Raw genomic sequence first — 82139 nt, 5'->3', positions numbered from 1 at the left:
GACAATGGTCCCTGCTACACATCAAAGCCATTCGGCCAAGCTTGTCGCGACAACGGCCTCAAGCACGTCCGCACCAGACCATATACGCCTAAAACCAACGGAAAGGCCGAACGCTTCATCCAGACCGCCCTCAGAGAGTGGGCCTACGCCGTCGCCTATCCCAACTCGGACATGCGCGCCGCCGAACTGCCACGATGGCTTCATCGCTACAATTGGCACAGGCCTCACGGAAGTCTAAACTCAAAACCACCAATCACTAGGCTCGCTCTTACCCAGGACAACCTGTTGAGGCTCCACAGCTAGAGCCCTGGCGGATGGCGCTGCTCTTGCCGTGATTGTTGAGGTTCAGGAAAAAGTCGATCTCGCCTGCGTGCTCGCCGGCGGCGCAGTTGACGAGGCGGACCTTCTCCTCCAGCCGGTTCTGGCGGATGTTCAGTTCAAGCAGCGGGAAATTGCGCGGATCGGGCTCGACGCTGACGATCTTGGCATAGGTGCCGCTCAAGGCGAAATAAACCGTCTGGGTGCCAATATTGCCGCCGATCTCGAGCAGCGTCGCATCCTTCCTGAGCAGGCCGCGCTCGCGCAGGATGGCGATCAACCGGTCGACGGCGTCGCGCTCGAAATGGCCCTTCCGGAAGACCTTTCGGCCGATATAGTCGGAAGGCGAGAAGGTCATCAGATGATCACCGGCATCGACCGTCATCGAGACGACGCGCGGGCCGATATTCTCGATCAGCAGCCGGCGGCCGAGGCGGGTGTCGAAGAAGCGCGAGGCGACTCTATTGCGCGCCTTGCGCAACCGGCGGCTCCAATATTTGGCGGTGAGCCAGGGCTTGCCGTGCATCAGGCTTTTCCTTTGAGCGGTTCTGCCGCTTTCTCTCTCGGAACGACATAGACTTTCAAGGGCAGGGCGCGGCCGCGCACGCTGATTTGACGGCTTTGGATGTCGTCAAGATCGGCGCCGGCAAGCCTGGCCACCGGCTCGGAGAAGACGATCGCCGCGTCGAATTCCTTGGCCGCACTTTCCAGTCGGCTCGCGACGTTCACCGTATCCCCAATCGCCGTCATGCTGCGCACCCGGCCGTAGCCCATCGTGCCGATGACGGCCGGGCCGGTGTGGATGCCGATGGCGATCCGCAGCGGCAGCGTCAGCTCTTCGGCCAGTTCGGCGGCGAGTTTGTCGATCCCGATGTTGATTGCCGCCGCCGCGTCGAGCGCTTGGCGGCAGGCCTCCTCCGGCGCGGCGTTGAGGCCGAAGAGCGCCATGGCGCCGTCGCCGATGAATTTGTCGAGCCGGCCGCCCGCCTGCTCCACCGCCTTGCCGATGATGGCGAAATAGCGGTTCAGCAGGAAGACGACGTCGAAGGGCAGGCGCGTTTCCGTCAGCGTGGTGAAATGACGGATATCGACGAAGAGCACGACGATTTCACGCTCACGGCCGGGGCTCGTCTCCTGGCTGTTGGCGGGAAGAGCCGCCTCGACGGCCGGCACGAGAAGGGGCGCGACCGAGACATCGGTATTCGGCCGAAGCTGGCAGGCGAGGCGGACATCAGGGCCGGCATTGATGCGTTTCAGTGTCGTCTGTTCCAGCTTGTCGGGCGGCGGCAGCGTCTGGTAATCACCAAGAATCTGTACCCGGCAGGTGGAGCACTGGCCCTTGCCGCCGCAGACCGAATAATGCGGCAGACCGCCGAGCCGGCTCGCCTCCAGCACCGTGAACCCACGCGGCACGCGGATCACTTCGCCGCCCGGATAGTGCACCGCGACCTGATCGAGACGCTCCTTCAGCCTGCGCTGTGTGCGGGCGGCAACGACGATGATCAGCGAGGCCGAGAAGGCGCCATAGAGCCCGGCGCGAACCATGGCGATCTGGCTGCGGATCTCGGGGTCGGAGACATAGTGGGAATTCACGGTCGTTGCGTAAGGCTCGATGGAGGTCAGTTGATAGGCGGGGTCGGCAAGCGTGCGGCCCATTTCGACGAAACCGAGCAGCGACAGCACCGGCGCAAGGATCGCCAGCGCCAGCAGCAGCGGTGCGAAACCGCCGTACCAGGGGCGGTAACGCAGCCAGTAATGGATGCCGATGCAGCCGTGGATCCACACCGCGACCAGGCCGAATGCCTGGCGCACGCCCGTCGCCGGCGTCCGCAGCCATAACATGCCGACGATCGTCTCGTAATTGTCGATATAGCCATAGAGTTCATGGGCAATGCGGGTGCCGATGACGTGATCGATTAGAAGCAGCGGGATCAGCAGGCCGAGCACCATCTGGGCTGCTTCCCCCTTCGGCATGACCAGGCGGCGCCTAATGTAGATGGCGCGCAGCACCAGGGTCATATGGACGAGGACTGATCCGTAAAACAGGACGGTGCCGGGGGGATTGCGCCAGATTGCCAGGAAAAGATGGCGGGCCTTATCGGCCGCGGCGATCGAAACGAGTCCGAGTGCATGGTTCGACAAGTGCAAGAGAACGAAGACGAAAATAACCAGCCCCGAACCGAGCCTTGCCCTTCTGATCGAGCGCTCCGAAAAAATCCCTGTGACCGAGGCCGTCGTCATTCATTCCCGTTCTTGTCGATGCAATCGCAGGCCCATAGAGATGGGGAAAGAGGCGGAATTGCTTCCATTGCGATCACATTGCATATGCTTATGCGCAAGTTTTCGGGAAGGCGGCAATAAGGGATTTTTTCGCCGCCGGTCACGATGCCGCACACCATGGGACAGTTTCAACGCGACCGCGTGCTGCATGTGCCTGATTTGGTTATGAATTCGCTTGTGAATGCCGATTGGAACAGTGTGTCTATGCGAGGGATGCGCATGCGGGTCGCCTTCTATGCGCCGATGAAATCGCCGAACCACCCGGTGCCTTCGGGCGACCGGCTGATGGCGCGGCTGCTGATCCGGGCATTGGAGCTTGCCGGGCATCAAGTCGAGATCGTTTCCGAATTCCGCACTTATGCCCCGACACCGGAGGCGGCGGCAGCGCTCGAACCCGCCATCTCTGCCGAAATGGCGCGTTTGCGGGAGAAATGGCAAGAAGAGGCGCGGCCGGATATCTGGTTCTGCTATCATCCCTATTATAAATCGCCCGATCCCTTCGGACCGGCGATCGCCGCCGAATTGGCTATTCCCTATGTCACCGCCGAAGCCTCCTATGCAGCAAAACGCGATCGGACGGATTGGGCCGACCGGCAGAAGCGCGTGGGGGAGGCGGTCATGCAGGCGGCGGTCAATATCAGCTTCACCGAGCGTGATCGGGCCGGACTATCAGCCGCCTTTCCGCAGGCGCGGCTTGCGGCTCTCAAGCCGTTCATCGGTTCGGCGCTGTTCGAGGCCGTGTCTCCGGCGCCCGATCCCAGCTGGCTGATGACCGTCGCGATGATGCGGGCCGGCGACAAGATGGAAAGCTACGCGATGCTCGCAAAAGCATTGCGGCTGATTGAAAACAAGCCATGGACCCTTTCGGTCATCGGCGACGGGCCGATGCGCCGAGAGGTGGAGGGGCTGTTTGCCGGCTTTCCCGGCCGCATCGAATGGCTGGGCGAGCGGAGCGAGACCGAGATCGCCGGCCTGCTCGCGCGTGGCGGCATTTATGTCTGGCCCGGCTGCGGCGAGGCCTATGGCCTTGCCTATCTCGAAGCCCAGGCCGCCGGCCTACCTGTCGTGGCGCAGCAAACGGCGGGCGTGCCCGCCGTGGTCGAGGCCGGCGTCACCGGCCTGCTGACGCCGGAGGGCGATGTCGCCGCCTATGCCGGGGCCATCGCGGCCCTGCTCGGCGACGGGCGGAAACGCGACGCGATGGGGCAGGCAGCGCGGCGCTTCGTGCTCGAGGAGCGCTCGCTCGCGGTGGCTGCCCGCGTTCTGGACGAGATTTTGCGCAAGGCGCAGGAACAGGAGTGAGATGATGAGCCAAGGGATGAACTGGGAACCGCTGCGCCGGGAGCTCGACCACTGGCGAGCCGCCGGCCGCGTGGCGCGATTCTGGCTGCGCGACGACGACGCCGTCGAGCCGACGCCCGATCTGGAGCGGCTGCTGGCGCTGACCGCCGAGAACGGGATTCCGTTGACCCTTGCCGTTATTCCTGCCCTGACCGGCGAGGACTTGGCTGCGCGGCTGGCGACGGAAGCGGGCGTCGCTGTCGCTGTGCATGGCTGGTCGCACACCAACCACGCCGGGCCTGAGCGCAAGAAGCGGGAACTCGGCGGCGAACGGCCGCCCGAGGAGGTGCTCAGCGAGTTGCGTGAAGGATTGCAGCGCCTGAAGCGGCTCCATCCCGCCCGCTTCCTGCCGGTGCTGGTGCCGCCGTGGAACCGGATCGACGCCGCGCTCATCCCGGCATTGCCCGAAGTCGGCTTTGCGGCGCTCTCGGTTTACGGGCGGGCAAAGGAGGGCGGGCCGATCCCGCTTCTCAACACCCATGTCGATATCATCGACTGGCACGGCACGCGCGGCGGCCGCAGCGCGGAGGAACTGGTGGCCGAACTGGTTGCCGAACTCCGCGACCGGTTTGCCGGCAATGACGAGCCGATTGGCGTGCTCAGCCACCATCTGGTTCATGATACGGCCGCCTGGGATTTCCTGTCGGACTTGTTTGCGGTGACGGCCCACCACCCTGCCGTCTCTTGGTCGTCGGCGCCAGAACTCCTGCAAGATCAGGCTATCGATCAGACTGCGTGAACGCGCCCGAGGAAGTCCCGCACCAGTTCTGTGACCTCATTCAGATGCGTCTCGAGCGGCCAATGCCCGCCGTCGAGCAGATGCAGTTCGGCCTCCGGCAGATCGCGGAGATAGGCGCGTGCCGACTTTTCCGGCATATAGTGGTCGTTTGGCCCCCAGACGATCAGGGTCGGCGGCCGGTACTCTCTGAGATATTTCCGGTGCTCTGGGAACCAGGCGCGGTTCTCCTTCAATCCGGCGATCAGGTCGATAGCGATTTCCTTGCGCCGCGGCGTGATCAGCGACCAGTGCAGCCGCCAGAGATCCGGCGGGATTGTGTCGGCCAGGGGCGGCGGCAGGTCGTTGAGAAATTCCTCCCGGAAGGTCTCCTCGCTGATCGCTTGCGCCAGCGCTTTCCTCATCTCCGCGCGCGGCAGCGCCCACGTCGCCTCGATATCGGCATATTTCGGGCCAAGCGCATCCTCATAGGGGATATCGCCATTCTGGATGATCAGCGCCGCGATGCGGCTGGGATTTCTGATTGCCAGCCGCGCTCCGATCGGTGAGCCGAAATCGTGAAGATAGAGCGCGAAACGGTCGATCTCGAGCGCCCCGACAAAAGCTTCCAGCCAGGCGGCATAACCATCGAAGCTGTAGTCGAAATCGTCGGGTGTGCCGCTGTAGCCCGCGCCGGGGAAATCCGGGGCGATCAGCCGCCAGCGGTCGGCAAGGCGCGGCATGAGATTACGAAACTCGTAAGACGAGCAGGGATAGCCGTGCGGCAGCAGCAGTACCGGCGCCTCCTTCGGGCCCGCCTCACGGTAAAAAATCTCGATACCTGCAACGGTGGTGATGTGATGTCGGACGAGCGTGGCCAGATTCACGTTCGGTCCTCCTGGTACTGCTCGGCGCCCTCCACGGGCCGCAGCCATGCCTCGCGGCGTTTGATCCAGAGTTCGTAGCGCGGCGCCAGCGGCGTCGGCGCCTGCGAGAGGATGCCGAGCTTGATCTCCGCCTCCTGGTCATCGGCGGAAAACAGCCGCGAACCGCATCCGGCGCAGAAGCGCCGGCCGTGGAATTCGCCGGTTTCGCCGGAATGTTCAAATTGGCCGGCGGGCCAGACGCCGTAAAAGGTAAAGGCCGAACCGCTTTCCTTTCGGCAGTCGGTACAGTGACAAATGCCGACGCGCAACGGTTCGCCACGAACAGAAAGTTTCACCTGCCCGCAAAGGCATTGTCCGGAGAGCACGGTCATGGCTGGTACCCCGTTTCATCGATCTTGCGCTGCCGGGGAAACGGTCGGACCCGGCATCTGTTCCGTCAGCAAGTTGCGAACGGGCCGGCGCCAGCGTGCGCCGGCACCCCTAAATCACCACGGTCTGGTTGTCGCGGGCGGCGAAGGCGCCGGGGAAGGCGGCCTCAGCCTGTGCTTCCATTTCGGCCAGTTGTTCGTCCGTGCGGGAGGGGGCGTGGTGGAACAGGGCGAAGCGCTTGGCGCCCGCCATTTTGGCCAGCTCGGTGCCGTGCTCCCAGGTCGAATGGCCGAAGCCCTTGAAGCGCTGCATCTCATCTTCATTGTAGGTGCAATCGTAGACGACGAGATCGGCGTCCTGCATCATCTCCAGTGAGACCGGATCATAACTGCCGGGAATATGCTCGATATCGTAGATCAGAGCGATCGAACGACCCCGCCATTCGATGCGGTAACCGATGGCGCCGCCCGGATGGTTCAACGTGAACGTCTTGATCTCGATGCCCTCATGCGGGGTCAGAACCTGGCCGGAGTGGAAATCGCGGAAGTTCATCGTCGCCTGACAGATGTCGGTCTTGACCGGAAACCAGGGCGGGCTGATGAACTGCTCGACCATTTCCCGCGTGCTCATCTTGCCGTCGAGGTGCCCGGACCAGATGTTGACGTTGATTGAGGGATAATAGATCGCCTTGAAGAAGGGCAGGCCGATGATGTGGTCGTAATGGCAGTGGCTGAAGAACAGGTCCACGTCGCTGACGCCGTCGGCAAGCAGCGACAGCCCCGCCTCGCGCAGGCCCGAACCTGCGTCGAAAAGCAACCGATGTTTTCCGCAGCGAATCTCGATGCAGGAAGTGTTACCGCCGTAGCGATCGAACTCGGGGCCCGATACGGGAATACTGCCGCGGACGCCCCAAAATTTTATCTGAAACAGTTCTGTCGTCATCGTTTTTCAAACCGGCCTTCCCGCATCGCCATCGTAATCATAGTTTATCCCGATGCGAAGCAGCAGAATTCCACGAGTTTGCCTGCGCCCCCTTTCATTCTCCTAACCGGTAGCGGAAGAAGAAGTATATTCTCCTAAGCAATCGGCTTTCGCTTCGGAAAGCAACCCAGTATGGTTGGTTTTCGGTAAATGGGCTGCGCGGGCAGGGCGTTTTCCGCAAGTCATGCCTATTAGATGGTTGCGCGCGATCGAAAAAGCAAATGCCCGCTCTCGCGCTGGAACCCTGCCGCGCGGCTTGCCACAGCGCTGGCCGCAGCTGCGATCTCAAGCCGTCCCAAGCTGCTTGATATTTCCTATCAGTCCTCCGGCAAGCCGCAGGCTGGTGGCGGTTGCCATGGCCATCTGCGGCAGGAGCAGCCACTCGAGCGTCCAGGCCGCCCCCGAGCGCTCCTGTTCATGGACAAGAGACTGGTGGATACCCGAGAGCGCCGTGGCGTTGAAGCGGGCGAGCGAGACCAGAACTTCCGCGGCAACCGGGTTCTGCTTGTGCGCCATGGCCGAGGAGGTGCCGCCGCCTGAAATTTCGATCTCGCCGCCCATCTCGGCAAGCAGCGCGATATCCTGTCCCATCTTGCCGAGGCTGCCCGAAATCGAAGCGAACAGGCCGGCGATATCGGCGATCGGCAGACGCGCGCTCTGCCATTGCCTGATGTCGGTGAGGCCGAGCTCCTGGGCGAGCGAAGCGCGGACGGCGGCGGCCTGTGGCCCAAGCTTGTCGAGCGTGCCGGCAGCACCGCCCAACTGGACGGGGAAGCTCTGCTCGGTCAGGCGGTCGCGATAGGTCGCGAGCGGCGTGCGCCAGGCATTGAGACGGTCGGAGACGCTGATGGCGATCGCCGCCTGCATGCGGGTGTGGCCCATCAGGCGGTTGCGGCCGAACTGCCGGTCGAGCCCGTCGAGCGCTGCGAGGATGGCGGAAAGTCGGCCGGCAAACAGGAAGACCACCGCTTTGAGGCGGATCATCAGGCTGGTGTCGATGACGTCCTGGCTGGTGGCGCCGAGATGCAGGTTTCTGCCCGCTTCCTCGCCGACCTTGGCGCGCAGCTGCTTGACGACGTCGGGGACGACGACCCCGTCTTTCGCCGTTGCCGCGCGAAGGCTGGCAAGATCTGGAGAAAAATCGGCGCAGGCTTCGGCAATCTTCCTTGCTGCCTCGCCGGGAATGAGGCCGTGCGCGGCTTCGGCCCTGGCGAGTGCCGCCTCGAAGGAGAGCATGGCCCGAATATCGGCTTCGGCGGAAAAATAGGGCGCGATTTCGTCGTCGCCGACAAGGCCGGAGAGGAAGGGGTGGTCGAAGGGCGATGCGGTCATGGTTTGCTCGTTTGTGGTGGTGGCCCCCTCATCCGGCTGCCGCCACCCCGGGGTCGAGCCACTGGTCTCGACCCGTCCTTCGGACCCCCGAGTGGAGAAGGGAAAGAGGCGGCGTCGGCGCCTTATGGGCAGGTTCTCTCGCGTGGCACTGTTCCCCTCTCCCCTCGGGGAGAGGGCAGGGTGAGGGGGCTGCTTGCGCGAAATCCTCCGACAAGCAGCCGGCACACCCTCAAATATCCAAAAACACCGTCTCCTTCGGCCCCTGCAGATGGATGTCGAAACGGCAGGTTGCGCTATCGCGGGTGGCGACCATGGTGGCAACGCGTTCGCGATGTTCGATGCGGGCAAGCAGCGGGTCGCTGGCGTTGGCTTCGGCCTCTTCCGGAAAATACATCCGCGTATGCAGGCCGATATTGATGCCGCGGGCGACGATCCAGAAGGTGATGTGCGGCGCCTGTCTGCGACCGTCCTTGAAGGGGACCCACCCGGGCTTGATGGTTTCGAAGCTGTAGACGCCGTCGTCGGCCCGGGTCGGGCAGCGGCCCCAGCCGGCGAAGTTCGGGTCGGCGGCGCCGCGCATTTCCGAGGGACTGTTGTAAAGGCCGGCGCTGTCGGCCTGCCAGATCTCGACGACGGCATCGCGCACCAGCGCGTCCGCGCCGTCGAAGATGCGGCCGGTGACGGTGATGCGTTCGCCGAGCGTCTTGTCGTTGAGCATCACGCTCCCGAGATCGTTGTCGTAGACGCCTGTGATGTCGCAGAAATTCGGCGTCAGGCCGATATGCACATAGGGACCGGCGGTCTGCGACGGGGTTTCCTTGAGATAGCCGAGCTGCTGCATGGTCAGTTGCCCTCCAGCCTGTTTTCGAACATCGTCGAGCGGCGGCCGCGCAGCACGATATCGAATTTGTAGGCGCGTGAATCCATCGGAATCGTATTGCCCCAGTCAAGCGGTGCGATCAGTTGCTCGATCGCCGCCTTGTCGGGGATCGTACCGACGATCGGACATTTCCAGATCATCGGGTCGCCCTCGAAATACATCTGGGTGATCAGGCGCTGGGCAAAGCCGTGGCCGAAGATCGAGAAGTGAATATGGGCGGGGCGCCAGTCGTTGACGCCGTTCGGCCAGGGATAGGCGCCGGGCCGGACGGTGCGGAAATGGTAGCGGCCTTCCTCGTCGGTGATGGCACGGCCGCAGCCGCCGAAATTCGGGTCGATTGCCGCGAGATAGGTTTCCTTCTTGTGGCGATAGCGCCCTCCGGCATTGGCCTGCCAGAATTCGACCAGGGCGCCGGCCACCGGCTTGGCCCGTTCGTCGAGCACGCGGCCATGGACGATGATGCGTTCGCCGATGGCGCTTTCGCCCGGCCGCGCATAGTTCAGTATCAGGTCGTTGTCGAGCTCGCCGATGATTGAATGGCCGAAGACCGGGCCTGTCGTTTCGGAGATCGTGCCGTCGAGTGACAGCAGCGCGCGCTGCGGCGCGCGCAGCACCGAGGTTTTGTAGCCGGGGGTCAGCGCCGGCGCGTGCCAGGCGCGGTCGCGGGCGAAGAAGGCGCCGGTCTCCGGCTTGTTGTTTGCTCGTTCGGACATTTCTCCCCCTCAGGCCGCTTTCTCGGCGTCCATCTGTGCAAAGGCCTGCTTGGCAATCTTGATCGCGTGGTTGGCGGCGGGAACGCCGGCATAGATCGCCACATGTAACAGCGCCTCGCAGATATCCTCCCGGGTCGCACCCGTATTGGCGGTGGCACGCACATGCATGGCGACCTCATCGTCCTGGCCGAGTGCGGCCAGCAGCGCGATGGTGACGATCGAACGCTCGCGCCTCGTCAGCGCCGGGCGCGACCAGACATGGCCCCAGGCGGCTTCGGTGATCAGCTCCTGGAAGGGGCGGTCGAACTCCGTCGTTGCCGCTATGGCGCGCTCGACATGGGCGTCGCCGAGCACGGCGCGACGGGTCGCTATGCCTTGCCGATAGCGTTCGGAGGAGGAGGCTGTTTCGTTCATGGGCTGCTTTCTCCAGGCGAAATAGAGGTGAGGAAGGCGCGGATGATCGCCGTCAGCGCCTCCGGCTGCTCAACACAGGGAATATGCGCGCAATCGCGGATGACTTCGTAACGAGCGCCAGGGATCAGCCGCGCCGTGGAGAGTACCAGATCGGGCGGTGTCGAGCCGTCCTGGTCGCCGACGATGCAGATTGTCGGCACAGCGATCGACTTCGCGGCCTCGGTGAAATCCGAGTCGCGGATCGCCTCACAGGCGGCGAGATAACCCTCCACGGGCTGGCGCGTCAGCATGTTGCAATAGCCGGAATAGGCGGTGTTTTCGGGCCGTCGGAAGGCCGGCGTGAACCAGCGCTCCATGACGGCGTCGACGATGCTGCCGAGGCCATCTTTCTTGACGGCGGCAATGCGGGCGTTCCAGCTCTCTGCCGTGCCGATCTTGTGGGCGGTGTCGCAAAGGATGAGGGCGCCGACGAGATCCGGCCGGTGCTGAACGAGCGACTGAGCGATGAGCCCGCCCACCGAGAGGCCACAGATGACGGCATCCTTGACCGAGAGCAGGTCGAGCAGGCCGGCAAGATCGGTCGCATGATCCTCGATCGATGAGGGGAGCTGGCCGACATCGGAAAGGCCGTGGCCGCGCTTGTCGTACAGCACGACCGCATAGTCGCCGGCAAGCCGTACGACGACATCGCGCCAGATGCGGAAATCCGTTCCGAGCGAATTGACGAAGACGATCACCGGCCGGTTGGCGGGAGCGCCGATAAGCTGATAGTGGATCGTCACGTCGTTTATGCGGGCGAACTGCACGTCGCTTCCTCCGTCATCATGAGCTCAGCCTGTAGCCCCTCATCCGGCTGCCGCCACCTCTGCCTGGGTCGAGCCACGCGTCTCGTCCCGTCCTTCGGACCCCCGCGTGCGGGGAGAAGGGATCTGCCGCACCGTCTCCCTCAACCTCGATGCCGCGTTTGGCACGTCCCTTCGCCCCGCCTGCGGGGAGAGGGTTAGGGTGAGGGGCAGCCATTCCCGCCCCTCCGTCATGCTCGGCCCTGGCCCGAGCATCCACACGGCACCACCAGCCGCGGGTCAGGGCCGAGGATGACCGATTGCCCCTTCTCGTCAACTCGCCACCATCTCTTGGCGCAAAACTGAATGGTTGATCCGGTTAAGTAAAATGATATTTTCAGGCATCTCGATAACCCGGGAGTTATGGAATGATCGACAGCCGCGTCAAGTTTCGTCATCTGCAGACCTTTGTCGAGGTGGCGCGGCAGAAGAGCGTCATGAAGGCGGCGGAGTTGCTGCATGTCAGCCAGCCGGCGGTGACGAAGACGATCCGCGAACTGGAAGAGGTGCTGGGTGTTGCCGTCTTCGAGCGCGATGGCCGCGGCATCAAGATCACCCGTTACGGCGAGGTTTTCTTGCGGCATGCAGGCGCCGCGCTGACGGCGCTGCGCCAGGGTCTCGATTCCGTCTCGCAGGAGCAGTTCGCCGATGCGCCGCCGATCCGGATCGGCGCCCTGCCGACGGTGTCGTCGCGGATCATGCCGCGGGCGATGGAACTCTTCCTCAATGAAAATACCCGGAGCCGGGTGAAGATCGTCACCGGCGAAAACGCCGTGCTGCTGGAGGAGCTTCGCGTCGGCGACCTCGACCTCGTGGTCGGCCGTCTGGCCGGCGCGGAGAAAATGGCAGGCTTCTCCTTCGAACATCTCTATTCCGAGCAGGTGGTGTTTGCCGTGCGCCCCGGCCATCCTCTGCTGAACGGCCGGCAATCGCTGTTTTCGGGCTTTGGCGACTATACCGTGCTGATGCCGACGCGCGGCTCGATCATCCGGCCGGTCGTCGAAAATTTCCTCATTGCCAACGGTATCTCCAGCCTGCCGAACCAGATCGAGACGGTGTCGGATTCCTTCGGTCGCGCCTTTCTCAAGACAAGCGACGCCATCTGGATCATTTCCAATGGCGTGGTAGCCGGCGATGTCGCCGATGGGCGGCTGGCGCTGCTGCCGATCGACACCGGTGAAACGAAGGGGCCGGTGGGCCTGACGGTGCGCGCCGATGCCGTGCCGTCGGCGCCGCAATCGATCCTGATGCAGACGATCCGCGAGGCGGCCTCGGAGCTTTCCTGAAGCCCCACTTCCAATTTGCTTGCCGGATGCCCAGATTTGGACTAAATCTAGTTAAAGACAGGAGAACGCTATGCAGCAGGCAAGACGCAGGGAGCAGGAGCCGGAGCGGCTGGAAACGGAGCGGTTTGCGCCGGCAAATCGAAGGCGGCTGAGCCCGCCGGCTTTGCGGACCTTCCTGGCGATCGCCGATCTCTGGGGTTTGAGCGAAGAACAGCGTCTGCTCGTGCTCGGCTATCCCTCCCGCTCGACCTATCACAGCTGGGCCAAGCAGGCGCGTGAGCACGGCGCTTTCACCCTCGATGTCGATACGCTGACCCGGATCTCCGCCGTGCTCGGCATCCATCAGGCGCTCGGCGTCCTGTTTTCCGATGAACGCGCCGGCGTCGCCTGGCTGCGAACGCCGCATCAGGCGCCTGTCTTCGGCGGCCAGCCGCCTCTCGATATCGTCACAAGCGGCACCCAGGACGGCCTGATAACTGTGCGCCGGTTTCTCGACGGCGCGCGCGGCGGGCTCTATATGCCGCCGAACCGGCTCGACGAGGCATTCACGCCCTACGAAGACGCGGACATCGTCTTCCAGTGAGCGACGGTTTCGCCGAGGCGCCGCGACCGTCCTACCGGCTGATCCCGTCGCAATTTCCGCCGATCGGTCTCTTCGATACTGTGGCGAGGGCGGCCGATCTCGAAGCCGTCATGGAACTTGTCGGATGGACCAATGACCGGCTCGTGGCCGACCGCATCCGGCGGCTTCCCGAAAACGAATGGGTTTACGGCACGCCCAATGCCAGCATCGTGATGGCGGCATTCCTGCATGTCGCAGCCGGCGGCATGCGGTTCAATGGCCCCGATCTCGGCGCCTGGTATGCCGCCGACAATCTGAAGACAGCCGCCGCCGAGGTCGGCCATCATCTCCGGCGCGAAGCCGTGGCGCGTGGGGTGGCGACGATGGCGCGCACCTATCGAAGCTATTCGGCCACGCTGGCCGGCAATTACCTCGACATTCGCGGCGAGCAGGCGCTGCGGCCCGATATCTATGACGGTACGAGCTATGCTGCATCGCAGGTACTCGGCGAACAGGTGCGTGCCAGCGGCGGCGCCGGCATCCTCTATGACAGTGTGCGCCTGAGCGGCGGAGTGAACGTCGCGGCGCACCGTCCGAGGAATATCCGCGATGTGGTGCAGGCCGATCATTTCGAGATCACCGTTTTCGCCGCCGAGCGGCGCATCGATGTCCGCACGCTTTCTACCCGGCGGCGACCGCCCAAGCGGGGCGCCTAAACCGGCAGGCGTTCGGCCCACACCTTGGCCGCCTTCGCCATCGTGGCGAGGTGGTCGGCGGCGGAGAAGCCGGAGATTTTCTTGCGCGGTCTCAGGTCGTGATCGCCGTCCTCGAGCCAGAGGATCTCGATCCGGTCGGAGAGATCGTAGCCCGGCACCTCGTCCTTCGTGCCGAATTCGTCGCGCGTTCCCTGGCAGATGAGTGTGGGTGTCGCGAGCTTTGTGAGGTGGCCGGTGCGCAGCTTTTCCGGCTGGCCGGGCGGATGAAAGGGATAGCCGAGGCAGAGCAGGCCGCTGATCTTTCCCCTGTCGAAGAGACCGTCGGCGACCATGCTCGCAACCCGTCCGCCCATCGACTTGCCGCCGATGATGAGAGGGCCGCGGGCGGCGTTAAGCTCAGCAATCGCCGCCTCATATTCGGGATTGAGCGTTTCGGCGCGCGGCGGCGGCTTGCGGCCTTCCGCCGTGCGGCGGGCGGCCATATAGGCGAATTCGAACCTGGCGACGCGGAAGCCGACGCCGGCAAGGGCGTCGGCCGCCGCCGACATGGAGGCCGAATCCATCGGCGCGCCGGCGCCATGGGCAAGAAGGATGGTGTATCGCGCATCCTGCGGCCCCTGCAGCAAAAATCTCTCGAGCATCGGCAATCCTCCATCCGCCGCCGGAACCATGTCGGCAGCCCGGACTTCTTCCCTGGAAAGGAGACAGACAATGTCGACGAATGATGAAAACGTAAAGCCCGAGCAGCGCCGTCCCAAGGACGTCAATGTGGTTCCCGGCAAGCCGGAACCCGCCGACGCCGAATCGATGGCGCCGCCGACCGTGCAACCGGCTGGGGAGGGCGACAAAAGCGAGCGGCCGGTGGTCAATCCCGTGACCGGCGTCGCCCTTTAGCAGCCGCTCCAACGAAGATGCAAAAGACCCCTTGAAATGACCAATGCGAGCGTCCATATAGCGGGCCTGCCTGAAAAATGGATGCGCCCGGTATCGACGTCGTCGAGCTGTTCGCTGTCCGACAGGATAAGGGCGCTCCCCGCAAGGGTCGAGCGCCCTTTTTGCTTTTGCGACGCCGCGTGGAATCACAGCTTGGGTTTGCATTGGTGGCGATAGCGAGCAACTGCTACCATAATCTATAGAGCACTTTGGAATCCCGAATTGGCTGCATCGCTGAAATCGTTCAATGTTTTTCCACGGGCACATGGCTGAAAAGGCGTCGAATTTCGGAATCCCGAAGCGGGCGGATTTCGGGCTTCTGAAGTGGAATTTTTTTCGCGCCGGCGTTTTCTCGCTGAGAGAGGATTATCCCATCTCCCGCGTGCTCGCCGTCAGAAAATCGATGAAGGTACGGACCTTGGCCGAGAGATATTTGCGGCTCGGATAGACGGCGTAGAGCGTGCTATTGAAGCCGAGCATAATGGCCGGCAGCACGATCTCCAGCCGGCCGGCTTCGATATCCTGTTCAGCCATCCATGTCGGCAGGAAGGCGAGGCCCATGCCGCGCAGGGCCGCCAGGTGCATGATTGTCTCGTTGTCGCTCAGCATCACCGTGCGGAAGGTGATCTTGTGTGGTCCGTCCGGACCTTCCAGCGACATGCTTTCCCCAGAATTGACACCGGAGTAGCGAAGCAGTGCGTGGCCGTTGAGCTCGCCGACGTTCCGGGGCCGCCCGGTTCGCTCGAGATAATCCGGCGAGGCCATGAGCCGGAACTGCACATTCGTCAGCGGGCGGGCGACGAGGCCCGGATGGAGCCGGTCCTGCGACGTTGCCCGCAGCGCCAGATCGAAACCTTCGTCAACCAGGTTCACCAGCCGGCCACTGAGATCCAAGTCCAGGCAGACGTCGGGGTAGCGCCGGTTATACGCTGCCAGCATGTCGGTAAAATAGCTGGTTGCCGCCCAAACCGGCGCGCTCAGTTTCAGCATGCCGCGGGGAGCCACCGTCACATTGCCGATCGCGGCTTCCACCTCGTCCAGCCGTTCGAGCATCTCCCTGGTCTGGTTGAAATAAAGCCGCCCTGTCTCCGTCAGGCTGACATGCCGGCTGGTTCGGTTGAGCAGCCGCGTGCCCAGCCGGCTCTCGAGCTGCATCACATGCTTGCTCGCCATTGCCGGTGAAACGCCCAGGCGATCGGCGGCAGCGGTGAAGCTTTTCAGTTCGGCGACGGTGCAAAATACCCGCAGGCCCGTCAACGTATCCATTGATCATCAACATCCAGGAAATGGTTCTTCAATATCTGCCACATTGATCAATGATGGAGATAAAATCAAAATCTTCCTATCGAAGCGCTGCCCCAATGCTCGCGGCAATGATGCGAAGGACAATTCCGGTGACAGATTCTCGACTCCCGACCTATTTCGTCAGCCATGGCGGTGGTCCCTGGCCCTACATGACAGGCGAATTCCGTCGCAACTTCGACGTGCTCGAACAGTCGCTGGTCGACATGCGCGCTGAACTCGGTGATGCGCCGAAGGCGATCCTCGTGATCTCGGGGCACTGGGAAGAGGAAGGTTTTGCCATATCGTCGGGCGTCAAGCCGGGCATGGTCTACGACTATCACGGCTTTCCCGAACACCTCTATCACATCACCTACAATGCCCCCGGTTCGCCTGATCTCGCAAACCGCATTCAGCATCTGCTGCGGGCGAGCGGTATCGAAGCGGCGCTCGATCCGACGCGTGGTTACGATCACGGCACGTTCAGCATCATGAAGCCGCTCTATCCGGAAGAGAACATCCCTGTCGTGCAGCTTTCGCTGGATGCGGGTTATGATCCGGCGCTGCACATCAGCGTCGGCCGCGCGCTGGCGCCCTTGCGTGACGAGGGCGTCCTGATCATCGGCAGCGGTCTCAGCTATCACAATCTTTCGGCCATGCGCGGCACCGGCGGATATGAGCCGTCCCGCCGCTTCGATGCCTGGCTTCAGGAAACACTAGTTCACACAGCCTGCGACAAGCGTACCGAGCGGCTGATCGAATGGCAGCAGGCGCCGGCCGCCCGGGCGGCGCATCCGCGCGAAGATCACCTCATCCCGCTGATGGTGGTGGTCGGCGCCGCCGAGAACGAAGCCGGCGCCACCACCTATCACCAGAAGGATTTTGCCGGCGGGCTCACCGCATCGAGCTTCCGTTTCGGCCGCGCCCCCTCAAGCCCCCAATCACATGGAGATGCGCAATGACCGGCGAAATCTTCAAGCCGTCTTCGCCACGCCGATAAGGCTCTGGAAAGAAACCAGGAACTCAGAAGGCGGCCTCCGCCGCCTGACCTCCCATCAACCTTTTTGGAGAAACTCGATGATCAATACCGGCAAATGGACGCCATACATTCTCGCACTTCTGCGCATCATGGCGACCTTACTCTTCCTCGAACATGCCACAATGAAGTTTCTGCAGTTTCCGGGTCCGATTCAAGGCGTACCCTATCCCCTGCCCGCCCTCCTTCTGGTTGCAGGCGCAATCGAGGTGATCACCTCTGCTCTGATGCTCGTCGGATTTCAAACGCGCATCGCCGCATTCATCGCTTCGGGCGAAATGGCTGCCGCCTACTTCATGGGCCACACGCCGTATGGCTTCTGGCCGGCACTGAACATGGGCGAAGGTGCCATCCTGTTCTGCTTCATCTTCCTCTACATCGCCTTTGCCGGCGGCGGAGCCTGGACGCTCGACAACGCGCGTCCTCCCGCCACGGCTTAAGACGGCCTCATCCGGGAATCGCCTGTGCCCGGCAGCCGGGCATAGGTGCAAACGAAACGCTAAAAATTCTGGAGGCGCAATGAAAGCGGCACTTCTGAAATCCTATGGTGATGTCGATCAGTTCGAAATCGCGGATATTCCAGCGCCGAAGCCCGGACCGGGCGAAGTCCTAATCAAGATAGAGGCATCCGCCGTCAACCCCTTCGATCTCATTCTCCGCCGGGGCTTCATGGCGCAGTACATCCCGCTTCCGCTGCCGGCCGTGCTCGGAGGTGACGCCGCCGGCACCATCTCGGCACTCGGCGAAGGTGTGACCGGTTTTGCGGTCGGCGACCGGGTGGTCGCCGATTTTGCCGCAAACGGCAGAGGCGCGCATGCGGAATATGGTGTTGTTCCCTCGACATCCATCGCAAGGCTGCCGGCCGCACTCGGCTTCGAGCAGGGCGCCTCGCTGGTCAAGGCAGGTCTTACCGGCCGGCAGACCGTCGAAGCGCTCGGCGTCAAGGGCGGCGACCGGGTTCTCGTTTCTGGCGGCCTCGGCACGGTCGGACGGTCCGCCATCCAATACCTCAGGCAGATCGGCGCCCAGCCGGTTGCGGGCGTTCGGCCCGAGCGGCTGAACGAAGGCCGGGGGCTGGCGGGCGAAGCACTCGACATCACGGTTCCCGCCGCAAGCCCGAGTTTCGACTACGCGATCAGCACGGCCGGCCCGGTGGCCGGCAACCTCATAGGTTATGTCCGCGACCGCGGCACAGTTGCGAGCATCGTTCCGGTGCCGGAAGGCGCCAATGCCGGAAACCGCGTTATCATCCGCGAACTCTATCATCGCACCGACGCGGCCATGCTCGACTCTATTCTGGCGTCCGCCGCCAGCGGTGACCTGGTGATCCCGATTTCCCATACCTTCACCCTGGAGCAGATCGGCCTTGCCCAGAACGCGGTTGCGGCAGGTGCTCCCGGGAAGGTCGTTCTCAAACACTGAAAAGCAGACAAGCGGCACCGCATCACGCGAAAGGTAGCACCGGCATGACGTTCTTCATGCCGGTCGTTTCGGTCGCTTGCGTGGTTTTCTGTTCCATTCCTCCTCAAAGGCGGATTTTTCCCGCCGGTCCTGTCGATTTTCGCATCTGAGGATCGTCTTCCTAACGATGTGCTGGAAATCCGTTGCGATCGCGGCACATCCTTTGAGCGCCCGAGACGCGCGACGACAGAAGGAGGATATGTGATGGATGATCAGCAGCTGGTACCCGCCGCCGTACTCGCGGCAAAAAACGGCGTCCGTTTTCCCAATGAGAGCGAGGAATATCGCAGTGCCCGCGACGCGCTGCTTGCCGAAGAGATCGAATTGCGCCGGCACATCGAGCGCGTTGCAAGACAGCGCCGGGCGCTGCCGCCGGGCGGCGAGGTGAAGAAGGATTATCGCTTCGAAGGTGCCGACGGGCCGATCTCGCTCAGCGAGCTCTTTGCCGACAAGGAGACGCTGATCGTCTATAGCTACATGTTCGGGCCGGAGCGCGAGCGTCCATGCCCCATGTGCACCTCGCTGCTGTCGGCCTGGGATGGCGAGGTGCCGGATATCCAGCAGCGCGCCGCCCTTGCGGTGGTCGCGCTTTCGCCGATCGGCAGACTGCTCGCGTTCAAGAAGGAGCGCGGCTGGCACCACCTGCCGCTTTATTCCGATCCGTCGGGCGATTACAGCCGCGACTATCACGCCATAGGGAGAGGCGGCGGCGATGACGCCGCCTACAACGTCTTCACGCGGCGCGACGGCACGATCCGCCACTTCTGGAGCCAGGAAATGGGCGGCGTGACGGCTGATCCCGGCGAGGACCCGCGCGGCGCGCCCGATCTGATGCCGCTCTGGACGCTGATCGACACGACGCCGGAAGGCCGGGCGCCGGACTGGTATCCGAAGCTGTCCTACCGACGGTTTTAGCGCGCGCTGCGTCAGCCGGTGGAGCGGTTTCTGGAGGTCTCGATCCATTCGAGATTGGTCACAGAAGCCTCCGGCAGCAACGACGGATCGAGATCGTAGACGTAGCCGCTCAGCATGTCGGCGGCGCGTTCGGCCGCCTTGATCTTCGCCTCGGTTTCCGCGACCGCCTTGGAGATCGCTTCGATGCGGGCGCGGAACATATGGGCGAGCACATCACGGCCGGACTGCTTTTCCAACCGCTCCAGATGCAGGCCGACGCGCGAGGCGTGGCGTTCCAGCTCGCTCTTGCTGAACCGCGCCTTGCGCAGTTCCTCGGAGAGGCTTTCCTGCATCACCGCGACCGGGTCGAAACTGCCCGGCGCCCGCTCGTCGAGCACGGCGTCGGTCACGAGCTTCTCGATCATCACAAGCGCCTGCAGCTCGGCCGCATCGGCGAACTCGACGTCATAGCCGGTATCGTCATAGACCTTGCGGCGGACCGGATCGAGAAGCAGCGCATAGGCTTTCTGCAGATTGTCGAAGGCTTCCGTATCGCCGCCCGAATCAGGATGGGCGACCTTTGCCAGGCGCCGGTAGGCCGCCTTCAGCTTCGCCTCGTCCGCATCGCGTTCAACGCCGAGAATATCGTATGGATCCGTCACACCTGCTCCCTTGCCGCCCTTGATGTCGCGGGCAGTCTAGGTCTTCTTCTGCATCAGAAGGGCAAAGTTTAGACCGAAAGCAGGAACGGCGTCCATGGCCTGATATCGCGATCGCCGATGCTGGCACCCTGAGTTTTTCCGAAATCGGTCGAAATTCCAAACAGTTAAGGGAAAATCAGTGAGTAGCGATCGAGATGAGATAACATCTGGCCTGGCCGTCGATATCAAGCGCAGCTATCGTCATATCCTCGATCAGCAGCGCGTCGCCGGCTGCAAGCGTCCCGGTCTCGCCCGACCGGCGGAATGACACCATGCCGCGGTGGCAGAGGAACAGGCATGTCGGCGATGGCAACGGCAGGCGCGTGGCGCCGTCGATGTCGATTCGGGCGAGGCTATGGGTGAGGCCGGCCCGGCGCGTCATGACGTTGAGATCGGTGATCGCGCCGTCTTCGAGCCTGGCGGTGACGGGGACATCAGCCGGGAAGGCAAGAGGAGTACTTTGTGTCGTCAGCAGGACAGCAGCGCTGCCGTCGATCTCGAGCACCATGCCGTTGCCGTCGAGGACCGCCAGCGTCCGGTCGATGCCCGGGAAAATCGAAAACGGTCCGTCCTCCGCGACCGCTGCCATGCTGATGCGCCAGTCGAAATCGTCGATCGGGGCGCCTGGCGGAGAGACGGCGATCTCCACCGTCTCTCCCTTGCCGTTCTTCCACGGCATGCGCTTGTGATCGCCGGCGCGCAGGATCCTCATGAGGTTCAGTTTCCGAGGATGCCGGGCAGGCGCAGGCCCTTGTCCCGGGCGCAATCGAGGGCGATGTCGTAGCCGGCATCGGCGTGGCGCATGACACCGGTCGCGGGATCGTTCCAGAGCACGCGCTCGAGACGCTTTGCCGCATCATCCGTGCCGTCGGCACAGATGACGACGCCGGAGTGCTGCGAGAAGCCCATGCCAACGCCGCCGCCGTGATGCAGCGACACCCAGGTGGCGCCAGAGGCGGTGTTGAGCAGGGCGTTGAGCAGCGGCCAGTCTGAGACGGCGTCGGAGCCGTCCTTCATCGCCTCGGTTTCGCGGTTCGGCGAGGCGACCGAGCCGGAATCGAGGTGGTCGCGGCCGATGACGATCGGCGCGGAAAGCTCGCCGTTTTTGACCATTTCATTGAAGGCCAAAGCCAGGCGGTGACGATCGCCGAGGCCGACCCAGCAGATACGCGCCGGCAGGCCCTGGAAGGAAATGCGCTCCCTAGCCATGTCGAGCCAGTTGTGCAGGTGCTTGTTGTCGGGCAGCAGCTCCTTCACCTTGGCGTCGGTCTTGTAAATATCCTCCGGGTCGCCCGAGAGGGCTGCCCAGCGGAAGGGGCCGATGCCGCGGCAGAACAGCGGTCTTATATAGGCAGGCACGAAGCCGGGGAAGGCGAAGGCGTTTTCCAGGCCTTCATCCTTGGCGACCTGACGGATATTGTTGCCGTAGTCGAGTGTGGGAATGCCGGCGTTCCAGAAGGCGATCATCGCCTCGACATGCTCGCGCATCGAGGCGCGCGCCGCCTTTTCCACAGCCTTCGGATCGCTTTCGCGCTTAGCCTTCCACTCGGCCATAGTCCAGCCCTTCGGCAGGTAGCCGTTGATCGGATCATGCGCCGAGGTCTGGTCGGTGACGATGTCGGGGCGGATGCCGCGGCGAACCATTTCCGGCAGGATCTCGGCGGCATTGCCGAGCAGGCCGACGGACTTGGCTTCGCCTGCCTTCGTCCAGCGGTCGATCATCGCGAGTGCCTCGTCGAGCGTTTCGGCCTTGGCGTCGAGATAGCGGGTGCGCAGGCGGAAATCGATCGAATCCGGATTGCATTCGACGGCAAGGCAGCAAGCACCAGCCATGACGGCGGCGAGCGGCTGGGCGCCGCCCATGCCCCCGAGACCGCCGGTCAGGATCCACTTGCCTTTGAGATTGCCGCCGTAATGCTGGCGACCGGCCTCGACGAAGGTCTCGTAGGTGCCCTGCACGATGCCCTGCGTGCCGATATAGATCCACGAGCCGGCCGTCATCTGGCCGTACATGGCAAGGCCCCTCTTATCCAGCTCGTTGAAATGATCCCAGGTCGCCCAATGCGGCACCAGGTTGGAATTGGCGATCAGCACCCGCGGCGCATCCTTGTGGGTGCGGAAGACGCCGACCGGCTTGCCGGACTGGACGAGCAGGGTTTCTTCTTCCGTCAGCGTCTTCAGCGTCGCGACGATGCGGTCGAAATCCTCCCAGGTGCGCGCCGCCCGGCCGATGCCGCCATAGACGACGAGTTCGTTGGGATTTTCGGCGACGTCGGGGTCGAGATTGTTCATCAGCATGCGCAACGGCGCTTCGGTCATCCAGCTCTTGGCATTGAGATCGTTGCCGCGGGGCGCGCGGATTTCACGGATATTGTGGCGTGGATTGGTCATGGCTGTTCCCCTGTTCTCAGGTTTCAATCGTCAGCGTTTCAGGCCCGGTGCGATCTTTTCGATGCGCACCAGAATGTCTTTGAGATGAATGCGAAGCCTGTCGGCCTTGGCGGCGTCATAGGCGAAGGGCGGCGTCTCGGTCTTGAGATGGGTCGATTGCGCGAGCTCCATCTGGATCGCATGCACGCCCGTCTCGGGCCGGCCGTAGTGGCGAGTCGTCCAGCCCCCCTTGAAGCGGCCGTTGAGCACGCTGTCGTAACCTTCGGCAGCTTGCGTGACGGTGAGCGTCGCCTGCTCGATGGCGCTGTCGCAGGTCCTGCCCATGTCGGTGCCGATATTGAAATCCGGCAGCTTGCCTTCGAACAGGAAAGGAATATGCGAGCGGATCGAGTGGCAATCGTAAAGGATCGCGACGCCATGGATTGCCCTGACGCGCTCGATCTCGGCGGCAAGTGCCGCGTGATAGGGCGCATGGAAATCCCTGAGCCGCGCAGCGATATCGACCTCGGCGGGCGCCTGCCCGTCCTTCCAGATTGGTTTGCCGTCGAAGTCAGTTTCCGGAACGAGACCGGTGGTGTTCTGGCCGGGATAGAGGCTGACGCCGGCTGGATCGCGGTTGGCGTCGATCACGTAGCGATGGAATGTGGCGCGGACCGTCGTGATGTTGTCGAGCAGCCCGTCATAGAGGTGGTGGATGTGCCAGTCGGTATCGGCGAGGATACGGCCATTGTCGTTGAGGCGGTCGGCGATGTCGGGCGGCACCTCGGTGCCGGTGTGGGGGAAGCCGAGGATGATCGGCGAGGTGCCCTGGCGGGTTTCGTATGGTGCGGTCATGGGCAAAGCGCTCCGGCGTTGCGGGGGTTACCCCCCTCTGTCCTGCCGCACCCGGGGTCGAGCCGCGGGTCTCGACCCGTCCTTCGGACCCCCACAAGGGGGAAGATCGACCCGCGGATGGGGCTGTGCCAAACAATTAATATTGGAGCGAGCGGCTCCGCCCAGCCGATCTCCCCACCTGTGGGAGAGATGCCCGACGGGGCAGAGGGGGGCGCCAAGTGCGCAGACATCACCATCAACCCTCCAAAACCGGCAGAATGCCTGTCGAAACTGAATCGTTCAGCGCCCCCGTCGCCACCAGTGCGGCGGCGGCGGCGAGATCCCCCGCCAAGTAACGATCACTCTCGAGGCTCGGCACCTTGGCGCGGATCGCAGCGATCGCCTTCAAAAGCTCCGGGCTCGTCGACAGCGGCGCGCGCAGTTCGACGCCCTGGGCTGCCGTCAGCGCCTCGATGCCGATGATGGCGAACAGGTTTTCGGTCATGCCGAGCAGGCGCCGGGCGCCGTGGCAGGCCATGGAGACATGGTCTTCCTGATTGGCAGAGGTCGGTGTCGAATCGACCGAGGCCGGGTGCGACATCTGCTTGTTCTCCGACATCAGCGCCGCCGAGGTGACCTCGGCGATCATAAGGCCGGAATTCAAGCCCGGCTTCCTGGCGAGGAAGGCCGGCAGGCCATAGGAGAGGGTGGGGTCGACGAGCAACGCAATGCGGCGCTGCGAGATCGCGCCGATCTCGCAGATGGCGAGCGCGATCTGGTCGGCGGCGAAGGCGACGGGTTCGGCGTGGAAATTGCCGCCAGAGACGACGGAATTATCCGAGAGCACCAGCGGATTGTCGGTGACCGCATTGGCTTCGATCTCCAGCGTGCGGGCGACCGAGCGCAAGAGATCGAGGCAGGCGCCGTCGACCTGCGGCTGGCAGCGGATGCAATAGGGGTCCTGCACCCGCTCGTCGCCCTCGATATGGCTCTGGCGGATGATGGAGTTTTCGAGCAGGCCGCGCAGGGCTGCTGCCGTGTCGATCTGCCCCTTATGGCCGCGCAGCGTATGGATATCGGCATGGAAGGGCGCCGAGGAGCCCATGGCCGCATCCGTGGACATGGCGCCGGTGATCAAGGCGGATTGGGCGGCGCGATGGGCGCGGAACAGGCCGGCGAGCGCCAGCGCCGTCGAGGTCTGGGTGCCGTTGATCAGCGCCAGGCCCTCCTTGGCGGCGAGCACGACCGGTTTCAGCCCGGCGCGTTCGAGGGCTTCAGCGCCGGAAAGGCGTTCGCCGTCGAAAAAGGCTTCGGCCTCGCCCATCATGACCGCCGCCATATGGGCGAGCGGCGCAAGATCGCCGGAGGCGCCGACCGAACCCTTTTCCGGGATCAGCGGGATGACGCCCTTATCCAGCATGCCTTCGATCAGCCGCACCAGCTCCAGCCGCACGCCGGAGGCGCCGCGCCCGAGCGAGACGAGCTTCAGCGCCATGATCAGGCGCACGATATTCTCCGGCAGCGGCGCTCCGACGCCGCAACAATGAGACAGGATGAGATTGCGCTGCAGGGTGGCGACATCGGCGCTGTCGATCTTGATCGAGGCAAGTTTGCCGAAGCCGGTATTGATGCCATAGACCGGCGCGTTGCCGGCGGCGATCTCGGCAATGCGGGCGGCGGCCTTGTTTATGCCGGCATCGAAAGCGGGATCGAGTCTTGCCGGCTCGCCCGTCCAGTAAATAGTCTCGAGGTCGTTGAGCGAGACGGTGCCCGGGTGGAGGGTGATGGTCATCGACCGTTCCTTTCGCCCTTGAAGATACGCGCATGAAGTGGGTTGAAGCCGATGCGGTAGACGAGCTCGGCGAGGGTTTCGACATTCCAGACGGCGAGATCGGCTGACTTGCCGGGCTCGATCGTTCCGGTCTCGGCGATGAGGCCGAGAGCGCGGGCGCCTTCGCGGGTGGCGCCGGCGATGCATTCCTCGACGGTGAGCCCGAACAGCGTCGCCGACATGTTCATGGTCAGCAGCATCGAGGTCAGCGGAGAGGTGCCGGGATTGCAGTCTGTGGCGATCGCGATCGGCACGCCGGACCGGCGCAGCGCCTCGACCGGCGGCTTCTGCTTCTCATGGATGGCGTAGAAGGCGCCGGGCAGGAGCACGGCGACAGTGCCGGCAGCCGCCATCGCGGCAACGCCATCATCGTCGAGATATTCGAGATGATCGGCTGAAAGCGCGCCGTATGACGCAGCAAGCTTGGCGCCGCCGAGATTGGAGAGCTGTTCGGCATGCAGCTTGACCGGCAGGCCGAGCGCCTTCGCCTTGTCGAAGACCCGGGCGATCTCGGCCGTGGAAAAGGCGATGCCCTCGCAGAACCCGTCGACGGCATCGGCGAGGCCGAGATTATACATGTCGTCGAGGCCGGGCAGCACGACATCGTCGAGATAGTCGCCGTTGCGGCCTTTGTATTCCACCGGCGTCGCATGCGCGCCGAGATAGCTGGTGGCGACGCGCACCGGTCTGATATGACCGAGAAGACGCGCGCTCTGCAGCATTTTCACTTCGCCGGCCCGGTTCAGCCCGTAGCCGGACTTCACTTCGATCGTCGTGACACCTTCGGCAAGCAGCGTATCGAGCCGCGGCAGCGCTTCGGCGACGAGGTCTTCGACCGACAGCGCATTGGTGGCCTTCACCGAAGACACGATGCCGCCGCCGGCGCGGGCGATTTCTTCGTAGGTCGCGCCGGCAAGGCGCATCTCGAATTCGCGGGCGCGATTGCCGCCGTGAACGATGTGGGTGTGGCAGTCGACGAGACCGGGGGTGACCCAGCGGCCTTCGAGATCCACGATCTCGGATTTCTCGATGGCGGATGCCGGCAATTCGCTTTCGGCGCCGGCAAAGGCGATACGGCCCCCTTCAGTCAGCACGGCGCCTTTTTCGATGATGCCGAGACCTGCTCTGTCGGGCGCCAGCGTCGCAAGCCGCGCATTTCGCCACAGCACCGGCCGGATATCGGCGGATGGGGTACCCTCAGAAAAATTGTTCCCGCTCATCAGCTTTGCGCCTTTCCTTATGCCGAAACATGTATATACATAATCAGCAGGTGACAAGAGAAATTTTGCGCGCTTTTCTGGAAAAGAAAGATCGGCGGCGCGGCAGGAGGAGAAGAAGGCCATGACCATACTTCACGCGGAGACGGCGCTGACGTCGCAAGGCTGGCGGAAGAACGTGCGGCTGACGCTCAAAGAAGGTCGCATCGCCCGGGTCGAGCCCGACGCTGCCGCAGCACCCGGCAATGAGCGCCATGCCCTGATCGTTCCCGCCATGGGCAACCTGCACAGCCATGCCTTCCAGCGAGCGATGGCCGGCCTTGCCGAAGTGCGGGGGCCTGCCAATGACAGCTTCTGGAGCTGGCGGACGGTCATGTACAAGTTCGCCCTGGCGATGACGCCCGATCATGTCGAAGCAGTCGCCGCCAAGCTCTATGCCGAGATGCTGGAGGCGGGCTTTTCCCGTGTCGGCGAATTCCACTATCTCCACCATGACAAGGATGGCGGCGCTTATGCCAATATCGCCGAGCTTGCCGAACGCATCGGTGCTGCGAGCGAAGAGACCGGCATCGGCCTGACGCTTCTGCCCGTCTTTTATGCCCATTCCGGCTTCGGTGGTGCCGCGCCGATTGAAGGCCAGCGACGCTTCATCAATTCGCTGGAAAGCTTCGAAAGGCTGATGGATGGGTGCCGTGTGGTGACCGGCCGGCTCGACGGCGCCGAACTCGGGCTGGCGCCGCACAGCTTGCGGGCCGCCACTCCCGAGGAGTTGGCGAAGCTTGTGCCGATGGCGGGCGACGGGCCGATCCACATCCATGTCGCCGAACAGGTGAAGGAGGTCGAGGACTGCATTGCCTGGTCAGGCGCGCGGCCGGTGGAATGGCTGCTCGATCATGCGCCGGTCGATCAGCGCTGGTGCTTCATCCATGCAACGCATATGACCGAGGACGAGACGCGGCGGATGGCGAAGAGCGGGGCGATTGCCGGCCTCTGCCCGATCACCGAAGCCAATCTCGGCGACGGCGCCTTTGCCGCGCCGCTCTTCCTCGAAGAGGGCGGCCGTTACGGTATCGGTTCGGATTCAAACGTGCGGATTTCCCTGCCGGAGGAATTGCGCCAACTCGAATATTCGCAGCGCCTGGCGTTGCGCGCCCGCAATGTCGTCGCGGCACCTGGCGGATCGACGGCCCTTTCGCTATTCACCCACGCACTTGCTGGCGGCGCCGGCGCGCTGAGAGCGCCGGCCGGCCTCGTCGAGGGTCACCACGCCGATCTCGTTTCGCTCGATACGTCAGCCGTTCCCTACCTCTCGGGCGATCAGATCCTCGATCACTGGCTGTTTGCCGGCGGCGTTTCCGTCGATTGCGTGTGGGCGCGCGGCTTTAAGCAGGTGGAAGGCGGCCGCCATCGCGAGCGCGACGCAATCGACCGGCGGTTCCTTGCCGCAATGGGCGAGTTGCTGGCTGCCTGAAAAAGCACTTTTCCTTTCAAGGCATTCGATCTAGACCGGAGAACCAATCGGAACGTGGCGATGAACCAAAGCAGGGATCTGACCTTGCACCAGCGCATCCTGGGCGAGATCGAGGGGCGTATCGTCTCGGGCGAATGGCCACCGGGGCATCGTATTCCCTTCGAGGTCGACCTCGCCACGCAGTATGACTGCTCGCGTATGACGGTGAACAAGGTGTTGACTCAGCTCGCCAAGGCGGGCCTGATCGAGCGCCGCAAGAAATCCGGCAGCTTCGTCACCCAGCCACAGGCGCAATCGGCCGTGCTCGAAATCCACGACATCAAGGCTGAGGTGCAGTCGCTGAACCTGCCTTATTCCTATGCGCTTTCGAAGAAGGCGAGCCGCAAGGCGAAAGCGGAAGACAGAAGCCGGCTGGAACTGCCCGTGGCGTCTTCGGTCGTCGAGGTGGTCTGCGTCCACAATGCCGGGGCGCGGCCCTTCTGCCTCGAGGAGAGGCTGATCAGCCTTGAAACCGTGCCTGAGGCCGCCGATGCCGATTTTCTGACGGTGGCGCCGGGGCCGTGGCTGCTCGGCCAGGTGCCGTGGAGCACGGCCGAACACCGGATCCACGCGGTCTCCGCCAGTGCCGAGGTGGCCGCGGCGCTCGACATCGCCCGCAACACCGCCTGCCTGGTGGTCGAACGCCGCACCTGGAGCGGCGCCGGTCCGGTGACCCACGTCCGTTTCACTTATCCGGGCGATCGCCACGCGCTGGTCGCGCGATTCACGCCGGCCTCGCAATAGGTTCCATATACAAGATGGCGAGTGTTTTCACTCTTCGAACATCTTGCCGCTGCGTGCTTCGAGCCGATAGCGATAGCCGGGATAGACGAGGCGGGCGGTCGAGACCACCTGTTTTGCCGACCATGTGCGCCGGCGGATCGTCAGGCACGGCTCGGTCTTGAGAATGGTGAGCAGCTTGCATTCCCAGGCCTGCGGCATCGCCGCCTCGACGACATGCTCGGAGCCGCTGAGCGGGGCGGCCGCCGTCAGATAGGCGTTCGGCGTCAGCGTCGTGAAGTCCTGCTTGAGATAGTCGGGAGCGGCTTCCGGATGGACAAAACGGTCCTCGATCTGCACCGGAACGCCGTTTTCGCTGTGCACGATCAGCGAGTGGAAGACGGCCGCGCCGATTTCAAGTTCCAATGCATCGGCGATCTCGGGAGAGGCGGTTTCCTGGGCAAGAATGACGACAGACGCCTCATGAACATGGCCGCGTTCGGCGATCTCCTCGGCGATGTTGCGCACCTCGAACAGCGCCGAATAGCCCTTGCGCTCGGCGACGAAGGAGCCGACACCCTGGATGCGGACGAGTTCGCCCTCGTTGGCAAGTTCGCGCAGCGCCCGGTTGGCGGTCATCTTGCTGACGCCGAGCTCGACGACCAGTTCGTTTTCCGAGGGAACGCGGTATTTCGGCGGCCATTCACCACTGTGGATGCGGTCGAGGATCACCTGTTTGACGCCGGCATAGAGCGGCGTGCTGTCATTTCCTGCCAGGTCGCGTTTCATCTCGTCGGAACGCTTCATTGCCTATTCCTTTTGCACGGATGCAATTCGCCACATAAATCGACTTTTCTCTTGCATATCACAAATTTTCTCATATGGTACCATATACAACCTCCCGAACAGTCCTCGATGAAAAAATAGGACGGAACGGGCAAGCCGGCGGAGATCGGCGGTGCCGCAAGGTCTGTTTCAACTCCAGAGGAGAATTCATCGATGAAATTAAGCGCAATCCTTTTTTGCGGCGTCGCCGCCTTTTCCGCCTTCGCAGCTCCGGCCTTTTCCAAGGACTGGACGAAGGCGACCATCACCCTTGAGGGCGCTTATGCGCCTTGGAATCTCACCAATGCCGACGGTACGCTTGGTGGCTTCGAGCCTGAGCTTGCCAAGGTGCTCTGCGAGCGCGCCAAGATCGAATGCACGCTGGTTGCCTCCGATTGGGACGGTATGATCCCGGCGCTCAACGCCGGCAAGTTCGACGTCATCATGGATGCGCTGTCGATTACCGAAGAGCGGCGGAAGATTATTGATTTCACCATTCCCTATGCCGCGACTCCCGCCGCTTTCGCCACGGCCAAGGATAGCCCGCTCGCCAATGCCGCCGGCACCGGCGCCACGATCAAGATGACGCCCGGCCAGACCGGCGTGAAGGAGATCGACGCGCTGAAGGAACTCTTCAAGGGCAAGACCATCGGCATCCAGGCGGCGACCGTCTATGCCAAGTTCGTCTATGACAATTTCGGCGATATCGCCGAGATCCGTGAATACAAGACCGGCGCCGATCGCGACCTCGACCTGCAGAACGGCCGCATCGACCTCGGCTTCGACGACGCCGTCTATTTCGCCAATGCCTTTGAGGCCGCCAACGGCGCGCTTGCTTTCACCGGCCCGGAGATCGTCGGCTCGATCTGGGGCGAAGGCGAAGGCCTCGGCATCCGCAAGGCCGATACCGAGCTGCGTGACAAGTTCAACGAGGCGATCAAGTCGACGCTGGCCGACGGCACGGTCAAGAACCTTTCGATGAAATGGTTCAAGGTCGACGTCAGCCCGCAGCAATAAGCCTTACGGCCTCTGGCCGCAGGTGCGGTCTCCGGCTTTAACGCCGGAGACCGCGTGTTATTCTCAAATCCATAAGACACTGCCGCGGACGGGGAACGGACGATATGGCAAGCTTGGAACTGCTCGGCTTCGGTTCAACCGGATGGGGCGCGCTGCTCATTCTCGCCGCCTTGATGACGCTCGCCGTCACGGCGACGGCGCTGGCGATCGGCGCGTTGCTGGGCGCGGTCGTCGCCTTCGCGAAACTCTCCGGCAATCCGCTCCTCATCACCCTCGGCAATGTCTATACCACCGTGTTTCGCGGCGTGCCGGAACTGCTGATCATCTATCTCATCTATTTCGGCGGCTCCTCGGCCGTCACCTCGATCGGCAAGGCGATGGGCTACGAGGGTTTCCTCGGCCTACCGTCCTTTGCCGCCGGCGCGCTTGCCGTCGGCATCATCTCCGGCTCCTATCAGGCGGAAGTGTTCCGCGGCGCCTTCCTCGCCATTTCCAAGGGCGAACTCGAAGCCGCCTCGGCGATCGGCATGCACCGCGGGCTGCGCTTTCGCCGCATCATCATGCCGCAGGTGCTTCGCTTCGCCATTCCGGGCCTCGGCAATGTCTGGCAGCTCAGTCTCAAGGATTCGGCGCTGATCTCCGTCACAGGCCTTGCCGAGCTGATGCGCACCAGCCAGGTGGCGGCGGGCTCGACGCGGCAGTATTTCCTGTTCTTCATCGCCGGCGGCGCGCTCTACCTGATCCTGACCAGCCTTTCGGACCGCATCTTCAACGGCGCCGAACGCCGCGCCAATCGCAGCATGCCGGCATCGGCCATGGGCCAGGCGTAAGGAGGCGAAGATGGATTTCACCTTTCTCGCCTCGACCATGGTCACATTGCTGAAAGCCGTGCCGACGACGCTGATCCTGTTTTCGCTGTCGATCTTCTTCGGCGGCCTGCTGGCCCTCGTCATTGTCTGGATGCGGGTCAGCGGCAACCGCATGCTTTCGGGCTTCGCCAAAGGTTATATCTTCGTCTTCCGCGGCTCGCCGCTGTTGATCCAGATGTTCCTGGTCTTCTACGGTCTCGGCCAGTTCGGCGTCATCCGCTATTCCTTCCTCTGGCCGTTCCTGCGCGAGCCGATGGTCTGCGCCATCCTGTCCTTGGCGCTCTGCACTGCCGGCTATACGGCGGAGATCTTCCGCGGCGGCATCCGTGCCGTGTCGCCGAAGGAGATCGAGGCGGCGCGCTCGATCGGCATGTCCGGTTTCCTGCTGGTGCGCCGCATCCTGGCGCCGATCGCCTTCCGCCACGCGCTGCCGGCCTATTCCACCGAGATCGTGCTGATGATGAAATCAACGGCGCTCGCAAGCCTCGTCACCGTCTGGGAGGTCACCGGCGTCGCCCAGCGGCTGATCTCGCAGACCTACCGGACGATGGAGGTCTTCCTCTGCGCGGCGATCATCTATCTCATTCTGAACTTCATCATCCTGCAGGGCATGGCTCTGCTTGAATATTCGCTCTCCCGACACCGCCGAGCGGCCCCGCAGCCGCTGAAGGCATAGGCGTTTTTGACCTGATTGGAGCAACCATGCCAGGCGTCACCCGACTTTCGGTTCGCAACATCCGCAAGAGCTTCGGTACCCATGAAGTGCTGCGCGGCATTTCCCTCGATGCCGAGGACGGCGACGTGATTTCGCTGCTCGGCGCCTCAGGCTCCGGCAAATCGACCTTCCTGCGCTGCATCAACCTGCTCGAAACCGCCAGCGATGGCGAAATCTGGGTCGACGGCGAGCATATCGAGATGGTCCACAAGAACGGCAAGACAAGGCCGGCGAGCCAGAAGCAGGTCGACCATATCCGCTCCGAACTCGGCATGGTGTTCCAGTCCTTCAACCTCTGGTCCCACATGACCATCCTGCAGAATATCATCGAGGGACCCATTCATGTGCTGAAGCGGCCGCGCGCCGAATGTATCGCCGAGGCCGAGGCGCTGCTCGAAAAGGTCGGCATCGCAGACAAACGCCATGCCTATCCCGCCCATCTCTCCGGCGGCCAGCAGCAGCGCGCCGCAATCGCACGCGCCTTGGCGATGAAGCCGAAGGTCATGCTCTTCGACGAGCCGACGTCGGCGCTCGATCCGGAGCTGGTCGGCGAAGTCCTGCGCGTCATGCGCGCGCTTGCCGAGGAGGGCATGACCATGCTCGTCGTCACCCATGAGATGAGCTTTGCCCGCAACGTCTCGAACCGTGTCGTCTTCATGCGCGAAGGGCTGATCGAAAGCAGCGGCACGCCGGACGAGATGTTTGCCGGCGGCGCCACACCCGCCTTCCGCCAGTTCATCGGTCATTTCGGAACGGGTCGATGACGGTCGTCCTCGATAAGGTGCTGGGCTGGCGCGATGTTGCGCGCGTCGGGGCAGGGGAGGCGCTTGCACTGTCGCCGGCTGCCTGGGCGCGGGTCGAAAGGGCAAGCCGGATCGTCGCGCGCATCGTCGAAACCGGCGTGCGCGCCTATGGCGTCAACACCGGCGTCGGGGCGCTGGCCGATACGGTGGTCGACCGCGCCTCGCAGAGCCTGCTGTCGCGCAGCATCGTGCTCAGCCATGCCTGTGGCGTCGGACCGCTTCTGCCCGCCCGCGAGGTGCGCGCCATCATCGCCGCCGAGATCGCCAATTTTGCCCACGGCCATTCCGGCGTGCGGCGTGAGATCGTCCAGCATCTTGCGGCCCTGTTGGAGCATGATTGCATTCCGGACGTGCCATCCAAGGGCTCGGCCGGTTATCTCACCCATAATGCCCATACCGCGCTCGTCCTGATCGGCGAAGGCAGCGCGACGCTTGCCGGACGGCGTATGAGCGGCCGCGAAGCGCTTGCGGCGATCGGCCTTGCCCCGCTGGTACTCGGCGCCAAGGAGGGTTTGAGCCTCGTCAACGGGACGGCCTGCTCCACGGGCTTGACCGCACTGGCACTCTGGCGCGCCGAACGGCTGCTCGACTGGGCCGATGCCATCGCGGCGCTAACGCTGGAAGCGGCGGGCTGCCAGATCGCCGCCTTCGACGAGGCGGTGCTGGCGTTGCGCCCATCGGCGGGAATAGAGAAGGTGGGAGCGGCGCTTCGTGCCCGTCTGCGCGACAGCGGCCTTGTCGACGCCGCCCTCGGCCGGCGCACCCAGGATGCGCTGAGCCTCCGTTCGGTGCCGCATGCCCACGGCGCTGCCCGTGACGTCTTCGACAATTCCGCCCGCATCGCCGATCAGGAGCTTGCCTCAGTGACGGACAATCCGGCCGTCTCAGGCACGCCTGAGCAGCCGATCGTCTCCTCCGAGGCGCATGCGGTCGCCCCGGCGCTCGGGCAGGCGGCCGACAGTCTCGCGATTGCGCTGGCGCAGATCGGCGCGATCAGCGAAAGGCGCATGGACCGCCTGGTCAATCCACTGGTGAGCGGCCTGCCGCCGTTTCTCGCGAGCGATGCCGGCAGCCATTCCGGCTTCATGATCGCGCAATATACCGCAGCGGCCCTCAGCAATGAAAATCGCCGCCTTGCCGCGCCCGCAGCGCTTGACGGCGGGCTGACATCCGGCCTGCAGGAGGATTTCCTCGCGCATCCGACGGCTGCCGCCGGCAAGCTGCTCGCGGTCATCGACAATGCCGAATATATCCTGGCGATCGAGCTGATGGCTGCCGCCCAGGCGCATGATTTCCTGGCGGCGACGGCGCCCCGGGCGGCAGGCACGGATCTTATCTATCAGGCCGTGCGGGAGCGTATCTCCCATTATGGCGACGAGCGGCCGCTCAATGGCGATATCGAGGCCGTGCGCAGCCTGATCCACGAGACTGTGCCGCCACCGATGAATTGATCGGGCAGACGTCAGAACGGCTTGCTGGAGTCGGAATCCTGCTTCGGTTTTCCGTCGGCGTCGAGGCGTTTGAGGCATCGGGCGAACGTGGGGTAGAGCTGGTCCACCCGCGAGAGCGGCAGCGTCCAGTCGCCTTCGTCGCCGGCAAAGGTCAACTGCACGTCAGGGGTTCCGGAAAAGGAATTCTTGATGATCTTCTTCAGTCCGCCGCTACCCTTGCTGCCCACGGGCCAGAGGCGAAGCGTATGCTTGTCGAAGAACTCGGCGGCAACGGCTTTCGTCACATTTCGATCAGTCAGCGTCACCTCGGTCTTGGTGCCGGCCGGGATGTCCCAGCTGTTCTTCGACACCAGCCAGAACGTCTCGGTCGCACTCTGGCGGAATTCCATGCTCTTGCCGATCTCGCTCTCCCACAGCAGCCGGCAATAGGGTGGGCTGTCGCTCGCATAGCCGACCGACCATTGTCTTGCGCCGCCCATCCATTCGGTCTCGCCGAAGGCGGAGACCGGCTGCAGGATGGATGCCAGCAGAACTATCGCGGTCAGAATTTTCATCGTCGAAGCCTCCAGGACAATCCGCTTCAGCCATAGCAAAAGAAGGTTGAGCGTTTGCTACCGCGGGTCCCCCGGCGCTCGCTAAATGCCGCAAGGTCTTGAATCCCGGGGGCGTATTGCCAATGTGGCAGGGGATCGACATGACGAAGGGAGTTGGCGACAGGCATGAGTGACGTTCAACGACGCAGGGTTTGGGCTAGGCTCAACGCATATGAGCCACTGGCACTGATCACGGTGGCATCGACCGCTGGCGGCCTCTTCCTGCTGCAGCGGCTGACGAGCGAGGTTATCGAGGGCGAGACTCTCCGCTTCGATGAGTCGATCCTGCTGGCGCTGCGACATCAGGGCGATCTCAGCATGCCGATCGGTCCCGCCTGGCTGACGCACGCCGTCGGCGACATCACCAGCCTCGGCGGCATCACCGTTCTGTCGCTGATGACTGTCCTCGTGACCGTCTATCTCTTGCTCGACCGGCGCTGGCCGATCGCGATCTTCGTCTTTTCCTCGGTGCTGTCAGGGTGGCTGGCGAGTACGCTTTTGAAGATCCTCGTCGCGCGACCGCGCCCCGATGTCGTGCCGCACCTCGTCGAGGTGAGCGATCTCAGTTTTCCCTCCGGCCATGCCATGGTCTCGGCGGTGACCTATCTGACGCTCGGGGCGCTGCTGGCGCGCACACAACGTTATCCCTCGACGCGGATTTTCGTCATGGGCGCCGGCGTCTTCCTGGCCGTCATCATCGGTTTGAGCCGCATCTACCTCGGCGTTCATTATCCGACGGACGTTTTCGCCGGATGGTGCGCCGGCGCGCTCTGGGCGCTCGGCTGCTGGCTGATCTCGAAACAGTTCATTTCAAGCCGTCCCATCGACGATAGCGTCGAAACTGCCGCTGGCGACAGCAAATAGCATTCAGCAAAATTCTGCTACAGCCGCTCAGCCTCATGCGTGTGGCACCGCGTGCCTGCGGCGCCACACGTGCTTGAGTGATTAGGTGCGCGGCTTCAGATTTTCCGGGTCATAGATCGGCTTGTAGCCGACGCCGACGACTTCCACCGGATAGCTCTCGGCAAAATACTCGACCTCAAGCTTGCGTCCGACCTGGCAATGCGACCACGGCAGATAGGCGAGGGCGATGTTCTTGCCGACCGTCGGGCCGTAGGCGATCGAGGTTGTGTAGGACCGGCGGCCAAGCTCGTCGACCAGAACCTCTCCCGTGGCGGGATCGACGACCGGCAGGTTGCCGACGGGATAGCGCTTCACGCCTGTTTTGTCGGTATTCTCGGTCATGACGAGCGTGCAGAGCATGGCCGGCTGGTGCTCGCGCGCTTTGTATTCCAGATGCTTTTCCTTGCCGCGGAAATCGGCTTCCTTGACCTTCGGGCGGGCGAGATCGGCTTCGATCAGGTTGTACTGGGTCAGGAGGTCGGCGTTCTGCAGGCGCAGGCTCTTCTCCATGCGGCGCGAGTTCGCATAGGTCTCGACGCCGAAGGCCATCACGCCGGTCGAGCGCAGCGCATCCCAGACGGCGAGGCCGTCTTCGTACTTCATGTGCAATTCCCAGCCCTGCTCGCCGACATAGGAGATGCGGAAGGCGGTGACGGTCTTGCCTGATATTTCGATCGGCTTGATCGCCGCAAAGGCGAAGTTTTCCTGATCGAGCCCGGCCGGATCGGCTACGACCTTCTTCAGCGTCTCGCGCGCGTTCGGACCCCAGATGCCGATCGTCACGAATTTCTCCGAGACATCGGTGACGGTCACGTCAAGGCCGCGGTCTTGAGCGACCCGCTTCATATAGTGCAGATCGCGCGGGCCGGCATCGGCGCCGTTGACGAGGCGGCAGCGGTCGGCCATGCGGAACACGGTGAAGTCGGCGCGCACCATGCCTTCGTCGTCGAGGAAGTGGGTGTAGATACCCTTGCCGATGTTGGCATCGCCGCCGATCTTGGCGGCGCACAGCCACTCCATCAGCTCGACATGATCAGGCCCCTCGATATCGACCATGTGGAAATGGCTGAGATTGACGATGCCGCAATCCTCGCTCATCGCCAGGTGTTCGGCATTCGAGACGCGCCAGAAATGGCGGCTGTCCCATTCATTCTCGCGAACCGGAACCCGGTCGCCATACTTCTCCAGAAGGTGCTCGTTGGCGGCGTAGCCGTGCGCACGCTCCCAGCCGCCCAGTTCCATGAAGTAGCCGCCAAGCTCCTTTTCGCGCTCGTAGAAGGGCGAGCGCTTGATGTTGCGGCCGGATGCATAAGGTTCGCGGGTGTGAACCGCCGGGAAGTAGATCTTCTGGGCGGCTTCGAAGCAGCGGCCTTCGATAAATTCTTCCGTCAGCTGATGCGGATAGAAGCGGGCATAGTCGATGCTGTTGTGATCGATTTCGGTACGGCCGTCGGTCATCCAGTCGGCGATCAGCTTGCCGTAGCCCGGGCCGTCCTTGACCCAGATGGCAACGCAATACCAGAGACCGCGCACCTTCTGGCTCTCGCCGCAGGATGGGCCGCCGGCGGCGGAAACCTGCAGCAGGCCGTTGAAGGAATGACCTTCGTTATAGCCGAGTTCGCCGAGGATCGGCGTCAGTTCCATGGCGCGTTCGAGCGGCTCGATGATCTGCTCCATCTCGAGGTCGCGCTGCGACGGCGAAAGGCGGGCTTCGTGTTTTTCGAGAAGATCGCGCGGATGGCACATGCGCGGATTGGTGGCTTCGTAATAGCCCCACTCGATCTGGCCACCCTCGGTCGTCGCCGGGTCGCCGGTGTCGCGCATGTAGGCGGAGTTGCCCTGGTCGCGCAGCAGCGGGAAGCCGATTTCCTTGCCGGTGCCTTCAAACTCGTTATAGGGACCGAAGAAGGTGAGCGGGTGGTCGACCGGCATGACCGGCAGGTCTTCGCCGACCATCTCGGCGATCAGGCGGCCCCAGAGGCCGGCGCAGACGATGACGTGGTCGGCCATGATAGTGCCGCGATGGGTGACGACGCCCTTGATGCGTCCGCCCTCGACGATCAGCGACTTCGCCGGCGTGTTGCCGAACACCTTGAGCTTGCCGGCCTTTTCGGCGGCGTCGACCAGCTTGCCGGCAACGGTCTGCGAGCGCGGAATGACGAGGCCGGCATCCGGATCGAAAAGCCCGCCCATCACCTGATCTTCCTCGATCAGCGGGAACTTCTCCTTGATCTCGGAGGGGCTGACATAATGGGCGCGGGTGCCGAAAGCGCGGGCCGAGGAAAGCTTGCGCTTGATTTCCTCCATCCAGGCGTGGTCGCCGGTGCGCGCCACTTCGAGGCCGCCGATGCGGGCGTAGTGGCCCATCTTCTCATAGAAATCGATTGAATATTGCGTCGTCCAGACCGACAGATAGTCGTGGCTCGTGGTGTAACAGAAGTCCGAGGCATGCGCTGTCGAGCCGATGTCGGTCGGTATGCCCGACTTGTCGATGCCGACGATATCGTCCCATCCGCGCTCGACAAGATGATGAGCGATGGAGGCGCCGACGATGCCGCCGAGCCCGATGATGACGACCTTTGCCTTTTCCGGAAATGCTGCCACGTGCTGTTCCTTCTATTTCCGCTCGAATTAAAACTACCGAGCCGCGCTTGGCTTACGCTTCGCGTGAGATGCAGGAGCCATGTCAGCCTCGTGAGCGTGTCACATTTGCCCAAGCTGCAAAACCCCAGACCTCTCCCTCCCGAAGCTGGATAAGCCATTATGCATAAGGCTCACAATCGTCATTGGTCCTACGCCGTCGAGTAACGGCGTAATTGCGCCAGTCCGGATCGGGGCTGAGGTTATTCCAGATAGAGCTCGCCTGCCCGGATCACGGCGCTGCAATTGCGTTGAGCCGGTCGATGTCTCCGAGCACTATATCGTCGGAAACCGGCTCGCGATTGTGCAGGCGGAACCATTCGGCCGCTTCGCGCACGCGGTCCCCGTGCGGCGGGGGATAGGCGCCCAGCCGAAGGACCCATTCCCGCACGGTCTCGCGCTCCATCCGGCCGGCCCGGTATCGGTCGCAGACGGTTTTCGCCGAGGCGACGAGATCATTGATACTCTTCACGGCCGGCCCTCAATGCACGGAAGGTTCGTCGTCGAGAAAGGAGCGGATGCCGTCCCGCGCCACGACCGCGAGGAATTCGTCGAAAGCTTCGCGGTCCGTCGCGAACGGCTCGTCCCACTGGATCAGGTCCTCTGCCTGGGTGACGACTTCCATCGTCCAGTCTTCATTGCTGCCGGCGGCTCGAAAGATATCGACGAGCACCGTAACCCCGTCTTCGGTAAATTCCCCCGCCAATTCGGAGTGCTCAAGCTTCTGTTTCTTTGCCATTCAACCGCCAGCGCCGGGAGGGGCGTCGTTTTTGAGATGCTCTTCGTATTGGACCGTCTCGGTCTCGTCAGTGTCTATAGAAGCCGATGCCGGTCTTGCCAAGCGAACGCCCGCGCCGCCACCATTCTCCGGGATGAAAAGAACGCCCGCTGCCTCCAAACTCTCCTTCAGGTCCCGCAGGGTCTGCTCGTCAGGGGAAAGCTTCCCGGCTTCGAAACGGGCAATCGTCGCCTTAGGGATTTTCGCGGCTGAAGATAGATCGTCCTCAGACCACGCGATAAGAGCTCGTGCCGCGCGGCACTGAGATGCGGATAGAGAAAAGTCATCAATTGGCATTGGTACACGGATGGTTGGACTCGGTCAGCACTATGAGAGATGTGAGCGCCGGCGAAGAAAGCAAGCGAATGTGCTGATACGGATCGAACCCGCTACCCTATTGGGCGATAGGAGGGTTGATTGACTGAATATCACCAAGGCCTAATTTAAGCCCTCTTATCACGCGCCGGGGAGGTTGCAATGCGTGAGCCGGACATGCAGAAACTCGATGCTCTTGTCGGTCGTCTTGTTGGCGACGTCGGCGCCGCCGTGTCGGGCGCCTTGGTCGTGCTCGGTGACAAAGTCGGAATCTTCAAGGCGATGGCCGATGGGACGCCTTTGAGCGTCGAGCAGCTTGCCGCGAAAACGGGGGTGAAGGAGCGCTACCTCAGGGAATGGCTCAGCGCCCAGGCGGCGGCGGAATATGTCAGCTATGATGAAAAATCGGATCGTTTCAGCCTGACGCCGGAACAGGCGATGGTGTTCGCCGAGGAAAACAGCCCCGCCTTCTTCGTGGGCGCTTTCGAGGTTGTGCAATCCATGTGGATGGACGAGCCGAAAGTCGCCGATGCCTTCCGCACTGGAAAGGGTCTCGGCTGGCATGAACACAGCACCTGCCTATTCCGCGGAACCGAACGGTTCTTTCGCCCGGGCTACAACAGCCATCTGGTGAATGAATGGATTCCGGCTCTTGCCGGGATGGAGGAAAAGCTGAAGGCGGGCGCCAGCGTCGCCGATGTCGGCTGCGGTCACGGCGCCTCGACCATCCTGATGGCGCAGGCCTATCCCGCCTCGCGGTTCACCGGCTTCGATTATCACGGCCCGTCGATCGAAAGGGCAAAGGCCGCCGCCAAAGAGGCTGGCGTCGCCGATCGCGTGACGTTCGAGCAGGGCAAGGCGGCCGAATTTCCGGGGCGCGGTTATGATATGGTCGCCATGTTCGACTGCCTCCACGACATGGGCGATCCGGTCGGCGCCGGGCGGCATGTCAAGGAAACGCTTGCGCCGAATGGGACATGGCTCATCGTCGAACCCTTCGCCCATGATCACCTGAAGGACAATCTCAATCCGGTGGGCCGCGTCTATTATGGGGCGTCGACGATGATCTGCACACCGGCATCGCTCTCCCAGGAGGTGGGGCTAGGGCTCGGCGCTCAGGCCGGAGAAATGAGGCTTCGAAAGGTTGCACTCGACGCCGGCTTCACGCATTTCCGCCGTGCAACCGAAACGCCGTTCAACATGGTGTTCGAGGTGCGGGCGTAAGGCGCATCAGTCGTGTTTCAGCGCATGGCAGTGGCACTGACTGCTATTGCGGCACCTGGAACAGGTGGCGGATTCGCATCAGCAGCGAAGTCATCGAGCTGCCGTTCAGTGTTGCGCCTTCGGTCACGAAGGAATGCTGGCCGGTCTCGATGCGGTGGGTCAGGGTGGCGGCAAGCTCCTCGGCGATGCCGGGCCTGTCGTGCAGCAACGGTGTCAGACTGGTCTGTGCAATTTCGTAAATGACCACGAAGGTGAGGGCGCGCAGGCTTGCCGCTTCGCCGGCGCCAATCAGCAGTCCGCTCTCGCCGAAATAGTCGCCCGGTGCCAATCGTCCGACTTCGATTTCCTTTTGGCCTTCCTTGCGTGTCGCGATGACGGCGCCGCTGCGCACGATCATCAGCGAAGCGACCGTATCCCCCTGTTCGATCAGAATCGCATCCTTCTTGAAGGTCCGCCGCGTCATCGAGGCGGCCAGCGTCTCCTTCTCGTCCTCCGTCAACGAGGCAAACAGGGGGATGGCATCGAGAAGCTTGAGCGGCGTCGGACGATGCTGCCCTGCCATTTCTTCCGGCTGCACCCGGTCGGACGGCGGGCCTGCGGCATCGATCGGCCGCGCCAGGGTGAGGCCGGCCGCCTTGATGTGGCGGTAGATAAGATCGAATATCTCATTCTTCGCCAGCCCGGCGTGGCCAATATCCCTGACGCCAAAAGAAAGCTCCACCTCCACCGCATCGGCATTGAGCGACTTGACCTGCACGCCGGGCTTTGGTTCCGTCAGGATAGAGCCGCTGCTCAAAAGCACGGTGCGCATCGCCTCGACGATCGTCGATGGCCCCGCAGTCGGTACGACGCGGACCGTCAGCATGACGCCGTGGCTGCGGTCGGGGCTGCTGAGGTTGGTCAGCCCCACCTTGGCAAGGAAGCTGTTGGGCAGGATGACGAGATCGTTCGTGCCGTTCAGGAGATGCGTGGAACGCCAGTTGGTTTCGACGACACGCCCTTCGACGCCATCGTTGAGGACGATCCAATCACCGATTGTGTAAGGCCGGCCGAGATTGAGGGCGATGCCGGAAAAGACGTCGTTCAGCGTGCTCTGCAGTGCCAGGCCGAGGATGATGGCGAAGACGCCCGAGGTGGCGATCAGCGTTCCGACGGGAAAGCTGAAGACATAGGCCACCACGGAAAGGATCGCGCCGAGATAGATCAGGCCGATGACCAGATCCTGAACGAGGCGTCCCTCCCGTGGTTGACGTTCGAAGATCAGGAAGACACGAACGAAGGCGATCAACGCCCACGCGGCGTTGATCCACCAGACCACCTTGGCAATCCCGATGAAGACACGTTCGAAGGCGGAGGACGATGTCGGGCTCACCTCGTAGGGCACGATATCGTGATAGAGGAGGAGGATGGTCAGCGCCGCGAAGAAGAACACCTGACCGGCCAGCTTCCAGCTCGGGAAGGGGCGAAGGGCAACTCGGGTAACCATCGCGCCGACCACGGCAACCGCTCCCACCTGGACGATGGGATCGGAAAGCGCCTCGGACCATGTGGGATTTTCAAGCATCGAAATCAACTCGCGAGAGAAGGCTGAGTGTAGCCAGAACCGCTGTGGCAAGGACCGGGCGAAGAACCCCCGTCGCTGTCATCGAATAATCCCTGAGAATATTCCATTTCCTCGCAGCGTCCGCCGGGCAGGGCGAGCCAGAGGTCCGGAAAAGCAACATCGCCGTTCGTTCAGGCGATGTCAAACCGCCACCTGGCAATGGATTTCGCGTTGCGCCTTTCGGGTGGTCAGCCGTTTCAGCGAAGCTTGCCGATGCTGGCATACATGCCGGTCGTGCGGAATTCAGTGGGATTGGTGCCGTAGACGCGGCGGAAGACTTTGGAGAAATAATTGGCGTCCTCGAAGCCGCACATGATGGCGACTTCCTTGACCGGCAGGAAATCCGCCTTGGTCAGAAGCTTGACGGCGCGCTGCAGCCGCTGCTGCAGCACGAATTCGGCCGGCGGCATGCCTTCGCTCTCGGCGAAGCTGCGGGAAAAATGCGCGCGGCTGAGGCCGACGATGCCGGCGAGTTCGCTGACCGGTAGCGGCTTGTCGAGATTGGCGTTGATATGGTCGATCACCGGCTGCATGAGGCTGAGTTCAGCGGCAACAGCCGCCGAGTTGAAGACATCGTCATAGAGCGCCATCGCCGCTTCATAAGCGATCGCCGACGCTGCTCCCGCCGACGTCGCGCCCTTGACCAGACGCAGGCTGCAATCGGCGAGATGATCGACGGTCGAGGGCTGCAGCTTCAAGACCGGACCGGCTGTGGAAAGCACCAGCTTGTGGATGCGCAGCGTTTCCTCGCCGTTCATCGAAATCCAGAAATATTCCCAGCGCTCGCCCTTCTCCAGCCAATAGCGGTGATTGTGGGGGACGAGCACGAGCAGCGTATCGCCGCCTTGGAGGCGGTAATTGCGGTTCTGGTAGCGCAGCCGGCCGGTGCCGCTGATCGTGTGCTGCAGCACGGTGAAGGGCGTCTGGCCGCGCCGGCGGCCGTCCCAGTCGTAGGTCTCGTTCTCACGCACTTCATAGCCGGCGCTGGTCGGCATGGCGTGCAATCGCTGCCGGCCGCGGGGCAGCGAAACCGTCCTCATCGCCTGTCCGTTGGCAATCAAATCCTGCAGCACAAAATTACCCCTGAAAGCATAATCCTTCTCTGGTCGCCCTGCCGATTTCGGGCATAATCCCGCTCGAACAAGAAAGAGAAGACCACGGCCGATAGAGCGGCCGGGAGGAAAACAGGCAGTTTTGCGGCTTTTTCAACCACATGCGCCAGCATGCGGCCTGATCCTCCATGGCCATCTTTTCTCTAGCATTCGATCAGTCCGAGGTGAAGATCATGAGTTTCAAAATCGCTATCATCGGTGCGGGCAGCGTCGGTTTCACCAAAAAGCTGTTTACCGACATATTGTGCGTTCCCGAGTTTCGCGACATCGAATTCGCGCTGACCGATATCAGCGAACATAACCTCGAGATGATCAAGGCGATCCTCGACCGGGTCGTGGAGGCGAACGGGCTGCCGACCAGGGTGACGGCGACGACCGATCGGCGCAAGGCGCTGGAAGGCGCGCGTTATGTCATCAGCTGCGTCAGGGTCGGCGGGCTCGAAGCCTATGCCGACGATATCAGAATCCCGCTGAAATACGGCATCGACCAGTGTGTCGGCGATACGATCTGCGCCGGCGGCATCCTTTACGGCCAGCGCAACATCCCGGTCATTCTCGACTTCTGCAAGGATATAAGAGAGGTCGCCGAGCCGGGCGCGAAGTTCCTCAACTACGCCAACCCGATGGCGATGAACACCTGGGCGGCGATCGAATACGGCAAGGTCGACACCGTCGGTCTCTGCCATGGCGTCCAGCACGGCGCCGAACAGATCGCCGAGGTGCTCGGCGCCAAGTCGGTGCGCGAGCTTGATTACATCTGCTCCGGCATCAACCACCAGACCTGGTTCATTGATCTGCGCCTCAACGGCCGCAAGATCGGCAAGGACGAGCTGGTCGCCGCCTTCGAGGCGCATCCCGTCTATTCGCAGCAGGAGAAATTGCGCATCGACGTGCTGAAGCGCTTCGGCGTCTATTCCACCGAAAGTAACGGCCACCTTTCCGAATATCTGCCCTGGTACCGCAAGCGGCCGGAGGAAATCACCCGCTGGATCGACATGTCCGACTGGATCCACGGCGAGACCGGCGGATACCTCCGGCACTCGACGGAAACGCGCAACTGGTTCGAGACGGAATTCCCGCAATTCCTCGAATCGGCGTCGAAGCCGATCGATCCCGCCAAACGCTCGAACGAACATGCCAGCCACATTCTGGAGGGGCTGGAAACGAACCGGGTCTATCGCGGCCATTTCAACGTCAAGAACAACGGTGTGATCACCAATCTGCCGTCCGATGCGATCATTGAATCGCCAGGCTTCGTCGATCGCTTCGGCATCAACATGGTTTCGGGCGTCACCCTGCCGGAAGCCTGTGCGGCCACCTGCATCGCTTCGATCAACGTTCAGCGCATGTCGGTGCATGCGGCGATTTCGGGCGATATCGACCTCTTGAAGCTTGCCGTGCTGCACGATCCGCTTGTCGGCGCCGTCTCCACACCCGAGGAGGTCTGGCAGATGGTCGATGAAATGGTCGTTGCTCAGGCTCGCTGGCTGCCGCAATATGCCGATGCCGTTCCGGCCGCCAAGGAGAGGCTGTCGAAATCGAAGGTGCAGACCCGCGACTGGGCGGGGGCCGCACGCCGCAACGTCCGCTCGATCGAGGAGCTGCGCGCGGAAAAGGCGGCGCTGAAACACGCCGTCTGACTTTTTCGTGGAAGATGGGTTGTCATGGATTTCCGGGAGGGAAATCCATGACACAAGGCCTGCTTCCACGCTGTTCGAGGAGAATGGAGCCGGCTGCCCCCGCGCTCCGAAACAGAGGGAGAAACGATGATGAATTTCCGCAAAGCAGGCATTCTGGCCGGACTGACGCTTGGCGTTTCGGTCTTGGCGCTGCATGCCCATGCGTCCGAACCAACCGTCCCGCCGGTGCCGCCGGACTTTCCGGCCGAAGGCAAGATCAACTATGTCGCGCGCGACTCCATCCTGGAGTTCAAGGCGCTGCCCGAATATCACGAGCCCGATTGGGTAACGAAGAATTTCGTCTCCGGCGGCAAGCTGCCGCCGGTCAAGGACCGTCTGCCGAAGGAGCCGCTGGTCTTCAAGACGGGCAATATGCCCGACGGCATCGGTGTTTACGGCGATACGATGCGCCACGTCATCGGCGGCCGGCCGGAAGGCTGGAACTACGGGGCCGGCCAGACCCAGGGCTGGGGCGGCATCGATATCGGCCTTTCTGAATGCCTGACGCGCACCGCGCCGCTCTTCCAGGTGAAGGCCCAGGATACGGAGCCGCTGCCGAATCTTGCCAAGAGCTGGGACTGGTCGGAGGACGGCCATAAGCTGACCATGCATCTGATCGAGGGCGCCAAGTGGTCCGACGGCGCGCCGTTCAATGCCGACGACATCATGTTCTACTGGGACGACGAAGTAGTCGATCCGAACGTCTCGCCGCTTGGCGGCGGCGCCTCGCCTGAGGCCTTCGGTGTCGGCACGACCCTGAAGAAGATCGACGACTACACCGTCGAATGGACCTTCAAGGAAGCCTTCCCCAAGCAATACCTTTACACGATGTCCTACCCGAACTTCTGCCCGGGTCCGTCGCATATCCTTAAACCTCAGCATCCGAAATATTCGAAGAACACCTACGACCAGTTCAAGAACGCCTTCCCGCCTGAGTTCATGAACATGCCTGTGATGGGCGCCTGGGTGCCGGTGGAATATCGCCCCGACGACATCATCGTGCTCCGCCGCAACCCCTATTACTGGAAGGTCGACGAGAAGGGCAACCAGCTACCCTACCTCAACGAGCTGCACTACAAGCTCTCGACCTGGGCTGATCGCGATGTTCAGGCCGTGGCCGGATCTGCCGATATCTCCAACCTCGAGCAGCCGGAAAACTTCGTCGCTTCGCTGAAGCGCGCCGCAGAAAAGACCGCGCCCGCCCGGCTTGCCTTCGGGCCGCGCCTGATCGGCTATAACCTGCGCATGAACTTCTCCGCCAATGGCTGGGGCAATCCGGACGAGCGCGGCCAGGCGATCCGCGAATTGAACCGCAACGAGGACTTCCGTAAGGCGGTCACCATGGCGCTCGACCGCAAGGCGATCGGCGACTCGCTGGTCAAGGGACCGTTCACGGCCATTTATCCGGGTGGGCTTTCCTCCGGCACCAGCTTCTACGACCGCAACTCCACGGTCTACTATCCCTTTGATCTCAAGGGCGCCAAGGCTGAACTCGCCAAAGCGGGCCTGAAGGATACCGACGGCGACGGCATTGTGAACTTCCCGGCCGGCACGGCCGGCGGCAAGGATGTCGAAATCGTCATGCTCGTCAACAACGACTACACAACCGACAAGAGCCTTGCCGAAGGTGTGGTCGGCCAGATGGAGAAGCTCGGGCTGAAGGTCATCCTCAACGGCCTCGACGGTGCCAAGCGTGACGAAGCCCACTATGGCGGCCGCTTCGATTGGCTGATCCAGCGCAACACGACCGAATTGTCGTCGGTGGTGCAGAATACCGAGCAGCTTGCCCCGGTCGGCCCGCGCACCAGCTGGCACCATCGCGCCGGCAAGGAGGACCAGCTCGATCTGATGCCCTTCGAAAAGGAAATGGTCGATGTCGTCAACAAGTTCACGACCAGCCAGAACAATGACGAGCGCGTCGACCTGATGAAGCAGTATCAGAAGATCTCGACCGAGCACGTCAACACCGTCGGTCTGACGGAATATCCGGGCGCGCTGATCATCAACAAGCGCTTCTCGAACGTCCCGCAGGGCACGCCGATCTTCATGTTCAACTGGGCTGAAGACTCGATCATCCGCGAACGCCTGTGGGTGGCCTCCGACAAGCAGGGCAAATACGAGCTGTTCCCCGAGCAGCTGCCCGGCAAACCCGGCGACAAGGGTCCGATCAACTGATGCATGAAACAAATACGCGTCGCATCTTGATGCGACGCGCTGGAGTTACCTCCCAGCTGAAAATGAGATTCAGGCCGCGCGTGGCGCGCGGCCTGATATGACCAACAAAGCCGGCCGCGCCGACAAGGAGCGACTGGCGGCAAGGTAAGCGAACCGTCCGATGTTACGATTCCTGCTCGTGCGCATAGCCTCCGCGGTCCCTGTTCTTTTCATCCTGAGCGTGGTGACTTTCGCGATCATCCAGGCCCCGCCCGGCGATTATGCCGATTATATAAGATCCCAGCTGATCAATCAGGGCGGCGCATCTTACGCCCAAGCCGAAGCCCAGGCGCAGGCCTACCGGGTCGAACACGGCCTCGATAAGCCGCTGGTCGTCCAATACGTCAACTGGATCGGCGGTATCGTCACACGCGGCGATTTCGGCTACAGCATGTTCTACAACAAGCCGGTCGCCGATGTCGTCGGCGAGCGTCTGCCGCGGACCTTGCTGCTGGCGCTCGTCTGCCACATCTTCGCATCCGTGCTCGGCATCGGCTTCGGCATCTGGGCAGCGACGCGGCAATATAGCTGGATCGACAGCACGCTATCGGCGATTTCTTTCCTCGGCATGACGGTGCCGCGCTTCCTGATGGCGCTGATCATCGTCTATCTCCTGGTCTTCCAGTTCAACGTGTCCGAAATCGGCAGCTTCTTCTCGCCGCAATATGGCGGGGCGCCCTGGTCCTGGGCGAAATTCGTCGACCTCGTCCACCATGTCTGGCCGGTCGTTGCGATCGCCACCTTCGGCGGGCTCGCCTACAATATGCGCGTCATGCGCGGCAATCTGCTCGACACGCTGAATGCGCAATATGTCGAGACGGCCAAGGCCAAGGGGCTTACCGGCGGGGCGGTGGTGATGCGCCATGCGGTGCCGAACGCCCTGCATCCGCTCGTCATGTACCAGGGTGTCGTTCTGCCCTACATGCTGACCGGCGAGATCGAAACGGCGATCATCTTCGCGCTGCCGACCGTCGGTCCGGCGATCGTTGGCTCGATGGCGGTCGGCGACGTCTATGTCACGGCGACCTTCATGATGGTTCTGTCGGCAACGCTGATCGTCGGCAATATCATCGCCGACATGCTGCTCGCTCTGCTTGATCCGCGCGTGCGCCAGTTCGGAGGAGCCTGAGATGCTTGCTTTCGATTCATCCGAGACCCCACCGACAACCGAACCCGCAATCAAGAAGCCCTCGCATGGCAGCGAAAGTTACCTGGCGCTCGTCTGGCGCCGGCTGCGGCGCTCCTGGACCGGCATGGCCGGGCTGGTGCTCGTCGGGCTCTTGCTCCTCATGGCAGTCTTTGCAGATTTTTTCGCGCCAATGGATCCCAAGGCAACCGATGTCGGCTTTGCGCCGCCGCAGGTGATGAGCTTTCACGATAAGAACGGAAATTTCGTCTTCCAGCCGCGCGTCTATGCGCTGTCGGATTCCGAGGAGCTCGACCCTGTCACCTTCCAGCCGATCGTCGGTATGGACTACGACAATCCGCGGCTGCTCGGTTTCTTCGTCAAGGGCGCGGAGTACAAGCTGTTTGGCCTCATTGCGGCCGACCGGCACTTCTTCGGCTCGACCGACGGCCAGCCGGTGCATTTCCTCGGCACTGACAAGTTCGGCCGGGATGTGCTGTCGCGTGCCATCATCGGCTCGCGGATCTCTCTGATGATCGCGCTGACCGTGGTCTTCATCGTCACGCTCATCGGCACGACCGTCGGCATGGTGTCGGGCTATTTCGGCGGCACCTTCGATGTCTGGCTGCAGCGCTTCGTCGAACTGGTCCTCGCCTTCCCGCAACTGCCGCTCTATCTGGCGCTGACCTCGCTGATCCCGGTGACCGCGCCGACCAATGTATTCCTCGCCTTCGTTATCGTCGTGATGTCGGCGCTCGGCTGGGCGCAGATGTCGCGCGAGGTGCGCGGCAAAACCCTGGCGCTTGCCCGGATCGACTACGTCCGGGCGGCAATGGCGGTCGGCGCCACCGACCGGCGCATCATCATCCAGCATATTCTGCCCAACGTATTGAGCCACGTCATCGTCGCGGTGACGCTCGCCATACCGAGCGTCGTACTGTTGGAATCCTTCCTCGGTTTCCTCGGGTTCGCCGTTAAGCCCCCGCTGATTTCCTGGGGGCTGATGCTGCAGGACACGGCGACCTACTCGGTCATCGGTTCCTATCCCTGGATTCTCTCCCCCGTCGGCTTCGTGCTCGTCACCGTCTTCGCCTTCAATGCGCTCGGTGACGGACTGCGCGACGCTGTCGATCCCTATTGAGGTGATTGATATGGCTCTTGCACTGGTCAATTCCTTCGCCCCGCTCATCCGCCATGACCATGACGGCCGCTCGGAAACGCCGATCATCGATGCGCGCAACGTGGCGGTGAATTTCAAGGTCGAGGGCGGCATGGTTGAAGCCGTCAAGGACGTCTCCTTCCAGCTTTATCGCGGCGAGACGATCGCCATCGTCGGCGAATCCGGCTCCGGCAAATCGGTGACGGCGCGTACGGTGATGGGGCTCCTGTCGAAACGCGCCGTCGTCTCCGATAATTCGACGGTCTCCTATGACGGCAGCAACATCCTGAAGTTTTCCGAGCGGGCGCGCCGCAAGCTGCGTGGCGACCGCATCTCGATGATCTTCCAGGAACCGATGAGCTCGCTGAACCCGATCTATACGATCGGCAGCCAGATCGTCGAGGCGATCCGAGTCCACCGCCGGGTGAGCAAGAGGGATGCGGAAAAACGCGCGCTCGAACTGCTCGAACATGTGCAGATCCCCGACCCGGGCGCGCGGCTGAAACAATATCCGCATCAGCTTTCCGGCGGCCAGCGCCAGCGCGTGATGATCGCCATGGCGCTCGCCAACGATCCCGACGTCTTGATCGCCGACGAGCCGACGACGGCGCTTGACGTCACCGTGCAGGCGCAGATCCTCAACCTGATCCGCAGCCTCCAGAAAGAGCTGGGGATGGCGGTCATCCTCATCACTCACGATCTGACGGTGGTTCGGCAGTTCTCCGACTACGTCTACGTCATGCAGCATGGCGAGGTACGCGAGCACAATGTGACCGAGGCGCTGTTCGCCAAACCGCAGCACCCCTATACCAAGCATCTGCTCGCCTCCGAGCCGCGTGGGCAGGCCAATCCGCTGCCGGAGGGCTCCGACATCATCCTCGATGCCAAGGGCGTGCGGGTCGGCTTCATGCTGCGCCACGGCACCTTCCTGAAACCGGAGATGCGTGAGCTCGTCGCCGTCGACAGCCTGAGCCTGACGCTGCGCCGCCACGAAACCCTCGGTCTCGTCGGCGAATCCGGCTCCGGCAAGACAACCTTTGGCCAGGCGATCTTGCGGCTGAACACGCCGCAGGCCGGCGAGATTCATTTCGATCGCCAGCCGATCCACGGGCTTTCCAGGGCCGAGATGCGGCCCTTCCGTGCCCGCATGCAGGTGGTGTTCCAAGACCCGTTTTCCTCGCTCAACCCGCGCATGACGATCGGCCAGATCATCGAGGAAGGCCTTGTCGTTAACCGGCTCGGCGCCACGAGGGCCGAACGGCAGGATCGGGTGCGCGAGGCGCTTATTGCCGCCGGCATGCCCGGCAATATCCTGTCGCGTTTTCCGCATGAATTTTCCGGCGGTCAGCGCCAGCGCATCGCGATTGCCCGCGCCATTGCGCTGGAGCCGGAATTCATCCTGCTCGACGAGCCGACTTCCGCACTCGATCTGTCCGTCCAGGCGCAGATCATCGAACTGTTGCGCAAGCTGCAGGACGAGCGCGGCTTGAGCTACCTCTTCATCTCCCACGACCTCAAGGTCGTCCGCGCTCTGTGCCATCGCGTCATCGTCATGCAGCACGGCAGGATCATGGAAGAGGGACCCGTCAACGAAGTTCTCACCAATCCCAAGACCGCTTACACCGAACGGCTCGTCAAGGCCGCTTTCGAGGTAGCATGATTATCGAATGCCGGAGGCTATAATGGCAGGAAATCCCAAAATCACCTTCATCGGAGCAGGCTCCACCGTCTTCATGAAGAACATCATCGGCGACGTGCTTCAGCGTCCGGCGCTCTCGGGCGCGACAATTGCGCTGATGGATCTCAATCCGCAGCGGCTGGAAGAAAGCTCGATCGTCGTCAACAAGCTGATCTCGACGCTCGGGGTCAAGGCCAAGGCCGAGACCTATTCCGATCAGCGAAAGGCGCTTTCAGGCGCCGATTTCGTCGTCGTCGCCTTCCAGATCGGCGGCTACGAGCCCTGCACCGTTACCGATTTCGAAGTGCCGAAGAAATACGGGCTGCGCCAGACGATTGCCGACACGCTCGGCGTCGGCGGCATCATGCGGGGCTTGCGCACCGTGCCGCATCTCTGGAAGGTCTGCGAGGACATGCTCGCCGTCTGCCCCGAGGCGATCATGCTGCAATATGTCAACCCGATGGCGATCAACACCTGGGCGATATCGGAGAAATACCCGACGATCCGTCAGGTCGGCCTCTGCCATTCGGTGCAGGGCACGGCGATGGAGCTGGCGCACGACCTCGACATTCCCTACGAGGAAATCCGCTATCGCGCCGCCGGCATCAACCACATGGCCTTCTATCTCAAATTCGAGCATCGCCAGGCCGACGGCTCCTACCGCAACCTCTATCCCGATCTCTTGCGCGCCTATCGCGAGGGCAGGGCGCCGAAGCCAGGCTGGAATCCGCGCTGCCCGAACAAGGTGCGCTACGAGATGCTGACCAGGCTTGGCTATTTCGTCACCGAAAGCTCGGAGCACTTCGCCGAATACACGCCTTATTTCATCAAGGAAGGCCGCGAGGACCTGATCGAGAAATTCGGCATTCCGCTCGATGAATATCCGAAACGCTGCATCGAGCAGATCGAGCGCTGGAAGGGCCAGGCGGAAGCCTATCGCACGGCCGACAAGATCGAGGTGACGCCGTCGAAGGAATATGCCTCCTCGATCATCAACTCGGTCTGGACCGGCGAACCCTCGGTCATCTACGGCAATCTCCGCAACAATGGCTGCATTACCTCGCTGCCGGAAAATTGCGCCGCCGAAGTGCCCTGCCTCGTCGACGCCTCCGGCATCCAGCCGACCTTCATCGGCGACCTGCCACCGCAGCTGACGGCGCTGATGCGCACCAATATCAACGTCCAGGAACTGACAGTGCAGGCGCTGATGACGGAAAATCGCGAGCATATCTACCACGCCGCGATGATGGATCCGCACACTGCGGCCGAGCTCGACCTCGACCAGATCTGGTCGCTGGTCGACGACCTGCTCGCCGCTCACGGCGACTGGCTGCCCGAATGGGCGCGCACGAACCGTAAAGTCCAGGCTGCCTGATCCCCTCTCCCGGGTGAGGCGTCGAGAAGCCCCGCGGTCGCAACAGCCGCGGGGTTTTTACGTAAAAATCCTGTAATGGACGCGAGCGGCCTCCTATGAGTAAGTATTGATCTCGATCGGCAGCTGATTTTTCAAGATTAAGCGTAAAAATTAAGGTCATGATATCGGGACGGCGGTGGGTTCGAATCAGTTCAACTGCCCCAGACGTAAAATGACCAGAATTTAAGGTTCTGCTCCCCTCAAGAACACTCAGCCGTCTTCCCATCAATACCACCATTTCGCCCCAGCACCTCCAGATGCTCGGAGCATACTGTGTTGACCAGCTCAAGCAACAAAGCCGTTTGCTCCGAAAGCCAGTCGAGAGCCTCCGCGCTGATCTCAAAGTACTTTGAATACCGCGCTTTTACATACGCTTCGTTCAGCGTGTTGAACCAAGCACGCTCGCGGTGCTGATCGCGAGGGAAAGCCTCGGCTAAGCGCCGGTCCTGTTCCTCGGCGAGCGAGCGGAGGAATTTGATATTGTGAGAAGGCGGACCGTAATTGGTTAGCGTCAGCAAGACACAAGAATAGGCCTGTTCAATCGTCTGATGCAGCTCGAAGGCTGCGTTCTCTATATAACGGCGCTCAATCGCTAACATTGCCATCTGAAGAAAGCGCGTGGCTGCCCGAAACCTCTGATCAAAATGGCCGCTCGCGACTTTCCAAAGCTCTGCCGAAGAGAGGGCCTTGGGCTCCGAAAGGGGTTCATCATCCAGTTCGTACAGAACGATGCCTTCCTTGCGGATATCGGAAAAGAAGTACTGCCCCTCTTTGAGATAGGTGTTCACCTCGCGCCTGGAATGGACAATGAAGCTCACTGGCGTTTCTATCGATTTGTCGTGGATCAGCCGGTCGGCTGCCTTGTGCCAGTACTCTGCGAATTCACAAAGCTTGCGGTTGTTGACGACGATGAGCAGATCGAAATCCGAGCGATAACCCTTCATCGTGAAGGGCTCATCCACCCAGCCGCCCTTGGCGTAGGAGCCGAACAGGATGATCTTCAGGATCCGGCCGCGCTTCTTGAATTCCGCCGTGCCGTCTTTCAGCGCATCCTCGAATTCCTCATGGAGAATTTCCAGAACGCGGCCAAGCTCGCGTTGCTTGCGGAGCGGCATATGGTTGAGGGACGTTTTCATGATGAAGAAAATGGCCGCGGCAGCTGACAAATGATTTGAAGAACTCAGATCAGGCGATTCTACACGGGTCGTCTCAAACCACAACCGTAAATGGACTGATGATCCGCCTTGCATAGCGGCGGCCGACGGTGCCGATCTCGCGTATCGATGGCCGTCAACATTCGGACGACATGCCCCGATGACCGGCCGCGAAATCTTGGTGATAGTGGGCTTCCTTTAGCGGCGGCCGGTGGCGCGTGCGGGCTCGTGTCGAGGCAAAGGTGAAGGTCGCCGAGGCCAAGACCAATAAGGTCGGCGCGCCCTTGTACCGCCCCCACACCGGCGAATTCCTGTCAGGTGAACGGCATTGAAGATCGGCTGCATGCTCGCCCTCACGATGGTCAGGCGCGGCGGTTCAGCCAGTGCTCCGGCGATGTGCGATGCGAGCGACGTATCAGCCTTGGATTTGCCGCTCTGTGCCTCCTTCACGACCTCACGATAATGGTGCTGCCATCGCGTCCTGCCCGGCTCTTGGTCCTGCCAGGCTCGCGCCACCGGCAACGGCTTTGCCGTCCTTCACTTCGTTGCGGCCCTGCGGGTGCAGGCGGCGCTTGTTGCCTGGCTTTCGACCCGCCGTAGCAGGTCGCGATGGCCGCGACCTCCAAACGGAGGTTCAGATATGAGCACGCAGCAATCCAATCAACGATCCGATATCTACAGCCGCATCACCGCCAAGATCATTGCCGATCTCGAACAGGGCGTACGGCCATGGACCAGACCCTGGACGACGAAAGATGCGACAGCCGAGGTCAGCCGGCCACTGCGCCATAACGGCCAACCATACACCGGCATCAACGTTCTGCTCCTCTGGTCGGAAGCCATCGCCCGCGGCTTTGCGTCATCAACGTGGATGACCTTTCGCCAGGCAAAGGAGCTCGGCGCCGCCGTCCGCAAGGGCGAAACCGGCACAACCGTCGTCTTCGCCAGCTCATTTATTCGCGCCGAGACGACGGAGACAGGCGCGGAGATCGAACGGGATATTCCATTCCTCAAAACCTACACGGTATTCAATACCGATCAGATCACCGGTCTCGATGGGCGGGCCGAGTGCATTGAGCCCGTCCAGGATCCGATGAGCCGCATCGGCAATGCCGGCCGCTTCTTTGCCAACACGGGCGCACTGATACGGCACGGAGGATCGGCCGCCTATTATGCTGCTGCCCGGGACTACATCCAGATGCCACACCTGGATGCCTTCCGCGACGATGCCTCCTATGTCGCCATCTTGAGCCACGAGATGACGCACTGGACCGCGGCACCCCGAAGGCTTGACCGTGATCTCAGCCGGTACTCCAAGGACCGGAGCGAACGAGCCCGCGAAGAACTCATTGCCGAACTCGGCAGCTGCTTTCTTTGCGCCGATCTCGGCATCGTTCCGGAGCTCGAACCACGCCCCGACCACGCAAGCTATCTCGATGGCTGGCTCAAAGTTCTGGGCAACGAAAAGCGGGCTATCTTTTCAGCGGCAGCGCATGCGCAGCGGGCCGTCGATTACCTGCATGACTTACAGCCGGAGTTCAATGAGGAGGAGGCGGCGTAAGCCGTCTGTTCCTCAGCCATTCATGTCGGATAACTGCGGCACTCACATCTTGCGCGCTCTTATCCCGCAAAAAGCATCGTACGGCGCATCTGCCCCGCATGATCTAATCGTCGGGCTGAAATCGGCAGCAAGCACTGCGTCCTCGAGCGCCCGTGAATACGGACGCCGTGGGTTGTCCAGAACTAGGCGCTCGGCCGTCTTTCAGCTACCGCAGATATCTCACAATCCTAAGCCAGGGTACTCTTCCGCTGCCCGCTACCTGAGGAAGGATCAGCAGGTCGCAGGATTTCTATCCGGGGGTCGTTTCGCAATGCAACTTGTCGGGGTGGCGTGACGCCGCCCCGTGGATAAAGGACCGTCTTTGGCAAAACCTCGCCGGTTGTTACAGTGGTGGGTCGTTGCTGCTAACTTCCAAGAATTCCCAGAAGGACAAACTACGCCATCCAAGGCGCGACACCCGCCGGGGTCGCCGTTCCCGCTCAGTGGGGCTTGAATCCGATCACCATCGAGTCCGGCCCCACCAACGGCTCGACGCGCGTGGAAACGAATCCGGCGTCGCGCATCCAGGCCTGGCAGTCGGCGCCGGTGTAGTCGAACCCTCCGCGGGTCTCGATCAGCATGTTCAAGCTCATCAGCAGGCCGAAGGCGTTGCTGCGGCGTTCATCGTCGATGACGGCGTCGTAGACGATCAGGGCCCCGCCGTTCGGCAGCGCGGCGAAGGCTTTTTCCAGCAGCATCCTCTTCTCGGCAAGATCCCAGTCGTGGAGGATATGCCCCATCACGATCACATCCGCATTCGGCATCGGACTGTCGAAGAAATTGCCCTGTTGGAAGCCGATGCGGTCGCTAAGGCCTTGCCGGGCGACGAACTCGTCAAATATCGGCTGCACGGCGGGGAGGTCGAAGCCGAGTCCCCGGAGATGCGGATGGGCTCGGGCGATCACCACCGGCACCATTCCTTGCGCCGCGCCCACATCGGCGAAGGTCGTGTATTTCGACCAGTCGAACTTGGCGGCGATCGCCTGCGCCGGACCGGCGCTGATCCCGCTCATCGCCTCGAGGAACCCGCGCAGCCGTGCCGGTTCCGCGTATATCGCAGCAAAGAGGTCCTCGCTGTACTTGGCTTCGTTCTGCGGCTCTCCGGTCTGCAGGGCTTCGGTAAGCGAGCCCCAGAAACCGTATAGCCGGGCATTGGCCATTTCGAGGATGCCGCCGATATAGGATGGCTTCGCCTTGTCGAGGAAGAGTTCCGCATCGATGGCATTGCGATAGCGGCCGTCCTCGCGTTCGAGCAGCTTCAGGGCCACCAGGGCATCGAGGAAGTCGCGGGCCGAACGGGGATGCAGTTTCAGCCTGGCCTGCAGGTCGCTCAGGTCGGCCGGGCCGGCTGCGAGCTCGGTGAAGACGCCGAGCTCGACGGCGCTGAGCATGGCTTTGGAGGCCCAGAACCCCATGCCAAGCTGCATGATGTTGTCCGGCGTCGTCGCGCCCATCGCTCGTCTCCTCGTAGATTGTGTCGTCGAACGGCACCTGGAATTGGTGCGGTAACCGCCGACGGCGCTGCGAAGCCGAGGACGTTCCGTCTCGTCGAGGCACCCTCCGAGTAAAACTAAAGCGTTTTATGATGGGGGGCAATTAATCAAGATTCACTAGCCAAGAGCCCAACGGCTGAGCGGCGATACCGACAGCTGACTTTCACAGCGAAGTCGGATCGCAATGTACGCATTTGGTGCGGTTGCGAACACCTAAACCGCATCAGCCCCGCGCCGAGGGCGAATGCGACGCAGTGCCTATTCCGCAGGGCGACGCCTCACAAAGTTCGTCGCCTTCTGGAGCAATCCGTTGTCTAGATTGTTCCCGGGCGGTTTCCTTTGCGCCACTCTTCGTACTCTGTGCGGGCATCGTCATGCAGCGGATAGTAGCGCTGCAACGACCCGCCCTCCATAAGCTTGGCTCGCGAGAACTCCTCCCAATCGTGATGCTTTTGCGATTCTTCGATTACCTTCGGTGCCATTGCGACTGGAAGCATCACCACCCCATCATCGTCGGCGACGATGATGTCTCCGGGGATGACCGTGACACCGCCGCAGGCAATCGGGACGTTGACGGCGTTTGGATAGATGCTGGTCTGCACATGGTAGTTGGGCGTCCAGCCGCGCAGCCAGAGGGCGAGATCGAGCTTTTCGACATTGGGCCGATCGCGCATGCACCCATCGATCACGATGCCAGCGCCGCCTCTGCCTTTGAAATAGGTCGACATCATATCGCCGAAGACGCCCGAGCTCATGTCGCCGCGCGCGTCGACCACGACCACATCGCCCTCCTGCACGTGATAGAGCACGTGCCGGTGCAGCTGCGTCTCCGGATCTGCATATTCTCCCTCGGTGAAAAGGTCGGGCCGCTGCGGCAGGAACTGAAGCGTCAGGGCCGGGCCGACGATCGACTTCCCGCGGCTTTGCGATACCGGGCCGACCATATGCGGATTGCGGAAGCCCATGTGGCCGAGCGTACCGGCAATGGTCGCGGCGCCGATCTCCTTCAGCGCGTCGATCATGTCTCTGGGCGGTCGCGTAATCTCGGGCGTATGCGTCATTTTAGGCTCCGGTGAATGAAGCTACCAGTTGGTGACAGAACCGTCGCGGCGCTTCAGGTGGGGCGCCTCCCAGAAACGAAAGCTCTCCGCCTTGACCGCCTCTTCGTTCACCTCGACGCCGAGACCCGGCAGATCGCTGACCGGATAGTCCGGGCCGTCGAGCCGTGGTTGCACTGGGAAGAAGTCGGAATTGTCGAAGCCGAGCTTCGCTTCGGGTGCCCTGGTCTCGAGCCAGGCGAAATTTGACACCGCCGCGGCAAGATGGATGGTCGCGGCCGTGCAGACTGGACCAAGGGGATTGTGCGGCATCAGGTCCACATAGTGCGCCTCGCTCCAGCCAGCGACCTTCATCGCTTCGGTGAGCCCGCCCACATTGCACACATCGAGCCGGTTGAACTGATGGATGCCACGCTCGATGTAGGGCAGGAACTGCCACTTGCTGGCAAATTCCTCCCCAATGGCAAGCGGGATGTCGGTCATTCTGCGCAGGGATTCGTATGCCCCAGGTGTTTCGTCTCGGATCGGCTCCTCGAGGAAATCAAGCACGCCACGGCCGAGCTTGTTGCAGAAGCTCGCGGCCTCTGCCACCGACAGCCGATGATGGTAGTCGATGCCGAGAACGACGTCATCGCCGAGCGCCTCGCGCGCCCTGTTCAGCATCCGTGCGGTAGGCCCGATCGACTCCCGCGGCTCGAAGATGTCCTTGCTGCTTTGCCCGAAGGGGAAGAAACGGATCGCCTGCCAACCCTGTGCGCGCAGTTCGCGGGCTCGTTCGATGGCAACCTCGCCTTCGGCCTCGTCGCCGGTCGAGGCGAAGGTCGGAATGCGGTCGCGCTGCTTGCCGCCCAGCAGTTCGTAGGCTGGAACCCCCAGCGCCTTGCCCTTGATGTCGTGAAGGGCAATGTCGATCGCGGAAATCGCCGCCTGCAGGACGCGCCCGCTTTCGAAATATTGGCTGCGATAAAGCTCCTGCCAGATCCGACCGATCTGCATCGGGTCGCGACCGATGAGAAACTCGCGATAGTGCTCGATCGCGCCGGCCACGGCCTTCTCGCGACCGCTCAAGCCGCTCTCGCCCCAGCCGAAGATCCCGCTGTCGGTCTCGATCTTGACCAGCATCTGGTTGCGCGTTCCAACCCATACAGGATAGGGCTTGATCGCCGTCATTTTAAGCTTCGTCATCCACGCCCTCGTTTCACACGCATCCGCGTGGTCTCAGCTGGCCTTCAGTGCCATTTCCGTTTCACCGTCGAACAGATGCATCCGCTCCTGATCGAACTCGAGCCAGATCTCTTCGTCGGGCGCGACGGCGATTGTCGGCGGCACGCTGACATTGACGATCGCGCCGCGCTGCATCGAGCGGATCGAACGCTGGAAGGGTCAGGCCGAGGCGTATCGCAGCGCTGAGATCGAGGTGACGCCGTCCACGCGGCCGCCCCGCAGATTTCGCCCCATTGGCCGGGCACCACCGGCCCAAACCGCCCCTCCACTCTATCGCACCGCCGCGGCCCGGCACCTGATGTTCAAAATTATGGCCGCGAGCCACCTTTATGACCAATCAAATGAACAAACCTTGACAAGACGCCCCACGCATGGCAAAATGTACAAAATTCTGGACATGACATGGCCTCACGTCCAGTCAAATGAACAAAGCGGTATAATCGTGCCCCGTCAGAGAAGCTACTCCAGAGTCACGCACCAGGCGCTCACCATGCTCGGCAAGCTGATCCGCGTCGGCCGCGCCGAGCGCGGCCTGACCGCACAGGAACTAGCCAACCGCGCCGGCATCAGCCGCACGACCCTGTCCAGCATCGAAAAAGGCGCGCCGGGCCCGGAGATCGGCATCGTATTCGAAGTCGCCTCAATCGTTGGTGTGCGCCTGTTCGACTATGACGAACGCACTCTCCACCTGCACAACGCCCGCCTTGACGAAAAACTGACCCTGATGCCGAAGAGCGTCCGCCACAGTGTGAAGGAGGTCGATGATGACTTCTAAGGCGGACGCTACCAAATCCTTTGTCTGGATGTGGCTGCCGGGGGCGACGGAACCAGTCGTGGCCGGCCGCCTCGACCAGGATGGCGAGCGCCTGCTCTATACCTACGGCGCCAGCTACCGCCGCCGGAACAACGCTATTTCCATCTATGAGCCGGAACTGCCGCTTCAGGAAGGCGTCATTGCGCCTATCAACGGCCTGCAAATGGCAAGCTGCATTCGCGACGGCTCGCCGGACGCCTGGGGCCGCCGTGTCATCATCAACAGGCTGACGGGTAAGAAACCCGACGCTGCCGGCGTGCCGGAGATCAGCGAGTTGACCTTCCTGCTCCAGTCAGGCTCCGACCGGATTGGCGCCCTCGACTTTCAGGCATCGGCCACGGAGTACGTCCCCCGCCTTACTGCGCAAGCTTCGCTCGACGAACTCCTCGAAGCGGCTGAACTCATCGAAAAAGGCGTCCCTCTTACTTCGGCACTCGACCAGGCCCTTAATCACGGCACCTCGATCGGTGGCGCGCGTCCAAAGGCGCTAATCGACGACGACACGAAGAAGTTCATCGCGAAATTCTCGGCGACCAACGACACCTACAGCGTTGTGAAGGCCGAGTTCATCGCGATGAAGCTGGCGACTGCGTGCGGTCTCAACGCCGCTTCAATATCCATGACCCGTGCCGCGCAAAAGGACGTGCTGCTGATCGAGCGCTTCGACCGCAGCCACACCAAAAACGGCTGGACGCGCCACGCCATGGTCTCGGCCCTGACCATGCTGGGCCTTGATGAGATGATGGCCCGCTACGCCTCCTACGAAGACCTCGCCGAATTGATCCGCCACCGCTTTACAGATCCGAAGGAAACGCTCAAGGAGCTCTACGGGCGGATTTGCTTCAACGTATTGTGCGGGAACACCGACGACCATGCCCGCAACCATGCGGCGTTCTGGGACGGCAAATGGCTGACCCTGACCCCCGCTTATGACATCTGCCCGCAAGGCCGCACAGGCAACGAAGCCACGCAGGCGATGCTGATCAAGGGTGAGAGCCGCGCCAGCACGCTCTCCACCTTGCTCGCTGCCGCGCCCGACTATCACCTGAAAGAGGCGGAAGCCGGCGCGCTTATCGAACACCAGATCACGACCATCGCCGAACGCTGGCAAGAGGTCTGCGACGAGGCCGAACTAAGCCCCGTCGACCGCAAACTGTTCGCCGCGCGTCAGTTTCTCAACAGCTATGCCCTCGAAGGCCTCGGAAACCACAAGGCACTGCAGGACGCATTCCGCACCGCGCGCGAAACCCTGATCTCCAGCGGAGGGGCCTGACGCTGACCGCGGCTCAAAAGAGGCGCATGGCCTGGAGCCTTCCTTCGCTCCCTCGGCCGTGTCATGGACTGCGGAGCAGACCGCCTCGGGACTGCGGTGGTGTTGTAGCTGCTGTGTTCGTTGGGATAACTGTCTGGCTCCTTAAATCCCCGACCCGTCGAGCTGCTGTTCGTCTTCGCCTTCCCAGGGCGAGGGCATCGAGGCGCGATTGGCAGAGGGCATCGGCATCCAGCATTTCAACTCCGGCTCGGCATATTCAATGATGTGCCCGGGCGAAGAATCCGAGGCGCGCCAGCCTTCTCCCCCGAACTGATCGCCATGCGACCAGTAGGCGAGGTCGACTTCCGCCGGCCCCTGTTCGGATGCTCGGATCGTCACCAGGATGCGGCTGCCGTCTCTCGGTGCGCTTGCCATCTGGCGCCAGCGGTCTTGCTCGTCCATCATGTTCCTCCTGCCTTGCTGCTGCTCAACTGTCGCCTCGCCGCCGAAAGCGGTCAACCCAAACTTTGCGAGCGCAGGGGGGTGCGGGCTTGCCCGCCGTCGCAATATTCATTCCCGGATCGTTTTTTCTGGCTTCGCCGGCCAACAATTCTCACCTGCTTGCCAAAAAACCACAATTGCCTCACTTAGTTCATACATCCACCCTCGGCCTTAAGAATTGGATCAAGACTGAATGCGCATAGCCTATGTTTTTCTCGGTGCATTTCTTGCACTCGCCCCGTCCGCCTATGCCGAGGTCGCAGCGCCACCCGTCTTGAAGCCGCTGACGCGGCAGGCCCAGGCGGCTGAATTGAGCGCGCAATTTCTGTCGCGATACAGCTACAAGCCGGTTCCGCTCGACGATGCTCTCTCGGCGAGGGTGATGGATCAGTTCATCAAGTCGCTTGATCCCGACCGCATGCTCTTCCTGCAGGCCGACATCGACAAGTTCATGGCTGACCGCAACGAGATCGACGACGCCATCGAGCGGCAGGACCTGAAGATCCCCTTTGCCATCTTCAACGCCTATGAACGGCGCGTCGTCGACCGCATGACCTATGCGCGCAGCCTGCTCAAGCAGGGCTTCGACTTCAGCGGCAAGGAAGATTATGCAGTGCTGCGCGACAAGGCGCCCTGGCCGCAGTCGGAAGCCGAAAGCAACGATCTCTGGCGCAAGCGCGTCAAAAACGACTGGCTGCGGCTGAAGCTCGGCGGCAAGGACGATGCGGCCATTCGCGAGACGCTCGACAAACGCTATGAGAACACGCTCGAGCGCGCCTACAAGTTCAAGAGCGACGACGTCTTCCAGTCCTTCATGGACGCCTATTCGAATTCGATCGACCCGCACACGGATTATTTCGGTGCGACTGCTTCGGCCGATTTCAACGTCTCGATGAAGCTGTCGCTGTTCGGCATCGGCGCGGTTCTGCAGGAGCGGGACGATTATACGACGATCCGCGAACTCGTGCCCGGTGGGCCGGCGCAGCTCTCCGGCAAGCTCGCCGTCGGCGACCGCATCACCGGCGTCGGCCAGGGCAAGGACGGGCCGATCAAGGAAGTGGTGGGCACCCGTCTCGATGAGGTCGTGCAGATGATCCGCGGCAAGAAAGGCTCGGTGGTGCGGCTCGACATCCTGCCGGCCGATGCCGGCGCCGACGGCGTGCATCGCGTCGTCAGCCTGGTGCGCGACAAGATCAGCCTCGACAAGCAGGCCGCCAGGAAGACCGTGCTGTCGGTGAAGGCAGGCGAGACCACCCGCAAGATCGGCATCATCACCCTGCCGGTCTTTTATGAGGATTTTGAAGCCAAGAACAAGGGCGACAAGGATTACAAGAGCGCCAGCCGCGATGTCGCCAAGCTTCTCGGCGAACTGAGCGAGGAAAAGGTCGACGGCGTTCTCATCGATCTTCGCAACAATGGCGGCGGTTCGCTTGATGAGGCGATCGATCTAACCGGCCTCTTCATTGGCAAGGGCCCGGTCGTTCAGCAGCGCGCCGGCAACGGCAAGATCGAGGTCAAGAGCGCCGACCTTAAAACGCCTGCCTGGACGGGCGCATTGGGCGTTCTGATCAACCGCGGCTCGGCTTCGGCTTCGGAGATTTTTGCCGCGGCAATCCAGGATTATGGCCGCGGCGTGATCATCGGCGAGCCGAGTTTCGGCAAGGGCACGGTTCAGACAGTCGTCGATCTTGACCAGGTGGTGCACAACAGCAAACCCGAATTCGGGGAACTGAAGGTGACGATCGCCCAGTTTTTCCGGATCAACGGCGGCACGACGCAGCTGCGCGGCGTTACCCCCGATATCAGCCTGCCGGGACTGTCGGATCTGGCGAACTTCGGCGAGACCAGTTATGACAATGCCCTGCCATGGGCGGAGATCAAGCCGGCGAAATATGCGATGGAAGGTGATGTTACGGCATTGCTGCCGGCTTTGCAGAGCCGCCATGATGCGCGGGTCAAGGGCGATCAGGATTTCCAGCGTCTGCTGCAGGACATCGCCGATCTGAAGGCGCAGCGCGAGAAGGGCGTCGTTTCCCTGAACGAAGCCGAACGCCGCAAGGAAGCGGCCGCCCGGGAAGCCCGGTTCAAGGCGCGCGCCGAAGCCGGCGATGGCGACGATCTTGCCGGCGACGACGGCCTGCAGGCGGATGAGCGCAGCCTGAGTGCCGATATCGCCATGGAAAATGCCCGCAAGAAGGCGAAGGACGTCCTGCTCGACGAGGCCGCCGCCATTGTCGGGGACGAGGCGGATTTGCAGGGCGGCGATGTAGAGGCAGCCACGAAGCCGTCGGGAAAGGCGGAGCAGAAATAGGCGGCGCCGATAAACTGCACTATGTCGTTTGGAATGCGCTAACCGGTGATGATGCGAGATGTCCGTTTAACGACAGTTCGAATCTGCTCAACTGCAAGTCATTCCAAGGGGGCTGGAACTGGAAGCGGAAGTTTTATCAACTCCATCGATCTGCCAATCCCGGCCGCGCGGTGGTATCGTTTGCTTCATACTGTTTTCTCTTCCAGTATTCTGACGGGCCGGTCCCACTGGATGAGGACGACGCAGCCGGTTTCGCTCCAGACCGAGTGCTCGGTGCCGGGCCCGTTGACAATGTAGCTGCCGCGGCCGTAATCGCCCGCTTCATCCGATTGCACGCCGTCGAGCACGAGAATTGTTTCGAGCCCCTCATGCCGGTGGCGGGGAACGCCGGCGCCGGCTTCATATTTCAGCAGCGCTACTCCTGGCTGATCACCCTCAAAGGGTCGGATCCAGTGGATCGTCACCTGATCGCGGAAGGGGCCGAACTCGAGATCCTTCCAGCCACCTGAGGTCAGCAATTCGCGGGTTGTTTCAGGCATGGGCGATGCTTTCCAATATCGCGTCGACATGAGCCGTCCAGCCGACGATTGCACCCTGGGCGCGGATCATGGCGATGGCTGCGGCCTTGAACTCCGGAAAATAGCTTTCCGTGGCCTCCTCGGCGAGCAGGCATTCATAGCCGCGGTCGTTGGCCTCACGCATGGTGGTCTGCACGCAGACTTCGGTCGTCACGCCTGCGAAAACCAGCTGTTTGATACCTTTCTGCTGCAGCACTTCGCCGAGCTTGGTCGCATAGAAGGCGCCCTTGCCCGGTTTTTCGATGACGACCTCGCCTTTGACCGGAGCAAGCTCCGGCAGAATTGCTGTCCCGGGCTCGCCGGAGATCAGGATGCGGCCCATGGGACCTTCGTCGCCGATCCTGAGTGTCGGATTGCCGCGGTCGCGTTTCGCCGGCGGCAGATCCGAAAGATCGGGCCGATGGCATTCCATCGTGTGAATGACCGGCAGCCCGGCATAACGAAAGCCCTGGATGAGTCGTTTGACATCGGGCACGATCCTGGTGATGCGGCTGACATCATTGCCGAGGCTGGCGCCGAAGCCGCCGGGCTCGGCAAAGTCACGCTGCATGTCGATGACGATCAGGGCGAGCTGGTCGTGCTTCACCGGAAAGGCGAAGGGTTCTGCCTTGATCTCCGCCATCAGTGATGCCCCGCCATATGGGCGCCGATCACGCCGATGTCGGCTGAGCGGGCCGGCGTTTCGTAGACCAGCCTACCTTCGGAAATCACCATGATGCGATCGGACATCTCCAGCAGCTCGTCGAGGTCCTCGGAGAGCAGCAACACGGCAGCGCCGGCATTGCGCGCTTTCATGATGCGGGCGCGGATTTCGGCGACGGCCGAGAAATCGAGGCCGAAGCACGGGTTCGAGACGATGAGCAGATCCACCTTGCCGGTGAGTTCACGGGCAAGCACGGCGCGCTGCACATTGCCGCCGGAAAGTGCCGCGATCGGCGAGGCAGACGAGGCTGTCTTCACCTTGAAATCGAAAATCAGCGCCGCGGCGCGCTTCCTCATCTTGCCCTTGTTCAGCCAGATCGCGTCCTTGCCATCTGCTTTGAGGTCAAACGTTCGAAAGGCGAGATTTTCGCTGACCGTCATGCGCGGAGCACAGGCATTCTGCAGCGGCTCCTCGGGAATAAAACGGACATTGTTCTTGCGCGTCTCGGGCCGTGTCGCGCGGTAGGCGTCGCCGTTGACGATAACGCGGCCGGTCTCCGTGGGGCGCTGGCCGGCGAGGATTTCGGTCAATTCCTTCTGGCCATTTCCTGATATCCCGGCGATGCCGACGATCTCGCCGGCGTGAACCATGAGCTCGTCGATTTCGATGGTCTTGAGACCTGAGCGGTCAGGCGCCTTGACCTGCTCGACCTTGAGGACCGGCTTGACGCTCTGCGGGGTGGGAACGCGGCTGTCGAGCTCGGCGAGCTTGACGTCGCCGATCATCATCGTCGCCATCTCGGCTGTGGAGACTTCCCCGACTTTTCCAGAGCCGACAAGCATGCCCCGCCGCAGAATCGAGACGGCATCGGCAAATTTAGTCACCTCGTGGAACTTGTGGGAGATCATCAACACGGTCAGTTCGCCGCGCTCGGTCATTCCACGCACGAGGCCGAGCATCTCGTCGGCTTCTGCGGGCGTCAGCACCGAGGTCGGCTCGTCGAGGACCAGAAAGGAGCGGCCGAGATAGAGCTGCTTGACGATCTCGAGCTTCTGTTTCTCGCCGGCGGCCAGTTCGCTCACCGGGCGAGCCAGGGGGATCTGAAAGGGCATGCGCTCCATGAAGGCGGCGAGATCCTTCCGCTCCTTCGCCCAATTGATGACAGCAGGGACTTCGGCGCGGCTGATGACGAGGTTTTCGGCACCCGTTAGCGACGGGACCAGCGTGAAGTGCTGATAGACCATGCCGAGGCCATAGGTCGCCGCGTCCCTGGGCGATGCGATCGCCACTTCGCGACCATCGATGGAGAGCGAGCCCGCCGTCGCGTGATAAAAGCCCATGATGCATTTGACGAGCGTCGACTTGCCGGCGCCGTTCTCGCCGAGCAGGGCGTGGAAACTGCCGGACGGCACCTTGATCGAGACATGGTCAAGCGCGGTGAAGCTGCCGAAGCGCATCGTCATGTCGATCGTGTCGATGCCGACGGCCTTGCCGGGTTGCGGGAGCGGGGTGTCGCGGATCGTGCTCATGGCAGCTGGCTCACGAGCGTTGCGGAATTGGAAACCGAGCCGAAGACGCCGCCCTGCATTTTCACCATCTTGATCGCGGCGAGATGGTTGCCGTAGTCGGTCGCGCCGCAGCAGTCTTCCAGCAGCAGGCATTCGAAGCCGCGATCATTGGCCTCGCGCATGGTGGTGGACACGCAGACATCCGTCGTGATGCCTGTGAGGATGATGTTTTCGATACGCTTCCGGTTGAGGATCAGCTCCAGGTCGGTGGCGCAGAAGGAGCCCTTGCCGGGCTTGTCGATGATCGCCTCGCCTTCAATCGGATAGAGTTCCGGGATGATGTCCCAGCCCGGCTCGCCGCGTGTGAGGATGCGCCCGCACGGGCCTGGATCGCCGATGCCTGCGCCGATCCGCTGTGAACGCCAGCGCTTGTTGGCCGGCAGGTCGGCGAGATCAGGCCGATGACCCTCGCGGGTGTGGATGATGTGGTAGCCCTTCGCGCGCATGGCGGCCAACACCTTCTTGATGGGCTCGATAGGCGCCTGGACCAGGGACAGGTCGTATCCCATGTGGTCGACATAGCCGCCCTTGCCGCAGAAATCCGTCTGCATGTCGATGATGATGAGAGCGGTATTGTCCGCACGCAGGGCGCCGTTATAAGGCCAGGCATAGGGATCGGCGTCGATATAATGTCCTTTGGTTTCGACCATGGCGTCCATCGCTTTTCTCCTATTCACCCGCGAGTTTGAATGTTTCGCCGTAGCGGCGCGTCGGCTTGTTGAAGCCGCAGGACGTACCGTCCGTGACCTTCACCTGATCCTCCCAGGGGAGGCGGTATTTGCCGGCGATGAGATCGTGCATGTAGGTATAGGGTGCATCATCAGCCCCGCCGGCGACGGCGACATAGCCGCGATGACCGAATTGGTAGATGTTGTTTTCCACACTCCAGCCGAGCCGCGCCTCGCGCACAAGATCCGGTCGCACTTCGGCCGTGATGATCTCGTTGACGCGGCCGGACGTGCCGTGAGCGATGATCGAGCCGTCGAAATTGCAGATCATGCCTTCGCCCATCGAGTCGAACGTGCCGTCGGAGCCGCACATGCAGACGCTCGCTGTAACCATGAGATTGCAGAAGGCGTTCGACTGGTTGGTGAAGCGCCACGCTTCGCGGATCGGCGCTGTATAGCCGGCCGTGCGGATCATGATTTCCGCACCCTTATAGGCGCATTCGCGCGCCATCTCCGGGAACATGCCGTCATGGCAGATGATGAGCGCGAGCTTGGCTCCCTTCGGGCCGTCGATGACGGGAATACCGACATTGCCTGGCTCCCATGGTTCGACCGGCACCCAGGGATGCATCTTGCGGTAATAGAGCTTGAGCTCGCCCTTATCGTCGATGATTAAACCGGAATTATAGGGCACGCCCTCCGGGTTCAACTCCATGATCGAGAAGCAGCCCCAGATCGCGTTGTCCCTGCAGGCTTTCTTGAAGGCAGAGACCTCCGGTCCATCGAGCGTGCACATGATCTCCGGATTGATATCCATCGACAGTCCGTGCAGGGCATATTCCGGAAAGACGACCAGATCCATGCCGGGCTGGTTGCGCCGCGCCTTGCCGACGAGATCGACGATCGCCTGTGTCTGGCGGGCAAGGTCTTGCCTCGTGGCCGTGACGGGAAGCTGCAGTTGGACGAGGCCAATTCCGACGCCGTATTCCGATTTGTTCAAACCGCCGAGGCCGTTCATGGTTGGCTCCTTTCAGGCCCATGTCGTTCGGGCTCATTTCGTGAGGGAAAGCGCGCCAGGCGCGCCGGCAAGCGAACGGGTGGGTGATGAGGTCGCGATCATGATGACGAGGGTGAGCACGTAGGGGGCAGCATAGAAGAGGTAATAGCCCTGGGTCACGCCGATCGATTGCAACGCCGGCCCGAGCGCACCGGCGCCGCCGAATAGCAGCGCGGCGAGGAAGCAGCCGATCGGGTTCCAGCGGGCGAAGATGACGAGTGCGACGGCCATCAAGCCTTGACCTGAAGAAATGCCCTCGTTCCACGATCCGGGATAATAGAGCGATAGGTAGGCGCCGCCGATCGCCGCCAGCGACCCGCCGACGGCAGTGGCCAGCAGGCGCACCTGATCCGGATTGATGCCCATGGCGCGCGCCGCATCCGTGCTGTCACCGACGACGCGCAGGATGAGGCCCAGCCGGGTATTCCGGAAGGCCCACCAGAGGGTGAAGGCCAGCAAGGCCCCCAGGATGAAGAGAACATTGATGTTCAGCGCTGCCTGGATCTGCGGCAGGCTCGACCAGAAACCGAAGGGAATCGACGGCAGATGCGGCGCTGCAGGCTGAATGAAGGACTTGCCGAGGAAGAAGGCGAGGCCCAGGCCGAACTGCATCATGGCGATGCCGATCGCGATGTCGTTCACCTTCGGCCATTTGCAGATCCAGCCGTGAACGAGACCGAAGATGGCGCCGGTCGCCATTGCGGCGAGCACGCCGAGCCAGGGCGAGTTGGTCATGACGGCTACGGCGTAGGCCGTCATCGCACCGAAGACGAGCGTCCCTTCCAGGCCGAGATTGATGCGGCCGGAGCGCTCGGTGATCGTCTCGCCGAGGCTGACGAAGATGAAGGGGGTGGATACGCGGATGGCGCCCGCCAGGATCGCGAGCGGCACGCCCCAGATCCCGATGCCCGTCTCTTCCATCAGAGGCTCCTTTTCCAGAGGTCGGGATTGAAGATCTTGAAGCGCCCGTAGAAGGTCTCGCAGAAGAGGATGATGATGAAGACCGTACCCTGCAGCACCAGCACGGTGGCATCGGGCAGGCCCATGCGGCGCTGGATGAGGCCGCCGGAAGCATCGATGCCCCCGAGCAGGATCGCGACCGGGATGATCGCCAGCGGATTGTGGCGGGCGAGGAAGGCGACGAGGATGCCCGTATAGCCATAACCCGCGGCGAGCGAGGCATTGGCGCTTCCCTGGACGGCCACGACCTCGATCATGCCGGCAAGACCTGCGAAGCTGCCGGCGATCGCGGAAAAGCCTGCGATCAGCCTGCCGACCGGCAGACCTTGGATCTGGGCGGCGCGCACATTGCCGCCGGCGATGCGTGCCGCAAAACCGAAGCTCGTCACCTCGATCAATATCCAGGAGAGGATGCAGGCGAGGATGCCGATCACGAGGCCCCAATGCACATCCATGCCGGGAATGTTGCCGAGCATGTATTCGGGCGGCAGCGGCTTGGTCGAGGGCTTGTTGAGACTGGCCGGATCGCGTAGCGGCCCCTCGACGAACTGATTCATCAGAGCGATGGCGATATAGGAGAGCAGCAGCGAAGAAATGGTTTCGTTGACGCCGCGGTAATGGCGCAGGAAGCCGGCAAAGCCGATCCAGATGCCGCCGACGACCATGGCGGCAATCGCCATCAGAACAAGAGCGGGAAACACGGGGGCCGCGCCGACAAGCGGCATGGCCATGGCTGCGGCGGCAACGCCGCCCAACACGACCGCTCCTTCCCCGCCGATGATGACGAGGCCGAGGCGGGCGGGCAGGGCGACGCAGAGTGCCGTCAGGAGAAGGGGTGCGGCACGGCTTAAGCTGTTCTGCACCGAAAACCAGCTGCCGAAGCCGCCGGTATACATGAGCTGGAAGAGCATGGTCGGCGATTTGCCGACCGCCAGGATGAAGAGGGAGAAGAGCCCGAGCCCGATCAGGATGGCCGCAAGGCCGATGACCACAGGTTCCGCCCTGCGTGCGATCCATTCGAGCAGGGGACGCAGCGCGGCTGGGTTGTCGGAAGCGACTGGCATTGCGGGATCATTGGCCTGAACGGTCATGGCGCTTCTCCCTCACGCGGTTTACGCCGTCGACCCGACGACACCCTCGACCAGATAGTTCATGCTTTCGAGCTCGATTGCGTCTTCCGCGTAGCTCTTGTCGGCCGTGACGACGGTGTTGCCCTTGTTATCCTTCAGCGGCCCCTTGAAGACCGAGAAGCCGCCCTTCATCATTTCGGCATGCGTCGCCTCGAATGCCTTGCGGCCCGCCTCGGAAACGCCGGGGCCGAGCGCGCTCATCTTGACGAAACCGTCCTTCAGGCCGCCACGCACGAAATTGCCGAGCTTTTCGCCGGCCTGGGCCTTCTTGACGAAGTCGCTATAGACATTCCCCCAGGCCCATTCGGCGCCCGTGAGGTATTTCTCCGGCGCAAGCGGGCTCTGATTGGCGTGGTAGCCGCAGACGAAGGCGCCGCGGCCGGCGGCGGTTTCGACGACCACCTTTGGACTGTCGACATGGCAGGTGATGACGTCCGCGCCCTGATCGACCAGCGCGTTGGTGGCTTCCGCCTCCTTGACCGCAAGCGACCATTCGCCGGTGAAAATCACCTGGCAGGTAATGGTCGGATCGACTGCGCGTGCGCCGAGCAGGAAGGCATTGATGTTCTGCAGCACCTGCGGGATCGGCTTGGCGGCGACAAAACCGATCTTCTTGCTCTTCGTTGCATGGCCGGCCGCGATGCCGTTCAGATACTGCCCCTGGAAAATATAACCGAAATAGGAGCCGGTATTGGCCGGATGCTTGCCCTCCTGCCAGAGCCCGCCGCAATGGCGGAACTGGATATCGGGATATTTGGCGGCCATGGCCAGCATATGCGGATCGAAATAGCCGAAGGAGGTCGGGAAGAGCAGGGTGGCGCCATCGAGATTGATCATCGATTCCATCGTCTTCTGAACGTCCACCGTCTCGGGCACGTTCTCTTCCTCGACGACGGTGACGCCGGGCACCGCCTTGACGGCGGCAGCACCCTCTGCATGCGCCTGGTTGTAGCCATAGTCATCCTTGGGACCGACATAGACGAAGCCGACGGTCAGGGCCGCCTGCGCGAGCGCGCGGGAGGAGAGGAGACCGGGCGCCGCGCCGACGAGAGTGGCGGCGGCGGAAGCCTGAAGAAAATGACGTCGTTTCATGGAAAGGAGTCTGGTCATCGGAATGCTCCCCTGATGGCGGTTTTGCCGTTTTCGATTGGTTACAGAAAAGTGTATGCAATGGCCATGCCAGATTTTAGTGTATTGATTCTATGTGTGAAATTGTGAGGGTTCCGGCCGGTGTCCGAGAAGTGCATGCAATTTCATCTTAAAATTAGATGAAAAAATATGCACAGCCTATAAAATCGCCCGACATCTGCCTCGTTTGACTGAAAGGTGCTGGGAATCCGATAGTGCAGAATACATTTTTGCTAGGTACATCAATCATATAAACTGATGTTTGACTTTGCCCGCTTGAGCGGGCATGTGTATGCAATCAGAACGGTGTAGAATCATTCCTTGAAGCAAGCCAGGCGCAGAGAAATCATCAGAGCAGGGACGACCGTCGAGCAGATGGTACGTGCGATCGCGGACATGATCGTGACCGGACAGATGCTGCCGGGCGAGAAGCTTGATGAGGTCTCGCTGGCTGCTCGTTTCGAAGTGTCGCGCACACCGGTGCGCGAGGCGCTCCGTGAACTCGGGGCGATGGGGCTTGTCGACCGGGAGCCGAACCGCAGCGCCGTCGTCACCACCGTCACCGAAACTTATCTGCATTCGATGTTCGAGGCCATGGCTGAACTCGAAGCGATCTGCGCCAGGCTCTCGGCCGAGCGTATGACCGTCGATGAGCGGCGCACGCTGGAGTTGGAGCATAAGGCATCAATGAGGCTCGTGCATGCCGGCGCGGAAGAGGAGTATTCGGTGCATAACACGGAATTCCACACCCGCCTTTATCGCGGGGCGCATAATGATCACATCTTGGAGATGGTGACGCAGACACGGGCACGGCTCGCCCCATTTCGACGGGCGCAGTTTCGTCTGCCGGGCCGCTTGGCAAAGTCCTACGAAGAACACGGCCGGATCGTGATGGCAGTCATGCGGGCGGACGGCATCGCTGCCGCACAGGCAGCTTATTCCCACGTGGTGATGGTCAGCGATGCGAGCGCGGTGTTTGCAACAACCGGAGAGCCGAGCGCGCGAGGCACCTGAAATCTTGCAGGTCGTCTGCGACAATGGGACAGCGATGGCCGCCGCAACTGCAGCGGCTGGCCTTTGTCCATAATGCAGCGAACTTCTTGTTCGCGACCGTCCTCAGGCGTCGAAGCAAAAATTATAGCAAATGCGATATCGTCTCGGCCCCGACTTGTCATGAAATCCTGCGGTGGCCGAACCGCCTTGAAGCACTTCGTGCGTCAAGGCCCGCAAGTATCGCCAGCAGGATTTTTTTGAGACGATGCTTCATGCTTTTTTCATTTGATCTGAGACGTAGGCGCGCCAGCCCCCCAATTCCGTGATTTCGAGCGCGCCTTCGATGGCATGAGCCTCGCAGAGAAAACCGGGAATTTGAGAACCGTCATCGAGCGTTACCTTGCCGATGCCGAGCGGGGCCGGGATGTTCTGGACAAAGCGCCCGAAAGCCTCCGGAGTGACTTTCCACACCTCGACTTCAAGACCCTTGCCGTCAAAACCGGGTTCACGGATCAGGCCTGGCTTCGGCGGGACGGTGCCCGGCAGAACGAAGAGGCGGTAATCCGGTGCAGTACGGCAGGATTTGAGGCGCCTGCCGCCCGGTCGCGTCAGTTCGTGGTTGAGAGGCATGCCGCTCAGATGCGCCCCGACGACGACAATCGGCACCAAGCCGTCATCTTCCGACGGCACGCGGATCGCTTCGGGAATTGCCGAGAGGCGGTCCTTGCCCATGCCGGCGTTCGCAGCACGGTGCATGGCATCGGCGAAGGGGCCGAGAGCGTCATCGGTAAAGGCCGGACCAATCAGAGTCACGCCGGCCGGGAGATGACCGTCGGCGTCGAAGCCGACTGGAACGGCGATCGCGGCGCAGCCGAGAAGATTGGCGAAGTTGGTGTACCGGCCGAAATGGCCGTTTTTCACAATCGGATCCGCCATCATCTCGTCGACCGTGTAGGTGGTCGGCGAGGTCGGCAGCATCAGGATATCAGCCTTTTCCCATTCCTTCAGGGTCTTCTGACGCAGCGCCTCGAGCTTGTATCTGCCTTCGAAAGCGGCGACGGCGTCATAGGCTTTCGCGCCCTCGATAATGGTGCGAACCGTCGGATCGAAGTCTGGGCCATTCGTGGCCAGAAAATCCTTCACCGCCGCCAGCCGCTCGGCGACCCAGGGACCGTTGTAGAGCAGCTCTGCTGCCTGCCGGAACGGCGCGTAGTCGAAGGGAACGATGGTGGCGCCGAGCGCGCGCGCCCTTTCGATCGCGGCGTCATAGAGAGCTTCGACTTGCCTGTTGCCGAAGAATTCCCGCTCGGCACCGTCGAGCACACCGACCCGCAGACCGGAGGCTGGCAGGCTGGCTGGAACCGCCTTGCGCGAGAAGGGATCGGCGGCATCGTAACCTTCCATCACCTTGCGGATCGCGACGCCGTCGCCGACCGTCGGGGCAAAGACGGTGACGACATCGACGCTGCGGCAGGCCGGCACGACCCCGACATTCGGCACCAGCCCCGGAGTCGGTTTGATGCCGACGAGATTGTTGAAAGCCGCCGGCACGCGACCGGAGCCGGCCGTGTCCGTGCCGAGCGCGAAGCTCGCCAAGCCCGAGGCGACGGCAACGGCCGAGCCGGAGCTTGAGCCGCCCGACACATAGTTCTTGTCGAAGACCGAGCGTGGGGCTCCGTAGGGCGAGCGCGTGCCGTTAAGACCGGTGGCGAACTGGTCGAGATTGGTCTTGCCGATGACGATCGCGCCCGCAGCCCGCAGCCTCGCAACGACGGTTGCGTCCGTCTCCGGCCGATAGGAAAAGGCAGGGCAGGCAGCCGTCGTCGGCAGTCCCGCCACGTCGATATTGTCTTTCACCGCGAAGGGAATGCCCCAAAGCGGCAGGCTGTTGGGATCAGGCGCCCGTTCCATCAGAGCTCGTGCCTCGGCCCGCAAGGCTTCATCAGGCGCCGGCGTGATGAAGATAGCGGGATCCCTCGCGTCATTGCGACGGGCAATGACGATCTCGATAATATCGAGCGGGCTTTTGCCTGCCTCATAGGCTGCGCGAAGGCTGGTCAGATCAAGAATGGTCGGCAGCATGGGTCAGCACTCCTCCAGAACAACAATGATATCGCCCGCTTTGACGTTTCGTCCGGGCCCGGCGCGCAGATCGCGGACGCGGCCTGGCGCATGTGCGGTGACGTTGATTTCCATTTTCATGGATTCGATGATGGCAAGCGTGTCGCCGGCCGCAACCGGTGCGCCCGGCTCGACCAGCAGTTTCCAGATATTGCCGGGCACGGCGCTTGCAACGCCGAAGCAGCCTTGGGGAATGTCCCCATCCGGACTTTCGCCGGTGCCTTCGTCGGTAACGAAGCTGTCGAGACCCGCCTCCTTCCAGCGCCGGCGTTCGGCGTCGAAGGCGGCCTGCTGGCGTGCCTTGAAGGTCGCGATCGAGGCGGCATTCGCCTGCAATTCCTGCTCATAGGCGGCGTAGGAAAATTCCGTCTCCTCGATCTTGACGTGATAACCGCCATGCGGAAAGGCGCTGCGGGCTTCCGCCAATTCCTGATGGCTGACCGGGAAGAAGCGGATCTGATCGAAAAAGTCGAGCAGCCACGGCTTGCCCTTGGCAAAGACCGGCGTCTGGCGCCAGGTATTCCAGACCTGGATGGTGCGACCGAACAGCTGGTAGCCGCCAGGACCTTCCATGCCATAAATGCACATATAGGCCCCGCCGATGCCGACGGCATTTTCAGGCGTCCAGGTGCGGGCCGGATTGTACTTCGTCGTCACCAGCCGATGGCGCGGATCGACCGGGGTCGCCACCGGCGCACCGAGATAGACGTCACCGAGGCCGAGCACGAGGTAGCTCGCATCGAAGACGATATTGCGCACCGCCTGTTCGTCCGCCAGCCCATTGATGCGGCGGATGAACTCGATGTTGTCGGGGCACCAGGGCGCGTTCGGTCGCACGAGTTCCTGATATTTGCGCATCGCAAGTTCCGCATCCGGATCGTTCCAGGAAAGCGGCAGATGCACGATGCGGCTCGGCACGGTGACGTCCTGGACCGCGGGCAGACTCGTCTCGATTTCGGCCAGCAGGCCAAGCAGGCGTTTGCGCGTCAGCGTCGAGCCGTCATAATGGATCTGCAGCGAGCGGATGCCGGGGGTGAGATCGATGATGCCGGGCAATCGGGCCTGCGAAACGGCCTGCATCAAGAGATGCACCCTCAGCCGCAGGGCGATATCAAGCGTCATCGGCCCGTATTCGACCAGCAGACTGTCATCACCCTGGCGGCGGTAGAGCACCGAGACCGGCCCGTCGTCGCGCTTGCCGATCACAGGCGAGCCCGTTTCTTCCTTCATCCGATGCACGACCGGACCGGCAATCGGATCTTCGGACCGAGCAACGGGATGAAAGCGGATGCGATCACCCGGCTTGAATTGCCCCATCTTCCATTGCTCGTCGCGTGCGATCACCGCCGGGCACACGAAGCCGCCGAGGCTCGGACCATCAGGACCGAGAATGATCGGCATGTCGCCGGTAAAATCGATCGCCCCGATCGCATAGGCATTGTCATGCAGGTTGGAGGGATGGAGGCCAGCCTCGCCGCCATCGCTGCGTGCCCATTTCGGCGCGGGACCGATCAGCCGAACGCCGGTGCGGGCGCTATTGAAATGCACCTCGTAACTCGTCGAAAACAGCGTCTCGATATCGCAGTCCTGGAAGAAATCGGGCGCGCCATGCGGACCATAGACGATGCCGACGTCCCATTCGCTCGTCAATTCCGCAGGCTCTGTTGCCGGCTTAGGCGCCTCGGTGGCCGCCTGGCGGGCAAGACGTAGCACATCCCCGGTTTTCAGCGTGCCGGTGGCATTGCCGCCGAACTGGCCGAGACCGAAAGTGGCACGCGAGCCGAGCACGACGGGGGCGGCAAAGCCGCCTTCTACGGCAAGGTAAGCCCGCTGCCCCGGTCCATCGATGCTGCCGATTGCGAGGACCTGGCCGGCGCGGATGGTCACCGCATTGCCATGCGGCAGATTCACGCCGTCGATGCTCATCGCCATCCTGGCGCCGGCAAGGGCAACCGTCGTATCGGTATGGAATTTCAGCATCGGGCCGGACACGGTCAGCTCCAGTGCTGCGACCATATCGCCATTGCCGACGAGTCGATTGGCGTGGCGGAACGAGCGCTCATCCATCGGCCCGCTCGGCGGCACGCCGACATGCCAGAGTCCAAGCCGGCCCGGCAGTTCCTGGATGCTTGATTGCGCGCCCGGCGCGATCACCTCGATGACATCGGGCACGAAGGAAAAATCACGTAGCGCCGTCGTCGCCACCTTGCCGCTCGCCAGAAGCTCGGAGCTGGCGATGGCCCTGAGATAGTCGAGGTTGGTTTCGATGCCCGATATCGATGTTTCGCCAAGTGCCGCCTTCAGCTTTTCGATCGCCGCCGTTCGGTCCTCGGCTGACACGATCACCTTGGCGAGCATCGGATCGTAGAAGGGCGTGACCTCCGTGCCGGTCTCGATCCAGCCGTCGATGCGCCCGTCTTGCGGGAAGGACACCTCCGTCAGCAGGCCGGCGCTCGGGCGGAAATCTGCATGCGGCATCTCGGCATAGACACGCACTTCGATCGCCGCTCCCTTCGGTTGCAGGGCCTCGGCGCCCGAGAGCACGTCCTCGCCGGCCGCCTGACGGATCATCCATTGGACGAGATCGATGCCGAACACAGCTTCGGTGACGGGATGTTCGACCTGCAGCCGGGTGTTGACCTCAAGGAAGTAGAATTCATCGCGCTGGGGATCGTAGATGAATTCCACGGTGCCGGCGGATTCGTAGGAAACCACAGCACCAAGATCGACGGCCGACTTATGCAGGCGGGCGCGGGTCGCGGCCGAAAGTCCGGGGGCCGGGGCCTCCTCGACCACCTTCTGGTTCCGCCGCTGCAGCGAGCAGTCGCGCTCGCCGAGCGCGATGACCTTGCCTTGGCCGTTGCCGAAGATCTGCACTTCGACATGCCGTGCCTCGGCCACGAAACGCTCGATATAGACGCGTGCATCGCCGAAGCTTGCCCGCGCCGTACGCTGCACGCTTTCGAAGGACGCCTTCAGGCTTTCGGCATCGGCACAGAGCTGCATGCCGATGCCGCCGCCGCCGGCCGTGCTTTTCAGCATCACGGGATAGCCGATTTCTTCGGCCGCAGCGAGCGCTTCATCGGCGCTCGAAAGCAGGCTCGTGCCGGGCAACAGCGGCACGCTGCTCGCCTTGGCGAGTTCGCGGGCCGTATGCTTCAGCCCAAAGGCAGAGAGGTGCTCGGGCCGCGGGCCGATGAAGGTGATGCCTTCGGCGGCAAGTCGCTCGGCAAAACCGATATTTTCCGACAGGAAGCCGTAGCCCGGATGCACTGCCTCGGCCCCCGTCGCCTTGCAGGCGGCAATGACGGCGTCGACATTCAAATAGCTTTCGCTGGCCGGCGCCGGCCCGAGACGGATCGCCTCATCCGCCATCATCGCGGGCTTGGCGAAGCGATCGGCATCGGAATAAACCGCGACGGAGGCAATGCCCATCCGTCGCAGCGTCTTGATGACCCGCACGGCGATTTCGCCCCGGTTGGCGATCAGGACTTTCTTGAACATGCTCAGTCCTCGCCGTCCCAGATCAGCACCCGGATCGGCGTCGGATCGAAGCCGTTGCAGGGGTTGTTGATCTGCGGGCAATTGGAAATGACGCAGAGCACGTCCATTTCCGCGATGAGTTCGACATAGTCGCCAGGTGCCGAAATACCGTCGACGATGGTCATTTCGCCGTTCGGCTTGATCGGCACGTTCATGAAGAAATTGATGTTGGGCACGATGTCGCGCTTGCCCATGCCGTGTTTGCTGACCTCGAGGACGAAGTTGTCGCGGCAGGCATGCAGGTATTTCGTGCCATGGCCGAAGCGCACCGTATTGCTCTCGCAGGAACAGGCGCCGGCAGACGTGTCATGGCGGCCGCAGCTGTCAGCCGTCATGGTCAGCATCACATTGCCTTCATTCGATATGATCTTCGTGCCGATGCCGATATAGGCGGCGCCCTGCATGCGCATCGTATCCTGATTGGAATAGCGCTCGGCGAAATCGTCGGCACGATAGAAGAGCGTGTCGATCGCCTGCTGGCCAAAACTGTCTTCGATGCGGATCGTCTGACCCTTGCGCACGACGCCGGACCATGGGGCTTCGGCCGGAATGAAATGACCCTGCACAGCATTCTGAACAGTACGGGCAGGCGAGGTCTGGATGAAATCGGTCATCGTCGTCTCCTCAGGCCTGCATCAGGGCGTTGTTTTCGAAACCGCGCACGGCTTCGGCCGTTGCCGTGCGGCAAAGGTCGTCAGCGGCCGGGGCGGCTGCCCGGTAGCGGGTAATCACGACAGGCTTCGGCTGATAGGTGGGATCCGGGTCGAGTGGATGCGGGCAGGTGGAAAAGCCGACCAGCATATCCATTTCAGCGCGCAGTTCGACATAATCGCCGCTGTTCGAGCGTTTGCCCTGCCAGCCGAAACCTCCGGCCTCGGCCAGGCGAACGGGCGCGAAAAGATTGAGGATGCCGGGGATATCGCGCCTGTCGAGGCCGAGCTTGACGGCGACGAGGATCAGGTTGTCGCGGGTGTTGCGTGTCTTCTCGCCCGGATATTTCGCGGCATTCGAGGCCGCCGTCGAGCCGCCCATCAGGCAGTCATGGCCGCCGGAACTATCCTCGATGATCGAGAACATGACGCGTCCCATATCCGAGAAGATCACCCGCCCCTTGCCAAGCGCGGTCGTCCACTGGACCTTGGCGGTGTCGACGAGATTGATCCGCTCGCTCGTATCCTCGGCGTTCCAGGCGACGAGCGCCACGGTTGAATTTTCTTCGCCCTGGTCGATGCGGATTGCTTCACCGCGCAGAAGCTTGGTCGACCAATACCAGCCGCCCGGAACAGTCTCCTGGTGGATGATGGCGGCGGCGTCGATGGCCGGTGCCGGCAGCGGGCTTGGACCGGGCAGGGCCTTGGGCGCAAATTCCAGACCCTTTTTCTGGTGCTCCTCGTAACGCGCGCGATTGGCGGCAATTTCTTCGGGCGATCGTCTCACATGCATCATAGCGTCTCTCCTGATGATGCCAGGTCGTCCCGGCTGTGCCCCAGGGAAGAGACCGGGCCGTCCCGGTCGGGGCTGAAGATCGATGGCTGCCCGGCAAGGCGCGGCGGCCAGATGGCAATATCCTTGGTGATGGTGGCGCCGTAGCGCTCCTTCTCTTCCGGCCGGTCGCGGCGGCGTTCGAAGGCGACGACGCGGTTGGCCAGCGTGAAAGCTTCGCGCATGTCATGGGTGACCATGACGACGGTCATCTGCGTTTCATGCCAGAGCCGCTTCATCAGCGTGTGGATCTCGGCGCGAATACCGGGATCGAGCGCGCCGAAGGGTTCATCGAGCAGCAGCACCTTCGGCTTCATGATGAGCGCCTGGGCGAGGGCCAGGCGCTGCTGCATGCCGCCGGAAAGCTGGGCCGGATATTTGTTCTCCGAACCGGCGAGCCCTACCTCGGCAATCAACTGTCGCGCTTCTTCGATCGCATTGCGGCGTGCGGCGCCGAAGAGCCTGGCCTTGTAGCGCGCCGCGGAAAATTCCTTGCCGAGCAGCACGTTGCCGAGCACCGTCAGGTGCGGAAAGACGGAATAGCGCTGGAAGACGACGCCGCGGTCCGGGCCTGGCTCCGACGGCAGAGGCTCGCCATCGAGCAGGATGTTGCCCTTTGTCGGCTGCTCCTGTCCGAGCAGCATCCGCAGGAAGGTGGTTTTGCCGCAGCCGGATGGTCCGACAAGGGCGACGAAGGCACGCGAGGCGACGGTCAAGGACACGTTTTCGAGCACGATCTGGTCGCCATATTCCTTCCAGACCCTTTCGATCTTCAGCTCGCTCATGCCTGCTTCTCCAGCTCCGACCAGGGGAATACGACGATGCGCAGGCGATCGAGCAGGGCGTTCATGACCACGGCGAGCAGGGTGATCCAGACGACATAGGGAAAGATGATATCCATCGAGAGATAGCGGCGGACGAGAAAGATGCGGTAACCGAGGCCGGAATCCGACGAGATTGCTTCGGCGGCGATCAGGAACAGCCAGGCCGGGCCGAGCTGCAGTCTGAGGCAGGTGATCAGCCGTGGCAGGATCTGCGGCAGCACGACGCGCAGTCCGATCTGCCAGGAGGAGCCGCCGAGCGTCTCGGCCTTGACGATCTGTTCGCGCGGCAATTCCAGCGCCTTCAGCGCCAGGTCACGGATCATCGTCGGCGCGACGCCGATGACGATAAGCGCGATCTTCGACGTCTCGCCGAGCCCCATGACGATAAAGAGGATCGGCAGCAGCGCCAGTGGCGGCACCATGGAGATGACGGCGACGAAGGGGGAAAGCAGCGCTCTGAGATAAGGCAGCATGCCGATCAGCATGCCGATAACGAGCGCGATCGCTGTCGAGATGCCAAGGCCGGAGAGCAGGCGGATGAGGCTCGCGCCCGTGTCCGACCAGAGCAGAAACTCGCCGGTACGCGGGTCGGCGACGAAGGCCAGACGGTTGATCGCGTCGGCAAAGCCGGCAAGGCTCGGCAGAAGCTTGTCGTTGGCGTTGTCAGCCAGTCGCGCCGCCGAGCCGAAGGCATAGGCAAGGGCAAGCAGCACGAAGGGCGGCATCGTCAAGGCGAACTGGGCGCCCCGGCTCGGCCTCGTGTTGATCCAACGCATGGGAAATGCTCCGCTGAGGAAGGGGAGGGAGCGCGAGCAGACCGCGCCCCTTTGCGATCAGAGCGAACTGTCGGCGGCGGCCTTCATATAGGCGTCGGTGAAGCGCAGCTTCACGTTGCCGGCGTCGCCCAGCACCTTGCCGTCCGGCATTTCGATGCCGATGACATCGGCGGATGGCGCGCCATTGCCGAGCAGTCCCTTCTCGAAGAGGAAGTTGCGCACCAGATCCATGGTCTTCGGCAGATTCGGCGAAGCGGTGAAGGCAACGGCATCGGCCGGCTTGTCGAAGAGCTTGGTGGCGGCAAGCTGGGCTTCGAAGCCGGCGAGATCGGTGCCCGACGCCGAGCCCATGGCCTCGCGGGCGGCCTTGCCCTCGGCGGTGTCTGCCCGCAGCAGGGCAGCCGTCTCATACCAGATGCCGGCAAGCGCCTTGCCGAAGTTCGGATTGTCTTTCAGCACGCCGCTATTGGCGACCATCAGGTCGATGATTTCGCCCGGCACTTCAGAGCTGTCGAAAACCTTCTTGGCCGAGGGATCTTCGAGGATGGTGGAAACCAGCGGGTTCCAGGTAACGACGGCAGAGACGTCAGGCGTCTTATAGGCGGCGACCATGTCGGCATCCGATGTGTTGACCACCTTCACGTCGCGCTCCGTCAGCTTGATGCTTTCGAGCGCGCGGGCGAGCAGATAGTGCGAGACGGAGAACTCGACGAGATTGA

At 62.4% G+C, this 82139-nt stretch carries 76 protein-coding genes and 2 pseudogenes (1 of these 78 only partly in view); 31 read left to right on the top strand and 47 right to left on the bottom strand.

Annotation, left to right across the window (positions count from 1 at the left end; genetic code table 11):
- Positions 1 to 303: integrase core domain-containing protein (locus PH551_RS25995; RefSeq protein WP_285195586.1), on the top strand; the 303-nt coding region annotated here is incomplete at its 5' end.
- A gap of 4 nt (positions 304 to 307) precedes the next feature.
- On the opposite strand, the pseudogene PH551_RS25990 reads toward PH551_RS25995, so the two are convergent.
- Together PH551_RS25990 and PH551_RS25985 are read right to left on the bottom strand one after the other, a co-directional pair.
- Positions 308 to 844: pseudogene (locus tag PH551_RS25990) on the bottom strand (FkbM family methyltransferase); the annotation flags it as partial.
- On the bottom strand, positions 844 to 2559 hold the full coding sequence (locus PH551_RS25985; RefSeq protein ID WP_285195585.1) for an adenylate/guanylate cyclase domain-containing protein: 1716 nt from the start codon (positions 2557 to 2559) through the stop codon (positions 844 to 846). The gene PH551_RS25985 and the pseudogene PH551_RS25990, both read right to left, overlap by 1 nt.
- Positions 2560 to 2817: 258 nt before the next feature.
- Between PH551_RS25985 and PH551_RS25980 the strand changes: the two genes are divergently transcribed.
- On the top strand, positions 2818 to 3900 hold the full coding sequence (locus PH551_RS25980; protein WP_285195584.1) for a glycosyltransferase family 4 protein: 1083 nt from the start codon (positions 2818 to 2820) through the stop codon (positions 3898 to 3900).
- 4 nt (positions 3901 to 3904) lie between these two features.
- A complete protein-coding gene (locus tag PH551_RS25975; protein WP_285195583.1) occupies positions 3905 to 4678 on the top strand; it encodes a polysaccharide deacetylase family protein in 774 nt (257 codons plus the stop codon).
- Here PH551_RS25975 and PH551_RS25970 read toward each other — a convergent pair.
- The 8 genes from PH551_RS25970 to pcaD all read right to left on the bottom strand — a co-directional run bounded on the left by PH551_RS25970 (position 4666) and on the right by pcaD (position 11036).
- The gene (locus tag PH551_RS25970) at positions 4666 to 5589 is read right to left on the bottom strand and encodes an alpha/beta fold hydrolase (RefSeq protein ID WP_285195582.1); all 924 of its coding nucleotides are present in this window, start codon (positions 5587 to 5589) and stop codon (positions 4666 to 4668) included. The genes PH551_RS25975 and PH551_RS25970 overlap by 13 nt on opposite strands.
- Positions 5538 to 5912 carry a GFA family protein gene (locus PH551_RS25965; protein ID WP_285195581.1) on the bottom strand — a complete coding sequence of 125 codons (375 nt, stop codon included), beginning with the start codon at positions 5910 to 5912 and terminating at the stop codon, positions 5538 to 5540. Before PH551_RS25965 ends, PH551_RS25970 begins: the two co-directional genes overlap by 52 nt.
- A gap of 109 nt (positions 5913 to 6021) precedes the next feature.
- Complete coding sequence (locus PH551_RS25960) at positions 6022 to 6852, bottom strand: MBL fold metallo-hydrolase (protein ID WP_285195580.1); 831 nt, start codon at positions 6850 to 6852, stop codon at positions 6022 to 6024.
- Positions 6853 to 7176: 324 nt separating this feature from the next.
- A complete protein-coding gene (locus PH551_RS25955) occupies positions 7177 to 8223 on the bottom strand; it encodes a 3-carboxy-cis,cis-muconate cycloisomerase (RefSeq protein ID WP_285195579.1) in 1047 nt (348 codons plus the stop codon).
- Between the two features lie 229 nt (positions 8224 to 8452).
- Positions 8453 to 9064, bottom strand: a complete 612-nt coding sequence (pcaG, locus tag PH551_RS25950; RefSeq protein ID WP_285195578.1) for a protocatechuate 3,4-dioxygenase subunit alpha — start codon at positions 9062 to 9064, stop codon at positions 8453 to 8455.
- Positions 9065 to 9066: 2 nt separating this feature from the next.
- Positions 9067 to 9816, bottom strand: a complete 750-nt coding sequence (pcaH, locus tag PH551_RS25945; protein WP_183704506.1) for a protocatechuate 3,4-dioxygenase subunit beta — start codon at positions 9814 to 9816, stop codon at positions 9067 to 9069.
- Positions 9817 to 9825: 9 nt separating this feature from the next.
- Complete coding sequence (gene pcaC, locus PH551_RS25940; RefSeq protein WP_285195577.1) at positions 9826 to 10230, bottom strand: 4-carboxymuconolactone decarboxylase; 405 nt, start codon at positions 10228 to 10230, stop codon at positions 9826 to 9828.
- Positions 10227 to 11036: a 3-oxoadipate enol-lactonase gene (pcaD, locus tag PH551_RS25935; RefSeq protein WP_285195576.1), complete on the bottom strand. Its 810-nt coding sequence runs from the start codon at positions 11034 to 11036 to the stop codon at positions 10227 to 10229. Before pcaD ends, pcaC begins: the two co-directional genes overlap by 4 nt.
- A gap of 404 nt (positions 11037 to 11440) precedes the next feature.
- Between pcaD and pcaQ the strand changes: the two genes are divergently transcribed.
- From pcaQ to PH551_RS25920, 3 genes are all read left to right on the top strand, one after another.
- Positions 11441 to 12358: a pca operon transcription factor PcaQ gene (gene pcaQ, locus PH551_RS25930; protein ID WP_285195575.1), complete on the top strand. Its 918-nt coding sequence runs from the start codon at positions 11441 to 11443 to the stop codon at positions 12356 to 12358.
- 70 nt (positions 12359 to 12428) lie between these two features.
- Positions 12429 to 12941, top strand: coding sequence for an MbcA/ParS/Xre antitoxin family protein (locus PH551_RS25925; RefSeq protein WP_285195574.1), 513 nt, complete (start codon positions 12429 to 12431; stop codon positions 12939 to 12941).
- Positions 12938 to 13636 (top strand): RES family NAD+ phosphorylase, encoded by a 699-nt coding sequence (locus PH551_RS25920; protein WP_285195573.1) that lies wholly within the window; start codon positions 12938 to 12940, stop codon positions 13634 to 13636. Before PH551_RS25925 ends, PH551_RS25920 begins: the two co-directional genes overlap by 4 nt.
- Here the strand turns inward: PH551_RS25920 and PH551_RS25915 are convergent.
- Positions 13633 to 14277 carry an alpha/beta hydrolase family protein gene (locus tag PH551_RS25915; RefSeq protein WP_285195572.1) on the bottom strand — a complete coding sequence of 215 codons (645 nt, stop codon included), beginning with the start codon at positions 14275 to 14277 and terminating at the stop codon, positions 13633 to 13635. The two genes, PH551_RS25920 and PH551_RS25915, sit on opposite strands and share 4 nt — an antisense overlap.
- 70 nt (positions 14278 to 14347) lie before the next feature.
- Here PH551_RS25915 and PH551_RS25910 point away from each other — a divergent pair, with 70 nt between their 5' ends.
- Positions 14348 to 14530, top strand: coding sequence for a hypothetical protein (locus tag PH551_RS25910; RefSeq protein ID WP_285195571.1), 183 nt, complete (start codon positions 14348 to 14350; stop codon positions 14528 to 14530).
- A gap of 405 nt (positions 14531 to 14935) precedes the next feature.
- On the opposite strand, the gene PH551_RS25905 is transcribed toward PH551_RS25910, so the two are convergent.
- A complete protein-coding gene (locus PH551_RS25905) occupies positions 14936 to 15835 on the bottom strand; it encodes a LysR family transcriptional regulator (RefSeq protein WP_285195570.1) in 900 nt (299 codons plus the stop codon).
- A 128-nt stretch (positions 15836 to 15963) separates the two neighbouring features.
- Here PH551_RS25905 and PH551_RS25900 point away from each other — a divergent pair, with 128 nt between their 5' ends.
- The 4 genes from PH551_RS25900 to PH551_RS25885 all read left to right on the top strand — a co-directional run bounded on the left by PH551_RS25900 (position 15964) and on the right by PH551_RS25885 (position 19262).
- Positions 15964 to 16812, top strand: coding sequence for a DODA-type extradiol aromatic ring-opening family dioxygenase (locus PH551_RS25900; RefSeq protein ID WP_285195569.1), 849 nt, complete (start codon positions 15964 to 15966; stop codon positions 16810 to 16812).
- Between the two features lie 115 nt (positions 16813 to 16927).
- A complete protein-coding gene (locus PH551_RS25895) occupies positions 16928 to 17326 on the top strand; it encodes a DoxX family protein (RefSeq protein ID WP_285195568.1) in 399 nt (132 codons plus the stop codon).
- Between the two features lie 79 nt (positions 17327 to 17405).
- Complete coding sequence (locus PH551_RS25890) at positions 17406 to 18308, top strand: NADP-dependent oxidoreductase (RefSeq protein WP_097598829.1); 903 nt, start codon at positions 17406 to 17408, stop codon at positions 18306 to 18308.
- Between the two features lie 243 nt (positions 18309 to 18551).
- Positions 18552 to 19262 carry a DUF899 family protein gene (locus PH551_RS25885; protein ID WP_285195567.1) on the top strand — a complete coding sequence of 237 codons (711 nt, stop codon included), beginning with the start codon at positions 18552 to 18554 and terminating at the stop codon, positions 19260 to 19262.
- Between the two features lie 11 nt (positions 19263 to 19273).
- On the opposite strand, the gene PH551_RS25880 is transcribed toward PH551_RS25885, so the two are convergent.
- The 6 genes from PH551_RS25880 to hutI form a co-directional block, all read right to left on the bottom strand.
- On the bottom strand, positions 19274 to 19903 hold the full coding sequence (locus PH551_RS25880) for a J domain-containing protein (RefSeq protein WP_011427926.1): 630 nt from the start codon (positions 19901 to 19903) through the stop codon (positions 19274 to 19276).
- Positions 19904 to 20078: 175 nt separating this feature from the next.
- Complete coding sequence (locus PH551_RS25875; protein WP_285195566.1) at positions 20079 to 20654, bottom strand: HutD/Ves family protein; 576 nt, start codon at positions 20652 to 20654, stop codon at positions 20079 to 20081.
- A gap of 5 nt (positions 20655 to 20659) precedes the next feature.
- Positions 20660 to 22333, bottom strand: a complete 1674-nt coding sequence (gene hutU, locus PH551_RS25870; RefSeq protein WP_183704530.1) for a urocanate hydratase — start codon at positions 22331 to 22333, stop codon at positions 20660 to 20662.
- 30 nt (positions 22334 to 22363) lie between these two features.
- A complete protein-coding gene (hutG, locus tag PH551_RS25865; protein ID WP_285195565.1) occupies positions 22364 to 23167 on the bottom strand; it encodes an N-formylglutamate deformylase in 804 nt (267 codons plus the stop codon).
- A 235-nt stretch (positions 23168 to 23402) separates the two neighbouring features.
- The gene (hutH, locus tag PH551_RS25860) at positions 23403 to 24938 is read right to left on the bottom strand and encodes a histidine ammonia-lyase (protein ID WP_285195564.1); all 1536 of its coding nucleotides are present in this window, start codon (positions 24936 to 24938) and stop codon (positions 23403 to 23405) included.
- Entirely contained in the window at positions 24935 to 26197 is a 1263-nt protein-coding gene (hutI, locus tag PH551_RS25855; protein ID WP_285195563.1) for an imidazolonepropionase, read from the bottom strand. The genes hutH and hutI overlap by 4 nt, the downstream gene beginning before the upstream one ends.
- Positions 26198 to 26318: 121 nt before the next feature.
- Here hutI and PH551_RS25850 point away from each other — a divergent pair, with 121 nt between their 5' ends.
- Together PH551_RS25850 and hutC (PH551_RS25845) are read left to right on the top strand one after the other, a co-directional pair.
- On the top strand, positions 26319 to 27665 hold the full coding sequence (locus tag PH551_RS25850; RefSeq protein WP_285195562.1) for a formimidoylglutamate deiminase: 1347 nt from the start codon (positions 26319 to 26321) through the stop codon (positions 27663 to 27665).
- 60 nt (positions 27666 to 27725) lie between these two features.
- The gene (gene hutC / locus PH551_RS25845; RefSeq protein WP_285195561.1) at positions 27726 to 28448 is read left to right on the top strand and encodes a histidine utilization transcriptional repressor HutC; all 723 of its coding nucleotides are present in this window, start codon (positions 27726 to 27728) and stop codon (positions 28446 to 28448) included.
- Between the two features lie 27 nt (positions 28449 to 28475).
- Here hutC (PH551_RS25845) and hutC (PH551_RS25840) read toward each other — a convergent pair whose 3' ends face one another.
- A complete protein-coding gene (gene hutC / locus PH551_RS25840; protein ID WP_285195559.1) occupies positions 28476 to 29231 on the bottom strand; it encodes a histidine utilization transcriptional repressor HutC in 756 nt (251 codons plus the stop codon).
- A 192-nt stretch (positions 29232 to 29423) separates the two neighbouring features.
- Here hutC (PH551_RS25840) and PH551_RS25835 point away from each other — a divergent pair, with 192 nt between their 5' ends.
- From PH551_RS25835 to PH551_RS25815, 5 genes are all read left to right on the top strand, one after another.
- Positions 29424 to 30266 carry a transporter substrate-binding domain-containing protein gene (locus PH551_RS25835; RefSeq protein WP_085780928.1) on the top strand — a complete coding sequence of 281 codons (843 nt, stop codon included), beginning with the start codon at positions 29424 to 29426 and terminating at the stop codon, positions 30264 to 30266.
- A 104-nt stretch (positions 30267 to 30370) separates the two neighbouring features.
- Positions 30371 to 31096 carry an ABC transporter permease gene (locus PH551_RS25830; RefSeq protein WP_285195558.1) on the top strand — a complete coding sequence of 242 codons (726 nt, stop codon included), beginning with the start codon at positions 30371 to 30373 and terminating at the stop codon, positions 31094 to 31096.
- A 10-nt stretch (positions 31097 to 31106) separates the two neighbouring features.
- A complete protein-coding gene (locus PH551_RS25825; protein WP_285195557.1) occupies positions 31107 to 31811 on the top strand; it encodes an ABC transporter permease in 705 nt (234 codons plus the stop codon).
- Between the two features lie 26 nt (positions 31812 to 31837).
- Positions 31838 to 32614, top strand: coding sequence for an ABC transporter ATP-binding protein (locus tag PH551_RS25820; protein WP_285195556.1), 777 nt, complete (start codon positions 31838 to 31840; stop codon positions 32612 to 32614).
- Positions 32611 to 34104 (top strand): HAL/PAL/TAL family ammonia-lyase, encoded by a 1494-nt coding sequence (locus PH551_RS25815; protein ID WP_285195555.1) that lies wholly within the window; start codon positions 32611 to 32613, stop codon positions 34102 to 34104. The genes PH551_RS25820 and PH551_RS25815 overlap by 4 nt, the downstream gene beginning before the upstream one ends.
- Before the next feature lie 11 nt (positions 34105 to 34115).
- Here PH551_RS25815 and PH551_RS25810 read toward each other — a convergent pair whose 3' ends face one another.
- Positions 34116 to 34658 (bottom strand): hypothetical protein, encoded by a 543-nt coding sequence (locus tag PH551_RS25810; RefSeq protein WP_285195554.1) that lies wholly within the window; start codon positions 34656 to 34658, stop codon positions 34116 to 34118.
- A 165-nt stretch (positions 34659 to 34823) separates the two neighbouring features.
- Between PH551_RS25810 and PH551_RS25805 the strand changes: the two genes are divergently transcribed.
- Entirely contained in the window at positions 34824 to 35561 is a 738-nt protein-coding gene (locus PH551_RS25805; protein WP_285195553.1) for a phosphatase PAP2 family protein, read from the top strand.
- An 81-nt stretch (positions 35562 to 35642) separates the two neighbouring features.
- Here the strand turns inward: PH551_RS25805 and PH551_RS25800 are convergent, their stop codons facing one another.
- From PH551_RS25800 to PH551_RS25785, 4 genes are all read right to left on the bottom strand, one after another.
- The gene (locus PH551_RS25800; protein WP_285195552.1) at positions 35643 to 38204 is read right to left on the bottom strand and encodes a GcvT family protein; all 2562 of its coding nucleotides are present in this window, start codon (positions 38202 to 38204) and stop codon (positions 35643 to 35645) included.
- A gap of 268 nt (positions 38205 to 38472) precedes the next feature.
- A complete protein-coding gene (locus PH551_RS25795) occupies positions 38473 to 38712 on the bottom strand; it encodes a hypothetical protein (RefSeq protein ID WP_085780936.1) in 240 nt (79 codons plus the stop codon).
- 9 nt (positions 38713 to 38721) lie between these two features.
- Complete coding sequence (locus PH551_RS25790) at positions 38722 to 38979, bottom strand: hypothetical protein (protein WP_183704548.1); 258 nt, start codon at positions 38977 to 38979, stop codon at positions 38722 to 38724.
- Positions 38980 to 39315 (bottom strand): helix-turn-helix domain-containing protein, encoded by a 336-nt coding sequence (locus PH551_RS25785; RefSeq protein ID WP_285195551.1) that lies wholly within the window; start codon positions 39313 to 39315, stop codon positions 38980 to 38982.
- Between the two features lie 180 nt (positions 39316 to 39495).
- On the opposite strand from PH551_RS25785, the gene PH551_RS25780 reads away from it, so the two are divergent.
- Positions 39496 to 40557 (top strand): class I SAM-dependent methyltransferase, encoded by a 1062-nt coding sequence (locus PH551_RS25780; RefSeq protein ID WP_285195550.1) that lies wholly within the window; start codon positions 39496 to 39498, stop codon positions 40555 to 40557.
- 43 nt (positions 40558 to 40600) lie between these two features.
- Here the strand turns inward: PH551_RS25780 and PH551_RS25775 are convergent, their stop codons facing one another.
- Positions 40601 to 42121, bottom strand: a complete 1521-nt coding sequence (locus PH551_RS25775) for a mechanosensitive ion channel family protein (RefSeq protein ID WP_285195549.1) — start codon at positions 42119 to 42121, stop codon at positions 40601 to 40603.
- Between the two features lie 236 nt (positions 42122 to 42357).
- Positions 42358 to 43200 (bottom strand): AraC family transcriptional regulator, encoded by an 843-nt coding sequence (locus PH551_RS25770; RefSeq protein WP_085781270.1) that lies wholly within the window; start codon positions 43198 to 43200, stop codon positions 42358 to 42360.
- A 245-nt stretch (positions 43201 to 43445) separates the two neighbouring features.
- Here PH551_RS25770 and melA (PH551_RS25765) point away from each other — a divergent pair, with 245 nt between their 5' ends.
- From melA (PH551_RS25765) to melA (PH551_RS25740), 6 genes are all read left to right on the top strand, one after another.
- Positions 43446 to 44912: an alpha-glucosidase/alpha-galactosidase gene (gene melA, locus PH551_RS25765; RefSeq protein ID WP_085781269.1), complete on the top strand. Its 1467-nt coding sequence runs from the start codon at positions 43446 to 43448 to the stop codon at positions 44910 to 44912.
- A gap of 126 nt (positions 44913 to 45038) precedes the next feature.
- Entirely contained in the window at positions 45039 to 47126 is a 2088-nt protein-coding gene (locus PH551_RS25760; RefSeq protein ID WP_285195548.1) for an ABC transporter substrate-binding protein, read from the top strand.
- 160 nt (positions 47127 to 47286) lie between these two features.
- Positions 47287 to 48294 carry an ABC transporter permease gene (locus PH551_RS25755; RefSeq protein WP_285195547.1) on the top strand — a complete coding sequence of 336 codons (1008 nt, stop codon included), beginning with the start codon at positions 47287 to 47289 and terminating at the stop codon, positions 48292 to 48294.
- Position 48295: 1 nt separating this feature from the next.
- The gene (locus PH551_RS25750; protein WP_285195546.1) at positions 48296 to 49432 is read left to right on the top strand and encodes an ABC transporter permease; all 1137 of its coding nucleotides are present in this window, start codon (positions 48296 to 48298) and stop codon (positions 49430 to 49432) included.
- 10 nt (positions 49433 to 49442) lie between these two features.
- Positions 49443 to 51110, top strand: a complete 1668-nt coding sequence (locus PH551_RS25745; protein ID WP_285195545.1) for an ABC transporter ATP-binding protein — start codon at positions 49443 to 49445, stop codon at positions 51108 to 51110.
- Positions 51111 to 51132: 22 nt separating this feature from the next.
- Positions 51133 to 52503: an alpha-glucosidase/alpha-galactosidase gene (gene melA, locus PH551_RS25740; protein ID WP_285195544.1), complete on the top strand. Its 1371-nt coding sequence runs from the start codon at positions 51133 to 51135 to the stop codon at positions 52501 to 52503.
- Positions 52504 to 52742: 239 nt separating this feature from the next.
- Here the strand turns inward: melA (PH551_RS25740) and PH551_RS25735 are convergent, their stop codons facing one another.
- Positions 52743 to 53678: a nucleotidyltransferase and HEPN domain-containing protein gene (locus PH551_RS25735; RefSeq protein ID WP_285195591.1), complete on the bottom strand. Its 936-nt coding sequence runs from the start codon at positions 53676 to 53678 to the stop codon at positions 52743 to 52745.
- A gap of 658 nt (positions 53679 to 54336) precedes the next feature.
- Between PH551_RS25735 and PH551_RS25730 the strand changes: the two genes are divergently transcribed.
- A complete protein-coding gene (locus tag PH551_RS25730) occupies positions 54337 to 55257 on the top strand; it encodes an ArdC family protein (protein ID WP_285195543.1) in 921 nt (306 codons plus the stop codon).
- Between the two features lie 479 nt (positions 55258 to 55736).
- On the opposite strand, the gene PH551_RS25725 is transcribed toward PH551_RS25730, so the two are convergent.
- The 4 genes and pseudogenes from PH551_RS25725 to PH551_RS25710 form a co-directional block, all read right to left on the bottom strand.
- Positions 55737 to 56750 (bottom strand): methyltransferase, encoded by a 1014-nt coding sequence (locus PH551_RS25725; protein ID WP_085780946.1) that lies wholly within the window; start codon positions 56748 to 56750, stop codon positions 55737 to 55739.
- A gap of 353 nt (positions 56751 to 57103) precedes the next feature.
- Positions 57104 to 57850, bottom strand: a complete 747-nt coding sequence (locus PH551_RS25720; RefSeq protein WP_285195542.1) for a ribonuclease activity regulator RraA — start codon at positions 57848 to 57850, stop codon at positions 57104 to 57106.
- Positions 57851 to 57871: 21 nt separating this feature from the next.
- On the bottom strand, positions 57872 to 59032 hold the full coding sequence (locus tag PH551_RS25715) for a mandelate racemase/muconate lactonizing enzyme family protein (RefSeq protein WP_285195541.1): 1161 nt from the start codon (positions 59030 to 59032) through the stop codon (positions 57872 to 57874).
- A 33-nt stretch (positions 59033 to 59065) separates the two neighbouring features.
- Positions 59066 to 59200, bottom strand: a pseudogene (locus PH551_RS25710) (sugar ABC transporter ATP-binding protein); the annotation flags it as partial.
- Positions 59201 to 59561: 361 nt separating this feature from the next.
- Between PH551_RS25710 and PH551_RS25705 the strand changes: the two are divergent.
- Together PH551_RS25705 and PH551_RS25700 are read left to right on the top strand one after the other, a co-directional pair.
- Entirely contained in the window at positions 59562 to 59846 is a 285-nt protein-coding gene (locus tag PH551_RS25705; RefSeq protein ID WP_085781272.1) for a helix-turn-helix transcriptional regulator, read from the top strand.
- On the top strand, positions 59836 to 61158 hold the full coding sequence (locus tag PH551_RS25700; protein ID WP_085780948.1) for a type II toxin-antitoxin system HipA family toxin: 1323 nt from the start codon (positions 59836 to 59838) through the stop codon (positions 61156 to 61158). The genes PH551_RS25705 and PH551_RS25700 overlap by 11 nt, the downstream gene beginning before the upstream one ends.
- Positions 61159 to 61299: 141 nt before the next feature.
- On the opposite strand, the gene PH551_RS25695 is transcribed toward PH551_RS25700, so the two are convergent.
- Positions 61300 to 61599, bottom strand: a complete 300-nt coding sequence (locus tag PH551_RS25695; RefSeq protein ID WP_085780949.1) for a hypothetical protein — start codon at positions 61597 to 61599, stop codon at positions 61300 to 61302.
- A gap of 232 nt (positions 61600 to 61831) precedes the next feature.
- Between PH551_RS25695 and PH551_RS25690 the strand changes: the two genes are divergently transcribed.
- Positions 61832 to 63949 carry a carboxy terminal-processing peptidase gene (locus tag PH551_RS25690; RefSeq protein ID WP_285195540.1) on the top strand — a complete coding sequence of 706 codons (2118 nt, stop codon included), beginning with the start codon at positions 61832 to 61834 and terminating at the stop codon, positions 63947 to 63949.
- Between the two features lie 185 nt (positions 63950 to 64134).
- Here the strand turns inward: PH551_RS25690 and PH551_RS25685 are convergent, their stop codons facing one another.
- Genes PH551_RS25685 through PH551_RS25650 form a run of 8 tightly spaced genes read right to left on the bottom strand, consistent with a single transcriptional unit; the run spans position 64135 to position 71663 of the window.
- On the bottom strand, positions 64135 to 64488 hold the full coding sequence (locus PH551_RS25685; protein ID WP_085780951.1) for a cupin domain-containing protein: 354 nt from the start codon (positions 64486 to 64488) through the stop codon (positions 64135 to 64137).
- Positions 64481 to 65149, bottom strand: coding sequence for a cysteine hydrolase family protein (locus tag PH551_RS25680; protein ID WP_097598874.1), 669 nt, complete (start codon positions 65147 to 65149; stop codon positions 64481 to 64483). The genes PH551_RS25685 and PH551_RS25680 overlap by 8 nt, the downstream gene beginning before the upstream one ends.
- Positions 65149 to 66699: an ABC transporter ATP-binding protein gene (locus tag PH551_RS25675; protein WP_285195539.1), complete on the bottom strand. Its 1551-nt coding sequence runs from the start codon at positions 66697 to 66699 to the stop codon at positions 65149 to 65151. Before PH551_RS25675 ends, PH551_RS25680 begins: the two co-directional genes overlap by 1 nt.
- On the bottom strand, positions 66696 to 67397 hold the full coding sequence (biuH, locus tag PH551_RS25670; RefSeq protein ID WP_085780954.1) for a biuret amidohydrolase: 702 nt from the start codon (positions 67395 to 67397) through the stop codon (positions 66696 to 66698). The genes PH551_RS25675 and biuH overlap by 4 nt, the downstream gene beginning before the upstream one ends.
- A gap of 10 nt (positions 67398 to 67407) precedes the next feature.
- Complete coding sequence (locus PH551_RS25665) at positions 67408 to 68424, bottom strand: formamidase (RefSeq protein ID WP_285195538.1); 1017 nt, start codon at positions 68422 to 68424, stop codon at positions 67408 to 67410.
- Positions 68425 to 68457: 33 nt separating this feature from the next.
- Complete coding sequence (locus PH551_RS25660; RefSeq protein ID WP_085780956.1) at positions 68458 to 69384, bottom strand: ABC transporter permease; 927 nt, start codon at positions 69382 to 69384, stop codon at positions 68458 to 68460.
- Positions 69384 to 70514 carry an ABC transporter permease gene (locus PH551_RS25655; RefSeq protein ID WP_285195537.1) on the bottom strand — a complete coding sequence of 377 codons (1131 nt, stop codon included), beginning with the start codon at positions 70512 to 70514 and terminating at the stop codon, positions 69384 to 69386. The genes PH551_RS25660 and PH551_RS25655 overlap by 1 nt, the downstream gene beginning before the upstream one ends.
- A 21-nt stretch (positions 70515 to 70535) precedes the next feature.
- Positions 70536 to 71663: a BMP family ABC transporter substrate-binding protein gene (locus PH551_RS25650; protein ID WP_285195536.1), complete on the bottom strand. Its 1128-nt coding sequence runs from the start codon at positions 71661 to 71663 to the stop codon at positions 70536 to 70538.
- A 339-nt stretch (positions 71664 to 72002) separates the two neighbouring features.
- On the opposite strand from PH551_RS25650, the gene PH551_RS25645 reads away from it, so the two are divergent.
- Positions 72003 to 72695, top strand: coding sequence for a GntR family transcriptional regulator (locus PH551_RS25645; RefSeq protein WP_285195535.1), 693 nt, complete (start codon positions 72003 to 72005; stop codon positions 72693 to 72695).
- A gap of 249 nt (positions 72696 to 72944) precedes the next feature.
- Here PH551_RS25645 and atzF read toward each other — a convergent pair whose 3' ends face one another.
- The 7 genes in view from atzF to PH551_RS25610 are tightly spaced (at most 57 nt apart) and all read right to left on the bottom strand, a layout consistent with a single transcriptional unit that may run on beyond the window.
- Positions 72945 to 74756, bottom strand: a complete 1812-nt coding sequence (atzF, locus tag PH551_RS25640) for an allophanate hydrolase (RefSeq protein ID WP_285195534.1) — start codon at positions 74754 to 74756, stop codon at positions 72945 to 72947.
- A gap of 3 nt (positions 74757 to 74759) precedes the next feature.
- Complete coding sequence (gene uca, locus PH551_RS25635; RefSeq protein WP_285195533.1) at positions 74760 to 78299, bottom strand: urea carboxylase; 3540 nt, start codon at positions 78297 to 78299, stop codon at positions 74760 to 74762.
- A gap of 2 nt (positions 78300 to 78301) precedes the next feature.
- On the bottom strand, positions 78302 to 78952 hold the full coding sequence (locus PH551_RS25630; protein WP_285195532.1) for an urea amidolyase associated protein UAAP2: 651 nt from the start codon (positions 78950 to 78952) through the stop codon (positions 78302 to 78304).
- Positions 78953 to 78962: 10 nt separating this feature from the next.
- Positions 78963 to 79784, bottom strand: a complete 822-nt coding sequence (locus tag PH551_RS25625; RefSeq protein WP_285195531.1) for an urea amidolyase associated protein UAAP1 — start codon at positions 79782 to 79784, stop codon at positions 78963 to 78965.
- Entirely contained in the window at positions 79781 to 80605 is an 825-nt protein-coding gene (locus PH551_RS25620) for an ABC transporter ATP-binding protein (protein WP_285195530.1), read from the bottom strand. The genes PH551_RS25625 and PH551_RS25620 overlap by 4 nt, the downstream gene beginning before the upstream one ends.
- Positions 80602 to 81420, bottom strand: a complete 819-nt coding sequence (locus tag PH551_RS25615; RefSeq protein WP_285195529.1) for an ABC transporter permease — start codon at positions 81418 to 81420, stop codon at positions 80602 to 80604. The genes PH551_RS25620 and PH551_RS25615 overlap by 4 nt, the downstream gene beginning before the upstream one ends.
- 57 nt (positions 81421 to 81477) lie before the next feature.
- Positions 81478 to 82139, bottom strand: partial view of a putative urea ABC transporter substrate-binding protein gene (locus tag PH551_RS25610; protein WP_285195528.1) — the 3' portion only. The gene runs 412 nt beyond the window's last position; 662 of the gene's 1074 nt are visible here — the last part of the coding sequence; its start codon lies beyond the right edge, outside the window; its stop codon occupies positions 81478 to 81480.

Source organism: Rhizobium atlanticum (genome assembly GCF_030182485.1).
Lineage (GTDB): Bacteria > Pseudomonadota > Alphaproteobacteria > Rhizobiales > Rhizobiaceae > Rhizobium.
This window is presented reverse-complemented; position numbering and strand designations above follow the sequence as displayed.

What these genes read in the sequence shown, in the direction of transcription:
- PH551_RS25985 (WP_285195585.1), bottom strand. Translation starts at nt 2,559, where the DNA reads ATGACGACGGCCTCGGTCACAGGGATTTTTTCGGAGCGCTCGATCAGA.
- PH551_RS25980 (WP_285195584.1), top strand. Translation starts at nt 2,818, where the DNA reads ATGCGGGTCGCCTTCTATGCGCCGATGAAATCGCCGAACCACCCGGTG.
- PH551_RS25975 (WP_285195583.1), top strand. Translation starts at nt 3,905, where the DNA reads ATGAGCCAAGGGATGAACTGGGAACCGCTGCGCCGGGAGCTCGACCAC.
- PH551_RS25970 (WP_285195582.1), bottom strand. Translation starts at nt 5,589, where the DNA reads ATGGCTGCGGCCCGTGGAGGGCGCCGAGCAGTACCAGGAGGACCGAAC.
- PH551_RS25965 (WP_285195581.1), bottom strand. Translation starts at nt 5,912, where the DNA reads ATGACCGTGCTCTCCGGACAATGCCTTTGCGGGCAGGTGAAACTTTCT.
- PH551_RS25960 (WP_285195580.1), bottom strand. Translation starts at nt 6,852, where the DNA reads ATGACGACAGAACTGTTTCAGATAAAATTTTGGGGCGTCCGCGGCAGT.
- PH551_RS25955 (WP_285195579.1), bottom strand. Translation starts at nt 8,223, where the DNA reads ATGACCGCATCGCCCTTCGACCACCCCTTCCTCTCCGGCCTTGTCGGC.
- pcaG (WP_285195578.1), bottom strand. Translation starts at nt 9,064, where the DNA reads ATGCAGCAGCTCGGCTATCTCAAGGAAACCCCGTCGCAGACCGCCGGT.
- pcaH (WP_183704506.1), bottom strand. Translation starts at nt 9,816, where the DNA reads ATGTCCGAACGAGCAAACAACAAGCCGGAGACCGGCGCCTTCTTCGCC.
- pcaC (WP_285195577.1), bottom strand. Translation starts at nt 10,230, where the DNA reads ATGAACGAAACAGCCTCCTCCTCCGAACGCTATCGGCAAGGCATAGCG.
- pcaQ (WP_285195575.1), top strand. Translation starts at nt 11,441, where the DNA reads ATGATCGACAGCCGCGTCAAGTTTCGTCATCTGCAGACCTTTGTCGAG.
- PH551_RS25925 (WP_285195574.1), top strand. Translation starts at nt 12,429, where the DNA reads ATGCAGCAGGCAAGACGCAGGGAGCAGGAGCCGGAGCGGCTGGAAACG.
- PH551_RS25915 (WP_285195572.1), bottom strand. Translation starts at nt 14,277, where the DNA reads ATGCTCGAGAGATTTTTGCTGCAGGGGCCGCAGGATGCGCGATACACC.
- PH551_RS25910 (WP_285195571.1), top strand. Translation starts at nt 14,348, where the DNA reads ATGTCGACGAATGATGAAAACGTAAAGCCCGAGCAGCGCCGTCCCAAG.
- PH551_RS25905 (WP_285195570.1), bottom strand. Translation starts at nt 15,835, where the DNA reads ATGGATACGTTGACGGGCCTGCGGGTATTTTGCACCGTCGCCGAACTG.
- PH551_RS25895 (WP_285195568.1), top strand. Translation starts at nt 16,928, where the DNA reads ATGATCAATACCGGCAAATGGACGCCATACATTCTCGCACTTCTGCGC.
- PH551_RS25890 (WP_097598829.1), top strand. Translation starts at nt 17,406, where the DNA reads ATGAAAGCGGCACTTCTGAAATCCTATGGTGATGTCGATCAGTTCGAA.
- PH551_RS25885 (WP_285195567.1), top strand. Translation starts at nt 18,552, where the DNA reads ATGGATGATCAGCAGCTGGTACCCGCCGCCGTACTCGCGGCAAAAAAC.
- PH551_RS25875 (WP_285195566.1), bottom strand. Translation starts at nt 20,654, where the DNA reads ATGAGGATCCTGCGCGCCGGCGATCACAAGCGCATGCCGTGGAAGAAC.
- hutU (WP_183704530.1), bottom strand. Translation starts at nt 22,333, where the DNA reads ATGACCAATCCACGCCACAATATCCGTGAAATCCGCGCGCCCCGCGGC.
- hutG (WP_285195565.1), bottom strand. Translation starts at nt 23,167, where the DNA reads ATGACCGCACCATACGAAACCCGCCAGGGCACCTCGCCGATCATCCTC.
- hutH (WP_285195564.1), bottom strand. Translation starts at nt 24,938, where the DNA reads ATGACCATCACCCTCCACCCGGGCACCGTCTCGCTCAACGACCTCGAG.
- hutI (WP_285195563.1), bottom strand. Translation starts at nt 26,197, where the DNA reads ATGAGCGGGAACAATTTTTCTGAGGGTACCCCATCCGCCGATATCCGG.
- PH551_RS25850 (WP_285195562.1), top strand. Translation starts at nt 26,319, where the DNA reads ATGACCATACTTCACGCGGAGACGGCGCTGACGTCGCAAGGCTGGCGG.
- hutC (WP_285195561.1), top strand. Translation starts at nt 27,726, where the DNA reads ATGAACCAAAGCAGGGATCTGACCTTGCACCAGCGCATCCTGGGCGAG.
- hutC (WP_285195559.1), bottom strand. Translation starts at nt 29,231, where the DNA reads ATGAAGCGTTCCGACGAGATGAAACGCGACCTGGCAGGAAATGACAGC.
- PH551_RS25835 (WP_085780928.1), top strand. Translation starts at nt 29,424, where the DNA reads ATGAAATTAAGCGCAATCCTTTTTTGCGGCGTCGCCGCCTTTTCCGCC.
- PH551_RS25830 (WP_285195558.1), top strand. Translation starts at nt 30,371, where the DNA reads ATGGCAAGCTTGGAACTGCTCGGCTTCGGTTCAACCGGATGGGGCGCG.
- PH551_RS25825 (WP_285195557.1), top strand. Translation starts at nt 31,107, where the DNA reads ATGGATTTCACCTTTCTCGCCTCGACCATGGTCACATTGCTGAAAGCC.
- PH551_RS25820 (WP_285195556.1), top strand. Translation starts at nt 31,838, where the DNA reads ATGCCAGGCGTCACCCGACTTTCGGTTCGCAACATCCGCAAGAGCTTC.
- PH551_RS25815 (WP_285195555.1), top strand. Translation starts at nt 32,611, where the DNA reads ATGACGGTCGTCCTCGATAAGGTGCTGGGCTGGCGCGATGTTGCGCGC.
- PH551_RS25810 (WP_285195554.1), bottom strand. Translation starts at nt 34,658, where the DNA reads ATGAAAATTCTGACCGCGATAGTTCTGCTGGCATCCATCCTGCAGCCG.
- PH551_RS25805 (WP_285195553.1), top strand. Translation starts at nt 34,824, where the DNA reads ATGAGTGACGTTCAACGACGCAGGGTTTGGGCTAGGCTCAACGCATAT.
- PH551_RS25790 (WP_183704548.1), bottom strand. Translation starts at nt 38,979, where the DNA reads ATGGCAAAGAAACAGAAGCTTGAGCACTCCGAATTGGCGGGGGAATTT.
- PH551_RS25785 (WP_285195551.1), bottom strand. Translation starts at nt 39,315, where the DNA reads ATGCCAATTGATGACTTTTCTCTATCCGCATCTCAGTGCCGCGCGGCA.
- PH551_RS25780 (WP_285195550.1), top strand. Translation starts at nt 39,496, where the DNA reads ATGCGTGAGCCGGACATGCAGAAACTCGATGCTCTTGTCGGTCGTCTT.
- PH551_RS25775 (WP_285195549.1), bottom strand. Translation starts at nt 42,121, where the DNA reads ATGCTTGAAAATCCCACATGGTCCGAGGCGCTTTCCGATCCCATCGTC.
- PH551_RS25770 (WP_085781270.1), bottom strand. Translation starts at nt 43,200, where the DNA reads ATGAGGACGGTTTCGCTGCCCCGCGGCCGGCAGCGATTGCACGCCATG.
- melA (WP_085781269.1), top strand. Translation starts at nt 43,446, where the DNA reads ATGAGTTTCAAAATCGCTATCATCGGTGCGGGCAGCGTCGGTTTCACC.
- PH551_RS25760 (WP_285195548.1), top strand. Translation starts at nt 45,039, where the DNA reads ATGATGAATTTCCGCAAAGCAGGCATTCTGGCCGGACTGACGCTTGGC.
- PH551_RS25755 (WP_285195547.1), top strand. Translation starts at nt 47,287, where the DNA reads ATGTTACGATTCCTGCTCGTGCGCATAGCCTCCGCGGTCCCTGTTCTT.
- PH551_RS25750 (WP_285195546.1), top strand. Translation starts at nt 48,296, where the DNA reads ATGCTTGCTTTCGATTCATCCGAGACCCCACCGACAACCGAACCCGCA.
- PH551_RS25745 (WP_285195545.1), top strand. Translation starts at nt 49,443, where the DNA reads ATGGCTCTTGCACTGGTCAATTCCTTCGCCCCGCTCATCCGCCATGAC.
- melA (WP_285195544.1), top strand. Translation starts at nt 51,133, where the DNA reads ATGGCAGGAAATCCCAAAATCACCTTCATCGGAGCAGGCTCCACCGTC.
- PH551_RS25735 (WP_285195591.1), bottom strand. Translation starts at nt 53,678, where the DNA reads ATGAAAACGTCCCTCAACCATATGCCGCTCCGCAAGCAACGCGAGCTT.
- PH551_RS25730 (WP_285195543.1), top strand. Translation starts at nt 54,337, where the DNA reads ATGAGCACGCAGCAATCCAATCAACGATCCGATATCTACAGCCGCATC.
- PH551_RS25725 (WP_085780946.1), bottom strand. Translation starts at nt 56,750, where the DNA reads ATGGGCGCGACGACGCCGGACAACATCATGCAGCTTGGCATGGGGTTC.
- PH551_RS25720 (WP_285195542.1), bottom strand. Translation starts at nt 57,850, where the DNA reads ATGACGCATACGCCCGAGATTACGCGACCGCCCAGAGACATGATCGAC.
- PH551_RS25715 (WP_285195541.1), bottom strand. Translation starts at nt 59,032, where the DNA reads ATGACGAAGCTTAAAATGACGGCGATCAAGCCCTATCCTGTATGGGTT.
- PH551_RS25705 (WP_085781272.1), top strand. Translation starts at nt 59,562, where the DNA reads ATGCTCGGCAAGCTGATCCGCGTCGGCCGCGCCGAGCGCGGCCTGACC.
- PH551_RS25700 (WP_085780948.1), top strand. Translation starts at nt 59,836, where the DNA reads ATGACTTCTAAGGCGGACGCTACCAAATCCTTTGTCTGGATGTGGCTG.
- PH551_RS25695 (WP_085780949.1), bottom strand. Translation starts at nt 61,599, where the DNA reads ATGGACGAGCAAGACCGCTGGCGCCAGATGGCAAGCGCACCGAGAGAC.
- PH551_RS25690 (WP_285195540.1), top strand. Translation starts at nt 61,832, where the DNA reads ATGCGCATAGCCTATGTTTTTCTCGGTGCATTTCTTGCACTCGCCCCG.
- PH551_RS25685 (WP_085780951.1), bottom strand. Translation starts at nt 64,488, where the DNA reads ATGCCTGAAACAACCCGCGAATTGCTGACCTCAGGTGGCTGGAAGGAT.
- PH551_RS25680 (WP_097598874.1), bottom strand. Translation starts at nt 65,149, where the DNA reads ATGGCGGAGATCAAGGCAGAACCCTTCGCCTTTCCGGTGAAGCACGAC.
- PH551_RS25675 (WP_285195539.1), bottom strand. Translation starts at nt 66,699, where the DNA reads ATGAGCACGATCCGCGACACCCCGCTCCCGCAACCCGGCAAGGCCGTC.
- biuH (WP_085780954.1), bottom strand. Translation starts at nt 67,397, where the DNA reads ATGGACGCCATGGTCGAAACCAAAGGACATTATATCGACGCCGATCCC.
- PH551_RS25665 (WP_285195538.1), bottom strand. Translation starts at nt 68,424, where the DNA reads ATGAACGGCCTCGGCGGTTTGAACAAATCGGAATACGGCGTCGGAATT.
- PH551_RS25660 (WP_085780956.1), bottom strand. Translation starts at nt 69,384, where the DNA reads ATGGAAGAGACGGGCATCGGGATCTGGGGCGTGCCGCTCGCGATCCTG.
- PH551_RS25655 (WP_285195537.1), bottom strand. Translation starts at nt 70,514, where the DNA reads ATGACCGTTCAGGCCAATGATCCCGCAATGCCAGTCGCTTCCGACAAC.
- PH551_RS25650 (WP_285195536.1), bottom strand. Translation starts at nt 71,663, where the DNA reads ATGACCAGACTCCTTTCCATGAAACGACGTCATTTTCTTCAGGCTTCC.
- atzF (WP_285195534.1), bottom strand. Translation starts at nt 74,756, where the DNA reads ATGCTGCCGACCATTCTTGATCTGACCAGCCTTCGCGCAGCCTATGAG.
- uca (WP_285195533.1), bottom strand. Translation starts at nt 78,299, where the DNA reads ATGTTCAAGAAAGTCCTGATCGCCAACCGGGGCGAAATCGCCGTGCGG.
- PH551_RS25630 (WP_285195532.1), bottom strand. Translation starts at nt 78,952, where the DNA reads ATGACCGATTTCATCCAGACCTCGCCTGCCCGTACTGTTCAGAATGCT.
- PH551_RS25625 (WP_285195531.1), bottom strand. Translation starts at nt 79,784, where the DNA reads ATGATGCATGTGAGACGATCGCCCGAAGAAATTGCCGCCAATCGCGCG.
- PH551_RS25620 (WP_285195530.1), bottom strand. Translation starts at nt 80,605, where the DNA reads ATGAGCGAGCTGAAGATCGAAAGGGTCTGGAAGGAATATGGCGACCAG.
- PH551_RS25615 (WP_285195529.1), bottom strand. Translation starts at nt 81,420, where the DNA reads ATGCGTTGGATCAACACGAGGCCGAGCCGGGGCGCCCAGTTCGCCTTG.